We start from the raw sequence: 85,318 nt of genomic DNA on the forward strand, positions 1-85,318 counted from the left end.
CCGGCTGGGCGGCCTTCGCCTTGCTGCCGCTGGCACTGCTGCTGTGGGGCTGGTCGATGCTGGGCCGCAACTGGCGGTCCTGGCGGTACGCCGAGCGCGCGGACGACCTGCTGATCAGCCGGGGTGTGCTGTGGCGTGAGGAGACGGTCGTGCCGTACGGGCGCATGCAGCTGGTCGAGGTGACCTCGGGTCCCGTCGAGCGGCACTTCGGGCTGGCGAGCGTGCAGCTGCACACGGCCGCCGCGGCGACGGACGCCCGCATTCCGGGCCTCGACCCGGCGGAGGCGGAACGGCTGCGGGACCGGCTCACGGAGCTGGGCGAGGCCAGATCGGCGGGGCTGTGACGACTTCCGACGTCGAGCGCGGCGTACGCCAGAACAAGCCCGTGACGGAGCGGCGGCTGCATCCCGTGACGCCGCTGCGCCGCGCCTGGGCGCCGATCGCCGTGATCGCCGGCTGGGCGGTGCACGACCCCGACCAGACGCAGCGGCAGCTGACCCGGCTGACGACCTCCACCCTGCTGATCGCGATCGCCGTGGTCATTCCGGCCGCTGCCCTGTACGGCTTTCTGACCTGGTGGTTCACCCACTTCGCGGTGACCGACACCGAACTGCGCATCCGTACGGGCCTGTTGTTCCGGCGCACCGCGCACATCCGGCTGGACCGGCTCCAGGCCGTCGATGTCACCCAGCCGCTGCTGGCCCGCGTCGCGGGCGTCTCCAAACTCAAACTCGACGTCATAGGGGCCGACAAAAAGGACGAACTTGCCTTCCTGGGCGAGGACGAGGCCCGTGTGCTGCGGGCCGAGCTGCTCGCCCGCGCCGCCGGTTTCGCGCCCGAGACGGCGCACGAGGTGGGCGAGGCGCCGGTCCGGCAGTTGCTGCACGTACCGGCCAGGGTCCTCGCCGTGTCCCTGGTGCTGACGGGCGCCACCTGGGGATCGCTGGCCGGCGCGCTGGTCGTACCGCCGCTGGTGTGGTGGGCCTCGCACAGCGTGTGGACGGTGCTCGCGGTCGCGCTGCCGCTGCTCGGCGCGGCGGGCGCGAGCAGTGTGGGGCGCTTCGTCGGCGAGTACGACTGGACGGTGGGCGATTCCCCGGACGGGCTCCGGATCGACCACGGACTGCTCGACCGTACGCACGAGACGGTGCCGCCCGGCCGCGTACAGACCGTCCGCATCGTCGAACCGCTGCTGTGGCGGCGGCGCGGCTGGGTCCGGGTCGAGCTGGACGTGGCGGGCTCGTCCAACTCCGTGCTTGTACCGGTCGCTCCGCGCGAGGTCGCCGAGTCGGTGATCGCGCGGGTGCTGCCGGGCGTGACGGTGCCGGGTGCGCTGTCACGACCGCCGCGCCGGGCGGGCTGGTGCATGCCGTTGTGGTGGCGGGGTTACGGGCTTGCCGTCACCGACGCCGTCTTCGCGTCCCGGCACGGGCTGCTGCGCCGCAGCCTCGCGCTCGTGCCGCACGGCAAGGTCCAGAGCGTACGCATGGAGCAAGGGCCGTGGATGCGCGTCAAGGGGCTGGCCGATGTGCACATCGACACGGGCGCCAACAAGACGGTGACGGCTCGGCTGCGGAACGCCTCGGAGGCGGCGGAGTTGCTGTACGCGCAGGCGGACCGGTCGCGGACGGGGCGGCGGGAGGCCCGGCCGGATCGGTGGATGGCCGGAGCCTGAGCGGTGAACGGCTGAGGGCAGTGGCGCGTCGCGCTGCCACTGCCCTCATGACCTGTTGCCGATGAACCTCAGGAAACCGCGCTCCTGAGGTTCAGGAAACCGCACTCCGCAGTTCCGCCACGTCGATCTGCTCCGTCTCGTCGTGCGCGGTCAGGTCGATGACCTGCTGGCCGACGCCGCGGGACTCCTCGTCCGCGGGCTTGAACTGCGCCTCGGACTCGGCCTTGTGGAGAGCGAGCGCCTCCTGGCCCACCACGTCGGCCAGGTCCTCGTTCTGCACGGCCTCCAGGGCAGCCTGGGACGCCTCCGGCTGCGTACCGAAGAAGTCGAACCCGCCCTCTACGGAAGGCCGCCGTGCGGGAGAAGTCGGAACCACCGCCACGGCCTTGGGCACAGTGAAGTGCCCCGAGGGAAGCCCGGCCCTGTGGGCGGGCTTCAGGGCGGCTGCGGTGGTGGGGGACTCGGCAGGCGTCGGTGCGTTCGCGGCGGCCGTGCGCTCATGCCCTCCGACCGCCTCGGGCTTCCCCTGCGCCGCCTCGCCCTCCGTCCCGGCCTCGCCCGTCGCGGGGGCCTTCTTGCGAGAGCCGCCCTTCGGCGAACCGCCCGGCGTGGGCCCGCCCTTGCCGGGACCGCCCGCCGGAGGCGCACCCTTCGGCGCACCGGCCTTCGCGAGGGCGCCCTTGGCCGAACCGCCCTTCGCGGGGCCGCCCTTCGGCGACGGGCCCGGCTCGGGCTCGTCGAACGCGTCCGGCGCCGGACCGCTCTCCGTGGAGCCGTCATTCGGGGAGTCCCTCTTCGGGGACTCGCTGCCGTCGGGCGCGTCCCCCGCCGGACCGCTCTCCGTGGAGCCGTCCACCGCGGACGAACCGCTCGTGCCGCTCGTGTCCTCCGAAGCGACCTCTTCCGAAGCGTCCTCCGCCGAACCGTCCTTCGTCTCTTTGTCCGCCCAAGGCGCGCCCTCGGCCACGTCCACGTGAGCGGCAGCCGCCTCCGCCAGCCGGTCCAGCGCCGCGTTGGCCTTCGCGTAGAGCACCGAAGCCGCGGCACGGGCGGCCGGAGCGGGCTTCTCCGTCGCCTCGGCCACCGGGTCCGCCGAAGCCGCCGCGGGCAGGGCGGCACGAGCCGGAGTCGTCGCCTCTATGGCGAGACGTCGGCGGCTCTCCAGGACACTGGCCCGCTCAGTCTCCGCCGTGGCGTACCGCCGCAGCAGGGCGGCGTGTTCGTTGCGCAGGCCCTGGAGCTCCGCCCGCTTCTCGCGGAGCCGGTGCTCCAGCTTGGTGCGCAGCTCGCGCGACTCGTCGAGGTCGGTCTCGAGCTCGGCGATCCGCTCCTCGTGGCGCCACTCGTCGCTCGCACGCGCGCGCGTGAGGTCCGCGACGCGTTTGCCCGCGGACACGTCCCAGTGGCGCATGACGACCGCGCCCACGACAGCCGTCGCCGCGGCGCCCGCGGCCAGCCCGCGGAGCACCCACGCGTCAGAGAACAACCAGGGCCCGGCGGCACAGACGAGCGAGACGCCTGCGATCGCCGAGGGTGGCAGCAGCCGGTGCAGAGGTGGTGAATGACGGTGACGTCCACGTGGCATGGCCAGAAACTTACCGCGCGTAGGCGAATCTTGGAGCCCCGCCCCGTAAAAACCCAGCCACTCCCGAGGATTGACACCACCTCACCACTCAGCGGTCACTCCAAACTGTCACACCAGTGACAGCGGCACATCGCAGAGGACCGACAGAGGCCCGCGTATGCAAACACACTTTTGCCACGCTTTTCCGGAACCGAGTGAACCCGGCTCCTCCTGACACCGTCCTAGAGGGCGCAATATCGCCGGATGCCGTAAATGGCACCGGTTTCGAGTTCTCTCGCAGAAGTACGGGTTGCGATGTCTGTCACGGTTGAAGGGGAAATGCCGGCCAGGGCTCAGGACCGGACGGGTCGACTGCGGCGCGTACTGCGTGGTCCACGCCCGGAGTCCGTACCCGCCCTGGTCGCCAGGGCCTGCACCCTCGTGGGGTTCCTGGACATCGCCGCGGGCGTCTTCCCGCGCTTCCGGCACAGCCGCGTGCACACGCTCGCCGAGGTACTGCCGGGCGCGCTGGGCCCGTTCGCCGCCGCCCTGTCGCTCAGCGTAGGCGTTCTGCTGCTGCTCCTGGCCCACGGTCTGCGCCGCCGTAAGCACCGGGCCTGGCGGGCCGCCGTGCTCCTGCTGCCGGCCGGCGCCCTCGCGCAGCTGGCCTACCGGCACTCCCTCATCGGCGTCCTCGTCTCACTCGCGCTGCTGGCTCCCCTGCTGCGGCATCGCGGCGAGTTCACGGCGCTGCCCGACCCCCGCAGCCGCTGGCGCGCGCTCACCAACTTCGTTCTCATGGGCGCCGGCTCACTCCTCCTCGGCCTGGTCATCGTCAGCGCCCACTCGAACCGGCTCGTCGGCGATCCGAGCCTGGCAGACCGCATCACCCACGTGATGTACGGCCTGTTCGGCTTCGCAGGGCCGGTCGGCTACCAGGGCGATACGTCCTGGACGGTGGCCTTCTCACTCGGCGCGCTCGGCCTGCTGACCGCCATCACCACCGTCTACCTGGCGCTGCGCCCCGAACACCCCGCCGCACGGCTCACGAAGGACGACGAGGCGCGGCTGCGAGCACTCCTGGAGAAGCACGGTGGCCGTGACTCGCTCGGCCACTTCGCGCTGCGCCGGGACAAGGCGGTCGTCTTCTCGCCCAGCGGCAAGGCGGCGGTGACGTACCGCGTCGTCTCCGGGGTGATGCTCGCCAGCGGCGACCCGATCGGCGACGTCGAGGCCTGGCCCGGTGCGATCGAGCGCTTCATGGACGTGGCGAAAACCCACTCCTGGACACCCGCCGTCATTGGCTGCTCCGAGACGGGCGGCGAGGTCTGGACGCGGGAAACCGGCCTGGACGCCCTCGAACTGGGCGACGAGGCGGTGGTGGACGTCGCGGATTTCTCCCTGGCCGGACGCCCGATGCGAAACGTGCGCCAGATGGTGAACCGCATCGAGCGGGCCGGTTACGAGACCCGGGTACGCCGCGTTCGTGACCTGGGCGAGGGCGAACTGGACCGGATACGCCATGCCGCCCAGGACTGGCGCGGCACGGACACCGAACGCGGCTTCTCCATGGCACTGGGCCGCATCGGCGACCCGGCCGACGGGGACTGTCTGCTCGCCACGGCACACAAGGTCGACGCCGAACCCGGGCCGTACGGCGATCTGAAGGCCGTACTCCACTTCGTCCCCTGGGGCACCGACGGCGTCTCCCTGGACCTGATGCGCCGCGACCGCGCGGCCGATCCCGGCATGAACGAGCTCCTCATCGTGGCCGCGCTCCAGGCGGCGCCGCGCCTGGGCGTGAAGCGGGTCTCGCTCAACTTCGCGATGTTCCGCGCGACCTTGGCCCGCGGCGAGAAGATCGGCGCGGGCCCGGTCCTGCGCGCCTGGCGCGGTGTGCTGGTGTTCCTCTCTCGCTGGTTCCAGATCGAGTCGCTGTACAGGTTCAACGCGAAGTTCCGCCCGCGCTGGGAGCCCCGCTTCGTCGTCTACGGCTCCTCCCGCGACCTGCCGCGCCTCGGCCTGGCGGCCCTGAGGGCGGAGGGTTTCGTGGACGTCCCCCTACCGCGGGCCCTGCGCCGCAGGACGACCCCACCGGCGCCGTGCCCGCACCAGCTGCCGGAAACCCGCCTGCCGGAACACGGCGTAGGGGCGGCATAGAGCAGGCCTGAGCGAGGTCCCACTCCCTCCAAGCCCCGGGACCTCGCTCAGGCCACCACACGACGGGGGTCGCCTCCGAAAGCCCCTCGGCCCCCGCAGGAGAACCGGCCCGACGCCGGAGGCCTACGCTGGGCGTATGACCAAGAACAGCGGGCGAGGCCAAGTGTCAGGGCTCCCGGCATGGGACCGGTGCGCCGTCATGGGAGTTGTGAACGTCACCCCCGACTCCTTCTCGGACGGCGGCCGTTGGTTCGACACGACGGCAGCCGTCAAGCACGGCCTCGACCTGGTCGCGGAAGGCGCGGACCTGGTCGACGTGGGCGGCGAGTCCACCCGCCCCGGCGCCACCCGCGTCGACGAGGCCGAGGAACTCAAGCGCGTCATCCCGGTCGTACGGGGCCTCGCCTCCGAGGGCGTCACCATCTCCGTCGACACCATGCGCGCCTCCGTCGCCGAGCGCGCCCTCGCCGCCGGGGCCGCCCTCGTCAACGACGTCAGCGGCGGCCTCGCCGACCCCGCGATGATCCGGGTCGTCGCGGACGCCGACGCCCCCTTCGTGGTCATGCACTGGCGCGGCTTCCTGGAGGGCGGAAACATCCAGGGGAGGTACGAGGACGTCGTCTCCGAAGTCGTCGACGAGCTCCACGCGCGCGTGGCGGCCGTACTCGAGGGAGGTATCGCCGCGGACCGCATCGTCGTCGACCCGGGCCTCGGCTTCTCCAAGGAGGCCGAGCACGACCTGATCCTCCTCGCCCACCTCGACCGCCTCCTGGACCTCGGCCACCCCGTACTGGTCGCCGCGTCCCGCAAGCGGTTCCTCGGCCGCGTACTGGCCGGGTCGCAGGGCGCCCCGCCGCCCGCCAGGGAACGCGATGCCGCCACCGCCGCCGTCTCCGCGCTCGCCGCCCACCAGGGCGCATGGGCTGTCCGCGTCCACGAGGTGAGGGCCACCGCCGACGCGGTCCGGGTGGCCAGGGCCGTGGAAGGCGCCCGGGCGGCAGAGGGAGCCCAGTGAGCGCACCCCGCACCGACGTCGAAGAGGTAGCCCGCGCCAACACCGCCTTCTACGAGGCGATGGAACGAGGCGACTTCGAAGAGCTGTCGACGCTCTGGCTCGCACCCATGGACATCGACGGAGCCGAGCACACCGCAGATCCCGCGGACCCCGAAGACCTCGAGGAAGGCACCGACCGGGGCACCGAGGTCTCCTGCGTCCACCCCGGCTGGCCCGTACTGACCGGCCGCGGCGAGGTACTCCGCTCGTACGCGCTGATCATGGCGAACACCGAGTACATCCAGTTCTTCCTGACGGACGTGCACGTGTCCGTCATCTCCGACACCGCCCTGGTGACCTGCACGGAGAACATCCTCAGCGGCGGCCCGGCCCCGGAGGACAGCGACGAACTGGGACCGCTCGTGGGCCAGCTGGTGGTCGCCACGAATGTGTTCCGCCGCACATCCGAGGGCTGGAAACTGTGGTCACACCACGCCTCCCCGGTGTTGGCCGAATCCGGCGAGGAAGAGACCGACGACTCGCCCTCCTGAGTGGGTAGGAGGCAAGTAGTGGTTGGGTTCGCGGGGCCTTGGGTAGGGGCGGCTACCAGCCCGTGAGCCGCCGGGTCCCTCCAGACGAACAGCCGATGAACCCTCCTGGCATGCGCCCGGGCCGAGCCATCGTGACCGGGTGTTGTCAGTGTCCGCAGGTAGATTCGACTGTGGCTGGTGGGCCGACCGCATGTGGCGGTGACCGCCGTTACCGACGACTGCAGGAGTGATTCGCGTGGATCGTGTCGCGCTGCGCGGCCTGAAGGCCCGCGGGCACCACGGTGTCTTCCCCAAGGAACGCGCAGAGGGCCAGACCTTCATCGTGGACCTCTCGCTGGGCCTGGACACCCGGCCGGCCGCGGCCGACGACGACCTGGCGAAGACCGTGCACTACGGCATAGTGGCCCAGGAGGTCGTGGCCGTCGTCGAGGGCGAGCCCGTGGATCTCATCGAAACGCTCGCCGAGCGCATCGCCCAGACGTGTCTGAAACACGACGGGGTCCAGGAGGTCGAGGTCTGCGTCCACAAACCGGACGCGCCGATCACCGTTCCCTTCGACGACGTGACCGTCACCATCACCCGGAGCCGAGTATGACTGCCTCGTTGACCGAGGGTCAGAGCGACCCGACCGTACAGCCGGTGCCCGCCTCCGTCGTGGAACGAGTGGACGCCGCCGACACGACCCTGCACAACCCGAAACGGGCCGTGCTCTCCCTCGGCTCGAACCTCGGCAACCGCCTGGAGACCCTCCAGGGTGCCGTCGACGCCCTGGAGGACACACCCGGCGTACGGGTCAAGGCGGTCTCTCCGGTGTACGAGACGCAGCCCTGGGGCGTGGAGCCGGACAGCCAGCCGACGTACTTCAACGCGGTCGTCGTCCTGCGCACGACGCTCCCCCCGAGCTCCCTGCTGGAGCGGGCGCACGCGGTCGAGGAGGCCTTCCACCGCGTACGGGACGAGCGCTGGGGGCCCCGCACGATCGACGTGGACATCGTCGCGTACGCCGACATGGTCTCCGACGACCCGGACCTCACCCTCCCCCACCCCCGCGCGCACGAGCGTGCCTTCGTCCTCGCCCCCTGGCACGACGTGGAGCCGGACGCCCAGCTCCCGGGTGTCGGGCCGGTGGCAGGGCTTCTGGCCTCCGTCCCCCGCGAAGGTGTCGCGCCCCGCGCCGACCTGGAACTACAGCTGCCCGACTAGTCGTTAAGGTCTACCGGATCATCTACCGGACCGTCTCCGGCTGCGACGAAGGGGCATCGTGAAAGAGCTGCGCATCAGGACGCTGGTCGGCGTGTTCGTGGTCGCCGGCGTGCTGTCCTGGGCGGGCGCCCGCTTGTGGAACGCGGTGGGCACGCTGCCCCGGGTCCCCCTCGCCGCCCCCATCGTCCTGGCCCTGATCGCCGTGGTCCTCCTGGCCACGGCGCTCTCCCTGAGGGCCCGCCTCAAGGCCCAGCGTGAGCGCCGCCCCGGCGCCACGGGTGTCGACCCGCTGGTGGCGGCCCGAGCGGTGGTATTCGGCCAGGCCAGCGCCCTGGTAGCCGCCCTGGTAGCCGGCATGTACGGCGGAGCCGGCGCCTTCCTCCTGGAGTCCCTGGACATCCCGGCCCGCCGCGACCAGGCGATCTACGCCGGCTTCTCAGTCCTGGCAGGCATCGCCGTCATAGCGGCGGCCTTCTTCCTGGAACGGGTCTGCAAACTACCGGAGGACGACGAAACGAACGGCAACGCGGCCCCGGCGGCGTAGGGCCGCGCGGGCCGCGCCCCCGTAAGGGGCGCGGGGCTGTATCAATTTGCGGCTCCGCCGCGGGGCGCGACCAGCGCCCCGTAAGGGGCGCGGGGAACTGCGCGACCAGCCACAACGAACCCGCAGCCCCATACGAACAACAACCAGGCAGACGAAACGGAACCCGCCCCAAGCGGAGCGCCACGCGGAGGCTCACCGAGCCAGGATGAGACTCATCGCCTCAGCCCGCGTCGTGGCATCCCGCAACTGCCCGCGCACAGCGGATGTCGTCGTCTTGGCCCCCGGCTTGCGTATACCGCGCACCGACATGCACATGTGCTCAGCCTCGATGACGACAATCGCCCCCCGCGCCTCGAGAATCCGCATCAGCGAGTCGGCGATCTGCGTGGTGAGTCGTTCCTGCACCTGCGGCCGCCGCGCGAACACCTCGACGAGCCGCGCCAGCTTCGACAGTCCTGTGATCTTCCCGGTATCGGCCGGGATGTACCCCACGTGCGCCACACCGTGAAACGGCAGCAGATGATGCTCACACAGCGACACGATCTCGATGTCCTTCACCAGGACCATCTCGTCGTGCCCCAGGTCGAACGTCGTCGTCAGCACATCCTCGGGCTCCTGCCACAACCCGGCCAGCAGCTCCCGATACGCCCGGGCCACCCGCCCCGGCGTCTCCCGCAGCCCTTCCCGGTCCGGATCCTCGCCGACCGCGATCAGCAGCTCTCGTACGGCGTTCTCAGCGCGCTTCTCGTCGAACTCGCCGATCTCGCCCTCGACGTCCAGCCTCACGGGGTCGATCATGTGGTGCCTCGTTCCTGTGCCTTCCACGCGTGCGGATCACGCGCTTCATGTACGGGCATACGAAAATGCCGCGCCCCCCAGGCTAGACCTAAAGGGGCGCGGCATCCGTTCCGGGCCGTTTGAGGCGGCCGGGGCGGAGCGGGTCAGCTCTCGGGACGGTCCTCCGGAGCCGGCTCGGCCACCGGAAGCGCCGCCTCGGCGGCGGGGTTCGCCTTCGCGGTGATCGCCGGCGCCGCGCCGTTCGTCCCGTTCGTCAGCGACAGCTCCTTGGGGGAGAGCACCGGCGGGCGGGTGGACGGAGTGCGCCTGGAGGAGCCGGTCCACGCGGGGCGGGCCGGGCGCTTGACGATGGGGGCGAAGATCTCGGCGATCTCCTCCTTGCCCAGCGTCTCCTTCTCCAGGAGCTTGAGCACCAGGTTGTCGAGGACGTCGCGGTTCTCGACCAGGATCTCCCAGGCCTCGTTGTGCGCGGTCTCGATGAGCTTCTTGACCTCTTCGTCGACGAGCGCGGCGACCTCTTCCGAGTAGTCGCGCTGGTGAGCCATCTCACGTCCGAGGAAGGGCTCGCTGTTGTCGCCGCCGAACTTGATCGCGCCGAGACGCTCGGTCATGCCGTACTGCGTGACCATCGCTCGCGCGGTGGCCGTGGCCTTCTCGATGTCGTTCGCCGCGCCCGTGGTCGGGTCGTGGAAGACGAGCTCCTCGGCCGCGCGACCGCCCAGCATGTACGCGAGCTGGTCGAGCATCTCGTTGCGCGTGGTCGAGTACTTGTCCTCGTCCGGGAGCACCATCGTGTAGCCGAGCGCACGGCCTCTGGAGAGGATCGTGATCTTGTGGACCGGATCGGAGTTCGGTGAGGCCGCCGCGACCAGGGCGTGACCGCCCTCGTGGTACGCGGTGATCTTCTTCTCCTTGTCCGACATGATCCGGGTCCGCTTCTGCGGGCCCGCGACCACACGGTCGATCGCCTCGTCCAGCATGTGGTTGTCGATCAGCTTCTGGTTGCTGCGCGCGGTGAGCAGTGCAGCCTCGTTCAGCACGTTCGACAGGTCGGCGCCGGTGAAGCCCGGCGTACGACGCGCCACTGCGGACAGGTCGACGTCCGGCGCGACCGGCTTGCCCTTCTGGTGAACCTTGAGGATCTCCAGACGGCCCTGCATGTCCGGGCGGTCGACCGCGATCTGGCGGTCGAAGCGGCCGGGGCGCAGGAGAGCCGGGTCGAGGATGTCGGGCCGGTTCGTGGCGGCGATGAGAATCACACCGCCCTTCACATCGAAGCCGTCCATCTCGACGAGCAGCTGGTTCAGCGTCTGCTCGCGCTCGTCGTGACCGCCGCCGAGACCGGCACCGCGGTGACGGCCCACCGCGTCGATCTCGTCGACGAAGACGATCGCCGGGGCGTTCGCCTTGGCCTGCTCGAACAGGTCACGGACCCGGGAGGCTCCGACACCGACGAACATCTCGACGAAGTCGGAACCGGAGATCGAGTAGAAGGGGACGCCGGCCTCGCCCGCGACGGCGCGCGCGAGCAGCGTCTTACCCGTACCGGGAGGCCCGTACAGCAGTACGCCCTTGGGGATCTTCGCCCCGACGGCCTGGAACTTGGCCGGCTCCTGGAGGAACTCCTTGATCTCGTGGAGCTCCTCGACGGCCTCGTCCGAGCCCGCGACGTCGGAGAAGGTCGTCTTCGGGGTGTCCTTGGTGATGAGCTTGGCCTTGGACTTCCCGAAGTTCATGACTCGGGAGCCGCCGCCCTGCATCTGGTTCATCAGGAACAGGAAGACGACCACGATGAGGACGAACGGCAGCAGGGAGAGCAGGATGCCGACGAACGGGTTCTGCTTGGACGGCGAAACCGTGTAGCCGTCCGTGATCTGCTTGTCCTCGTACTTGGTCTGCAGTGTGTTGGCGAGGTTGACGCCCTGGTCGCCGATGTAGCTCGCCTGGATCTTCGAGCTGCCCTCGACCTTTTGGCCGTCCTTGAGCTCGACCTTGATGATCTGCTCGTCGCCGGTGGTGAGCTTGGCCTGCTGGACCTTGTTGTCACTGATCGCCTGGACGACCTGGCCGGTGTCCACCGTCTTGTAGCCGCCGGACGAGCCGACGACCTGCATCAACACGACCACGGCAAGGACGGCCAGCACGATCCACATGACCGGCCCACGGAAGTATCGCTTCACGTCCATCCATACGGAGCGGTGCCGCCCCGTCCCTCCTGCCATAGTGAGTTTGATAAGACTGTTCTTCGGACGGTACCCCAGCATTGTCACCCGAAGCCGCACGGTCCGGCTGACAAACCCGTCTACGCATGCTCCAACGGCGCGGAACCCGCAAGGGTTCCCGGACCGTCTTCTTCGTGGTACGTGGGGTTCGCCACTGTCTACGAGAGTGCCTCAGCCACCGTAGACATGGGGCGCGAGCGTACCGACGAACGGCAGATTCCGGTATTTCTCGGCGTAGTCGAGGCCGTAGCCCACGACAAACTCGTTCGGGATGTCGAAGCCGGCCCACTCCACGTCGATCGCGACCTTGGCGGCCTCCGGCTTGCGCAGCAGCGTGCACACCTTGAGCGAGGCGGGCTCGCGCGAGCCGAGGTTGGAGATCAGCCAGGACAGCGTCAGACCGGAGTCGATGATGTCCTCGACGATGAGGACGTGCTTGCCCTTGATGTCGGTGTCGAGGTCCTTCAGGATCCGCACGACGCCGGAGGACTGCGTACCCGCGCCGTACGACGACACGGCCATCCAGTCCATGGTGACGGGGGTGGACAGAGCGCGCGCCAGGTCAGCCATGACCATCACGGCGCCCTTGAGGACTCCGACGAGCAGCAGGTCCTTGCCCGCGTACTCCGCGTCGATCTTCGCGGCCAGCTCGACCAGCTTCGCGTCGATCTCTTCCTTGGTGATGAGCACCGACTTGAGGTCGGTGCCCATGTCTTTCGCGTCCACCCGCATCACTTTCGGTCGTCCCGCATGTATGGCGGCCACTCGGGCCGCCCACGACCCGCGCAAGGGGCCGGCGGAAGGCCCGGATTCAGCCTTGCCGAATCACCAGTCTGCCACCCTGCCGCTGGGCGACGACTTTGCCCGGCAGGTTGATGGCTCCCTGGCCGCGCCAGCCGGTGATCAGCCGGTCGATCTCTTCGATGTGCCGGGCGAACAGTGAACCGGCGGGCGCCCCGGCCTCGATGGCGGCGCGGCGCAGGATACGGCGGCGCACGGCGGGCGGCAGGGCGTACAGCTTGGCGCACTCCAGGAGGCCGGCGGCGTCCCGCACGGAGGCCTCGGCCTGGCGGGCCCACGCGTCGAGGGCGTCGGCGTCGTCGCGGGACAGCTGTGCCGTACGCGCGAGGGCTTCGACGACGCCCTTGCCAAGGGCCTTCTCCAGGGCGGGCAGGCCCTCGTGGCGCAGGCGTGACCTCGTATAGGCCGGGTCGGAGTTGTGCGGGTCGTCCCAGACGGGGAGCGACTGGACCATGCAGGCCTTGCGGGCGGTATGCCGGTCGAGGTGCAGGAAGGGGCGGCGGTAGCGGCGGGCGGCTCCCGGGCCTCCGGAGACCGCGGCCATGCCGGACAGGGAGCGGATGCCGGAGCCGCGGGCGAGGCCGAGCAGTACGGTTTCGGCCTGGTCGTCACGGGTGTGTCCGAGCAGGACCGCGGCGGCGCGATGACGCTCGGCGGCGGCGTCCAGGGCGGCGTACCGCGCGTCACGGGCGGCGGCCTCGGGTCCGCCGTTACGGCCTACGGAGACGCCGATGGACTCGGCCGGGTCCAGGCCGAGTTCGGTGAGTCGTACGACGACTTCTGCCGCGCGCAGGTCGGAGCCGGGCTGCAGACCGTGGTCAACGGTGATGCCACCGGCGCGGATGCCGAGCTTTGGGGCTTCGAAGGCGAGGGCGGAGGCGAGCGCCATGGAGTCGGCGCCGCCGGAGCATGCCACGAGCACGAGCGGCGGGGGCGACTGCTCGTGCGCGATGTCGGAGTGCTCAGTGCCGGGGTGGGGAGGCGTGTGGTCGGTGAGGACGTCGTGGAGGATCTCGTGGAGGACGCGGCGGACCGCCAGGCGTATCGCCGCGACCGCTGGATGGGGACCCATGTCCGGTTCCCTTCATGAAATTGTCGGGGGTGAGCCCGATGTTCGGTCACGCAGAGTGCCTAGATGGTGACAGAAACGGGCCGTTTCCCGAGCATTGCACGCCTGCCCATGCCCCACGGTCCCTCGGACGGGTGATAGCGGGGGCGCTCACCTGTCCCCGGCCGGATTCAGTTCACGACTCTGCCTTACGGTGCACCCGCGCAACCCAGTCCGCCGGTTTGGAGATCTCCGACTTGGTGGGGAGCGTGTTCGGCGAGGTCCACACGCGGTTGAACCCTTCCATGCCGACCTGGTCCACGACCGCCCGTACGAAACGCTCCCCGTCCCGGTACTGGCGCAGCTTGGCGTCCAGGCCGAGCAGCTTGCGCAGCGCCAGGTCGAGGCGGGAGGCCCCGCGCTGGCGGCGCTGCTGGAATTTCTCGCGGATCTCGGCGACGGACGGGACCACGGCGGGGCCCACGCCGTCCATCACGAAGTCCGCATGGCCCTCCAGGAGCGACATCACAGCGGTCAGCCGGCCGAGGATCTCGCGCTGGGCGGGTGTCTGGACGATCTCGACGATGGACCGTCCCCCGTCGTCGCCCTCCTCGCCCTCGGGACGGCTGCCGGCGAGCGTCTGCGCGGCCTCCCGGATGCGCTCGAGGACCGTCATGGGGTCGACCTCGGTCTCCTCCAAGAACGACTGGATTTCGCCCTCGAGGTGGTCGCGCAGCCAGGGCACGGCCGTGAACTGCGTCCGGTGCGTCTCCTCGTGCAGGCAGACCCAGAGCCTGAAGTCGTGAGGCTGTACGTCGAGTTCGCGCTCGACGTGCACGATGTTCGGGGCGACGAGAAGCAGCCTGCCGCCGCCGTTCTCGCCCGCCGGGAGTTCGCGGGTCGCCGGGGCGAAGGTCTCGTACTGGCCCAGCACCCTGGAGGCCAGGAACGACAGGAGCATGCCCAGCTCGACGCCGGTGACCTTGCCGCCGACGGCGCCGAGGACGGCTCCGCCGGGGGTGTTCCCGCGACGTTCCTGCATCTTGTCGAGCAGCGGTTTGAGGATTTCCCGGAACCCGGCGACGTTCGCCCGAATCCAGCCCGGTCGGTCGACGACGAGGATGGGGGTGTCACGCAGGTCCTCGCTGCCCATCTGCGTGTACTCGCGTACGTGCTGCTCCGACGCCTTCGCATGTCGGCGCAGCTCCGCGACGACGGCCCTGGCCTCGTCGCGACTCACCTCTGGGCCCGGCCTTACGAGCCGGGTCGCGGTCGCCACCGCGAGATTCCAGTCGACCATCTCGGCACCACCGATGCTCGTCATGCCCTCAACCGTACGTGAGCGCTGCCGCTGGGTGCAGGGTGTGCCCGTTCGTGGGGATTCCTGTTTGTGGCTCGGCTGCGGGTGCGTTGTGGTTGCTCGCGCAGTTCCCCGCGCCCCTGGAGGGGTGTGGCCCTGACGGGCCTTGCGCCCCTTCAGGGACGCAAGGCCCGTCAGGCACCGCAGCCGCAGTTCGCCAGCGCCGACGCCGCGCTGTCCAGTGCCTTCTGCGTCGCCGCTGGATCCGTCGGGCGGGTCGAAGACGTCAGGAAAGCGAAGGCCAGTAGGCGGCCCTCCGTGTCCACCACCGTGCCTGCCAGGGTGTGTACGCCCGTCAGCGTGCCTGTCTTCGCTCGTACGACTCCTGTGCCGGGCTGGCCCGAGTAGCGGTTGCGGAGGGTGCCGGTGAAGCCTGCTACCGGGAGGCCGGTCAGGGCGGGGCGGAGTTCGGGGTGGTCTGGGGCGCCTGCCTTGGCCAGGAGGGCGGTGAGCAGGTCCGCGGTCAGGCGGTCGGCTCGGTCCAAGCCGCTGCCGTCCGCGAACTTGACGCCTTCCAGGGGTAGTTCGAGCTTCTTCAGCTGCGTACGGATCGCCGTGGAGCCGCCTTCGAAGCTGGCCTGTTCACCGGAGGCGAGTGCGGTCTGGCGCGCCAGGGCCTCGGCGATGTCGTTGTCGCTGTTGGTCAGCATCCGCTCGACCAGGGCGGACAGGGGCGGGGACTCGACCTTTGCCAGAGGCTCCGCTCGGCCCGTCGCCTTGGAGGGGCCGGGGGACTTGGTCTTGATGCCGCGGTCGTTCAGGAGGGCCGCGAACTGCCGGGCCGCGTCCGCCGCCGGGTCCGTACTGCGGTCCGCGGTGCCGGAGGACGAGTCGTCGAGGCGGCCCTCGTCGGTCATCAGGGCGGTGACCGGCGCGATGTTGGGGTTGTTGGGACCGATGGGGTGCAGCGCAGGGCCGTCGTACAGCGTGGTGTCGTACGAGAGCGTCACCGCGTCCAGCTTGCGGGACTTGAGGGCGCGGGCGGTCTCGTCGGCGAGCGTACGCAGGCTGGCGTTGCCGTTCGCTTTCTCGTGGGCGGTCAGTGTGGGGTCGCCGCCGCCGACGAGGACGAGCTCCTTGGTGCCGGGTTCGAGGACCGTGCGGGTCGCGATGCGGTGGTCGGCGCCCGCCGCGGAGAGTGCCGCGACGGCGGTGGCGATCTTCGTGGTGGAGGCGGGCGTCAGCGCCTCGTCCGAGGCCCTGCCGTACAGCCGCTTGCCGGTGGCCACGTCGACGACCGCGGCCGTACGTTCGGAACCCAGCGAGGGGTCGTCGAGCAGTGGGCCGAGGACATCGGCGAGGGCCTTCTCGCCGGGCGAGGAAACCGAGCCGGTCGTGCGCCCGAGTCCTGCGAGTACGGAGGGGGCACTGGGCGCGGGACGCGGCGCCTTCGGAGGCGTAACGGATCCGGTGCCGTGATCTGCGCCACCTGCGCCCTCCCGCGATGCCGCCAAGTCACGCTCGGCCGTACGCTGACCGCTGGAGTCCCAAGGGCCGGCCGCGGTCACCACGGTGGTCGCCAGTGCGAGGCCGAGGAGGGCGGCGCCCGCCGTGAACTGCACGGTGGTCAGCCGCGCGATCCGCAGCCGCATGGCCCCCAAGGACCGTACGAGCCACTGCCTGACGGCTTCCACGGCCCGTACGAGCCCCGGCCGCACGGCCCGCGCGAACCGCTCCACATGCGGTCGCGCGGCCCGCCAAGCCTTCAGCTCCGGCACGACCACCAGCCCCTTTCGCGATCACACACATGCGTGAGGGACACTTAACCACCAGACGTATGTGTTGATCATGGAGGAGCCACCGGTGGAGTTCGACGTCACGATCGAGATTCCGAAGGGTTCGCGGAACAAGTACGAGGTGGACCACGAGACCGGTCGGATCCGCCTGGACCGTCGACTCTTCACCTCGACCAGCTACCCGGCCGACTACGGCTTCGTCGAGAACACGCTCGGCGAGGACGGCGACCCGCTGGACGCCCTCGTCATCCTGGACGAGCCGACCTTCCCCGGCTGCCTCATCCAGTGCCGCACGATCGGCATGTTCCGTATGACGGACGAGGCCGGCGGCGACGACAAGCTGCTGTGTGTCCCGGCGCACGACCCGCGCGTGGAGCACCTTCGGGACATCCACCATGTGTCGGAGTTCGACCGTCTGGAGATCCAGCACTTCTTCGAGGTCTACAAGGACCTGGAGCCCGGCAAGTCCGTCGAGGGCGCCAACTGGGTGGGCCGCACGGACGCCGAGGCCGAGATCGAGCGCTCCTACAAGCGCTTCAAGGAGCAGGGCGGCCACTGAGGCCATGTGATCGACCGGCGGGCCGCGTGACCCGATGGGTGACGCGGCCCCTTCGTGTGTTCTTTCGTGTGTTCTTGCGCTGAGGCGTACATCAGAGATACGGCGTATGGGGGACCCGTACGAGAACGGACGTATCAGAAACGGACGTATTGAGAAGTGGGGCGGGAGCTGGTGGCCGAGCCGGACTGGGAGGACCGTAAGCCGCAGTCGGACGAGGCGAGGAGTGCGTTCGCGCCGCCGAGCGGGGTGGCTGCGGCGTTCGAGGACGAGTCTCATACGACGTCGGAGTTCGCGATTCCTGAAGGGCTCGTGCCGCCCGAGCCGCCGTCCGCCGAGCCGGAGGGCTCGGCGTTCAACGCCCCGCGTACGTACCGGGCCCCTGCCTTCACCCCGCCGACCGGCATCCCCGTGGTCAGGCTGACCAAGGAGGTGCCCTGGCAGGACCGGATGCGCACGATGCTGCGCATGCCGGTGGCCGACCGGCCCGTCGCCGAGCCCGTCCAGCGCTCGGAGGACGACAGCGGACCAGCCGTCCCGCGGGTGCTCGACCTGACGCTGCGTATCGGTGAACTGCTGCTCGCGGGCGGCGAGGGCGCCGAGGACGTGGAGGCGGCGATGCTCGCCGTCTGCCGTTCGTACGGCCTGGACCGCTGCGAGCCGAACGTCACCTTCACGTTGCTGTCCATGTCGTACCAGCCGTCCCTGGTGGACGACCCGATCACGGCCTCGCGGACGGTACGCCGCCGGGCGACCGACTACACGCGGCTCGCGGCCGTGTACCGGCTCGTCGACGACATCAGTGACGACGAGACCGAGGTCTCCCTCGAGGAGGCCTACCGGCGGCTCGCGGAGATACGACGCAACCGGCACCCGTATCCCGGCTGGGTACTGACCGGCGCCGCCGGGCTCCTCGCGGGCGCTGCCTCCGTGCTCGTCGGCGGTGACGCCATCGTGTTCGTCGCCGCCGCGCTCGGTGCGATGCTCGGCGACCGGCTGGCGTGGCTGTGTGCAGGGCGCGGGCTGCCCGAGTTCTACCAGTTCACGGTGGCCGCGATGCCTCCGGCCGCGATCGGCATCGCGCTCACGCTGGCGAATGTCGACGTGGCGTCGTCCGCGGTGGTCACCGGTGGGCTCTTCGCGCTGCTGCCCGGGCGGGCGCTGGTCGCCGGCGTCCAGGACGGACTGACCGGCTTCTACATCACCGCCGCCGCACGCCTGCTGGAGGTCATGTACTTCTACGTGGGCATCGTCACCGGGGTTCTGCTGGCGCTGTACTTCGGGGTGAAGCTGGGCGCGGAGCTGGATCCGGATATCGCCGTGAGCAGCTCCCAGCGGCCCGTGTGGGGAATCGTGGCGTCGATGCTGCTGGCGCTGGCCTTCGCCGTACTGCTCCAGCAGGAACGATCCACCGTGCTGATGGTGACCCTCAACGGCGGGGTGGCCTGGTCGGTGTACGGCGCGATGCACTACCCGGGCGGGCTCTCGCCGGTCGCCTCGACGGCTGTCGCGGCGGGCGTGGTGGGCCTGTTCGGACAGCTGCTGTCCCGCTTCCGGTTCGCTTCCGCCCTGCCGTTCACGACGGCGGCGATCGGGCCGTTGCTGCCCGGTTCGGCGACGTACTTCGGGCTGCTGTCCATCGCCCAGAACGACGTCGACGCCGGCCTCGTCAACCTGTCCAAGGCAGCCGCCCTCGCGATGGCCATCGCGATCGGCGTGAACCTCGGCTCGGAGATCTCCCGGCTGTTCATGCGGCTGCCGGGGGTTTCGACGGAGGGGCGGCGCGCGGCGAAGCGGACACGCGGTTTCTGAGTACGTGCCTTGTGGCGCGGCTCAGTTCTGCGGGTAGTCCTGGCCCTGGCCGTACGGGTAGCCCTGGCCCTGGGGGTACTGCTGGCCCTGGGGGTACTGCTGCCCCTGCGGGTACTGGGCGGCGTAAGGCGGCCGGCCCTGCTGCTGACCGTAGCCCCCCTGGTCCGAGCCGTACGGGGGCTGCTGTTGCGGCTGCTGTTGCGGGTGGCCCTGGCCACCCTGGTGACCGTATCCCTGGTGTCCCTGGTCCTGGCCACCCTGGTGACCGTATCCCTGGTGTCCCTGGTCCTGGCCACCCTGGTGACCGTATCCCTGGTGTCCCTGGTCCTGGCCACCCTGGTGACCGTATCCCTGGTCCTGGCGGCCCTGCTGACCGTACGTCTGGTCCTGGTGAGCCGGCGGCACGCGGCGCAGCTGGGTCGTCGCGTCGTCCATGGTGGGCGGCGCCTCCGGAGCCTGCTGCGGGCTCTTCTTCGACTTGCCCCGTGCCTTCAGGATCTCGATGACGATCGGCAGCACGGAGATGAGGACGATCAGGATGAGGATCGCCTCGATGTTCTTCTTCACGAAGTCGATCTGTCCCAGCCAGGAGCCGAGCAGCGTGACGCCCGCGCCCCAGAGGATGCCGCCGAGGACGTTGAACGTGAGGAACGAGCGGTACCGCATGCCGCTGACGCCCGCGATGATCGGCGTGAACGTCCGCACGATGGGCACGAAGCGGGCCAGCACCAGGGACTTGGGCCCGTACTTCTCGAAGAAGTCGTGGGCCTTGACCACGTTCTCCTGTTTGAAGAGGCGTGAGTCCGGGCGCTTGAACAGCGCGGGCCCCACCTTCTTGCCGAACATATAGCCCGCCTGGTCGCCGAGGATCGCGGCGATACAGATCAGGACGACGGCCGCCCACAGCGGGAAGTCCAACTGGTCCGACGTGATCAGCAGCCCCGCCGTGAACAGCAGCGAGTCACCCGGCAGGAAGAAGCCGATCAGCAGACCCGACTCGGCGAAGACGATGACCAGCAGTCCCCAGATGCCGAACGTGTCGAGCAGATAGTCCGGATCCAACCAGCTTGGTCCAAGGGCAAGCGTCACGGTTCCGGGCTCCTGAGGGTGAAGTGAGGCGCAGACGATGTCTTTTCTGCTTCGGACGACCAAAGCTACCAACGCCGAATGACGCCTCCGGGTTCCATGGCCCCCTTGCGTACCCCCTGCGCACTGATGAGGGCCGCCCTGTGAGTAACTCATCACCTTCAGCTGCTATGCCACCTTTACCCGGTTATGACACCTCCGTGGCCCATCATGGAAGCCCGACCTGACCGACCGGAGGCACGATGCCGCTCCACACCGGCCCCGAGAAGCCCGACGAACGCCCCCGGGCCGTCAATCCCTTCTACGGCGAGGCCAATCCGGTCGGCGGCATGACCGAGGCCCCGCCCCAGCACCGACTGCCGGACGGGCCACTGCCACCGGCCACGGCCTATCAGCTCGTCCACGACGAGTTGATGCTGGACGGGAACTCTCGCCTCAACCTCGCCACATTCGTCACCACCTGGATGGAACCGCAGGCCGACGTCCTGATGGCGGAGTGCCGGGACAAGAACATGATCGACAAGGACGAGTATCCGCGAACGGCCGAGCTGGAGCGGCGGTGCGTGGCGATGCTCGCCGACCTGTGGAACGCGCCGGATCCGTCCGCCGTCGTGGGCTGCTCGACGACAGGGTCGAGCGAGGCATGCATGCTGGCGGGCATGGCGCTCAAGCGCCGGTGGGCCAAGCAGAATGCCGACCGGTATCCCGGAGCCCGCGCGAACCTTGTCATGGGCATCAACGTCCAGGTCTGCTGGGAGAAGTTCTGCACCTTCTGGGAGATCGAGGCGCGCCAAGTGCCCATGGACGACGACCGGTTCCACCTCGACCCGCAGGCGGCTGCCGAGCTGTGCGACGAGAACACCATCGGCGTCGTCGGCATCCTGGGGTCCACCTTCGACGGGTCGTACGAGCCGATCGCCGAACTCTGCACCACCTTGGACGAGTTGCAGGAGCGAACAGGGCTCGACATCCCTGTCCACGTCGACGGCGCATCCGGAGCGATGGTCGCTCCCTTCCTCGACGAGGACCTGCTCTGGGACTTTCGGCTGCCGCGCGTGGCCTCCATCAACACCTCGGGCCACAAGTACGGACTCGTGTACCCCGGTGTCGGCTGGGTCCTGTGGCGGTCCGCCGCCGAACTGCCCGAGGAACTGGTCTTCAGGGTGAACTACCTGGGCGGCGACATGCCCACCTTCGCGCTCAACTTCTCGCGGCCGGGCGCCCAGGTCGTCGCGCAGTACTACACGTTCCTGCGGCTGGGTCGCGAGGGTTACCGGGCGGTCCAGAGGGCGACGCGGGACGTGGCCATGGGGCTCGCCGAGCGCGTCGAGAGGCTCGGGGACTTCCGACTCCTCACTCGTGGTGATCAGTTGCCGGTCTTCGCCTTCACGACAGCAACCGACGTGACGGCGTACGACGTCTTCGACGTGTCCCGGAGGATGCGCGAGCGCGGCTGGCTCGTCCCCGCGTACACCTTCCCGGCGAACCGCGAGGACCTCTCCGTGCTGCGCGTCGTGTGCCGCAACGGCTTCTCGTCCGACCTGGCGGAGCTGTTCGCGGAGGACTTGAGTCGACTCCTGCCCGAACTGCGCCGACAACCGCATCCGTTGACCCACGACAAGGACGGGGCGACCGGTTTCCACCACTGAGCCGGTGCTCTCCCTGGTCCCGGCCGTCAGCCGCCGTCGCCCAGGTCGAACGTGTCCGAGTGGATGCCGTCGGCGGATATGCGATACCTCCCGGCGCCGAAGCCGTCGCTCCATAGACAGCCCAGCGGTATCAGGCCCACCGCTCCTCCCGGGTATCGCGCGCCGCTGGTCCGCTCGAACGTCCGGGCGCCGTCGGTACTGCACCAGGTACCGTCCTCGCCGTGGACGACAATGCTGTCGTCGGCTCAGCGCCCCGAACCTCCATACCGCCAGCGGGAAGAACACCGCGAGCAGCGCGAGGCGCCACGCCGCCGCCAGCAGCTGGGCGTGCTCGGCCGCCCAGGACGTGCTCACCGCGCCGCCCTCGTTGCCGAACAGCTCACGCACCGCCCGGCCGTGGCCGACATGGGGTTCCACGCGGGCGATCGCATGGAAGCGGGCCAGGACTGTTACCGGTCGTCCTCCGGATGCCGCTCCCCCGTGGCGTAGGGATTGCTCTCCCCTTCCGCGAGTACCGCGTGCACCCCGCGGAAAAGCTCGCCCTCACCCGCGAAGGTGTAGGCCCCGCCCTCGATGCGCTCGATGAGCCCGCGGGTCCACTCCTCTCCGACGTCGGCCGAATGGACCCACAGATTCATGATCTCGCCGATGTGCCCGAGCCGGCCGGGGCCGCCCTCGGGCATGTAGTACTCGGTGACCGACTTGCGCCACTCCTGGATGGAGAGCACCCGCTCGCGCAGCAGCTTCAGCGCCTCCACGCGCTCCAGATCGACGATGAAGCCGAGTGCCGAGGCGAGTACGTCCGGCTTCTGGTCGTACGAAGTCAACGCCTCACGCACCAGCCTGAGGTACTCCTCGGTACCCTTCTCAGTGATCTCGTACTCCGTACGCGGCGGCCCGCCGGCCGTGGACGGCGCGATCTCGTGGGCAAGCAGCAGCCCCTGCTTCGCCATCTGCTTCAGGGCGTGATAGATCGAGCCCGGCTTGGCGTTGGACCACTCGTGCGCGCCCCAGTACTCCAGGTCGTTACGCACCTGGTAACCGTGGGCCCGCCCATGCTGACGGACCGCACCGAGCACGAGAAGACGGATCGCTGACATGTTGTCCAGCGTAGAACCGAGCGGCTCACCCCCAGCTCGTGCCCTGCTCCAGGGCGACCAGCTCGAAGGCCGTCTTCCCGTCCAGGGACTCGCGGATGATGTCGGCGTGACCGGCGTGCCGGGCCGTCTCGCGAATCAGGTGCAGTGCCAGCCAGCGCATCGAGACCCGCCCCTCCGGCGGGAACCAGGGCGCCTTGGGCAGCGGGAAGGTGTCGTCGAGGCTGGGCACCGAGCGGATGAACGCCTCCGTCTCGGCCGCGACCTTCTCCCAGTACGCGAGCTGAGACTCGAGCGTCTCGTCGCCCGCGAGCCGGAAGCACTCGTGCCAGTTCGACTCGTCCCGGTGCACCGCCGGGGCCTCCTGCCTGGCCCGGGCGATCCACCCCTGCTCAACCTCGGCGACATGCTTGACCAGCCCCGCGAGCGACAACTCGCTGGCACTGGGCCTCGAAGCCGCCTGCTCCTCGGTCAACCCGAGCACCGCCCGGCGGATACCCCCACGCTGCTCCTCCAGAAAGGAGAGCAGCGCCCCACGCTCATCGCCCTGCGCTTCTACGGCTACGTGAGCAACCATGACCGGCCGCCTTTCGTCGGTACGTCCTCTTGCCTGACACCGACGAAGCTATGGGCCATGTAGGTCAGTTCCTGTCCGCAAGGGCCCGCCGAAGGCCTCAGAACGGAAAGAAACTCCGCCCATGCTGCACAGAGATCCACTTCTGCGTCGTGAACGCCTCTACCGTCGCCTCGCCGTTCAGGCGGCCGATGCCCGAGGACTTTTCGCCGCCGAAGGCGACCAGGGGCTCGTCGTGGACCGTGCCGTCGTTCACGTGGAACATGCCTGAGTCGATCTGCTTGGCGAAGGAGACACCGCGCTCGATGTTGGCCGTGTGGACGGCGCCGCTCAGGCCGTACGGGGTGTCGTTGACGAGGCGTACGGCCTCCTCCTCGCCGTCGAACGGGATGAGGAGCGCGACCGGGCCGAAGATCTCCTGCTGGAGGATCGCCGCGCCGGCGGGCAGGTCCGTCAGGACGCTGGGCTCGACGAGGTTGTCGGAGGTGGCGCCGTGCACGAGCGCGGTGGCGCCCTCGGCGATCGCCTGCTCCACGGCGCCCGAAAGGGCGTCCGCCTGCGAGGAGTTGATGACCGGCCCGATGACGGTCTGCGGGTCGCGCGGGTCGCCCGCCTTGAGGGTCTTCACCTTGGCGACGAACTTCTCCGTGAACTCGGCCTCGAGGGAGCGGTCCACGAGCACCCGGTTCGCGGCCATGCAGACCTGGCCCTGGTGGACGTACCGGCTGAAGACGGCCGCGTCGACCGCGTAGTCGACGTCGGCGTCGTCGAGGACCACCAGCGCGCTGTTGCCGCCGAGTTCGAGGACGGCGCGCTTGAACTGCGAGGCGCAGACCGTGGCGACGTGGCGGCCCACCTTGTCGGAGCCGGTGAAGGAGATGACCTTGGGGACCGGATGCTCGATGAAGGCGTCGCCGATCTCCGCTATGTCGGTGATCACGACGTTCAGCAGGCCGGCCGGCAGCCCCGCGTCCTCGAAGATCTTCGCGACCAGGGAGCCACCGCAGATCGGGGTGTTCTGGTGCGGCTTGAGGACCACGGCGTTGCCCAGCGCCAGCGCCGGCGCGACGGACTTCAGCGACAGCAGGAAGGGGAAGTTGAAGGGGCTGATCACACCGACGACGCCGACCGGGACGCGGTAGACGCGGTTCTCCTTGCCGTCGACCGGCGAGGGGATGATCCGGCCTTCGGGACGCAGCGCCACATGGATCGCCTCGCGCAGGAACTCCTTGGCGAGGTGGAGTTCGAAGCCCGCCTTCAGATGCGTACCGCCGAGCTCGGCGATGATCGTCTCGGCGATCTCCTGCTCGCGGTCCTCGATGATCCGCAGGGCCTTCTCGAACACCGCACGGCGCGCGTACGCGTTGGTCGCGGCCCACTCCTTCTGGGCGCGAGCGGCGGCCTTGTAGGCCTGATCCACCTCGTCGACCGTGGCTATCGTGATCGACGCCAGCTTCTCGCCGTCGTACGGGTTGAAGTCGATGATGTCCCAGGACCCCGTCCCCGGACGCCACTCTCCGTCGATGTACTGCTGAGCCAGGTCCGTGAAGTAGGACGACATGTGACCCTCAATCCCTTACTGCCGGGGCGGATCCCGCCCATGGCAGACACCCGCAGACACCCGATCCGTGTCAAGGTCTGATCACACGTCATCGTACTTGTGTTTAAAGGGACTTGAGCGTGACTTGAAGGGTCTTGGAGAACTCTCAGGGAGAACCCGTGAAGACTTTCAGGACAGTTGCAGCAGGCCCCGCAGCACGTCCCGGCTCTCGTTCGGCCCCGGACTGTCGTCCTGGAGCTGCTGCATCGCCTTCTCGTACTGCGTGACGTCTTCCTGCTTGTCCAGATACAGGGCGCTGGTGAGCTGCTCCAGATAGACCACGTCGGACAGATCGGACTCGGGGAAGGTGAGCACCGTGAAGGCCCCGCTCTCGCCGGCATGCCCGCCGAAGCTGAACGGCATGACCTGAAGTCGTACGTTCGGCCGCTCGGAGATCTCGATCAGATGCTGAAGCTGACCTCGCATCACTTCCCGGTCGCCGTACGGGCGTCGCAGTGCCGCTTCGTCGAGTACCACATGGAAGTCCGGGGCGTTCTCGGACACCAGGTACTTCTGGCGCTCCATGCGCAGCGCCACGCGCTTGTCGATGTCGGACACGCTGGCGTTCTTCATGCCGCGCTCGACGACCGCGTGCGCGTACGCCTCGGTCTGCAACAGGCCGTGCACGAACTGCACTTCGTACGACCGGATCAGGGACGCGGCGCCCTCCAGGCCGACGTAGGTCGGGAACCAGGTGGGCAGCACATCCGAGTAACTGTGCCACCAGCCCGCGACGTTGGCCTCCTTGGCGAGGGAGAGCAGTGAGTTGCGCTCCGTCTCGTCGGTGATGCCGTACAGCGTCAACAGATCCTCGACGTCACGCGTTTTGAAGCTCACCCTCCCCAACTCCATACGGCTGATCTTCGACTCGGAGGCACGGATGGAGTACCCCGCCGCTTCCCGGGTGATCCCGCGCGACTCCCGCAGCCGCCTGAGTTGCGAGCCGAGCAGCATGCGTCGTACCACCGATCCCGACTCTTGCGCACTCACGTTCGTCAGCCTCCCCAACCGTCTTCAGGGGCCGCAGTCTGCCACTAAATCACTCCACGGTGTACTCGTTCGGTTACACAAACGGCAAGACCTCCAGGGCGGTTGGACAGGAACTGACAAGGAGAAGACCGGCCAGAGGGAGATCAAAAAGAGGCCAGAGGGAGTTCAGAGGCAGAAAGACAGCGGGAAGTTGGCGGAAAAAATGAGCAAGAAGTGGTACGTCAAGGTCCAATTCAGGCGCGTGCACGTGCATCTGCCCTTGCATCTGCCGTACGCATTCGGAACCATGGTCCCGCACCACCGCTGCATCGCAACCGCCGCGAATTCCCGGGAGTGCCTCGCATGGGGACGAATGGATCGACCATGCTCGAGCCGTTACGGCAGGGGCTTCCGCCACTGGATCCCGCGGCCGTGTCCAACGCCGCTTCTTGTGCTCTGCCCGCCCGCTACGAAGCGGTGCGCGACGCACGGAAGTTTACGCGCGGAACTCTGGACGAGTGGGACATAGGCGACCGCTTCGACGATGTGTGCCTGGTGGTCTCGGAACTCGTCACCAACGCGCTGCGGCACGCGCTGCCCTCGGACACCCCACGTGGGCCCGAGTTCGGTCCGCCCGTGCGGCTGCACTTGATGCACTGGACCGGGAGACTCGTGTGCGCCGTGCGCGACCCCAGTCACGACAGTCCGGTGGCGCGCGACTCGGACGACTTCTCGGCGGAGTCGGGGCGCGGACTGTTCCTGGTGGACTCGTTCGCCGACAGCTGGGGGTGGCACCCGCTCGCGGGCACGCTCAACGGCAAGGTCGTATGGGCACTGTTCCGGCTCCATTCGGCCGGCTGATGAACCGCGGCGCTTTTTCGCGCCGCGGTTCTACGCGCGTTACGGTGCGCAATGTGGCGACAGCCCTCAGTTGCCTGCCACCAGGTGGTCGAACTCGCCGTCCTTGATGCCCAGGAGCATGGCCTCGATCTCGGCGCGCGTGTAGACGAGCGCGGGCCCGTCCGGGAAGCGCGAGTTGCGCACCGCCACCTCGCCTCCGGGCAGCCGGGCGAACTCCACGCAGGAGCCCTGCGAGTTGCTGTGTCTGCTCTTCTGCCAGGCCACCCCGTACAGCTCCGTGGCAGCCATGCCGTTGTACACGTCGTGGTCCACAGGTCGCTCCCGGTGGCGCAGTGGCGTCTTGGTGCCAGTGATGCGATGGTCAACTGACCCGGATCATAGCCCTCTTCACGTGCGGATGCATGGGCAGATGCACGTGCACGCGCGGTGGTCCTGCGGTTACAGCGCCCACGCACGCCTCACACGTTGACAGCCGCTCCAGCGCCTGCCCCGGAGTTCGCATCGCATGCGGCCTCCGGCCCCGTACTGGTCGAATCCCTCGTGCTGTAAGAACAGACGTATCCCGCACGGTTTGTGTTCCATTGAACGGCCGCCGAACTGACTGCCCGTCAACGACAGCGGCCCCCCACCGAGGGCATGAACACCGCTGGTGGAGGGCCACTGGGGTGGCGCGTGGCTACCGTGACGCGTACGGCAACAACGCCATCTCCCGTGCGTTCTTGATCGCGCGCGCCAACTGGCGCTGCTGCTGGGAAGAAACCCGGGTGACCCGGCGGCTGCGGATCTTGCCCCGGTCCGAGATGAACTTCCGCAGCAGGTCGGTGTCCTTGTAGTCGATGTACGTGATTTTGGCCGCGTCCAGCGGGTTGGGGCGGGACTTCTGGGGCTTGCGGTCGGGCTTGCGGGGCATGGGTCAGACCTCCAGGAGGGTGTCGAAGGCGGGCGGGAGCTGTTTCCAGGCGGTGCGCCCCGCTGCGTACTCCGCCTCGGTCAACAGGCAGGATTCGAGGAGCCGTTCAAGGCCGTCGCGGTCCAGGCCAGGCGACGTGAAGACCAGGTGCTGGCAGCAGTCGCCGTGCTCCGGGTGCCAGTCGAGGGCCGCTGCGGCGCGGCGCACCGGCGGCACCATCTCCCAGGCCGCGTCCGGCAGTGAGGCCAGCCAGGGGCCCGCGTTCTCGACGCACAGGGCACCTCCGGCCGCGTCCCAGTGCAACAGGGTGTCGGGCCGGTCGGCGAGCCAGAACCGGCCGCGACTGCGGGCCGCCGCGCAGGTCAGGTCCTCCAGCGCCGCATACAGCCGCTCCGGATGGAAGGGACGCCGACGCGTCCATACGAGGGTGGAGACGCCGCACTCGTCGGCCTCGGCCGGCAGCAGTGCACAGGCCGGGTGCTGGGCGGCAGCGGCGGCTTCCACGTCGAAGCCGGCCAGCGCGGCACCCGCCAAGTCACCGTGGCCGAGCGGGACCTGGCGGGCGGTCGGATGGAGCTGGGCGAGCAGCGCCCGGTCCTCGTCATCGGCCTCGTCGGATTCGGCGACGGCGAGCACGGGCGCGTACTCCAGCTGACGTGCGAACGTGTCGGCGATGGTGCGCTGGTCGGTGGCGGCAGCGGCGAGGCCCGCCTCCGAGAGGTCGTCACCGTTGCCGAGATAGGGCAGGACCAGCGCGGGGTCGACCGCCGTGATCACGCCGGTCAGCCGGAGCCCGGCGCCCGCGACCACCTCGGCCATCGCCTTGGGCTCGACGGACTCCCACAACTCGACGACCGCGAGCCGGGTCGTCCCGTCCTCCGCGAGCCGCTCCAGCTCGGGCACCAGGTCCTCGCGCAGCGCGCAGCAGGCGCAGTCGTTGACGAGCGGCGCCTCACCGATCGACACAGGGCCGCCGCTGTTGCGGATCGTCCGAACGACCGTGCCCTGCACGGCCGTTGCGAGATCGTGGTGCAGCGCGACGGCCCCCGGGACATCGGCGAGCAGCCGGTCGACGGCCGCCTTGCGCGCATCGGCGTGCAGTCCGCCGACGATGGCGACGGACAGCATCAGCCGGCCTCGCGCTTCCCGTACCGCTTCTCGAAGCGCTCCACGCGTCCCGCCGTGTCCAGCACGCGGGCCGTGCCCGTGTAGAAGGGGTGGCTGACGTTCGAGATCTCGACGTCGACAACCGGGTAGGTGTTGCCGTCCTCCCACTCGATCGTCTTCTCGCTCGTCATGGTCGAGCGGGTCAGGAAGGCGTGGTTGGCGGCACGGTCGCGGAAGACGACAGGGCCGTACGCCGGGTGAATCCCCTCACGCATCGGGATCAGCGCTCCTCTCGGAAGTCGACGTGGCGGCCCACGATCGGGTCGTACTTGCGCAGGGTCATCCGGTCGGGGTCGTTACGCCGGTTCTTGCGCGTGACGTACGTGTAGCCGGTCCCGGCCGTGGACCGGAGCTTGATGACCGGACGGAGTTCGTTGCGTGCCATGTGGCTAGTATATGAAAACGGATCCCGTTTCCAATAACGCTAGTCAGAGAGAAACCAGAGAGGTACGTCACCATGTCCGCCCACTGCATGCTGACCGGAGCCCAACCCGGCTTCGGCAACACCATTTCCCACTCCCATCGGCGTACGTCCCGCCGCTTCGACCCCAACATCCAGAGCAAGCGCTACTGGCTGCCGAGCGAGGGCAGGCACGTACGGCTGAAGCTCAGCACGAAGGGGATCAAGACCGTGGACACGATCGGCATCGAGGCGGCCGTGGCCAGGATTCGTGCCCGTGGGGTGAAGGTCTGATGGCGAAGAAGAGCAAGATCGCGAAGAACGAGAAGCGCCAGGAGATCGTCGCGCGGTACGCGGCCCGCCGTGCCGAGCTCAAGGAGATCATCCGCAGGCCGTCCTCCTCGGCGGCCGAGAAGCTCGCCGCCCAGGAGGAACTGCGCAGGCAGCCGCGCGACGCCAGCCCCACGCGCGTACGCAACCGGGACAGTGTGGACGGACGGCCGCGCGGGTACCTGCGCACCTTCGGGCTCTCGCGGGTGAATCTGCGTAAGCAGGCGCACGCGGGCTTTCTCCCCGGGGTCCGCAAATCGTCCTGGTAGACGGCCCTGGTATACGCACTGGTAGCTTGCGGTCGTTACAGCGACCACTTCTTTGGCCAGACCCTTGGGGGCTTCAGTGACTTCGGCGACCTTCTCGCGCAGGCAGGCGCGGTTCGCGTCCGTGGCGGCGGGGCTGGCTGCCGCGCTCGTCCTGACCGGGTGCAGCGGTGATTCCGACGGGAACACAGCTGGGGACGAGGCCTCCTCGCCTCAGCCGAGCGCGGCGGCGAGCTCCGCCGACGCCGGCGGGGGCTCCGGCGGCAGCTCCGGTGGGGGTGCGGCCGAGGCCGACGGGGCGGAAGGCAGCTGGGTCACCTCGAAGGAGGGCAAGCTCGTCGCGTTGATGATCGACGGTGCGAAGGTCGCGATGTTCTCGACGGGCGGGTCCGTGTGCAGTGGGACCACCCGGGAGACGTCGGGCGAGCAGAAGATCACCCTGCAGTGCACCGACGGCAACAAGGACCGGGGCCAGGGTGTGATCGACTCCGTCAACTCCTCGACCATGAAAGTGACATGGGAGGGGTTCGGCGAGGAGACGTACACGCGGTCGGAGGACGGGAAGTGGCCTGAGGGGTTGCCCACGGCGAGCTTGGGGTCCTGAGTTCTTCTTCCGATGCCGGCCGGCGGTCCGTGGAATCCATCTGGTTCTGCGGGCCGTTCGGCATTTCCGGGCTGCGGTTTCCGGGGGCCTGATGTGGTTTTCCGGGTGCGGTCAGGGCGGCTGCTGATGTCGTTCGACCTGGGCGCGGTCCGCGGCCTCCGCGCCCAGGGTCCAGCCTGCCGCGTCGTTGACGCCGCGCAGGCGGGTCGTGGTCGTCTCCGGGAACAGCCGGTCCGTTCGGTCGGTGACCGCGGCCTCGCGGGTGGCGAGGACCGGCAGGAGGTCCTCGGTCACCTGGGTTTCGGCAGCGGACGTCAGACGGGTGGCGATGCGGTGGGCGTACGCCGCCAGGAACGACTGCCGGAAGGTCTTCGTACGGCGGCGGCCGGAGGCGCGGGCGGCTGCCTCCGCCTTCGTCATCGCGGCGGTGGCCTGCACGAGCAGTGAGGTGTGGAGGAGTTCGACCGCCTCCAGATCCGGCTCGAAGCCGACCACCGTGGAGAAGCCGAGGGCTTCGTTCCACACGGCGCGGCAGCGGTTCGCGGCGGCGACCGCGTCGAGGAGGGTGGCCTGGGCCGTCTCGTACGGCGGGTCGATCCCGATCCGGCACGCGCCGGGCGCGTCGGCGGCGGGCGTACGCGCCGCGAGCAGGGCCTCGTCGATGCTGTGCCGCGCCATCAGCTCCTGCGCCTTGCCGGTGAGCGCCTCCGCCTCCTCCGGGAAACCGGTGGCCTCCGCCTTGGCGAGCAGGGCACGGATACGGGGGAGTATGCGGGACTCGGGCGCCTGCCGCTCCCCCGGTGTCTTGTGGGGTGGCCTGGCAGTCGGGCCGTCGAGCGGTTCGAGGGATGGCAGGCGGAGGAGTAGCCGGTACAGCTCCAGTACGGCGGTCGCGTGAGAGAAGCGGTCCGTTCGTACGGTGCTGGGGTCCAGGTCTTCGAGTTGGGCCGCCCATCGGCGTCCGCGCGGCTGCTTCTGGCGGGCCTCCGACCCGAGGATCAGGCCCGACACCAGGCGTACGTGCGTCTCGTCCAGCTCGCGTCGCACGATCCGTACGACGTCGGCGGGCTGCCAGCCGCGCCGCCAGGCCGTGGCGATGAACTCCTCGCCGCGTAGGGCGAGTTCGGCGTCTGCCGAGGGGTCGGCGGCGAGCAGGGATGCGGCCGTGTCGAGGGTCGTGTCGGTGTCGGCGTATAGGGCGGTTTTGAAGGCGCGGTCCACGGTGCCCGGCGTACTCGTACTCACGTGTTCGATCGTGTCACGGCTCTTCGGGATGCAGGGCGCCCCGCAGGAGCAGCGCGTGTACGAGGCGGTCGGGGGTCGTCGGCCGATAACGCCAGGTCAGGGGCCAGGTGAGGCCGTTGAGGGCGGGGACCGGGATGTACGAGACACGGTTCGGGCCTGCGGTGAGACGGGTGACGCCGTCGGGCCAGGAGCGGTAGGAAGTGCTGCCGACCGGCACGAGGAAGTAGACCGCGCGCCTTCCGTTGGCTTCCTCGACCACCGGGCCGGGGTTGCCGCCCGTCATCCGCGCGAGGCGGTCGGCGAGGGCTCGGCCTTCGTCGCCGTCTACGCGTACGGCCTCGAACTGGACGCCTGCTTTGCGGAGTTGGATGCCCCGGGCGGGGATCCAGTCGGGGATTTCGGGGTCGAGTGGGGGTTCGTCGAGGTTTACCTCGTCACTTTGCGTATTCATGCGGACAGTTTGCGTAGGCGGAGCTAGCGTTTCCATGACTTTGCGTTGCCGGTCGGCCACGGTAGGCCACGGTCAGGAGCAGGTGGTGGCGAGTTGGGACCGGTTGGTTTCGGTTGAGTGCGGGGGTGACCGCGATGGCGCGGGCGGAGAACAAGACGGAAGCGGGCGGTACGGCGCGCATGGTGGCCGCCCTGGCGAAGGCGTTGCGCGAGCAACAGGGGCTTTCACAGGAGCAGTTGGGGAAGCTGATCGGGTACACGGCGGCGGCGGTGAGCGCAATGGAGACGTGCGCGCAGCCGGCGAGTGATCAGATGCTCCTCAAGCTGGAGGAGGTGCTTGGGGGCGGGTTGGGGGTGTTCGAGAAGGCGCGGGCGTTGATGCGGCTGGAGAAGTACCCGGCGCAGTTCAAGAACTACGTGCTGCTGGAGCAGCGTGCGCTGACGCTCTCGACGTACGTGACGTTCGTGGTTCACGGCCTCTTCCAGACCGAGGAGTACGCCCGCGTGCTGATCGACGGCAGCTATCCGCCCCGCAAGGAGGAACGCATCGAAGAGCTGGTCGAGGCCCGGTTGGTGCGGCGGGCACTCTTCGACCGTGATCCAACAGCGCTGATCGAACTGGTCGTTGAGGAATCCGCGTTGCGGCGCACCATCGGCAGCAGCAAGATCATGCGTGGGCAGCTCCTGCACCTCGCCGAGTGCTCCAGGCATCGCAACGTGACGCTCCAAGTACTGCCGATGGACTGCGGCATCGGCGGCGAACACTTCGGCAACCACGGCGACATGACGCTTGTGGAAACCCCCGAGCACGAGCACCTCGTCTACCTGGAGCCCCAGGACGAAAGCCTCCTCGTCAGCGACCCCGCAAAGGTGACGACATACTCCCAGCGTTATGCGAAGATCCGCTCACAGGCCCTGGGCCCTCGTGAATCGCTGGGCCTCATCGAGCGGTTGGCAGGAGAACGGGAATGAGCGGCACACTTCGGTGGTTCAAGTCCAGCTACAGCAGCGGCAGTGGCGGAGAGTGCCTCGAAGTCGCCTACGACTGGCGCAAGTCGACGTACAGCAGCGCCAGTGGCGGCGAATGCGTCGAGATGGCCAGCTGCCCCCACGCCACCACCATCCACATCCGCGACTCCAAGAACGCCGGCGGCCCCACACTCACCGTCTCCGGCGAAGCCTGGACCGCCCTCCTCACCACCCTCCCCGCGGAAATGTGACACCCGCACCCCGACCTGTCACATTTCCGCGCACACACCCCTTCCCCTCCGAGTGAGCCGCAGCCAGTCCGGGGACGGTCCCGCCATCGTCACGGCAGGCTGACCCCATGAGCATCCACGCGCCGCCGGGAATGGGCACCGTCTACCGAGCCGTGCTCGCCACGCTGGCCGAGCACGGCCCGCACCGTCCGCCCCTCGCGGAGGTCGCACGGCGGGCCGCCACCAACCGCCAGTATCTGTACCGGAACTGGCCGGACTTCCAGGTCCTGATCCGGGAAGCATGTGAGGCTGAACTGGACCGGCTGCTGTACGTGGCGAGCGACACGGGCGCCAGGCTGCCGCCGTCCTGCCGAGTACCGGCGCAGATCGTGCGCGCGGCCCGGCTGCTGCGCGAGCACCCCGTGACGCACGCGACCGCGCGTACCAGCCCCGACCTCCTCCTCACCGCCCTGGCGAGACCGGCCACCGCACTGCACACACGAGCCCTGTACTGGGTGCAGGCCCGCCTCTACGAGTGGCGCCCCGGCACGGACCACTCGACCACGGCCCGCGCCCTGTTCACCGTGGCGGCACCCTTCGCCCTCGTACCGCCTCCGTCGGACGACCCCTCCGACCGGGAACGCCTCAACGCCCGCCTGAGTACGACCCTGCACGCCTGCCTGGGCCTCACCCCGGCCTGCTCCGACTGTTCCGACGAGGCCGAGCGGTCCTCACACAACCCCCGCAGCATCTCGTAGACCGGCTTCCCGTGGTGCCGAACCCGCCGCCCCGACCGCCGGAGGCAACCCGTCTCAGTCCCGAAATTCGGTCGCGTCCCGTAGCGGCGGCGCAAAGCATGCACGCATGGTCGACACTTCCCTCTACGCAGCGTTTCTGGTTGCCGCACTCGCGTTGGTCGTGAGTCCAGGGCCCGACATGATGTTCATCGTGGCGATGGGCGGCCGTGGTGGCCCGGTCGCGGGGGTGATGGCGGCTGCCGGGGTGGCCTTCGCGATGCTGGTGCATGCCGTGGCCGCGATGCTGGGGCTCTCAGCGCTGTTCAGCACCCTCCCGACCCTCTACCACGTACTTCGCTGGGTGGGAGCGGCGTATCTCCTCTACCTCGCGGTCAAGGCGTTCCGAGACCGCTCCGTACTCGTCGAGGAGGGCGGCACCCTCGGTCCTGGCCGGCGGCGGGCTTTCTGGCAAGGCGCGGTCACCAACCTTCTCAACCGGAAGGTGATTCTCTTCAACGTGGCGTTTCATTCGCCTTCGACGCCTCGGTCGGCCTGCTCTCCGGGCGCCTCTCCAACGTGCTGCGCCGCAGCCGCCGGGTGGCCCGGGGCCTGAACATCTTCAGCGGAACGGTCTTCACGGGACTCGCGGTCCGACTGCTTGTGGCTTCACCGAAGTAGCGGGCTTCGGGAAGCGGTCACGCGTTCACCGTCAACCCAAGGTTGACACCCTCGTGCTGTCAACCTACGGTTGACGCATGACCGAGAACTCAGCTGCCACGGCATCCGTACGTCTCGACGACCTCATCGAAGCCATCAAGAAGGTCCACACCGACGCGCTCGACCAGCTCCAGGACGCGGTGATCGCCGCGGATCACCTCGGCGACGTGGCCGATCACCTGATCGGTCACTTCGTGGACCAGGCCCGGCGTTCGGGCGCGTCCTGGACGGACATCGGCAGGAGCATGGGGGTCACCCGGCAGGCCGCCCAGAAGCGGTTCGTGCCGAAGGGCGAGTCGGACCTCGACCCCAGCCAGGGCTTCAGCCGCTACACGCCACGGGCCAGGAACGTGGTGATCGTCTCCCAGAACGAGGCCAAGACCGCGGGCAACGACCAGATCCGCACCGAGCACCTGATTCTCGGCCTGCTCGCCGAGCCGGAGGGCCTCGGGGCGAAGGCCATCACCGCGCAGGGCGTCACCCTGGACGCCGTGCGCGAGGCCGCGACCGCCGCCCTGCCGCCGCGCGCCGAGGACGTGCCCGCACTCATCCCCTTCGACAGCAACGCCAAGAAGGTCCTCGAACTCACCTTCCGCGAAGCCCTCCGGCTCGGCCACAACTACATCGGCACGGAACACATCCTGCTCGCGCTGCTGGAGCACGAGGGCGGCACGGGCCTGCTCAGCGGACTGGGCCTGGACAAGACGGCGGCCGAGGCCGGCATCGTGAAGATGCTGGAGAAGGTGGCGGAGGCCCTCAAGGATGAAGCGTGAGGGACTGAACCAGGGCTGAAAGCGCAGGTCACGGGCTTGCCCGACCCTGTTGTCAGAGCCGCCTGCGAGACTCGCCGTCATGAGCGACCGGTGGGCTCTCGCGCCGGCCGAGGAGGGCGGAGCCGAGCTCGCCCCCCTCGGCTCCGACGGGCTGCCCACGGGGCCGGTCGTGAAGGAGCCGGACCTCGTCGCGGCCGTGCGCACCCGGCCGCAGGTCGCCCGCTGGGTGTGGCGGGCAACGGGTGAGGTGTACCCCCGGCTCCTCGACGCAGGTGTCCGCGTAGAGCGGTGCTACGACATCGAGGTGGCCGAGAACCTCCTGCTCGGCCACGAGGGGCGACTCGGTGAGCCCCGGTCGGCGGCAGCCGCGCTGGCGAGGCTGCGCGGCGGCCCCGTTCCGCCGGATCCACCGCAGCGTTCCGCCGAACCGGGCTCCCAGTCCTCCCTGTTCGAGCCGCGCCCCGTACACGTACCGCTGGAACAGCTCATAGAGGTGTACGCCGATCAGCAGCGACGGCACGACGCGACCGCGCACCCCGACAGGACGCGGCTGCTGACCGCCGCCGAGTCGGCGGGCACGCTGGTGGCCGGCGAGATGAACGCGTCGGGACTGCCGTGGAGCGCGAGCGTGCACCGCGAGGTGCTGCACGAACTGCTCGGCGAGCGGTATGCGGGCGGGGGCGAGCCCAAGCGCCTTGCCGAGCTGACGGACGAGGTGTCGGCCGCGTTCGGGCGCCGGGTGCGGCCCGATCTGCCCGCCGACGTGGTGAAGGCCTTCGCGCAGGCCGGGATCAAGGTGAAGTCCACGCGTCGGTGGGAGATCGAAGCCGTCGACCATCCGGCGGTGAAGCCGCTGCTGGAGTACAAGACGCTGTACCGCATCTGGGTCGCCCATGGCTGGTCATGGCTGCAGGACTGGGTGCGGGACGGACGGTTCCGGCCGGAGTACCTGCCGGGCGGGACGGTCACCGGGCGCTGGGTGACCAATGGCGGCGGCGCGCTGCAGATCCCCAAGGTGATCCGTCGCGCCGTGATCGCCGACCCGGGCTGGCGGCTCGTCGTGGCGGACGCCGACCAGATGGAGCCGCGCGTACTGGCCGCGATCTCGCGGGACCCGGGCCTGATGGAGGTCGCGGGGCGGGAGACCGACCTCTACCAGTCCGTCTCCGACCGCGCCTTCTCCGGCAACCGCGACCAGGCGAAGCTCGCGGTGCTCGGCGCGGTGTACGGGCAGACCTCCGGAGACGGCCTCAAGAACCTCGCCGCACTGCGCCGCCGCTTCCCCAGGGCCGTGGCGTACGTGGACGAGGCGGCGCGGGCGGGCGAGGAGGGACGGCTCGTGCGTACGTGGCTGGGGCGGACCTGTCCTCCGGCGGTGGGCGCCGCCGACTCGGCCGAGGAGGCGGGGATTCCGCAGGACGAGTCCGTGGAAGCAGCCTCCGACGCCGACGAGTGGGTGCCGGGTTACGCGTCCACCAACTCCCGCGCGCGTGGCCGCTTCGCCCGTAACTTCGTCGTCCAGGGCAGCGCCGCCGACTGGGCTCTGCTGGTGCTTGCCGCGCTCCGGCGCAGCTGTGCGGACCTGGCCGCCGAGCTGGTCTTCTTCCAGCACGACGAGGTGATCGTGCACTGTCCGGCCGAGGAGGCGGACACGGTGGTCACGGCGATACGGGAGGCGGCGGACCTGGCGGGCCGGCTGACGTTCGGCGAGACACCGGTTCGGTTTCCGTTCACGACGGCGGTGGTGGAGTGCTATGCCGATGCCAAGTAAGCGCCCGCTTGAAGGGTCGCAGGCAGCGACAGGGGCGCGGGGAACTGCGCGACCAGCCCCCACTGGCCTGCGCTTTCATCACCCTCCTCCCAGCGGAGCGATACCGCACCGGACTTCGCAAAGGCCGCCCAAGTCGGCGGGCCTCAGATGACCGGCGGTCGTCCCAGCCTTGCGAGATGCCACACGGTGCGCCAGCGCATCGGCCGGCGTTCGCCGCCCGGCTCCCGCAGGCCCTCCACGAAGCCGCCGAACCAGGCGCGCAGACCGCCGACGGAGCGCGTACGCAGGAGGGTCAGCGCGATCCACACGCCCAGATGGACGGGGATGAGCGGGAGGGGCAGCCGGCGCCGGGTCAGCCAGACGCGGTTGCGTGCGGTGACGCGGTGGTAGATGGCGTGCCGGGCGGGAGAGGTTTTGGGGTGCTGGAGCAGCAGTTCAGGGACGTAACGGATGGTCCAGCCGGCGTCCGCGGCCCGCCATGCCAGGTCGGTCTCCTCGTGTGCGAAGAAGAACTCCGCGGGCCAGTCGCCGATCTGCGCGAGCATCTCCATCGAGAAAGCGTGCGCGCCCCCGAGGAAGCCGGTCACGAGCCCGCCGCGCAGCGGGTCCTTGGCGCCCAGCCGGGGCACATGGCGCCGCTGCGTCTCACCGTGCTCGTCGGCGATGCGGAAGGCGACGATGCCGAGGCGCGGATCGGCGGCGTACAAGTCCCGTACCTTGCTGAGGACATCGGTGTCGACGAGCAGACCGTCGTCGTCCAGCTCGACCACGACGTCCACGTCGCCGAACTCCCGCAGCCGCCGCAGTGCGACGTTCCGGCCGCCAGGGCAGCCGAGGTTCTCGTCGAGCTCGATGGCGGTGACCTCGCAGGGAAGGCCGGTGAACTCGGGCAGAGGGCAGCCGTTCCCCACGATCACGACTCTTGCCGGCGGGAGGTCCTGCTTGGCCACCGAGACCAGCAGCGCTTCGACCTCTGCGGGCCGATTCCCCATGGTCACCACGGCAACAGCGATCCGCGGTTCGACCGACACGACGCCCACCCCACTCACTCGACAACGGGGACGATGCTAGCCGTTAACGGTAAGGACGTCTTAAGTACATCTTGGATTCGAGGTTGTTTCGGCGGTCAGGAGCGGGCAGGAATCCGGGCTCCGCTTCGAGGTACGTACGGCGATGAAGATGCGCTCACGGCATACGGCCTTCGCGCAGCCTTCGTACGGTCTTCGGCGCATTCGCTCTACATGCGAGTCCGACTTGTCCGTTCAGTCCGGAGCGCGCACGCTGAGGACTGAACAGGACTATCACTGACATGACTGGCGCGAATTGAGCGAACGATGGACACCGCCGCCACAGCCACCATCAGCCCGCGGGGCATCGTCACGGGCTGGAGCGAAGGAGCTCGTCGGCTGCTGGGCTACAGCGCGCCGGAGATCGTGGGACGCAGGGCGGCCGATCTGCTCGCCACAGTGGGACTCTCCGACGCCACCGGTTACGCCCTGGCCAGTAGACAGGAATGGAGCGGTACGGCAGCGCTCCGCCATCAGGACGGTCACCGCATCGATCTGCTCCTGCACTCCTTCCCCTCGCTGGACCGGAACGGCGAGACGGAGGCGTACCTCGTGACCGCCACCACGAACGCGTCCCAGCCGACGTACGACCACAAGGCGGATGACGGCGAGGTGGTGGAGTGGGCGTTCGCGCAGTCCTCGATCGCCCTGTCCGCTTTCACGAAGGGTTCGGGGCCGCACGGGTGGCACGTCACCGCGTCAGCGCAGCACACCGGCCATTACACGAACGAGGGAGGCGGCACAGACGAGGACGACGAAGCAGACGAGGCATTCCTGCGACACATCGACCAGGTGGCCGAGCAGGCGACGCCGATGCGTTACGAGCGCCACATCGAGGCCCCGTCCGCCCCCTCCTCCTTCCGCGAGCATGCCCGCGTCACCGAGATGTGGCCCGTCCTGGATCCCGCCACCGGCCGGGTGTGCGGGGTCGGCACCGCCACGTTCGACAGCAGCGAGCAGCACTGGGCGCGGCAGCGGCTGGCCCTGCTGAACGAGGCGGGCGCATGTATCGGCACCACCTTGGATGTGACCCGTACCGCCCAGGAACTCGCCGATCTGGTCGTGCCCCGGCTCGCCGACTTCATCAGTGTGGACCTGCTCGACTCCGTGACCCGCGGGGACGAACCGGTCGCGGGACCGGTCGACGCGGAGGTGGTGCTGCGGCGGATCGCGCACGCGTCCAGCTCCCAGGACACGCCCGAGGCGGTGGTCGACCTCGGTGAGGCCGACACCTATCCCCCGTACTCGCCGCCGGCGCGCTGTCTGGCCACCGGGCTGGCGGTGCTCAGCGGGGCGGACGATCCCGACTTCGTGCGGTGGATCGGGCAGAGCGAGGCCAGGAGCGCGAGCGTACGCGGGCACGGTTTCCACTCGATCATGGCGGTTCCGCTGCGGGCCCGCGGGATCACCCTCGGGGTTGCCGTCTTCGCCCGGGGCCGGTCCTCTGATGCCTTCGCCGAGGACGATCTGGTGCTCGCCGAGGAACTGGCGGGGCGGGCGGCCGTCGGCGTGGACAACGCGCGCCGTTACACCCGTGAGCGCACCAACGCGCTCACGCTGCAACGCAGCCTCCTGCCGCGCGAGTTCCCCGAGCAGGCGGCCGTCGAGGTCGCGTTCCGCTATCTGCCGGCCGGTTCGGGGGTCGGGGTGGGCGGCGACTGGTTCGACGTGGTGCCGCTGTCCGGGACGCGGGTCGCCCTGGTCGTCGGGGACGTGGTCGGCCATGGGCTGCATGCCTCGGCGACCATGGGACGGCTGCGTACGGCGGTCCGTACGCTCGCCGACGTCGATCTGCCGCCGGACGAGCTCCTCACTCACCTCGACGACCTGGTCACCCATCTCTCCACGGACGACGACTCCCTCACCGCGGACCTGCCGGACCTCGGTGACTTCGGCGAGATCGGCGCCACATGTCTGTACGCCGTCTACGACCCGGTCTCGCGGGTGTGCACCCTGGCCAGCGCCGGTCATCCGCCGCCCGCCGTGCTGCGGCCCGACGGCACGGTCACCCTGGTCGAGCTCTCGCCCGGGCCGCTGCTGGGGGTCGGCGGACTGCCCTTCGAGTCCACCGAGATCGAACTGCCCGAGGGCTCCCTGCTCGCCTTCTACACGGACGGACTGATCGAGGCCCGCGACCATGACGTCGGTGCCGGACTCGACCGGCTCTGCAAGGCCCTCGCCTCCCCCGTGCCCTCGCTCGACGTCACCTGCGACGCCATCCTCAAGGCGCTGCTGCCGGACAGCCGTGACGACGACGTAGCCCTGCTTCTGGCCCGCACCCGCGCGCTGCACGCCGACCAGGTCGCCGCGTGGGCCCTGCCGTCCGACCCGGCGATCGTCGCCGCCGCCCGCGCCCAGACCTCCCGCCAGCTGGCGACCTGGGGTCTGGAGGAGGCGGCGTTCATCACCGAGCTGGTGGTGAGCGAGCTGGTCACCAACGCCATCCGGTACGGAGCGGTCCCCATCGGCCTGCGCCTCATCCGCGACCGCGCCCTCATCTGCGAGGTGTCCGACGCCAGCAACACGGCTCCCCACCTGCGCCGCGCCCGCATCTTCGACGAGGGCGGACGCGGACTGCACATGGTCGCCCAGCTCACCCAGGGCTGGGGCACCCGCCAGACCGCCACGGGCAAAACCATCTGGGCCGAACAACCACTCCCGGTCAGCTGAAGATGAGCGGACGGACGGGCGAGCCGGGGACGGGGGCGGGGACGGGGGGTGGCGGCCCGGGGCGTGAGGATGTCGCGTCGGTCCCCGGCGGTGGCCGTACCCACACCCTCGGGCTGCTCTATCCGCCCGCCGGTCGCGGCCGGCACTACACCGCCATGCAGCTCGACTTCATCGGCGGGGTCGCCGAGACTGCCACGGAGTACGGCTACGACCTGTTGCTCTCGCCGAGTGAATCCGAGAACGAGCCCTCGTTTCAGCGGATTCTTGCCGAGCGGCCGGTGGACGGGCTGATCGTGATGGAGATCCGGCGGGACGACGACCGGGTCGAGCATCTCGCCAAGGCGGGGTTTCCGTTCGTCACCATCGGGAGGAACCGGCGGGCGGAGGAGACCGGATGGGTCGATGTGGACTTCGCCGGTCTTGCGGGCAGTTGCGTACAGCACCTCGTTGATCTGGGGCACAGCCGGATCGCCTTCGTCAATCGCTCGGCGCAGCTCTTCGAGAGCGGGTACGGCTTCGCGCACCTCGCACTGGAGGGCTACACCGAGGCCATGGGGCGGCTGGAGCTCACCCCGCACGCGTATCTCTGCGACGACGACATCGCCGGGGGCGAGGCGGTGCTGGAGCGGATCCTGCGGGACGACCCGGCGACCACCTCCATCGTCACCATGAACGAGGCGGCCCTCGGCGGTCTGTACCGCGGGCTGACGCGTCACGGCCGTGCCGTACCCCGGGACTTCTCGGTCGTCGGCGTGGCGGCCGGGCGCTGGGCGGAGCAGGTGACACCGGAGCTCACCGCGGCCGAGATCCCCGCCGCGGAGATGAGCCGGGTCGGTGTCGAGCTGATGGTGGAACGGCTCACCTCGCCCGGCGCGCCTCCCCGGCATGTCCTGCTGAAGCCGCTGATCTCCCTGCGCGCGAGTACCGGCAGGTGCAGGGCCGTGCCCGGTACGGAGCCGGAGCCGGCACTCCCCGATTTTCCCGACATACCGGATTTCCCGGGTTCCGATTTCTGAGCCGAATACATGCGTTCATGAATCTCTGAGCCGAGTCCATGAAGGGGAGTTCTGATCCCCGTGCTGATGGGAGCCTCGAATGCCGTCCACCATTGACCGCCGTGCCTTTCTGCGTGCCGCGGGTGCGGGAGCCGCCGCCCTCGGCACGATCGGCGCCCTCGCGTCCTGCGCGAAGCCCGCGAACTCCGAGCAGCGCAGCAGGGGCACCACCACCCTCACCTGGTGGGACTACTTCACCCTGGAGAACTTCCAGCCCGGCATGAGAGCCCTCATCGAGGACATCGAGGCCAACGTCCCGGACGTACGCATCGACCGCCGCACCTTCCCCTTCGCGGACCTGGAGCGGCAGATCACCCTCGGCGCGGTCTCCGGCGACCTCCCGGACCTCGCCATCGTCGACAACGTCGCGATGAACTCCCTCGGCGGCAGCGACCTGCTGGCCGACCTCACCGACCGGGTCGAGGAGTGGGGCCAGGCCGACCAGTACTACAAGGGCCCCTGGGCCGGCTGCCAGGTCGACGGCAAGACCCTCGGCATCCCCAACAACAGCAACTGCCTCGCCCTCTACTACAACACCGAGATCCTCCGTTCCGCGAACGTGAAGCCCCCCACCACCTGGGACGAACTGGCCTCCGCGGCACAGCGGTTGACGAGCGGGAACCGGTTCGGCCTGGCGATGAGCGCGATCAGGACCGAGGAGGGCGTCTTCCAGTTCCTGCCGTTCCTGTGGCAGACCGGCGGCGACCTGGACACCTTCGCCACCGACGGGGCGACCGCGCTGACCTTCCTCGACGACCTGGTCGCCAAGGGCTCACTGTCCGAGCAGTGCGTGGGCTGGACCCAGCAGGACGTCAACACCCGGTTCATCGACGGGCGCGCCGCGATGCAGATCAACGGGCCCTGGCAGATCCCCACCCTGAAGAAGGAGACGGATCTTGAGTGGAGCGTCGTCGCCCTCCCCCGCGACAAGGCCGCCGCCACCTGCCTGGGCGGCGAGAACTGGGTGGTGATGGCCAGCAGCGAGAAGCAGGACAAGGCATGGGAGGTACTGGAGTACACCCAGCGCCCGTCGGTCCTGGTGCCGTACCTGGAGTCGTTCGGCAATCTCCCCTCGCGCAAGGACCTTGCCGATGAGGGCACTTGGGCCTCCGACCCGGCCCTGCGGCTCTTCCTCGGCCAGCTGTCCCTCGCCCGCCCGCGCACATACGGGCCGGGCTACCCGGACATCTCCCGGGCTGTCGCCAACGCCGAGCAGGCCGTACTCACCGACTCCGCCGCACCCTCGGCCGCGGCGAGGACCGCCGCCCGGAAGATCGACGAGGCGCTGGAGCGGCGGTGAGACCACGCCTTACCAGCGCTTCACGCTCACCCTCGGCCCGCCTGAGACGGACCGGGTACCTCTTCACCCTCCCCGGACTGGCCTTCCTCGCCCTCTTCCTTGCGTACCCCCTGCTCTACAACGCCTGGACCTCCGTGCACGACGTGGGCCTGAGCGGACTGCTCGGCGGCGCCACGCGGTTCAACGGCCTCGCGAACTACCGGGCCACCGTCGCCGACCCGGACTTCTGGCACGCGGCCCGGCTCTCGGTGGTGTTCACCGTGGGCTCGCTGCTGTTCCAGTTCACGATCGGCTTCGCCCTGGCCCTGTTCTTCGCCCGGCCCTTCCCGCTGAACGGCCTGCTCCGGTCACTGCTGCTGGTGGCCTGGCTGCTGCCGCCGGTGGTCAGCGGCACCCTCTTCCGCTGGATGCTCGACGGCGAGTCAGGCGCGTACAACGCCCTGCTGCGGGCCGTCGGTCCGGACACCCTGGCGCGTGACTGGCTCATCGACCCTGGCACCGCCCTGGCCGGGGTCGTCTTCGCGAACGTATGGGTCGGCGTGCCCTTCAACATGCTGCTGCTCCTGGTCGGACTGCACACCATCGACCCGGAGCTGCACGAGGCCGCCGCCATCGACGGGGCGAGCGCCTGGCAGCGGCTGCGCTGGATCACCCTGCCGCTGATGCGGCCCGTCTCGGTGACGGTGCTGCTGCTCGGCCTCGTCTACACCTTCAAGGTCTTCGACATCATCTTCGTGATGACGGGCGGCGGCCCGGTCGACGCCACCAGCGTCCTTTCGCTCTATGTGTACGAGGTCTTCTTCAGGTTCTTCCGGTTCGGCGAGGGTGCCGCCGCCGGAGTGCTGCTGCTCGTCGTACCGCTGCTCGCGGGCATCGGCTACGTACGGCGACTGCGCCGGGAAGAGCGGGAGGAAGGGGCCGTATGAAACCGGCGCGCCGCCCCTGGCTGCTCACCGCGACCGCCACGCTGATCACCGCTGCCTTTCTGCTGCCGGTCTACTGGATGCTCAACACCAGCCTCACGGAGCCGGACCGGATTCTCGGCGAGTCCCCGCGGTGGATCCCCGCACCGCTCACCACCGAGAACTACTCGGCGGCACTGGACGACGACGCCCTCGTCCAGGCCCTGTTCAACAGCCTGGTGATCTCCTGCGGAGTGGTCGCGCTCACCCTGCTCTTCGGCGTCCCCCTCAGCTACGCGCTCGCCCGGGTCCGGATGCGCGGCTCCGGCACCATGGTGCTCGCGCTGCTCGTCGCCCAACTGCCGCCCAGCATCGTGCTGGCGGCCCCGTTGTTCATCCTCGAACGCCGGGCCGGCATCGACGACACGTACCTCGGTCTGATCGCCGCCGACACCACCCTCACCCTCCCTTTCGCGGTGATCGTGCTGCGTCCCGTGCTGCGGGGCGTGCCGAGGGAACTGGAGGAGGCCGCGCTGGTCGACGGCTGTGGCCTCGTGGGCGTACTGCTCCGTATCGTCCTGCCGCTCATGGTGCCCGGCCTGGTGGCGGTGGCCGGGCTCTCCTTCCTGATCGGCTGGGGCGAGTTCGTCTTCGGCCTCACCCTCGCCAAGGAGCCCGGCGTCCAGCCCGTCACCGTCCTCCTCAACTCCTTCGTCGGCCAGCACGGGACCGCGTGGGGAGCGCTGATGGCCACGGCCGCTGTCGTATGCGTTCCGGTGGTGTGCGTCTTCGCGATCTTCCAGCGCTTCATCGTGGGCGGGCTCACGGCGGGGAGCATCAAGAGCTGAGGCTTTGGGGAGAGTCGCCGGGAGAGGGTGGGTGACCGTCATGCGACTGTGGAACGACAACGCAGAGTCCCTGTCAGCGCACTGACAGGGACTCATGAACGATCGAGGTCAATCGCCGAATTCATCCGATACCCGCCCAGGGGTCAGGGCCCCGATGTAATGAGCGGGAAGGTGGTCCTCCAGCGAGTACACGACAGGAAGAGCCCGCAAGATCTGGGATTTCCGTGCGGCCAGCGTCGTCGCGCCCAGTGCGAACCCGAGGAAGCTCGACATCTGTGACGTGTACGTGTCCGTTTCGCGCCACGCCCCCGTCTGCGGCCGGTACGAGGATCCCAGGTATCTCAACCAGCCGGCCACGCTCTGCTGAAGGTGCGAAATCCGGTACCGGTACTCGCGCCCGAAGTGCTCGTACGGCCCTGCCGTCACCGGAGGGAAATGCGGAATGACATCGTCGCCGTGAACGTACCGGATGATCTTGCGGCTGAATTCGCGGTCATTCTCGCAGGCTCTGGCGAAACTCGGATCGCCGATCATCGGCTGACCGAACGTGTACACCCCCTTGAGGAGCTCGGCGACAGCCGCGTATTTCTTCTCGTGCCGCAGCATCACGGCCGTCATCGAGGCCATGGCCCCTCCGAGACTGTGCCCGGTGATGTACAGCGCCTCGAGCTTCCCCGGCATCTCGTCGGATTCACCCTCCACCGGCCTACGCACCGATCGCCCCGCCACGGCACGCCGCAACGCCTCCATGACCTCGTGGCGCGTTGCCCGGACATTGCGGTAGAAGCCGGCGTGCACGCTGGCACAGGGATCTTCGAACTGGTAGTTGATCCTCTCCGGTTCGACGTCGACGTCGGTCAGCCCATTGGCCAGATTCGTCGGTTCCGTGCCTCTGTAGCAGAGGATGACCACCTTCCCGTCGCTGCTCTGGATCAGAAACGCCCTGGAGCAGATGAACATGGCGTCGACGGTCGCCGAGACCAGACGGCAGTGGTTCTTCTCGAGCCCCATCCTCGCCATGATCATCGAGACGGTTTCCGCCCCCGAATAGGCGTAGCCGGAACAGACGGCCATGACATGGGCGGCTACCGGATCGGGATGCTCCTTGATGCCCGCCAGATGCGTCGACAGGCCTTTGTGGACCGGGAAGCCGTCGGTCTCCCAGTACGCGGCACCCGCTTCGTCGGCTTCCGGGAGCTGGGCGTACCGCGCCCCGTCCGGCTGATTGAACGGCCGGAGCTGCCGGTACGACGGAGCCTCCGTGTCGACGGTCCACAGCCCGCCTGTTTCCAGCACGGATCGCATCGTCCGCGCGTCATGCCCATTGGGGGACTGCACGTCGGTCGCTGACTGTGCGTCGGTCGCTGTCTGAGGATTCTGCATCAGGGTGCCCACCTCCGGGGCGGGGAAATTCGGGAGGGTCAGGGGGTCGACGGCCGGGGGAATTCAGGAAAAGACCGATGTGTCGGCGCTTCTCGCGGGGACCTCCGGCGAGGAGCAGAATCAGTACCGGCCATACGTCGACCTATGCTTTCCGTGCGTGCACGGCCCCGAATCAGGATTCGCGGACGATCACTCTTTTGGCCTCATCGGCCGTCCGAAGGGCGCCGTCCATAAGACGCAGTTCATGAGCGCACTCCATAAGACGCAGTCCATAAGGCACGTCAAACGTCCTCGTGTTGCACCCTGCCGTCCCCGCGGTGAAGCTCGTTGCCGTGCGCCGAAAAAGCGCCGAGCAGCACCTGCTCCAAGACGTGGCGGAACTCGTCCCGCAAATCGAGGACATGGCGGAGCCCATGGTGAAGGGAGGCTGGGACGAATGCGCCAGCGTTATGACGCACTCGTGGTCGGCACCGGTTTCGGCGGCGCGGTCTCCGCCTGCAGACTGGCTCAGGCGGGCCTGCGGGTCGGTGTTCTGGAGCGCGGACGGCGCTATCCGCTGGGCGGCTTCCCACGAGACTGGGACAACCCGCTGAACGGCTGGCTGTGGGGAAAGGACCAGGGGCTTTTCGACGTACGGCCCTTCACTGAGATGACCGTGGTCCAGGGCGCGGCCTACGGCGGCGGCTCGCACCTGTACGCCAATGTCCATCTCCGAGTGCCCGAGGACGGGTTCGAGCAGGGCTGGCCCAGCGGTTATGGCCGCGCCGAGCTCGATCCGTACTACGACCTCGTGGCCTGGATGCTGGACATCACGCCGGTCAGCGAGCGGCAACCGCTCGGGATGCCGCCGAAGACGACGGCTATGCGCGAGGCGGCGCGGGCGATGGGCCGCGAGGGACAGTTCGCGCTGCTCCCGCTCGCGCTGAACTTCGGGGAGCCGGAGGTGATGCGGCCCAACAAGTTCGGCGTACCCCAGTCGGGCTGCCGTCATTGCGGTGAGTGCGACATCGGCTGCAACTTCCAGGCGAAGAACACCCTGGATCTCAACTACCTGGCTGTCGCGGAGCAGCACGGCGCCGAGGTGGGTACGCGCTGCGAGGTGACCCGGATCGAGCCGCTGCCGGGGGCCGATCCGCTGCCCGGGGCCGATCCGCTGTCCGGCGCCACCGGCTACCGGCTCACTTACACCGATCACGCGACCGGGGCCGATCAGACGGTCAGCGCGCCGGTCGTGGTTCTGGCGGCGGGCGCGGTGAACAGTACGGAGCTGCTGCTGCGCTGCCGCGACGAGTACCGGACACTGCCGGAGCTGTCCGAGCGGCTCGGCCACCGCTACTCCGGCAACGGCGACTACCTCGGGTTCGCCTTCGGCACCGCCAAGGCCCTGGAGCCGTCCCGGGGGCCGGTGATCACCTCGGGCATCGTGCACGACCGTGGCACCGGCAGCGGCCGCCGCTGGTTCATCTTCCAGGAGGGCGCCTTCCCTCGCGAGATCGCCGGGCTGATCCAGCTCCTCGACGAGGGCGATCCGCGCTTCGCCGGTCTGCTGCGCGCACAGGACGAGGCGTTGGAGGCGATCCGCAGCGCCGCGCGGGAACGGATCGGCGCCCGGCCGGAGCGTACGGACGGTATGGGCGGTATGGGTGGCATGGGCCGTACGGATGAACACACCGCGGTGTTCCTGGCGATGGGCCGGGACACGGCCGACGGCCGGCTCTCGTTGCTCCCGGGCAGCCGCGATCTGCGGGTCTCGTGGAACCTCGGCGACAATCTCGGGCTCTACGAGACCGAGGAACGGTTCTGTTCCGACGTTGCCGCTGCGCTGGGCGGCCGGTCCGGAACCAATCCGATGTGGCGGTCGCTTCGCATTCCGGTCACCGTCCACAACCTGGGCGGCTGTGTGATGGCCGACGACCCGGCGGACGGAGTCACCGACACCGGGGGCGAGGTGTTCGGTTACCCGAACCTGTTCGTGCTGGACGGCGGCTGCCTGCCTGAGGCGACGGGCGTCAATCCGTCCTTCACCATCGCGGCGGTGGCCGAGCGGAACATCGAGGCGGCCATCCGCCGGATCACCGGCCGGGCCGGGTGGCGCGCGCCCGAGCGGGAGTTCGCCGTGCCGGTGCCCGATCCGCTGGACGAGGTACGGATCCCGGTGGGCGGCACCCCGGCACCGAGCTCCCCGGGAACCGGGCTGACGTTCACCGAGACCATGCACGGCACCGTGCGAGGCGGTGCACCGCGCGAGGAGGCGGCGCCCGCCCGGTTCCGGGTGACGGTGGCCGCCCCGGTACTGGCCGACACCCTCGACGACCCGGCCCACCCGATGGCCGCGACGGGCACGGTGTACGTCCGAGGAGTCACCGGGACGCAAGGAGCGAAGGTGTCGGGCGGGGTGGTGAACCTGTTGACCGCCTCAGACGCTCCGGCGGCCCGGCGGATGCTGTACACGCTGCCGTTCTTCGGGGCGGACGGGCAGCCGTACCTGCTGGACGGCGTCAAGGACGTGCGGGACCACGGGCGGATCGATCTCTGGGGTGACATCTGGGATGCGACCACGACGCTGCACACGACGGTCCGCCGCGGGCACACACCCGACGGCGAGGCACTGTCGTCCGGCGTGCTGCGGCTCGGCGCTGTGGACTTCCTGCGGCAGCTGACGACCGTACGGATCACGGGGACCCGGAATCCGGTGCGCCTGGCCGAGGCCCTGGCCCGGTTCGGGGGCTTCTTCGCCGGGTCGGTGTGGGACGTCTTCGTACGACCCCGCATTCCGAGCATTCCAAGCATTCCGTCGACCGGCCCTCTTTCCAGCCTTTCCAGCCTTTCTCGTCTTTCTCGTCTTTCTCGTCTCTTCCGCCCCGAAGGAGCGTCCGATGACTGATACGGCGTCTGGTGCCACACCCCCACATACCACCAAGCGGTCCCTGATCCTCGCCGGCGGCGGGATCAAAGTGGCGTTCCAGGCGGGCGTGCTGCAGGTGTGGCTCGACGAGGCGGGACTGGTCTTCGACCATGTGGACGGCGCGAGCGGCGGCACGTTCAACCTCGCGATGATGTGCCAGGGCATGTCCGGGAGCGAGATCGCCGACGCCTGGCGCCGGACCGAGCCGAAGGCCGGAGTGTCGGTCAACCTCCGCCAACTGGCGCGGTTGGCGTATGCCGAGTCGCTGTTCACTCTCGACGCGTACCGCAGAAACGTCTTCCCGGAGTGGGGACTGGACTGGCGGAAGATCCGGTCATCGTCCCTCGACGCGACCTTCAACGTCTACAACGTGACCCGTCAGGAGCTTGAGGTACTGCCCCCCGCCCGTATGTCCGAGGACTTCCTGGCCGCGTGCGTGTCGCTGCCGATGTGGTTCCCGCCGGTGCGGATCGATGGGGACACCTACGTCGACCCTGTGTACGTGACCGACGCGAACCTGGAGGAGGCGATCGACCGCGGCGCCGACGAGATCTGGGTGATCTGGACGGTGAGCGAACGGGGCGAGTGGCGTCCCGGCTTCGTGGCCGAGTACTTCCAGATCATCGAGGCGGCGGCGAACGGTACCTTCCGCCGTGTGGTGGACCGCGTCGAGCGGAACAACGCGGCCGTCGCGGCAGGCCTGCCGGGCGAGTTCGGCCGGCACATCGAACTGCACGTCCTGCGCGCGGAAGTACCGCTCCACTACCTGATCAACTTCAGCGGTGACCGGCAGCGCGAGGCGGTCAACCGCGGGGTTGAGACCGCTCGTTCGTGGTGCGCGGAGCGGAAGATCCCGCTGGCCGATCCTCTCCCCCAGCCGCTCCTCGAGACGCCGGTGTCGCTGCGGTTCAGCGAGGACATGCGCGGCGGGGTCACCCTCGGGGCGGACGGGCAGTCCGTACGCCTCTCGGTGAACCTCACGATCGCCACCGACAACCTCGAACGCTTCGCCGGCGACCCGCGGCACACCGCGTCGGTCACCGGACAGGTACGCTGCCCGGCCTTCGGCGGCGTACGGGAACTGACCGGGGGGACCTTCCAGTTGTTCGTCGACGACGGCGATCCCACACGCAAGGAGATGCGCTACCGGCTGCACTTCACCGACGACCAGGACAAGCCGCTCACCCTCATCGGAGTGAAGACCGTCGACAGCGGCAACCCGCTACGGATGTGGGGCGAGACCACCACCCTTCGCACCCGGGTACTGCGCGGACATGTACCGGAGGGCGAGGAGGCCATCGGCGAGGTGGCGGCCGAGGGAGTGCTCCGGCTGACCGTGCCGGATTTCCTGAGGGAACTCACCACCTTCCGGGTGGAGGGCTCATCCCCTGCCGCCCGCGCCGCGGGGCTGGCCAGGTTCGGCATGCTGTTCCTCGGCAAACTGTGGGACGTGTACGCCCGCCCGGTCCTCCACCCCGGCCCGATCTGACGCTCCGTCACGAGCGCTTCAGAGAGAAAGCCCAGGCCAGATCCCTCTGACCTGGGCTTCCTGCTGAGCCGCGGCCACTTAGAACCCGCCCACTCCCCCCACTTTCCGCTGCCCTGAGGCCAGTCGGCCCCGAGCAGACCTTCACGAGAACCGACCCCGTCATGCCGCGCGTCTTGATCTACCGTGCCAGCAGTCACCACGACGGGGAGGGCCCGTGGAGCAGACAAGGACAGCGCTCGCCGAGCGAATTGCCGAGCGGAGGAGGGGGATCGGTGACCCTCGCGCGCTGGTCGGTGAGATGCGGCGCTCGGTCCTTCTGGTGCCGACGGCCGGCGGAGGCCTCTGGTCGGCGCGGTCGGGCGGGGTGCGGTGGATCTGCGGGTTCACCGACGAGGCCGCGTTGGCCCGGTTCGCGCTGCATCATTCATCCGGTGATCAGCCCATGGACTACGCGGCGCTGCTGGGCGCCCGCATCGTCGACGAGGTCGTGCCGTCTGTGGACGAGCCCGCCGGCCTTGCCGTCGACATCGCCACGGAGGACGGGTCGATGTTCTTCCCGCCGGTCGTCGGCATCGTCCCGGACGGCGTCGCCGTCGACTCCGGCGCGGCACAGGAGGGGCGCGACCTTGGGCGGTGACGGGGCTGACCTGCAGTTCGACAAGGCGTCTGTCGCGAAGTTCACGCAGGGCGTGGGCGCGACCATCGACCAGCTCGGTGAACTCGGCGGCGCCACCGGTTCGGTGATGGGCAAGGGCTTCTCGGAGCTGTCGATGACCGGGATGGAGGCCGGGCACCACGGACTCTCGGTCGACTTCGAGGATTTCTGCGAGCGCTGGGAGTGGGGTGTGCGAGCCCTGGTGAGTGATGCCAGTGCGCTCGCGAACCGCCTCGGCCTGGCGGCGGGCACCCAGTGGGAGCACGACCAGTACGTCGAGGGCTCACTGAAGGTGGGCGTCAACTCCGTGATGGGCGGCAACCCGCACGCCACCGAGGAGGAGATCACCCAGCAGGACTGGGGCGAGGTGGCCACGCCGGACGCCCTGAACCCGGACTGGAGCGCCGAGTCGTGGGAGCAGGCCGGTCAGGAGATGGAGCAGACGTGGAAGGACACCGGCCGCACCGTCCTCACCGAGGGCCAGGGCGGCCAGCGGTCGGAGATGCTCAACGACGCGCTCGGCATCTCCGACGACCAGTGGAACCAGGCACTGGACGACACCTTCGGCCCGTCGCCGGAGGAACGCGCCCAGCAGGCGCAGCAGCAGGGTGAGTCCGGGGGGAACTGACTGTGGGTATCGGCGACTTCATCAGTGACATCACGCCCGACTCGGTCGAGAACGCGGTCGAGGACGGCGTCGAGTGGGCCGGCAACCGGGTCGAGGACGCCGGGAACTGGACCGCCGACCGGCTGGACGACGTCGGCTGGGAGTCCGGTGCGGACTGGGTGCGCGAGCAGTCCCGTTCGGTCGCCAACCGGATGGGCGCCGAGGTCGACGAGATGGACCTCGGGCAGACCGAGGACAAGACCAAGCTGATCTACGGCAGCCCTGCCGAGCTCGACGCCACCGCCAAGAAACTCCGGGCCTTCCAGACGGCCTTCGACGACACCGGCGACGGTCTCAGGGGCCTCGACTCCTCCCGGCTCAGGGGCGAGACGGCCGAAGCGCTGCGCACCGCGGTGAGCACCCAGCCGCCCAAGTGGTACGCCGCCGCCGACGCCTGCGCGAAGGCGCTCGGCGCGCTCGACGCGTTCGCCGACACCGTCACCTGGGCGCAGGGACAGGCGCAGGCAGCGATCGACAAGTGGAAGGAGGGTGTCAAAGCGTCCGAGGACGCCGCCGACGCCCACCGCACGAAGGTCGACGGCTACAACGCCGCCGTCGACCGCTACAACGCCCAGCCCGCCGACGAGCGCAATCCGTCCTCGCTCCCTCCCAGGCCCGCGGAGACGTTCCACGACCCCGGCAAGCAGCTGATGCAGGATGCCCAGGACATCCTCGCCGAGGCCCGCAAGCAGCGGAACTCGGCGGCGGAGACCGCGCGCACGGCGGTCCGCGCCGCCCGCGACATGGCCCCGGAGAAGCCGTCGTACGCCGACCAGTTGAGCGACGGTGTCCAGGAACTGCAGATCATGGGCGACCACGTCGGCGGCGGCATCATCAAGGGCACGGCGGGGATCCTCAACTTCGTCCGGGGCATCAACCCCATGGACCCGTACAACCTCACGCACCCGGCCGAGTACGCCACGTCCCTCAACAGCCTGGCCGCGGGTCTGGTGGTCGCCGCCAACGACCCGGTCGGCACCGGTACCCAGATGGTCAAGGACTTCATGAAGGACCCGGCCGAGGGCTTCGGCCGCCTGTTGCCGGATGTCGCGCTGACCGTGGCCACGGGCGGCGGCGGTGCCGCGGTGAAGGGCGTGCGCATCGCGGAGGAGGCCGCCGACGCCGCGCGGGCGCGCAAGCTGATCGACGACGACCCGGACGGCACCCACAACACCCCGGACGGCGACCGCAACCAGGGCGGCGACCCGGTGGACCTCGCCACGGGCCGGATGTACCTGCCCCAGACCGACGTCGAACTGCCCGGCATCCTGCCGCTGGTCTTCACCCGCCGCACCGAGTCCGGTTGCACGGTCGGCCGCTTCCTGGGGCCCGCCTGGACGTCCACCGTCGACGAGCGTCTGCAGATCGACGCCATCGGCGTCGTCCACGTCACCGCCGACGGACTCCTGATCCCGTACCCTCACCCGGTCCCCGGCGCACCCACCACGCCGGAAACGGGCAGGGCCCGCACCCTGCTGGCCCGCGACGCCGACGGCGACTACACGGTCACCGACCCCGACAGCGGGCTCACCTTCCACTTCACCGCCCCGTCCGGCAGCGAGCCGGGAGGCGACGGTACGGCCTGGCTGTCGGGCATCACCGAACGCAACGGCCACACGATCACCGTCGACCGCGGCGAGGACGGCCTGCCGCTGGCCCTGGTCCACTCGGCGGGCCACCAGGTGAAGCTGTCCGTCACCGACGGCCTGGTCACCGCCCTGTCCCTGGCCGGGGCGGGCGAGGGTGGCGCGGACCTGCCCCTGATGAGTTACGGCTACGAGGACGGCAACCTCACCGCCGTCACCAAGCCCTCCGGCGCCACCACCGCCTTCGTCTACGACGACCGCCGCCGCGTCATCGCCTGGATCGACTCCAACTCAAGCCGCTACGACTACGTCTACGACGACCACGACCGCGTCGTGGCGGAGGGCGGCGAGGCCGGCCACGTCCAGATCACCCTGGCGTACACCGGACCCGACCCCGAGACGGGCCACCGCACCACCACGCTCACCACCGCCGAGGGGCACGCGACCCGCCACGTGTTCGGCCCCGGCTGCCGTCTCCTGGCCGTCACCGACCCGCTCGGCCACACCACCCGGTTCACCTACGACCCACGCGGCAACCTCCTGACCCGCACCGACCCGCTGGGCCTCACCACCGCCTTCTCCTACGACGAGGACGGCCGGGCCGTCTCCGCCATCCGCCCCGACGGAAGCGAACTGCGTACCGTGCGCGGCCCGTTCGGCCTGCCGGTGGAGGTCGTCGGGCCCGACGGTGCCCGTATGGTCCATGAGTTCGACGAGCGGGGAAACCGCACGGCGGTCACCGACCAGGCCGGCTCCAGCACCCGCTACACCTACGACCACGCAGGCCGGCTCACCTCGGTCACCGACGCCCTCGGGGCCACGACACACGTGGTGTGCGACGCGGCAGGGCTGCCCGTGGAGGTGACCGATCCGGGCGGCGCCGTCACCCGCACGGAGCGGGACGGCCTCGGCAGGCCGGTCCGCATCACCGATCCGGTGGGCGGCGTCACCGGCCTGGAGTGGCACGCCGACGGGCAGCTCGCCCGGCGAACCGGCCCCGACGGCGCCACTCGGTCATGGACCTACGACGGCGAGGGCAACTGCCTCACCCACACCGACGCGTCCGGTGGCGTCTCCCGTTTCGAGTACACCCACTTCGACCTGCCGGTCGCCCGCACGCGGCCCGACGGCGCCCGCTACGAGTTCGAGCACGACGCCGAGCTGCGCCTCACCCGCGTCACCGACCCGCAAGGGCTGACCTGGACCTACGAGTACGACGCCGCCGGCGACATCGTCTCCGAGACCGACTTCGACGGCCGCACCCTCACCTACCGGGTGGACGCCGCGGGCCGGCTCGCCGCCCGCACCGACGCGCTCGGCGGGACCATCTCGTTCGAGCGCGACCAGCTCGGCCAGGTGGTCCGCAAGGACGTCGACGGCCAGGTGACGACATACGCCTACGACAGGGCAGGACGCCTGCTGGAGGCGGCCGGGCCGGACAGCGAACTCCGCTACCAGTACGACCGACGCGGACTCACCAAGACGGAACTGGTTGACGGCCGCCCCATCTCGTACGCGTACGACGTCCTGGGCCGCCGTACGCGCCGCACCACGCCCACCGGTCACGTCACCTCCTACTCCTACAGCGCCGACGGACAACCCCACCGCCTGACCAGCGGCGATCACCGGATCGACTTCACGCACGACGCCGCCGGCCGGGAACTCGCCCGCGTCTTCGGCGACGCGATCACCATGACCTCCGCCTGGGACGAAGCCGGACGGCTCTCCGCACAGCACATCACCGCCGGCGGGCACGACGTCAACAGCCGCGCCTACTCCTACCGCGCCGACGGTCATCCGACCTCCGTCGCCGACCGGCTGTCGGGCTCCCGCACCTTCGACCTCGACCGGGTGGGCCGGGTCACCGCCGTCCACGCCCAGGGCTGGACGGAGCGGTACGCCTACGACGACGCCGGCAACCAGACCTCGGCGTCCTGGCCCTCCGGCCACCCCGGCCGCGAGGCCACCGGACCGCGCGCCTACACCGGCACCACCCTCACCCGCGCCGGAGACGTCCGCTTCGAGTACGACACCCTCGGCCGGGTCACCCTGCGGCAGAAGACCCGCCTCTCCCGCAAGCCGGACACCTGGCGCTACTCATGGGACACGGAGAACCGCCTCACCTCCGTGACCACCCCCGACGGGACCCGGTGGAGGTACCGCTACGACCCGCTCGGCCGCCGCACCGCGAAACAGCGCCTGGCGGCCGACGGCGAGAGCGTGGTCGAGGAGGTCCGGTTCACCTGGGACGGGCTCACCCTGTGCGAACAGACCAGTCACCAGCCGGACGTACCGAACACGGTCGCCCTCACCTGGGACCACCGGGATGTCGTCCCCCTGGCCCAGACCGAGCGCATCCTCACGGCCGACGACCGCCAGGAGGAGATCGACCGGCGGTTCTTCGCCATCGCCACCGACCTCGTCGGCACGCCGACCGAACTCATCGACGAGACGGGCGACATCGCCTGGCGCACCCGGAGCACGCTCTGGGGCACCACGGCCTGGTCCCGGGACAGCAGCGCGTACACCCCGCTGCGTTTCCCCGGCCAGTACTACGACCCCGAGACCGGCCTGCACTACAACTGCTTCCGCCACTACGACCCCGAGACCGGCCGCTACACCTCACCGGACCCGCTGGGCCTGGCTCCCGCGCCGAATCCCGTCGGCTATGTGGACAACCCGTACAGCGGGTGCGACCCGCTGGGCCTCATGCCCAAGTACACGAAGGAGGAGAAGGCCCAGCAGGCCAGGGAAAAGGCCATCAAGACCGCGGACGAGGTCGTCGAGAGGGCCCAGAGCGACCGGATGAGAAAGGCCGGCAACTACCACGCGGATTCCATGCACAACTTCACCGACGAACGGGTCCTGGAGATCCTCAAGAGCCCGGACGCGGTGTACCACTCGACGGCGGGCAGCGGAAGGCTGACCTTCCGACAGGGGGAGGACATCGTGGTGGCGGAGGGTGGCGGCGCCGGGGCAGGCAATGTCATCACGGCATACGGCCCGTCCGGCACCAGAGGCGACTCCGGCGTGAGCGCGCTTGGTGGCCTGCCCAGCGATCCCGGTGGGCCGATCACCCACGCAGACGTGGTGGAGGGCAGGATTCCAGCCAAGAACGGCTACATGGCTCCCGCAGTGCAGATTCGATGAGGCGACATTCACCATGAGACTCACCCTCGACAACGACTGGACCGCGACGGTGACGGGCGATCCACTGCGCATCACCCCGCGCTTCGACTTCCCGGGCCAATGTGTGCGCATTGCGGAGTACGCGGACGTGAAGGAATGGCAGCGGTTCCTCGTGGACACTTTCGGCAGCCGGGAGTGGCTGTGGGACGCCCCCGACGAGCTCCGGTTCGACCAGGCCGGCCGGGAACTGGTCGGCGCCGGGCTCCGATTGCCCTATGAGGCCGCCGATGCCGAGGACGCCGCCCGCGTTCCCGCCACGCCCACCGTCCGCCCGGGGGGCCTTCGCGCGGACGAGGCCCGGGACTTCCGCCTGGAGGTGACCACGGAGCTCTGCCGCGCCCCCGGAGACACCGTGCTCACCTGCCTACGCGACCTCGACGTCCTCGACGAGCCGCTGGACGCTCGCATCGGCATCGCCCCCGACGTGGCGCTCCTCGTCCAGCACGGCACCGTCGTCGGCTGGAGCCTGACCGACCCGGTCCGGTACTTGACCACGGGGTTCGCCGCCTCCGACCCCAACCCGCCCTTCCCCGCCACCCGTCGCCTGCTCACCGAATGCCTGGACCTGATCACCACGCCGCTGCTCGACGAGGTGAGGGACCGCAACCCGGCCGCCCTTGCCCGCCTCCGTGCACTCGACGAGGCCTTGCGCAACCAGCACGAGGACCGGCACCGCGCCGACGCCCTGCTCTCACTCATCGCCAACCTGGTCGAGGACTACGGGGACTGGTGACGGTCGGCTGCGGACGCCAAGGGGGCTTCCAGACTCCAGCGGTGCAGATCAGACGAGGCAGCAATGACCATGAAGGTGAGGTTCGACGGCGACTGGGCCGCGACGGTGATGGACGATCCGCTGCGCATCACCCCCCGCTTCGGCCACTCCGTGGACATCGCGCCCTTCGCGAACGTGATGGAGCGTGAGCGGTTCCTCGCGGACACCTTCGGCAGCCAGGACTGGCTGTGGGGCGGCGCAGGCCGGTCCAGTGACCCAAGGCACAGGCTCTGGCCGCATACGTTTTGCCGACGCTAAGGTGCGCCGTACTCGGCGGGTCGATCCCCTGAGGGAGGTGGGAATGAGGCTCATGGATGCGGACCACGCGGGGCTGGTTGTCGCGGCGCAGGCCGGTGACGATCGGGCGCGCGAGGAGCTGATCGCCGCGTACCTGCCGTTGCTCTACAACATCGTCGGGCGAGCGCTGAGCGGACATGCCGACGTCGACGACGTCGTCCAGGAAACCCTGCTGCGCGTGGTGCGCGACCTGCCTGCCCTGCGTGCCCCGGGGAGCTTCCGGTCCTGGCTGGTGTCGATCACGCTCCGCCAGATCAGTACCCACCGGCACCGGCAACGCGCCTTCGCCGGCCGGACCACGGTCATCGACGAGGCGTGCCAGATACCGGACGCCGGCGCCGAACCCGAGGACATGACGATCCTGCGTCTGCATGTGTCGGACGAGCGCCGTCAGGTTGTCGAAGCCGGCCGGTGGCTCGACCCGGACCATCGGGTGCTGCTGTCGCTGTGGTGGCAAGAATGCGCCGGCTCGCTGAGCCGCGACGACATCGCCGCCGCGACGGGGCTCACGGTCGCCCACGTCGGAGTGAGCCTGCAACGCATGCGCGAGCAGCTGGAACTGAGCCGGACGATCGTCGCCGCGCTGGAGGCCGACCCACGCTGTCCGCAGTTGGACGAGACCGTCGTCGGCTGGGACGGTCTCCGTACATCGGTGTGGCGCAAGCGGATCGCGCGGCACACCCGCGGCTGCCCGGTCTGCATGGCGACGACGACAGAACGGGTTCCGGCCGAACGACTGCTCCTCAGCCTCGCGCCGCTGGCCGTCCCGGCCGGGCTCATCGCCGCGCTGGCCGCCAAGGGTCTGCTGTCGGGTACGGTCGCGAGCGCCGCCGGGCTGGCCACGGCACACGTCGCCGTCGGCACGGCGGCGTCGGGGGGAGTCGGTCTGCACAGCTCGCTGATCGGCAAACTCTACGCGGTGACCGCTCATCCGCTGGTGGGCCTCACCACCGGCGCGGTGCTCATCACCGGGACTGCCACCTACGTGACCTGGCCCGAACCGGCGCATCGGGTGCCCGGCGTCACCGCCGCTCCCACGGTCGGCCATCCCACGCCGATCCCGCTGCGCACCACGTCGGCCGGACCGTCCCCGGTGAGTCCGTCCGCCGTCGCGGCCACTGTTCCGCTGGGCGCACAGTCGCTGGAGTCCGTGGACGAGCCCGCCCTGTACCTCACGTATGCCGGCGACTTCGCGACGCTCGGCCGGGTCTCCGCGTCCAGCAGCGCGCAGTCACGGCAGCGGGTCACCTTCACGGTCATCCGGGGGCTGGCCGACACACGGTGCGTCACGTTCCGCGCCGCCGGCCGCTATCTGCGCCATCGTGACCTGCGACTACGGATGAGCACCAACGACGGCAGCGAACTGTTCCGTGAAGACGCCACCTTCTGTCCGCGCCCCGGGTCGGTCGCCGGGTCGGTGACCCTGCACGCGCACAACTATCCCGGATCGGTCATCCGCCACCGCGACGGTGGCATCTGGCTGGATGGCTCCGACGGCACGAGAGCCTTCGCCGGCCAGGCTTCCTTCATCGTACGCAGAGCCCGGGCTTGAGAACCGCTCCTTGAGCATGGTGGATCGAGTCGCGCAGTGACAGCTGGTGTTCCTGCACCACGCCGTTCTCAACCCGGCAGTGAGCCGAGTGCTGCGCCGAATCCCGCTTCGATCCGCATTCATCGACGGCCGCCTGGCCGAGCCCGGCCTGAAGGCTGATCACCGCAACCGCCACCGATATCACTCCAAGAACCTTCACTGGTGATCAGGGGCGGCGCGCCCTTTCCACAGGGGCGACCAGACCGCAGGGCTTGGCATAACGCTTTTCACCTGCGAGATGCATCACTGAGCAATCGTCCGGACGGCGCGACTTTTCTGTTACGAGGACGCGGGTTCGGAGGCCTCCACTTCGGGGGGCGCCCTTCCCGCCGCTCACCATGACGTGCCGACGTGGCAGGTTCCCCGACTTCCCCCGTTGACGTATCCACCTGAAGAAAGCCGCTCCGATGACGCAACACACCCACGAACCCCGGGCGACCGGTACGCAGGAACGACCCCACGTCCTGCACCGCACCCACCCCGCGCCGGATCAGGCCGTACCGGCCGATGCGCGCACGATCACGGCACCCAGGGTGACCCGCGACCCTCGAAGAGAAGAATCATGAAGGGCCTGCACCGACTCGGCCGGCGTCGCCGAACAGCGGTGATAGGACTGTCGGCCGCGGCGATGGTGGCCGGTGTCGTGACGCTCCTCCCCAGCTCCGCCGGAGCCGCCACCCTGGGTACGCAGGCGGCCCCCTCGGGCAGGTACTTCGGCACCGCTGTGGCCGCCGGAAGGCTCGGTGACTCGACGTACTCCACGATCTTGGACCGGGAATTCAACATGGTCACCCCGGAGAACGAGATGAAGTGGGACGCCACGGAACCCTCCCGGGGATCGTTCAACTTCGGTCCGGCCGATCAGATCGTCGGCCACGCGACCTCCCACGGGCAGCAGCTGCGCGGGCACACTCTGGTGTGGCACTCCCAGTTGCCCAACTGGGTCAGCGGCATCACCGACGCTGCCACGCTGCGCAGCGTGATGAACAACCACATCACCACCGAGATGACCCATTTCAAGGGCAAGATCCATTCCTGGGACGTGGTCAACGAGGCGTTCGCCGACGGATCCACCCAGCTCCGCAGCTCGGTGTTCCAGAAGGTGCTGGGCAACGGGTTCATCGAGGAAGCGTTCCGCACCGCCCGGGCGGCCGACCCGGCGGCCAAGCTGTGCTACAACGACTACAACATCGAGAACTGGACCGACGCCAAGACCCAGGGCGTGTACGCGATGGTGCGCGACTTCAAGTCCCGTGGCGTACCCATCGACTGTGTCGGGCTCCAGAGCCACTTCGGCTCCGGCGGGCCGCCCGCCAGCTTCGGCACCACGCTGTCGAACTTCGCGGCGCTGGGCGTGGACGTGCAGATCACCGAGCTGGACATCGCCACCGCCCCGCCGACCGCGTACGCCAACACCGTCAAGGCGTGCCTGAACGTGTCGCGGTGCACCGGCATCACCGTGTGGGGCATCCGCGACAGCGACTCGTGGCGGAGCTCGGACACCCCGCTGCTGTTCGACAGCGGCGGCAACCCGAAGCCGGCCTACGACGCCGTGATCAGCACCTTGGGCGCCGGCACCAGCTCGTCCGCCGGCCCGTCCGCCAGCAGGTCCCCCAGCTCGTCGTCGACTGATCAACCGCGCACAAAGACCCGACGAGTCCGCCCGACGGCCAGCGGGACCACCACGTCCCCCTCCCCGTCCGCCACCGGCTCCCTGCCGTCGACGTTCCAATGGAGTTCCAGCGGGGTGTTGATCGCGCCGAAGTCTGATGCGAGCCACAACATCGCCGGGATCAAGGACCCGTCGGTGGTGCACTACAACGGCAAGTACCACGTGTTCGCCAGCGTGGCCGACGCGTCCGGCTACAGCATGGTGTACCTGAGCTTCACCGACTGGTCGCAGGCGGGTTCAGCCACCCATCACTACCTGGACCAATCGCCGATCGGCAAGGGATATCGGGCCGCGCCGCAGGTGTTCTACTTCGCGCCGCAGAACCTGTGGTATCTGGTGTACCAGACCGGCGATAACGCGTCGTACTCGACGAATACGGACATCAGCAACCCGAACGGATGGAGCGCCCCGAAGGGCTTCTACTCCTCAATGCCGACGATCATTTCGCAGAACATCGGCAACGGGTACTGGGTGGACATGTGGGTGATCTGCGATTCGGCGAACTGCTACCTGTTCTCCTCCGACGACAACGGACAGCTGTACCGGTCGCAGACCACGCTGTCGCAGTTCCCCAACGGGATGACCAACACCGTCATCGCCGCGCAGGACGCCAACCGCAACAACCTCTTCGAGGCCGCCAACGTCTACAAGGTCCAGGGCAAGAACCAGTACCTGCTGACCGTGGAGGCGATCGGTTCGGACGGCCGACGCTACTTCCGATCCTGGACGTCGGGCAGCCTCGACGGCTCGTGGACCGCGCTGGCGGCCAGTGAGAGCAACCCGTTCGCAGGGGCCGCCAACGTCACCTTCCCTGCGGGCGCCTGGACCAAGGACATCAGCCACGGGGAGATGATCCGGGCCGGGTACGACCAGACCCTGACCATCAGCCCCTGCAAGATGCAGTACCTGTACCAAGGCAGAGACCCCAACTCCAGCACCGACTACAACAGCCTGCCCTGGCGACTCGGTCTATTGACTCAATCCAACTCCACCTGCTGATACTCCGGCCCGACTTCGCGGTCTTGCGTCGGCCCGGGCAGGAACGGAACGGCCACCGCGTGATCGACGGGGGTTGTGTGGACTCCCGAAGATCGCGCGGTGGCCGCGGGCCGTAGCGCGGACTCTGCCCGCCGGTGGTCGATGTTCATGACGGCGGCGTCCATGACGACGGCGTCCGCCCTGGCCGTTCCGGCCGGCAGCGTGGTCATGGTCGCGGTGCAGCGCAGGCTCGGCCACTCCTCGATTCGGGTCACCTCCGACATCCGCACCAGCGTGCTGGAAGAGGCTGAGCGGGAAGCCGCCGCAGCGACCGTCGCCGTCGTCCCCCGGGAGCGGAAGAGGGTTCTGCCCCAGACCGAGCCCCGCGAGGAGAACGCGGACGATGTGGGGCCGGAGGAGAACGCGCAGCCGGAGTCGGAGGATGGCACCGGCAAAGCCTCAGGTGTTCCCGTCGAGGAGGCCCGCCTGACCGCATGTTCCCAGTGCGTTCCCATACGCCCACGCAAAGGCCCTCCGTGATCTTCACGGAGGGCCTTTTGTTCGAAACGTTGCCCTGGCGAGAGGGTGGAGCCGCCATCGGGATTCGAACTCGAGACCAACGCATTACGAGGGCTGGCGAGGTCGTGACGCGTGCTGCTCCCTGATCACGCTCGGCCCGGCCTTACCTGGTCAGAGACTTCTCGGCCTCGACCGACATGACATCCGGTCCAACGGCTGCTGCGCCGTCCGCTCACGCATCGCTCACGCAGCCATGTCTGCAAACATCCGGGATACACCGATGCGCCTGCTCCCATCCCGGGTCATCGAACAGGCGATCTACCAGTTGACAACTGTCGTTACTTTCATGACGCACGTCACCAGTTGCCCAGCACTGCTCCTTGCAGGCATTGCCCTAGCCCTACGGTCGGGCGTTGCCCGGCCTCCTATTGGCCGTCGCGCGAAGCAGGCACGAAGGAGCCGAATGAACGAACTGGAGCGACCGCGATGACGGCAGTTGTTGTGGAAGGTCTGCAGAAGACCTATGGGAGCCGCGAGGTGCTGCGCGGGATTGACTTCACCGTGGCGGAGGGCGAGATCTTCGCCCTACTGGGGCCCAACGGCGCAGGCAAGACGACGACACTGGAGATCCTCGAGGGCTTCCGCAGCCGGGACCAGGGCCGGGTCGAGGTGCTCGGTCTGGACCCCGGGATGCCTGCCGACAGCCGTGATCTACGCGAACTGGTGGGTCTTGTCCTGCAGGACGTAGCCGTCGAGCCGTACCTGTCCGTACGCGAAACGATCGCGCGCAATGCGGGATACTACCGAGCGCCCCGTGACGTCGACGAAGTCATCGAACTCGTCGGTCTGCGCGAGAAACAGGCCGCCAAAGTCAAGGACCTGTCGGGTGGACAGAAACGCCGTCTGGACCTCGCACTGGGGGTTGTCGGGAATCCTCGTCTGTTGTTTCTTGACGAACCCACCACGGGGTTCGACCCCAGTGCCAGGCGCAACGCCTGGGAGCTGGTACGGGACCTGCGGGATTCCGGCACCACCATCGTGTTGACGACGCACTACATGGACGAAGTGCAGGCGCTCGCCGACTCCATGGCCGTCATCGCAAACGGTCGGATCGTTGAGTCGGGCACGCCGGCCACGCTCGGCGGAAGAGACAGCGCGTTCGCTCGGATCCGCTTCGAGCTACCGCCGGGCACGGAGGTGTCAGATCTGCCCATGCCGGCGAGCGCGACCACTGAGGATGGCCTGGTCTCCATCGAAGTGGAGGAGCCGACAGCCGTGTTGCACTCCCTCACCGACTGGGCCCTGCACCGTGGTGCGACGCTCGGGCGACTGACCGTCGAGCGGCCCTCCCTCGAGGACGTCTACCTCGACATCACTCGCTCCTTCGAAGGCGAACCGTCCCAGCAGTCCGTCGGCGCACACGGGCATCGACCGAATCGGAGCCGTACATGACCCTCTCGTCCCCGGCGCCCCACATGTCACCGGATCGCTCGCCAGCTCTCCGCCGTGGCGACGCTGTCAGTCGTGGTCGTGTGAGCCTCGTGATCCATCAGATCCGCTACGAGCAGCTCTCCTTCTGGCGCAATCCGCAAGCCGTGATCTTCACCTTTCTTCTGCCCGTGCTCGTCGTCACCATCTTCGGAGCGGTGTTCGGGGGAGACGAGAGGCAGGACTTCTACTTCGGGCTGTCCGGCATGGAGTACTACACTCCGACGATCGCCGCGGTCTCCGTGCTTGGGGCTTGCTACGGCCAGTTGGCCATCGTGCTGTCGACACGGCGTCAGACTGGGATGCTCAAGCGGCTGCGCGCGACCCCCTTGCCGGCCTGGGTCTACTTCGTCGGCCTGCTGGCGCACTGCGTGCTGGTCAGCCTCATCGATGTCGTCCTGGTCATCGGCGTGGGCGCGCTCTACGGGGTGTCACCGCCCACCCAATGGACGACGATAGTGCTGACGCTGGTACTCGGTGCTGCGAGCTTCTGTGCCCTCGGCGCTGGTGTCGCGTCGTTGGTCAGGAGTGCCGAGTCCGCCCCCGCGCTGGTGCAGTTCATCCAGTTTCCGCTGGTGTTCATTTCGGGCAGCTACTTCCCCATTCACGCCGGCGTGCTGAACACCGTCGCGGGTCTGCTTCCGGTAAAGCCCTTCAACGAGGCGATGCTGGCTTCGTTCACACACGCAACCGGCTACCCGTGGAAGGAACTGGGCGTGCTGGCCGCATGGGGTGCCCTCGGCGCGCTGGTGGCTGTCCGGCGTTTCCGCTGGGACCCCCGGCCCGAATGACCGCCCACTACACGACAGGCGCGGGGCTGGATCACTCGAATGTGATCCAGCCCCGCGCCTGTCGTGTACCGAGGACAGCGGTCAGCGCCCGGCCAGAGCGTGCATCGAATGGACAGCGTCACCGTAGAGCCAGTCGAGGTGTGCCAAATCCCGCTGCTCTGCCAGCCTGGCATCGCGTTCGGCCTGCTGCGGACCGTCTGCGAGGTGGAAAGTGTGGGAGCGCTGTCGTGATTGCCGGTGGACATCGGCCGTACGAGACATCCGGATCGCTTCGTATCTGCGCAGCGCATCCGGCACGTCGGCCATGTGCTCGGTGAGACTGTCCGCCAGTACGACGGCGTCCTCGAGTGCCTGACTCGCCCCCTGCGACAGAAAGGGCAGCATGGGGTGAGCGGCGTCTCCGACCAGGACCACGCGCCCAGCGTGGTACCGGGCCGACAGGTTCCGGTCGAACAGCTCCCAGCGGGTCACCGAATCGGCGGTGCACAGAACCTGCCTGACGTGTTCGTGCCAGTCCTCGAACTCCGCCATCAGCCCGTCGGCGTCGGCGGGCGAACTGCGCGGGGCGGTGCCAACGGACGGATCGGCGCACACCGCACTGAAGTGAACCGTCCGCCCGGACGACACGGGGTAGTAGGTGACGTGACGGCCGGGTCCGAACCAGAACATCACCCGCGGATCATTCTCGAAGGAGGGCACGGCGGAGGCCGGAACCAACCCCCGGTACACCGAATAGCCCGAGAACACCGGCCTGTCGTCCACCACTGCACCACGCAGGGCAGAGTGCACGCCGTCGGCGCCGATCACGACGTCGGCTGTCGCCGAGCCACCGTCGGCGAAGTGCAGCTCCACGCGGTCGTCGTGTTCCACGACACCGCTCGCCGCCCGCCCGAGATGTATCTGCCCTGGTGGCAGCAGGTCGACGAGACAGGCTTGCAGATCGGCGCGGTGAACGAGGTAATAGGGCGCTTGGAACCGATCCTCGCAGATGTTTCCGTGCACGACACGGGACAGGAGCGTTCCGTCGTTCCAGCGTCTCGTCTCGATCGCGCCCGCTGTGATGCCTCTTCGTCTGATGGACAGCTCGGCACCGAGTTCATGGAGAATGCGTGCGCCGTTGGGGGGCAGCTGGATTCCCGCACCCACCGCGCTGAGGGCATCCGACTTCTCGTACACGTCGCAGCGCACGCCGCGTCGGCGCAGCAGGATGGCGACCGCGAGTCCCGACACTCCCGCCCCGACCACGGCCACGCGCAAGTCAGTGGCTGTCATGACACCTCTCCCTTTCCTGCCTGGTCCATGCGACGTGCGACCCCGGCTTCGTGCCCGTAGAGCCATGCGCGTTCGCGCAGCCCGGTCAGGCCCGCGGCTCGACGCATCGCCAGGTCCCGTTCGCGTTGCTGCGGGCCGTCGGCCAGGTGCATCGTGTCCGCATGGCCCCGTGAGCCCTGCTGGATGGCTGCGGTACGCGGAGCGCGGGCTTTCTCATACATCGTGAGCAACTCAGGAATCTCGTCGCGGTGGGCATCGGCCAGCAGCGAGGCCAGTTCCACCGCGTCCTCGACGGCCTGGTTCGCGCCCTGAGCCATGAACGGAAGCATTGGGTGTGCGGCATCGCCAAGCACTGTGAGCCTGTCCGCGCACCAGGTACGCAGCTCCGGCCGGTCATACAGAGCCCAGCGACGGACGGAGTCGGCGGCACGGGTGATGTCTGACACCAGGCCGCTCCACCCGTCGAAGGCCGCCACCAGCTCGGCGGGGTCGCCGGCTGCCGACCAGGACTCCGCTCCCGCTGCGGCGAGCGGAGCGATCGCGGCGAAGCTCATCAGCCGGCCATCGGCCACCGGATAACACACCAAGTGTCGGCCCGGCCCCAGCCACATTCTGATCAGCGGTTGACGCGCCGGGGCAGGCAACCGGTCGACCGGAATCAGGCCCCGGAAGACGCCGAGTCCGGAGAACACCGGTGCGTCGCGGACGAGTGACTCCCGGACCACGGAGTGAATGCCGTCGGCTCCCACTACGACGTCCGCGCGATGACTCGGCCCGTCCTCGAAAGTGAGGAGCATGTCCTCGCCATCCTGGGAGACGGTTTTCAGTCGGTGTCCCAGTCGCAGTGGTTGCGGTCCGACCAGCCGCAGCAGCGCCCCCTGCAGGTCGGCGCGGTGTATGGCGTAGTAGGGCGCCGCGTACAGCTTCTCGCACGCCGCTCCGAATGGAGTGGAAGTGATCAGTTCGCCCGTCCATCTGTACACACGCATCTCTTCGATGGCCACGGCCCGTTCCTCAAGTTCGGACCGAAGCCCGAGCCGCCCAAGGTGGCGTGCGGCGTTCGGAGCGAGTTGTACCCCTGCTCCGATCTCCGCCATCGAGCGGGTCTGCTCGAACACCTCGCATCGCGTGCCCGAAGCGGCGAGTGCTGCCGCCAAGGTCAAACCCCCGATACCGGACCCGACCACGGCGATACGCGGTCGGCCTGTCATGGCCGACCCCCGTGAGCCGGATCCGCGACCGGAAAAGCGTGCGCCAGCCAGGCATAGGTGCGCAGTTCGTCGAAGAGATTGCGGCCGAGGCGGTTGTGGAGCATGTGCACGTGGGAGACGACTATCTGCCCCGGGATGGTCGTCGTGGTGGTGCGTATCGCCTCGACAAGGTTGGACAGGGCTGTGTGCCAGGCGTCGAACGGGCCGTGCTGGGCCGGGTCGATCGGCTTGGCGGCTCCTTCGGGGATGCGGCACATGCGGTCCAGCTCTTCCTCCGTGCAGCCAAAGTCGGCCGCCCAGGCACGCCAGGCCGCCATGCTGTGGGCGTAGAAGATGGCCTGCTCCGCCTCGTCACCGAGAGCGGCGGCCGCGGAGACCGTGGCGCGCAGGGCCAGGGCGGAGCGCGTCTGCGGCGTCGACACGTGCGACAGCAGTGCGAGCACCAGTTCACTGGACAGCTGGAACAACCGCTCCGTCCGCGGCATCAGGTCCGGGCCGCCGTATCGTGCGGTCTCCGGCTCGTAGACGGCCCGGTGCACGCCCGGCGCCTGGAGCGCCTGAACGTTGTGGTCGCTGCCGTATTCGTTCCGTGCGAGAAGACCTGCCTCAGCCTGGTACGCCTCATGGCTGATCCGGCCTTCGTCGGCGGCCGGCCGGCCGGCACTCTCCAGTCGCTCCCGCAGCAGCCGCTCCACCCGGTCGAACTCCTCGGGGTTCAAGTCGCCCACGCGCAACCTGAGGTGGGGACCGCCCTGCCAGTAGCGAATGAAGAACCATGGTGCGTCATCTAGCGTCCGAACCGTCGGAGCGATGACGTCGCTCACCACTCGGTCCAGCAATGACTGTGCGTTGGAGGCCAGATGCAGATGCCAGGCACTCCACTGCGTTCGGGACGTCGTGCCGACACCGGACTCGGGGTGGCCGGGTGCTGTCTGCTGTGCCAAGACGTTCTCCTCCATCAGACTCTGATGTCCAGCAGCGCATGGGTCGCGTGCCTCGGCTTACCGGCCACCGCGGCGAGAGCGATCATCTCGTCCGGATCCAAGTGGAGGATGCGCTGCGTCGGTATCTCGTTGAAGGCGCGGACCGGGCGGGCGAACATCCCGTGCGCCGTGGTGGACAGGCACAGGCCGTGCAGGGCCCAGCCGCAGTAGTACTGCGCTGCACTCCACCCGTTGGGCCCGAAGCGCGCGAAGAGCTCGCGCGGCTTCACCGACATGAACCAGATCGCCGAGGCGTTCCGGATGTCGCAGCCGGCGTCCGGGCTCAGGCCGTACCCGTACTCCGCCTCCAGCCGGGCTGCCGCGGTCCGGTCCGCGGACAGCAGAACCGCCCCACCGGAACGCACGCGGTAGATGCCGTCCTCATGGCCCTCCACGTCCTGGATCACAGCGGTGAGCGTCACCAGTTCGGACACGGCCCGCAGGCTCGGTCCGGGTGGTGGGGCGTCGAGCCAGCGGATCGCGTCTGCGACGGAGTCGGCGGGCATACGAGTACGCCGGCCGCTCATACCAAGCAGACCGCGGGGCATACGGCCGGAATTGCGCCGCCACATCAGCTCCGCCATGGACAGCGCACCAGGTGCCGAGGAGAGCTGTGCCGGAACGGCCGGCGGCATGCGGGCAGGAGGGTCGTCGAACGCCTGCGTGCGGTTGACGCGCACCAAGTCCCTGAGCGCTGCGTCGTCCGGTTGTTCCTCGGGCGCCCCGCCGGTCTCCGGAGCGTCCGGAAACTGGGCGACACGCTCTGGCCCGATCTCGATGACGACCGGCAGTGACCATTCCCAGCTGGGCGTCAGTCCGAGTTCGTCCAGCAGAGCGGCCGAACCCTCGTGCGGGAGTACCACTCGGCCCGAAAGTCCGAACAGTTCGAGCCCCAGCGCCAGAGAGCGCAGGGTTATACCGAGTTCCAGATTCACCAGGGAACCGCGAAACCACTTGTAGCCACGAGGGATGCGCGTGTACCTCCCGGACAGCGCGATGCGCCGCTGCCGCCCGTGGTGGCTGCCGGAGGTGAGCGCGGTGAGTGCGTGCCGCTCGGGTTCGAGCAGGTGCCAGCGCTCGCCATCGTCGACGAAGACCTGCACGGGATAGAGGCAACGCGGTGAGGCGTAGCCGCGGTGCGGGTTGTAGACGTTGTCCGGGTCGGACCACTGCACGCCGAAGCTCGCGACGAGGGCTCGGACGAGGGCTCCCTCCGGGTCCGAAGTGGACACCCGCCCGTGTGGGAAGGGCACGCCGTCGAGCACCTCTGCGGTTCCCCGGGGGAGTTCAGAGCGTCGTCCGCCGTGGATGCACGCAGGCGGGGACGGAGGTACGTGCGACGTCATGGGCGGCTCCGCCACCCAGGTCCAGGGCGGTACGGCTGGTTCGTCGCACCCGGCGCCGAACTCGTACCAGAGGGGCTCGCGCTCGATGTTGTTGTCGCCGAACGGCGGGGGCAGGTCCACGGGGGCGCGCCGGACCATGGCGGTCGTCCGCTCAATCACGTGCGGGTCCTCGTGCCCCGGACGCACGTCGGGCTGCTCATGGGAACGGGTGCGGGTCATAGGGGATTTCCCGATTCTCCTGCGGCGTGCCGGCGAGCGCGGCCGCCAGGCGGGGAAGGTTCTTCAGACGCTGCTGTGCGTGGCCGAAGCACATCGGCAGGATGCCGGGGACGACGGCTTTGGCGACCGAGACGCCGACGTCGGCGTGCTCGCGGGTGGTCTGGTTCACCAGGATGATCCGGTCGAGCCCGGCGTCCGCGTACAGCCCACGCACGTGGTCAAGGGCTCCGCGTACCGTCCCGTCGGAAGCCCGACGCAGAGTGTCCGGCCAGCCGGGGAACGCCTCCTGCAGCGTGGTCTCCGGTCCGCCGAGGACCTCGGTGACTCGTGCCAGCTTCTCGGGAAGCGTGTACAGCTGCGGGTGCTGTTCGAGCTCCACCAGCAGCCAGGGGTCGTCAAGCATCCGCTCGGCCTCTTCGCGGTTCCACTGCCCCTTGTTGGTGACGAGCTGAGCGACCTCGCGCAGCGCACCGCGGATCGCGGTGCTCGGGTTGGCCCCCGATCCCCCGGACGAATACGTGGCGGGGAACGGGTTCCTGCGGTTCACGACGAGCACCCAGACGATCGGCAGATCGATGTCCTGCTTCGCCACGAGCACGTGCACATCGAAGCCACGCGTCTGGATCAGGTCGATCAGGCTCCGGTTCTCCGGATCGGTGATCGAGGCGTTCGAGATGCGGGGCAGGGGCGTCTGGCGATGCCAGGAGAGCAGGAAGGCGTCGCGTTCGGCGAGTTCGAGCAGGGAGTGCAGCGCGGCCTCTTCGAGGCTCGCTCCAGCCGCGCAACCGCTCGACGAATCGTGGAAGTACTTGCGCAGGGTGCCTGGTTCGGGAGTGCGGCCCGCTGCACGTGCCTGCCGCGCGACGACACGTGCCGCCCTGGCCGCACGACGGGAGAGCTTGAACCGCTGCTCGTACTGGTAGAAACCGGCCTCGGCGGGGACCAGTTGAGGCTCGCCGGAGGCCAGGTCGTGACCCCACACCCAGTCCATCGATGCGTCCGACGTGTAGGGAAGCACCTGGCAGCTCGGGTGGGACAGCTGCTTCTCGGTGTGCTCCCCCAGTGTGGTCGGATCCAGGGCGTGGTCCGACACCTCTCGGTAGCTGCGCTCCAGCAGTAGCGGAGTGTCGAAGGGGAAGCTGCCAAGCCTTTCGTAGGTCTCGATGATTCCGACGGGGTCGGCCTCGGCGAAAGTCCCCGCACGGCCGTGCCCCGGGGCGGCGGCATCGGGAGCCAAGCACATGCTCATGGCGAAGGGAACGTTCGACTCGCGCATGATGACCTGGATCGGTCCGTATCGGGCGTCCACCAGGCGATCGCGCAGGGCGCCGGGCTTCACCAGGTGCGAACCGCCAACGCCGCGGGTCGGGTCCTGTGGAGAAAGGGGTTCGGCGCGCAGCGCCAGCGGTGCCGGCCGCCAATCGTCGGCCGCCACTGTTCCGTGGTCGGCGCACGCTGGGCAGAAGAAGCTTCGGGGGATGCGGTGTCGACGCACGTACTGGGTCCCGACCGCGTACAGCTCGCCCGGCTGCAAGGGGTGGTCCGCGAGGTTCTCCAGAGCGGCGTCGAGCAGGTAGGGCAGCAGGGGCTGGTGCGAACGCGGAATCACACGCGGTTCGTCCAGGGTGTCCGCCAGGGGATGCTCTGCGGTGTTGCGCTCCCGCACTTCGGCGCAGCTCGCGCAGCCGGAGTCCGTGCCGGGAACCCACCGAGGTCCGACGATCACCTCGTCGTCGTACAGCCGCACTGAGATGAGTTCCTCGCCTTTCTCGGCGCTCTGCTCCCACTGCGCTCGCTCCCAGGCCAGGTCCCAGCCGCGGTTCAGCACGACCTTCGCGTGCAGGGCGCCCCCGATCCGCTGGAAGACCTCTTCCCAGGAGACGTCGCAAGCCCCTGCCAGGCCGGGGCCGTACTGCTGTTCATCCTGCATGCTGGGGCTCCTGCGTGAGCTGACGGGCCTTGACGGGACCGGACCAGAAGGGGATCTCGCCGAGCGCGGGGTCCGTCCGGAGGGGTCGGCCCTCGTAGGAGACGCCTCGCGCTGCGGTGAGCCGGCCGACCTGCTCCCGGAGCGCGCGGATCTGCTCCGCGTCCGCGAAGTTGACGGAGTCCGTGCGCAGGAGGGGCACATCGCCGCCACCATCACGGCTGGCGTTCACCTGGGATCGTGCGAGAGCTGTACTCAATGCCTCGCGGACCGCGGTGTCTGCGTCGGGAGCCCAAGCTGCCCCCAGGACCTGGCCATTGTCGGCAAGCACGACGCGTGCCAACCGCCAGTCGAGTCCAGGAACCTGTGACAGGTGGGTGGTGAGGGAACCGGGCTGCCAGTCCTGTAGGATTCGCCGGATGCGAGCCGTCTCCTCGCTCTCCGAGGCTGCCGTGTGCACGGCCTCCGCCTCGTCGGCGAGCAGACGCAGCACGCCGTCCAAGAGCCAGCATTCCTCCGTCAGGCCGGCGGCGCCCGTCCCGCCCTCGACCGTCGGGCCGGAGCACCGCAACACCTCGAGAGCGGCCCCCACCGTCGCGGACCGCTGATCCGGTGCCCATACGGTGATCCGGCCCGCGGTACCCGCTCTGAGTTCCATCTCTCTTATGGCCAAGGGCATTTGAGGGAGAGTCTGCTCCGCGCGCGCCGGGGTGAACAGGCCCTTCCAGCGGACGGTGAGCGCGTTGACCCGCTCGATCGCGTCGTCGGCGTCCGGAACCGATTCGGCCGACACTCCCTCGAGCGTACTGAGCCTTTCATCCGCCATGTCGGCGGTGCCGAGGAGAACCCGTTCCGCGATGAGTTCGGCGCCGTGCACCACATGCACCGCGCCGCCCTCATCGATCCCCGCCAGGACATCGAGCACCAACTGACCGGCGATCGCACCGATCATCGCGTCAGCGACCGGCCGGGCGGCGGGCTCAAGTCCCTGTCCCTGAGCCCACCCGAGCGCCCTGCGACGGAATGCTGACAGGATTGGATACCGGTCGGCGTCCCGGACGACTGGGCCTGCCTGCAGCACGCGATCGTCGAGCAGCACCGGCACGACCGGTACGCCCTCGGGTATCCGACCGGCACCGTGGAGCCGCAACCCTGTGGCCTGGGTCTCCTCATCGGTGCCGCACCACAGCACGACATCAGCCTCGCCGCACGCGCCGAGGTCGGCGATGTCCGGCACGAGCACCTGGCCGACACCGGCACGGTCGAGCCCGCGGGCCGCCGGACGCACCGCCTCCGCCGGCCCGAACAAAACGACTCTGGCGGCGCGGATCCTGGCGAAGGCGGCATACGGATGTGCGCACACCGATTCCAGATAGGCGAGCGAGCCCGCGTACCGCTCCCGGTCCTCGTTGCTCGGCCCGTCCCCGCGCAGGACGTCCTCGTTCAGCAGCATGCCGTGGACGTGCAGCCCGTTCGTCAGATGGCGCACAACGGGCCTGGCTCGTTCCGTGCCCAGCGCCGCTACGAGCTCGTCCTCGGTTGTGCCCTGTTCGAGGAGTGGGACGCACACGTCCGCGACCTTGAACAGATGGTCCCAGCCCTTGAGGACGAACTGGGTCCGCGCGCCACTGAAGTACACACCGCCCGGCACCGGTGCACAGTGCAGGTATGGCCTTGCTCTCATCCTCATCGGTTCTCTCCCTCGTACTGGAACAGGCCACCCGGGGCACGTCCGACCTCCACCACCCACTCCTGCGCGTGCGTGCCGTCGATCACTGAGGGGAGGGCCTCCTCCAGGTAGTTGACGGACTCCTCCTCCGTCGCCCGGCGGTCCAGCATCTTCGGCAGGACTCGTGTGCTCAGCGCACTGGAGAAGTCCACGTACTGCGGCTTGTGCTGGAGACGGCGGGGCAGCACGTCGGAGGGATCGAGCGTCCTGGGCGAGTCCTGCCCGAACGCCGTCTTCACGACGACCTCCTCGGGAACGTCGTGCCCCGCGCGCCAAGCGGTCAGCGCCAGCAGCCGATCGGGTTCGGCCGGCCCGGCGCCCAGGGCCGAGGCCAGCTCTGCACCGCCGTACCAACGGCGCCTGGCCAGTACGACGTCGCCGATCGAGATCCTGGGGCACGTCAATGTGCGCCGCTGGTCCCGGGGCTGCGCCTGATACCAGCCGTTGAGCAGGTCGTTGTTGAGTCGTCCTCCGGTCGACAGGGACGTCGCCAGGGACAGCGGAGGTGGGAAGAGCCCCGGATGGCCCGTGCCGAGCGGAAGTACGCGGATCCGTTGGCCGTCGGCGTCCTCGACGGCGAGCGTGTCGGACTCCGTGTCGTGCACCAGGCGCAGCGAGAACCAGTCGTCGGGCCGCAGCCCCTCCGGCAGGATGCGCGGATGGGCATTCACGTTGAGGCGGTGCAGCCCAAGGTCTTCCACTACGCGGGCGCCGTCCCACGTGTACCGGTCGAGGAGCCGCTGCGCCAGGTAGGGAATGGACTCGCCGCCCAGCTTCCGGTCGGCGTCGAGGAATCGGGCGTACAGCATTCCGTGCCCGGGCAGGCCGTCGTTGAACACGAGTCGGTCGCCCGCGGCCTGCACCAGCACCCCGTAGCTCAACGGGTCCTGGCGGATGCGTCCGGGCATGCCGGAGGCGAGCTCGATCGCTTCCTGCGTGGACAGTGCGACATCTGCCGCTCCGGAGTTCACCGCCTTCGTGATACGGGACTGGGTCTCCTCAATCACCCGGCGGCGCAGGGCGAAGAGCTGCTCCAGGCCGCCGTCCGCGGTGCCGAGGCCGTTGAGTGCGTTCGCGTCGCCCCGGGCGTAGGACTCGCCCATCACGGCCGCGCGCCGGGAGACCTCCTGGACCAGAGACTCGGAATGCTCGGTGAGCGAAACGTTCGCGCCGGCACCGAAACGCTGCACGAAGGTGGCCGTCGTGATGACACGTACGTCGTGCAGCCAGTCGAATACCGACAGAAGTTCCACCGTCGCGCCGAGGTCCGTCAGCTGGCGCCGCCAGCGGGCGGAGTCGACGGTCGACGGAGAAAGGGTGTAGTCCTCTTCGACCGTGACGCGCGCCGGCCGCTGAGCCAGTCGGCTGAGCTGGTCGAAATCCTCATCGATCGTGCGAAGTTCGCTGCGGCGGTCAGTGGCCGGTCCGGTCGCGAGGCGGGGCAGCCGCGACTTCGCGTCGTCCAGCAGCGCGGAGCCCGGAGTCCCAGGCCGGGTCAACAGTACCGACAGGTCGGCGGCCCCGTCCTCCGGCTCGTTGTACGTGCACAGGATGCCCTGGTGAACCGCCTGCAGTACGGCTTTCGCGGCGTCCTGCGGCGCACACTTCGTCTGTGCGGCGATGTGCGACACCACCGAGCGCACCGGCCGGGGGCCCATGACGGTTGCATCGACGAGGGCCCTGACGACCCCCTTTACGGGGGCGGACAAGCGCTGGAAGCCGGAATCGGTGGGGCGAAGGAAGTACAGCGTTTCCCGGCTCTCGTCGAGGGCGGAGGTGGGGGAGAGCGCCACCCAGGCGTTCAGCAGTGCGGTGCCCGTCGCCGGCTGCAGGCCCCCGAGGACGTAGGCGAGCATGACGCGGTCCAGGCTCGGGAAGCCGGTGGCCCCCTCGAAGTCCACCTTGCCCGGATCGACTCCACCGGGCCCGGGCACGGCGATCCCGACGGCGGTGAAGCGGGCGAGCGGGCTGGTGCGCACCATGGCCCTGGTGACGTACTGGACCAGCCCCCGCTCCGACTTCCGGCTGCGCGCGGAGAGCCGGCCCGGACCCGCTACCGCGGCCCGGTAGCGCTCCGACTCCTCGTACACCTCGGGAGAGACGAGGGCGAGCGACCGGCGCAGGTGCTCGTCTCCCAGCAACTCGGCGAGCTTCTGGCGTTCCCGGTCCGCCGCCTGCTCGTAGTGGTGCGTGACCTCTTCCCGAAGTCGTCGGCGCTGCTCCGTGGCCTGGAGCCACTCGGACACCGAAGGCTTCGTCGGCGGAAGGCCCTTGGAGGGGCGGTCGTTGTGGATGGCTCGGCGTACGGCGATGAGCTGCCCACGTGTGCTGTCGTCAGTCGTTGCGCCGATGAGGACGTAGAGCTCCTCGGAGCACCGTTCGGCGGCCGATCGCACAGCGCGTTCGGCTTCTGCCAGCAGGGCCAGGAGGTCCCGGAGAGTGGGATCGCCGAGGCGGCTGCGGAGGAGGGGATTGATACGCAGGAGCCAGAGGGGTTCCTTCTGCGGGGCCGAGTTCGATGGACGCGGTGCGGTGACGGTCAGCGGCTGCAGTGTGGTCATCGGGAAGCCTCCTGAGCCTCCGCCCACCGGGCCCGCCCCTTGTCCAGCCGCTCCTGCCAGGTTTCGCCGAGGACCTCGTCAATCGTCTCGGCAAGCGCATAGCACATGTAGTACCGCTGAATCGGAGAGACGGTGAGCAAGGGCAACTGCTGGTAGAAGAGGTTGATCAACATGCGGTACGCGGCGAACCACGGGGGCGGGTTGTCGATCACCCCGGATTCCGCCGTGGCACGGTGGAACGCGGTGTCTGGGTGCTTGCCCTGCGCCACCGCCTCCGGCGCGGTGGGGGGTCCCATGGTGGTGGTGTCCACGGAGGCGGTGATCGTGTCCAGCATCGCGGGAGTCAGCCGGCCCTCCATGACGGCGCTGTCCAATGCGCCCGTGGAGTAGGCGAAGGCCGTACGCCACTCGGCCGCCGCCGGGCTGACGTTCCCGGCGAGGCGCTGCTCCACCAAGCTGCGCAATTGGGGCGCCTCTTTGGCCAGCCGCGTGGCGAACACCGGGCGCATGTCCTTGCTGGGGGCCGCCCAGGCGAGGAAGGTTTCGGCATGCGAGCGGAACGAGAAGGCGCCGTGGGGCAACCCCAGGAAATAGGAGTCACCCAGCGCCAGGAACGCCTCCGCGAGGCGAGTGGTGGCCAGAGACGGATCCCGGGTCAGTGCTTCGATCGTGTTCATCAGCGGTGGGCACAGCACACCGTGCACGACTTCTGTCTCCCGCAGGCCGTGCAGTAGAGGGTCACTTATGACCGCATCATCAGGACCGACGAACTCGACCTCCCCGTGCTCGCGCATGGGGAGATACGGCGGCGGTACCGCCTCCAGCCGACCGAACTCCCGAGCCTGCGCGAGATACGTTTCCTCGTCCAGTGCCCTGTCCTCGGGCAGTGGTCCGGCGTCCAGCTGTCGCGCGATGGCCTTCCAGGGAAGTTCCTGCCCCAGCGCACCCCGCCCGATGATGTCCACGTGCGGGCCATGGAGCCATCCTCGACGCAGCCGAACGACGGCGCCTCCGCGCTCCCGCACGGAACGGGCGAGGGGCACCACCGAGGCAGAGAGCCACGCCAGCGTCACCGGCGCCCTGGTGAAAAGCCGGACCCCTGTGGGGGTGCCTGCTATCGGGTCATCGATACGGTCTTCTGGCGCATTGGCTCTCATGGTTACTCATCTTTCAAGAATCGAATGCAATCAGAAAAGAACTACCGACCAATTACTGACATCCGTCACGTACTTCGTGACACCTGTGCCGCATTTCATGTGAAACGCCGCGGTAGGGTGAGCAAGTGATTGACGAATCTGGCAGGCGAAAACTGCGCGAAGACCGCCCCCTACAAGGCGCGGTCGTAATGTCCGTTTTCGCATCGATGTGGGAAATCTTGGGGGTCTCCGGACTGATACCCAGGGTGTCGGCGTCGGCCCTGTTCTGCGCAGCCGCCCTGGCGATCGCCGCGGCGGTCATCTCGGTGACCCTCACCATCCGATTCGGCGCGCTGCCGGGGCCGAGACGTACGCGCCGGGTGACACCGAACAGCTTCAGGGTTTTCGGCCAGGTCAACATCGGACAGACCGTGGCGATCGTCGCGGCCGTCATGATCCTGGGCCGTCTCGACCTGTGGGTCTACATTCCCGCCGCGGTGTGCCTGGTCGTTGGGCTGCACTTCCTTCCGCTCGCGCGGTCCTTCGCGCAGCCGCAGTACTGGTGGACAGGAGGGCTGCTCATAACCCTCGCGCTGGCAGGTGCCGTGACTCTCGCCGACGGCGGCGACGCCGCGAACGTCCGCTTGTTCATCGGGTTCGGGGCCGCCCTCGTCCTGTGGGCCACCGCTCTGCACGTAGCCCGCCGAGGCTGAGCCGCCCGCCGCGTCCCGGACGGACAGCGGTGCCCACTCCCCGCGGGGGCGAACACCGCCGTCCGTCTCAGCGGATCAGACGATCAGCCTTCGTCAGCAGGTCGACGAAGAGCAGGTCGACGAGGAGGACGACGTGCCGACAGTGCCACCGGAGGCGCCCATCTCAGGCAGGGCCACGCCCTGGGAGACCTCGAGGACCTCCAGTTCGGTCACGTCGAACGAGCCGAAGACCTGCTCGATGTCAGCGGAGTTAACCGAGACGGTGTTCATTGAGAACTCCTCAAGAGTTTCCTTGTGCGACCGGGCGGCCACACAAAGGAAACTATTTCGAATTTCTCACCCAAAGGCCACAGTGCGGCACCTTCGATTGACACTTGTCACATGTGCGATTACCGATATCATGAGCGGGATGTGGAATTACAAATTCCACCGCAGGCAAAATGAATACCCCCACCGAATTCGTGAGGGCATCATCCGAATTTTCCGCCTGTGAGGTCAGTGCCGGCGCAACACCGAGCCGGCCCACGCCGCCCACTCCGGGTCGTTGACCCATTCCCAGCCCTGCTCCTGGTCCCAGATGCCGGGGTCGCCCGGCGGACGGCTGCCCAGGATGAAGTCACCTACGGACGACTCCTGCAGGTAATCGAGGCCAAGGACGCGCGCCGACATGTCGGAGTCCCCGATGCCCAGGCCGCACGGGGCCATGCCCATCGCCGTGGCCACAAGATACATGGTCTGGTAGAGCACGCCGGTGTGCCGGAGGGTCGTTGCGTATGCCATGCCTCTGTACTTCCAGGACAGCCGCTGGAAGCGGGAGGTCATCGTGACCAGGACGTCGGGATCGGCCTCCCTGGACGTCGACACGGATGCCACCTCCAGCATCGCCCTGCGGTCCTGGGGGTCGTCGTTCACCAAAACGAGTCGGTGCCCAACGGGATCGTAGTAGTAGATGCCCGGGTCGACGCCGGCGCATCGCTGGATGGTCAGGTACAGCTCCAGCTCGAAGGCCGAGCCTCCGGTGGGGTAGGGACGCGAGACGATCTCACCGCCCGGTTCGCCGCCTGCCGCCGGGACGAAGTGGGTCCTGACCCTGGCAACCCGGTAGAGGAACTCGCCGATCTGCTCCGCGGTGAGCGGCTGTTCACCGTAGCTTCGGAACGACCTGCGGCCTTCCAGTGCCGCGGTCAAGCCGGGGTCCCGCTGCGTGACGTCTTCCAGGGAGGGGCGGTAGAGCTCGACCGAGGGCCCGTCGGGCACCGGCTTGACCGCCGGACGCGGGGCGATCTTCCCCTTGTGCGGGAACACGCCCCCCAGTGGTTCGTCGAACCGTCCGCTGCGGACGCGCGAGTGGAACAGCAGGTCGTGGAAGTCCCACTGCCGCAGGACTGGGTCCTCCTCCCCGTCGAAGTCCTCACCTGCCGGGCGGACTTCGACGAATCCGGCGCCGACCAGTACACCCAGCAGCGCGCAGACCTCCGCCACCGCCAGATCACCGCCCGCAGACTCGGCAATATCGTCGACGCGCTGGACGTCGGCAAGCGATGCCACAAGCTCCCGGGCGGCCCTATGGACCAGCAGCACCCTGACCTTGGCCAGCGGCGACTCCAGCACCAGCATCCCGGACCTGCTGCGGCACAGGGCGAACCTGGACAGCTTCACCAAGTCGTCCGGTTGCACGGTCTCGGCCTTCGAGCCGACGTCTTGCGCGGTGTGCTCGAAACGGATCAGTTCTCGCCCGCCGATCAGCACGCCGTACACGAGCAGGCGCCCGATGCGGCCCAGGAGGCGTTGGAACTGGACGCGTTCGGCAGGGCCGAGCTCGTTCAGTGCCTTGTCCGTGGGGACGAGATCATCGGCGAGCGCAGCGAGGGCATCACGGACACGTCCCTCGGGGAGCCGGACGGCGAAGGTGCTCACAGATGTGGTGAGGTTGACCGACGTGGCGTCGAACTCGACCCGGACGTCGTCCCGGAAGCCTACGAGGTACTCGACTTCGGGCCACGGGTTACCAGGTCGCATGCTGACCTCCGAAATCACGGATACGTATCCACCATGGTCGTGCGACAACCATCATTTCTGGCAAGAAGCCGATGACGCCGGTCAGTTACTCGATGACATTGGTCATGTAGCTGTCGAAGTGTTCCGAGCAGTCGTCCAATTACCTTTGTTTCACGAATGATGATGATTGTCATCCGCCGCGGTTTGGCGCTTGCGTGCCCCCTCCCGCCCTCCCAGGCTTGTCACTGATCACTCGATGCACCGTGGTGGTCGAATGAATGATTACGACCATGCAGAAGTGGGGCGGGAATGTCTGTAGGGCAGGCGATGAGCAGCCGCACGACACAGACCCGGAACTACGTTCTGCGCATTCTGAAGCACCTTGAGAGAGACCCGGCAAGAATCGTTGTCCGTTCCTGGGACGGCGATCTCACCGCCGGCGAGTTCCACAGATTCATAGCGAACGCTGCGATATCCCTGGCACGGGCCGGAGTCGGGGCCGCGGACACCGTGGCCGTACTGACTGAACCGAACTGCGCCACCATGCTCGCCGCAAGGTACGCCGTCCATCTGCACGGCGCCGCCGTGACCCACATCCGATCCATGAACGCCCGGTCCGACGCAGACGAGTTACCGGCGGCCGAGCAGGCGCGACTGCTGCGCGCCACCGGCGCGCGCGTGCTGATGGTGGACGGCCCCAACGCCCCGCGCGGGCGCGCCCTGTGTAACAACCAGGATGGACTCGCACTCGTCGCTCTCGCCCGTGATACCGCCATGCCCGGAACCATGGACATGCCCCCGGCAGCCCCCTACACGCCCGAGAACCTGGCGGTCGTGGACCTGACCAGCGGCACCACCGGCAGCCCCAAGCTCGTGCGCCGCTCGTTCGGCGTGCGAGGCCGGCTCATCGACCTGTCGTTCGGTGTCTCCGAACCGGAACACCGGCCCACGCTCCTGTCGGTGACCCCGATCAGCCATGCCACGGCGACGATGGTGGACGCGGCGCTCGCCGCAGGCGGCACGGTGGTGCTGCACAACGGCTTTCGCGTGGACGACGTGCTGCGCGCTCTGACCGAGCAGCAGGTGACCGACATGTACCTCGCGGTGCCCCACCTCTACCAGCTCATCGATCAACCCGGCATCGACGAAGCCGTCTTCCCGTCGCTGCGGCAGGTCCTCTACAGCGGCACAGCCGCTGCGCCTTCCCGAATCGCCCGGGCCGCGCAGGTCTTCGGACACACCTTGGCCCAACTGTACGGCAGCACCGAGGCCGGCGGCATGTGCACCCTGACCCCGCTGGACCACTGTGAACCGGAACTCCTACCCAGCGGCGGTCGCCCGTTTCCCTGGGTGGAGATGGAAATCCGACGGCTCGAATCCGGTGAGACAGTCGAGCGGGGAGAAGCGGGAGAAATATACGTCCGGTCGCCCACCCTCATGGATGGCTACATCGGCGACGAGGAACACGTCGGCCCCACGGTGAGGGGCGGCTGGCTCGGCACAGGAGATCTCGGCCACTGGGACAAGTACGGATACCTCCGTCTGCTGGGCCGAATCGGCAGCGTCGTCAAGGCCAACGGGATAAAGATCCATCCCTCATCGGTCCAGGACATTCTGCTGCAGCACCCGGAAGTGGCGGATTCCGTGGTGTACGGAATCCGTGACACTGAGTATGCCGAGCACCTGGAAGCCGCTGTCCAATTGCGTACCGGTGCGCGCTGTACAGCCGACGATCTGCGTACCCACATAGCCGCATCTCTGTCAGCGGCGCACGTTCCGGAGGACTTCTCCTGGTGGGAAGAGATACCACTCAATCCATCAGGAAAGCCTGACTACGCACTTCTCAGAGGTCGAAAGGATGCGCAATGATCCCTCACGGGCATTTCGCGCGGTCGTTGCGCTTGCGGCGGCTGCACCACCACACCACATCCGGGTTGATGATCACGCCCTTGGACCACTCCATCAGTGACGGTCCCGTGGTGCCGAGGAACAGCTCGATCGATCTGCTCGCGGGGCAGCTCGCCGCAGGCGGCGTCGACGCGATCGTGGTACACAAGGGCAGCGTGCGGCACATCCGTCCAGAGCGGTTCGCCGACATGTCGCTGATCATCCATCTCAACGCGAGCACCGGGCAGGCGTCGGATCCTGACGCCAAGTACGTCGTCACCGAAGTGGAAGAAGCGCTGCGCCTGGGCGCAGACGCGGTGAGCGTGCACGTCAACCTGGGCTCCGACGACGAGCGTCAGCAGATCGCCGACCTCGGCAGGATCTCCGACGCCTGCGACCGCTGGAACCTGCCGCTCATGGCCATGGTGTATCCCCGCGGACCTCGCATCGACGACCCCCACGACCCCACGCTCGTGGCCCACGCGGTGACCATCGCGGCAGATCTGGGAGTCGACCTGATCAAGACGTCCTTCCCGAGTTCCCTGCCCGCCTTGATGGCACTGACCGACGCTTGCCCCGTCCCGATCCTCGTCGCCGGTGGTCCGCCACGGGCCTCGGAGGACGGCGTCCTCGAATTCGTCGGCGAGGTCCTCGCGGGCGGTGCGCTGGGCGTCGCCATGGGGCGCAACATCTTCCACTCCTCAGACCCGCAGCGGATGGCCAGGCGGGTGGCGCAGCTCGTGCACCGGTTGCCAGGCGAAGAACCCGCAGCAGAATTCGACCACATGACGAGGGGACACCAGCATGATGGACAGCAAACTGTGCTGGCTTGACATACGCAAGGCCGGCGATCTTGCACCGGCGATTCTCGAAGAGGCGATGCATCAACGCATCGACGCCATCGTCGCCGCCGACATGAAGGTGCTGGCGGATCTTCCCCCCACGATCCGTCGGGTCCTCGTGCACGACGCCGGCGAGCCGACGGACGGCTTCGCGGGCGCCGACCTGGTCCTGGTGGCCGGTAGCGCCGATGACCGCGCCAAGCTGGCCGATGCGCACCCGGCCATCGAGTTCGGCCGCTACGTCGAGATCGTCGACGCGGAGACCTTGGAACTGGCCTGTCTGTCGGCACGGACCGAACGGTGGAGTCTGCTCGACTTCCGCGATCCCACGAAGATCCCGCTGGAGATCGTCATCGCAGCCGCGGCCGGATGCGACGGAACCGTCGTGACCATGGCCGCCGACGTGGAGGAAGCCCGGATCATCTTCGGTGTGCTCGAACTGGGTTCGGACGGCGTGCTCATGCCCGCGCGAGCCGTCGGCGACGCCACCGCGCTGAGGCGAGCCGCCGGGACGACCACCGGGGAGATCCCCCTCGTCGAACTGGAGGTCACGGCGACCTCGCACATTGGCATGGGCGAGCGCGCCTGCGTCGACACCTGCAGTTACCTCGGAAAGGACGAGGGCATTCTGGTGGGCTCGCACTCGAAGGGAATGGTTCTCTGCGTCAGCGAGACCCACCCCCTTCCCTATATGCCGACGAGGCCCTTCAGGGTCAACGCGGGTGCGATCCACTCCTACACCGTTTCGCACCACGGCCGTACCCACTACCTCAGCGAACTCGGCGCAGGAAGCAAAGTGTTGGCCGTCGATACGAAGGGGCGCACCCGCGTGGTCAGCGTGGGACGTGTCAAGATCGAAACGCGGCCTCTGATCTCCGTGGACGCCGTGGCCCCCAACGGGCAGACAGTGAACCTGATCCTCCAGGACGACTGGCACGTCAGGGTCCTCGGTCCTGGGGGTGCCGTGCTCAACAGCACGGAGCTCCGTCCAGGGGACAAGATCCTCGGGCATCTGCCGACGGCCGATCGCCATGTCGGCTATCCGATAGACGAGTTCTGCCGCGAGCAGTGACACTCGCGCCGGTTCCCGGAGGCGGCATCGCCTCCGGGAACCGTTTCACTTATCTGCCTGGTCAACTGGTCAGATCCAACATCGTTCGCTCGCTATTCGCACGGCGTCGTAACGGTTGCGGGCGTCGAGCTTCTTGATCGCCGCCGAGGCCAGGTTGCGAATCGTTCCTGCAGTTAGATAGAGCTCCCCCGCCATCTCCTTCACCGAAGCCCCCGACGCCGTGAGCCGCAGCACGTCAGCCTCTCGGTCGGTCAACGGACCGTCCTGTCTGCCCACGACAGACAGGAGCTGTGGGTCCATGACGACTTGTCCTGACGCGACACCACGCACAGAGTCGATCAATCTCCGTAGCCCAGCGGTCTTGGGGACAATGCCCAACACTCCGGCTCTAAGAGCCTGGTCCACGAAGGTCCGCGTCGGAGCGTCCACGACCAGTGCCACTCCGCAAGCAGGGCGCGCCTTGCGTATTTCACAGGCTACAGCCACACAGTCCCCGTGGACCCTGTCCGGGTCGATCAGGGTGACGTCCGCTTCTTTACGCTCGACGACTTCGACTAACTTGTGATAGTTACTAACAACGGTCACCACTTCAAGGCCCTCTTCCCGGCTGAGCGACGCGGCCATCAGCTCCGCCGTGAGAAGGGCACTGCCGGCTATGGCAATGCGACTCGCCATACTGCTCCCCGTTTTGTCGGATGCGGCCTGTGTGGTCTCCGTCAAACGGCGCACAGGCAACTTGTGCATCACCCTAGAGAAGCTTGTGCGATACGCGTGGCCACTTGAGGAAGATCTGAGCCAGGCGACTTCACATTTTCCTCGCCTTTTCCTCGCCTTTTACTCGCCAAATGCGCCATACCTTCAGGGACGGATGTGTACTCGGCTCGGACGACCGCGGCGACCTCGAACAGGAGACGCGGTTTCTGCTGACGCCCTCTCAGCTCTTGCGCACAGTGATGGCCGATGCCGCCGAGCCCCGGCCCGGCACCGATACCGACCGCTCGGCACCATCGGGCGCCGCCTCCGGGAAGTATCGACGGACGTAGACGCCACGCGGTGCACGAAGCCTTGGCTAGTACTACAGCCGGTGGTTCACGTGACGTGATGGCGGTCGGTTCGTTGGGCCGTTCGTGGGACTGATGCTGCCGCCGGGGGCGGTTGGAACGGGCGAG

Annotated in this window: 73 protein-coding genes and 2 pseudogenes (1 of these 75 running past the window's edge); 42 read left to right on the forward strand and 33 right to left on the reverse strand. The window is 68.7% G+C overall.

What is annotated here, in order from left to right:
• Together ABD357_RS05810 and ABD357_RS05815 are read left to right on the forward strand one after the other, a co-directional pair.
• A protein-coding gene (locus tag ABD357_RS05810) for a PH domain-containing protein (protein WP_344387943.1) crosses the window boundary here: on the forward strand, positions 1-344 show its 3' portion. The gene continues 175 nt to the left of window position 1, outside the view; 344 of the gene's 519 nt are visible here — the last part of the coding sequence; the start codon falls outside the window, past its left edge; it ends in the stop codon at positions 342-344.
• Positions 341-1,675, forward strand: coding sequence for a PH domain-containing protein (locus tag ABD357_RS05815; protein ID WP_344387945.1), 1,335 nt, complete (start codon positions 341-343; stop codon positions 1,673-1,675). The genes ABD357_RS05810 and ABD357_RS05815 overlap by 4 nt, the downstream gene beginning before the upstream one ends.
• Positions 1,676-1,766: 91 nt before the next feature.
• On the opposite strand, the gene ABD357_RS05820 is transcribed toward ABD357_RS05815, so the two are convergent.
• Positions 1,767-3,260, reverse strand: coding sequence for a hypothetical protein (locus ABD357_RS05820; RefSeq protein WP_344387946.1), 1,494 nt, complete (start codon positions 3,258-3,260; stop codon positions 1,767-1,769).
• Positions 3,261-3,578: 318 nt separating this feature from the next.
• Between ABD357_RS05820 and ABD357_RS05825 the strand changes: the two genes are divergently transcribed.
• The 6 genes from ABD357_RS05825 (at position 3,579) to ABD357_RS05850 (ending at position 8,691) form a co-directional block, all read left to right on the forward strand.
• Entirely contained in the window at positions 3,579-5,399 is a 1,821-nt protein-coding gene (locus tag ABD357_RS05825) for a phosphatidylglycerol lysyltransferase domain-containing protein (RefSeq protein WP_344387947.1), read from the forward strand.
• Positions 5,400-5,535: 136 nt separating this feature from the next.
• Entirely contained in the window at positions 5,536-6,414 is an 879-nt protein-coding gene (folP, locus tag ABD357_RS05830) for a dihydropteroate synthase (protein ID WP_344387948.1), read from the forward strand.
• Entirely contained in the window at positions 6,411-6,944 is a 534-nt protein-coding gene (locus ABD357_RS05835) for a nuclear transport factor 2 family protein (protein WP_344387949.1), read from the forward strand. The genes folP and ABD357_RS05835 overlap by 4 nt, the downstream gene beginning before the upstream one ends.
• Positions 6,945-7,179: 235 nt before the next feature.
• Positions 7,180-7,539: a dihydroneopterin aldolase gene (folB, locus tag ABD357_RS05840; RefSeq protein WP_344387950.1), complete on the forward strand. Its 360-nt coding sequence runs from the start codon at positions 7,180-7,182 to the stop codon at positions 7,537-7,539.
• Positions 7,536-8,147 carry a 2-amino-4-hydroxy-6-hydroxymethyldihydropteridine diphosphokinase gene (folK, locus tag ABD357_RS05845; RefSeq protein WP_344387951.1) on the forward strand — a complete coding sequence of 204 codons (612 nt, stop codon included), beginning with the start codon at positions 7,536-7,538 and terminating at the stop codon, positions 8,145-8,147. Before folB ends, folK begins: the two co-directional genes overlap by 4 nt.
• Before the next feature lie 58 nt (positions 8,148-8,205).
• Positions 8,206-8,691, forward strand: a complete 486-nt coding sequence (locus ABD357_RS05850; RefSeq protein ID WP_344387952.1) for a DUF3180 domain-containing protein — start codon at positions 8,206-8,208, stop codon at positions 8,689-8,691.
• 192 nt (positions 8,692-8,883) lie between these two features.
• Here the strand turns inward: ABD357_RS05850 and folE are convergent, their stop codons facing one another.
• The 6 genes from folE to dacB form a co-directional block, all read right to left on the reverse strand.
• Positions 8,884-9,489, reverse strand: a complete 606-nt coding sequence (gene folE, locus ABD357_RS05855; protein ID WP_344387953.1) for a GTP cyclohydrolase I FolE — start codon at positions 9,487-9,489, stop codon at positions 8,884-8,886.
• A gap of 143 nt (positions 9,490-9,632) precedes the next feature.
• On the reverse strand, positions 9,633-11,675 hold the full coding sequence (gene ftsH, locus ABD357_RS05860; protein ID WP_344388028.1) for an ATP-dependent zinc metalloprotease FtsH: 2,043 nt from the start codon (positions 11,673-11,675) through the stop codon (positions 9,633-9,635).
• A 207-nt stretch (positions 11,676-11,882) separates the two neighbouring features.
• Positions 11,883-12,443: a hypoxanthine phosphoribosyltransferase gene (gene hpt, locus ABD357_RS05865; RefSeq protein ID WP_344387954.1), complete on the reverse strand. Its 561-nt coding sequence runs from the start codon at positions 12,441-12,443 to the stop codon at positions 11,883-11,885.
• Between the two features lie 79 nt (positions 12,444-12,522).
• Positions 12,523-13,584: a tRNA lysidine(34) synthetase TilS gene (tilS, locus tag ABD357_RS05870; protein ID WP_344387955.1), complete on the reverse strand. Its 1,062-nt coding sequence runs from the start codon at positions 13,582-13,584 to the stop codon at positions 12,523-12,525.
• A gap of 172 nt (positions 13,585-13,756) precedes the next feature.
• Positions 13,757-14,884 carry a zinc-dependent metalloprotease gene (locus ABD357_RS05875; protein ID WP_344387957.1) on the reverse strand — a complete coding sequence of 376 codons (1,128 nt, stop codon included), beginning with the start codon at positions 14,882-14,884 and terminating at the stop codon, positions 13,757-13,759.
• Positions 14,885-15,054: 170 nt separating this feature from the next.
• A complete protein-coding gene (gene dacB, locus ABD357_RS05880; RefSeq protein ID WP_344387958.1) occupies positions 15,055-16,644 on the reverse strand; it encodes a D-alanyl-D-alanine carboxypeptidase/D-alanyl-D-alanine endopeptidase in 1,590 nt (529 codons plus the stop codon).
• A gap of 79 nt (positions 16,645-16,723) precedes the next feature.
• On the opposite strand from dacB, the gene ABD357_RS05885 reads away from it, so the two are divergent.
• Positions 16,724-17,215, forward strand: coding sequence for an inorganic diphosphatase (locus tag ABD357_RS05885; RefSeq protein ID WP_095751114.1), 492 nt, complete (start codon positions 16,724-16,726; stop codon positions 17,213-17,215).
• A 156-nt stretch (positions 17,216-17,371) separates the two neighbouring features.
• A complete protein-coding gene (locus ABD357_RS05890) occupies positions 17,372-19,024 on the forward strand; it encodes a threonine/serine exporter family protein (RefSeq protein ID WP_344387959.1) in 1,653 nt (550 codons plus the stop codon).
• 21 nt (positions 19,025-19,045) lie between these two features.
• Here ABD357_RS05890 and ABD357_RS05895 read toward each other — a convergent pair whose 3' ends face one another.
• A complete protein-coding gene (locus tag ABD357_RS05895; RefSeq protein ID WP_344387960.1) occupies positions 19,046-20,113 on the reverse strand; it encodes a DedA family protein in 1,068 nt (355 codons plus the stop codon).
• Positions 20,114-20,352: 239 nt separating this feature from the next.
• Between ABD357_RS05895 and gad the strand changes: the two genes are divergently transcribed.
• Positions 20,353-21,759 (forward strand): glutamate decarboxylase, encoded by a 1,407-nt coding sequence (gad, locus tag ABD357_RS05900; RefSeq protein ID WP_344387961.1) that lies wholly within the window; start codon positions 20,353-20,355, stop codon positions 21,757-21,759.
• Between the two features lie 240 nt (positions 21,760-21,999).
• On the opposite strand, the pseudogene ABD357_RS05905 reads toward gad, so the two are convergent.
• From ABD357_RS05905 to ABD357_RS05925, 5 genes and pseudogenes are all read right to left on the reverse strand, one after another.
• A pseudogene (locus tag ABD357_RS05905) lies at positions 22,000-22,175 on the reverse strand (ABC transporter permease); the annotation flags it as partial.
• A 33-nt stretch (positions 22,176-22,208) separates the two neighbouring features.
• Positions 22,209-22,859: a PadR family transcriptional regulator gene (locus tag ABD357_RS05910; RefSeq protein WP_344387962.1), complete on the reverse strand. Its 651-nt coding sequence runs from the start codon at positions 22,857-22,859 to the stop codon at positions 22,209-22,211.
• Between the two features lie 25 nt (positions 22,860-22,884).
• Positions 22,885-23,433 carry a DinB family protein gene (locus ABD357_RS05915; RefSeq protein WP_344387963.1) on the reverse strand — a complete coding sequence of 183 codons (549 nt, stop codon included), beginning with the start codon at positions 23,431-23,433 and terminating at the stop codon, positions 22,885-22,887.
• Positions 23,434-23,530: 97 nt separating this feature from the next.
• Positions 23,531-24,991, reverse strand: coding sequence for an aldehyde dehydrogenase family protein (locus ABD357_RS05920; RefSeq protein ID WP_344387966.1), 1,461 nt, complete (start codon positions 24,989-24,991; stop codon positions 23,531-23,533).
• Positions 24,992-25,159: 168 nt separating this feature from the next.
• On the reverse strand, positions 25,160-25,984 hold the full coding sequence (locus ABD357_RS05925; RefSeq protein ID WP_344388029.1) for a helix-turn-helix domain-containing protein: 825 nt from the start codon (positions 25,982-25,984) through the stop codon (positions 25,160-25,162).
• 399 nt (positions 25,985-26,383) lie between these two features.
• On the opposite strand from ABD357_RS05925, the gene ABD357_RS05930 reads away from it, so the two are divergent.
• Positions 26,384-26,860 carry an ATP-binding protein gene (locus tag ABD357_RS05930; RefSeq protein WP_344387967.1) on the forward strand — a complete coding sequence of 159 codons (477 nt, stop codon included), beginning with the start codon at positions 26,384-26,386 and terminating at the stop codon, positions 26,858-26,860.
• Positions 26,861-26,926: 66 nt separating this feature from the next.
• On the opposite strand, the gene ABD357_RS05935 is transcribed toward ABD357_RS05930, so the two are convergent.
• From ABD357_RS05935 to rpmG, 5 genes are all read right to left on the reverse strand, one after another.
• Positions 26,927-27,148, reverse strand: a complete 222-nt coding sequence (locus tag ABD357_RS05935; RefSeq protein WP_165266060.1) for a DUF397 domain-containing protein — start codon at positions 27,146-27,148, stop codon at positions 26,927-26,929.
• Between the two features lie 388 nt (positions 27,149-27,536).
• Positions 27,537-27,770, reverse strand: coding sequence for a 30S ribosomal protein S18 (gene rpsR / locus ABD357_RS05940; protein ID WP_344387968.1), 234 nt, complete (start codon positions 27,768-27,770; stop codon positions 27,537-27,539).
• A gap of 3 nt (positions 27,771-27,773) precedes the next feature.
• Entirely contained in the window at positions 27,774-28,898 is a 1,125-nt protein-coding gene (locus tag ABD357_RS05945) for a CobW family GTP-binding protein (protein WP_344387969.1), read from the reverse strand.
• Positions 28,898-29,152 carry a type B 50S ribosomal protein L31 gene (locus tag ABD357_RS05950; RefSeq protein WP_344387970.1) on the reverse strand — a complete coding sequence of 85 codons (255 nt, stop codon included), beginning with the start codon at positions 29,150-29,152 and terminating at the stop codon, positions 28,898-28,900. The genes ABD357_RS05945 and ABD357_RS05950 overlap by 1 nt, the downstream gene beginning before the upstream one ends.
• Positions 29,153-29,157: 5 nt before the next feature.
• Complete coding sequence (gene rpmG, locus ABD357_RS05955) at positions 29,158-29,322, reverse strand: 50S ribosomal protein L33 (RefSeq protein WP_344387972.1); 165 nt, start codon at positions 29,320-29,322, stop codon at positions 29,158-29,160.
• Positions 29,323-29,394: 72 nt separating this feature from the next.
• On the opposite strand from rpmG, the gene rpmB reads away from it, so the two are divergent.
• From rpmB to ABD357_RS05970, 3 genes are all read left to right on the forward strand, one after another.
• Positions 29,395-29,631, forward strand: a complete 237-nt coding sequence (gene rpmB / locus ABD357_RS05960; RefSeq protein WP_165338562.1) for a 50S ribosomal protein L28 — start codon at positions 29,395-29,397, stop codon at positions 29,629-29,631.
• Entirely contained in the window at positions 29,631-29,936 is a 306-nt protein-coding gene (rpsN, locus tag ABD357_RS05965) for a 30S ribosomal protein S14 (RefSeq protein ID WP_344387974.1), read from the forward strand. The genes rpmB and rpsN overlap by 1 nt, the downstream gene beginning before the upstream one ends.
• A 76-nt stretch (positions 29,937-30,012) precedes the next feature.
• Positions 30,013-30,537: a hypothetical protein gene (locus ABD357_RS05970; protein ID WP_344387975.1), complete on the forward strand. Its 525-nt coding sequence runs from the start codon at positions 30,013-30,015 to the stop codon at positions 30,535-30,537.
• 111 nt (positions 30,538-30,648) lie between these two features.
• Here the strand turns inward: ABD357_RS05970 and ABD357_RS05975 are convergent, their stop codons facing one another.
• Positions 30,649-31,782, reverse strand: a complete 1,134-nt coding sequence (locus ABD357_RS05975; protein WP_344387976.1) for a DUF2786 domain-containing protein — start codon at positions 31,780-31,782, stop codon at positions 30,649-30,651.
• A gap of 13 nt (positions 31,783-31,795) precedes the next feature.
• The gene (locus tag ABD357_RS05980; RefSeq protein WP_344387977.1) at positions 31,796-32,233 is read right to left on the reverse strand and encodes a hypothetical protein; all 438 of its coding nucleotides are present in this window, start codon (positions 32,231-32,233) and stop codon (positions 31,796-31,798) included.
• A gap of 134 nt (positions 32,234-32,367) precedes the next feature.
• Between ABD357_RS05980 and ABD357_RS05985 the strand changes: the two genes are divergently transcribed.
• The 6 genes and pseudogenes from ABD357_RS05985 (at position 32,368) to ABD357_RS06010 (ending at position 37,429) form a co-directional block, all read left to right on the forward strand.
• A complete protein-coding gene (locus ABD357_RS05985; protein ID WP_344388031.1) occupies positions 32,368-33,204 on the forward strand; it encodes a helix-turn-helix domain-containing protein in 837 nt (278 codons plus the stop codon).
• Entirely contained in the window at positions 33,201-33,452 is a 252-nt protein-coding gene (locus ABD357_RS05990; protein ID WP_344387978.1) for a DUF397 domain-containing protein, read from the forward strand. The genes ABD357_RS05985 and ABD357_RS05990 overlap by 4 nt, the downstream gene beginning before the upstream one ends.
• A gap of 107 nt (positions 33,453-33,559) precedes the next feature.
• The gene (locus ABD357_RS05995; protein WP_344387979.1) at positions 33,560-34,189 is read left to right on the forward strand and encodes a TetR/AcrR family transcriptional regulator; all 630 of its coding nucleotides are present in this window, start codon (positions 33,560-33,562) and stop codon (positions 34,187-34,189) included.
• 106 nt (positions 34,190-34,295) lie between these two features.
• Positions 34,296-34,846: pseudogene (locus ABD357_RS06000) on the forward strand (LysE family translocator).
• 77 nt (positions 34,847-34,923) lie between these two features.
• A complete protein-coding gene (locus tag ABD357_RS06005) occupies positions 34,924-35,658 on the forward strand; it encodes a Clp protease N-terminal domain-containing protein (protein ID WP_344387980.1) in 735 nt (244 codons plus the stop codon).
• A 79-nt stretch (positions 35,659-35,737) separates the two neighbouring features.
• Positions 35,738-37,429 (forward strand): bifunctional 3'-5' exonuclease/DNA polymerase, encoded by a 1,692-nt coding sequence (locus ABD357_RS06010; RefSeq protein ID WP_344387981.1) that lies wholly within the window; start codon positions 35,738-35,740, stop codon positions 37,427-37,429.
• 143 nt (positions 37,430-37,572) lie between these two features.
• On the opposite strand, the gene ABD357_RS06015 is transcribed toward ABD357_RS06010, so the two are convergent.
• Positions 37,573-38,421 (reverse strand): glycosyltransferase family 2 protein, encoded by an 849-nt coding sequence (locus ABD357_RS06015; protein ID WP_425584750.1) that lies wholly within the window; start codon positions 38,419-38,421, stop codon positions 37,573-37,575.
• A gap of 342 nt (positions 38,422-38,763) precedes the next feature.
• Between ABD357_RS06015 and ABD357_RS06020 the strand changes: the two genes are divergently transcribed.
• From ABD357_RS06020 to ABD357_RS06040, 5 genes are all read left to right on the forward strand, one after another.
• On the forward strand, positions 38,764-41,166 hold the full coding sequence (locus tag ABD357_RS06020; RefSeq protein ID WP_344387983.1) for an ATP-binding SpoIIE family protein phosphatase: 2,403 nt from the start codon (positions 38,764-38,766) through the stop codon (positions 41,164-41,166).
• A 2-nt stretch (positions 41,167-41,168) separates the two neighbouring features.
• A complete protein-coding gene (locus ABD357_RS06025) occupies positions 41,169-42,182 on the forward strand; it encodes a LacI family DNA-binding transcriptional regulator (protein WP_344387984.1) in 1,014 nt (337 codons plus the stop codon).
• Between the two features lie 79 nt (positions 42,183-42,261).
• The gene (locus ABD357_RS06030) at positions 42,262-43,521 is read left to right on the forward strand and encodes an ABC transporter substrate-binding protein (RefSeq protein ID WP_344387985.1); all 1,260 of its coding nucleotides are present in this window, start codon (positions 42,262-42,264) and stop codon (positions 43,519-43,521) included.
• On the forward strand, positions 43,518-44,447 hold the full coding sequence (locus ABD357_RS06035; RefSeq protein ID WP_344387986.1) for a carbohydrate ABC transporter permease: 930 nt from the start codon (positions 43,518-43,520) through the stop codon (positions 44,445-44,447). The genes ABD357_RS06030 and ABD357_RS06035 overlap by 4 nt, the downstream gene beginning before the upstream one ends.
• Positions 44,444-45,271 (forward strand): carbohydrate ABC transporter permease, encoded by an 828-nt coding sequence (locus ABD357_RS06040; RefSeq protein WP_344387987.1) that lies wholly within the window; start codon positions 44,444-44,446, stop codon positions 45,269-45,271. Before ABD357_RS06035 ends, ABD357_RS06040 begins: the two co-directional genes overlap by 4 nt.
• Positions 45,272-45,379: 108 nt before the next feature.
• Here ABD357_RS06040 and ABD357_RS06045 read toward each other — a convergent pair whose 3' ends face one another.
• On the reverse strand, positions 45,380-46,567 hold the full coding sequence (locus ABD357_RS06045) for a lipase family protein (RefSeq protein ID WP_344387988.1): 1,188 nt from the start codon (positions 46,565-46,567) through the stop codon (positions 45,380-45,382).
• Between the two features lie 523 nt (positions 46,568-47,090).
• On the opposite strand from ABD357_RS06045, the gene ABD357_RS06050 reads away from it, so the two are divergent.
• From ABD357_RS06050 to ABD357_RS06105, 12 genes are all read left to right on the forward strand, one after another.
• On the forward strand, positions 47,091-49,538 hold the full coding sequence (locus ABD357_RS06050) for a GMC oxidoreductase (RefSeq protein WP_344387989.1): 2,448 nt from the start codon (positions 47,091-47,093) through the stop codon (positions 49,536-49,538).
• Positions 49,531-51,048, forward strand: a complete 1,518-nt coding sequence (locus tag ABD357_RS06055; RefSeq protein ID WP_344387990.1) for a patatin-like phospholipase family protein — start codon at positions 49,531-49,533, stop codon at positions 51,046-51,048. The genes ABD357_RS06050 and ABD357_RS06055 overlap by 8 nt, the downstream gene beginning before the upstream one ends.
• A gap of 214 nt (positions 51,049-51,262) precedes the next feature.
• Entirely contained in the window at positions 51,263-51,685 is a 423-nt protein-coding gene (locus tag ABD357_RS06060; protein WP_344387991.1) for a hypothetical protein, read from the forward strand.
• Positions 51,675-52,331, forward strand: coding sequence for a hypothetical protein (locus ABD357_RS06065; protein WP_033321721.1), 657 nt, complete (start codon positions 51,675-51,677; stop codon positions 52,329-52,331). The genes ABD357_RS06060 and ABD357_RS06065 overlap by 11 nt, the downstream gene beginning before the upstream one ends.
• Positions 52,332-52,333: 2 nt before the next feature.
• Positions 52,334-57,106 carry a putative T7SS-secreted protein gene (locus ABD357_RS06070; RefSeq protein ID WP_344387993.1) on the forward strand — a complete coding sequence of 1,591 codons (4,773 nt, stop codon included), beginning with the start codon at positions 52,334-52,336 and terminating at the stop codon, positions 57,104-57,106.
• A gap of 13 nt (positions 57,107-57,119) precedes the next feature.
• Entirely contained in the window at positions 57,120-57,878 is a 759-nt protein-coding gene (locus ABD357_RS06075; protein ID WP_344387994.1) for a hypothetical protein, read from the forward strand.
• A gap of 63 nt (positions 57,879-57,941) precedes the next feature.
• Positions 57,942-58,175, forward strand: a complete 234-nt coding sequence (locus tag ABD357_RS06080; RefSeq protein WP_344387995.1) for a hypothetical protein — start codon at positions 57,942-57,944, stop codon at positions 58,173-58,175.
• Positions 58,176-58,218: 43 nt separating this feature from the next.
• The gene (locus tag ABD357_RS06085) at positions 58,219-59,766 is read left to right on the forward strand and encodes a sigma-70 family RNA polymerase sigma factor (protein WP_344387996.1); all 1,548 of its coding nucleotides are present in this window, start codon (positions 58,219-58,221) and stop codon (positions 59,764-59,766) included.
• Positions 59,767-60,367: 601 nt separating this feature from the next.
• Positions 60,368-62,476 (forward strand): glycoside hydrolase, encoded by a 2,109-nt coding sequence (locus ABD357_RS06090; RefSeq protein ID WP_344387998.1) that lies wholly within the window; start codon positions 60,368-60,370, stop codon positions 62,474-62,476.
• A gap of 162 nt (positions 62,477-62,638) precedes the next feature.
• The gene (locus ABD357_RS06095; protein ID WP_344387999.1) at positions 62,639-62,995 is read left to right on the forward strand and encodes a hypothetical protein; all 357 of its coding nucleotides are present in this window, start codon (positions 62,639-62,641) and stop codon (positions 62,993-62,995) included.
• Between the two features lie 465 nt (positions 62,996-63,460).
• Positions 63,461-64,426 (forward strand): ABC transporter ATP-binding protein, encoded by a 966-nt coding sequence (locus ABD357_RS06100; RefSeq protein ID WP_344388001.1) that lies wholly within the window; start codon positions 63,461-63,463, stop codon positions 64,424-64,426.
• Positions 64,427-64,515: 89 nt separating this feature from the next.
• Positions 64,516-65,253, forward strand: a complete 738-nt coding sequence (locus tag ABD357_RS06105) for an ABC transporter permease (RefSeq protein WP_344388032.1) — start codon at positions 64,516-64,518, stop codon at positions 65,251-65,253.
• Between the two features lie 81 nt (positions 65,254-65,334).
• On the opposite strand, the gene ABD357_RS06110 is transcribed toward ABD357_RS06105, so the two are convergent.
• Genes ABD357_RS06110 through ABD357_RS06145 form a run of 8 tightly spaced genes read right to left on the reverse strand, consistent with a single transcriptional unit; the run spans position 65,335 to position 77,466 of the window.
• Positions 65,335-66,525 (reverse strand): FAD-dependent monooxygenase, encoded by a 1,191-nt coding sequence (locus ABD357_RS06110; RefSeq protein ID WP_344388002.1) that lies wholly within the window; start codon positions 66,523-66,525, stop codon positions 65,335-65,337.
• Positions 66,522-67,736, reverse strand: a complete 1,215-nt coding sequence (locus tag ABD357_RS06115) for an FAD-dependent monooxygenase (RefSeq protein WP_344388003.1) — start codon at positions 67,734-67,736, stop codon at positions 66,522-66,524. Before ABD357_RS06115 ends, ABD357_RS06110 begins: the two co-directional genes overlap by 4 nt.
• A complete protein-coding gene (locus ABD357_RS06120) occupies positions 67,733-68,680 on the reverse strand; it encodes a thiopeptide-type bacteriocin biosynthesis protein (RefSeq protein WP_344388005.1) in 948 nt (315 codons plus the stop codon). The genes ABD357_RS06115 and ABD357_RS06120 overlap by 4 nt, the downstream gene beginning before the upstream one ends.
• Before the next feature lie 14 nt (positions 68,681-68,694).
• Positions 68,695-70,284, reverse strand: coding sequence for a hypothetical protein (locus ABD357_RS06125; protein ID WP_344388006.1), 1,590 nt, complete (start codon positions 70,282-70,284; stop codon positions 68,695-68,697).
• Positions 70,262-72,214, reverse strand: a complete 1,953-nt coding sequence (locus ABD357_RS06130) for a TOMM precursor leader peptide-binding protein (RefSeq protein ID WP_344388007.1) — start codon at positions 72,212-72,214, stop codon at positions 70,262-70,264. The genes ABD357_RS06125 and ABD357_RS06130 overlap by 23 nt, the downstream gene beginning before the upstream one ends.
• Positions 72,204-73,901 (reverse strand): hypothetical protein, encoded by a 1,698-nt coding sequence (locus ABD357_RS06135; RefSeq protein ID WP_344388008.1) that lies wholly within the window; start codon positions 73,899-73,901, stop codon positions 72,204-72,206. The genes ABD357_RS06130 and ABD357_RS06135 overlap by 11 nt, the downstream gene beginning before the upstream one ends.
• Positions 73,898-76,501 carry a lantibiotic dehydratase family protein gene (locus ABD357_RS06140; protein ID WP_344388009.1) on the reverse strand — a complete coding sequence of 868 codons (2,604 nt, stop codon included), beginning with the start codon at positions 76,499-76,501 and terminating at the stop codon, positions 73,898-73,900. The genes ABD357_RS06135 and ABD357_RS06140 overlap by 4 nt, the downstream gene beginning before the upstream one ends.
• Positions 76,498-77,466, reverse strand: coding sequence for a hypothetical protein (locus ABD357_RS06145; RefSeq protein ID WP_344388010.1), 969 nt, complete (start codon positions 77,464-77,466; stop codon positions 76,498-76,500). The genes ABD357_RS06140 and ABD357_RS06145 overlap by 4 nt, the downstream gene beginning before the upstream one ends.
• 380 nt (positions 77,467-77,846) lie before the next feature.
• Between ABD357_RS06145 and ABD357_RS06150 the strand changes: the two genes are divergently transcribed.
• Positions 77,847-78,350 carry a hypothetical protein gene (locus ABD357_RS06150; protein WP_344388011.1) on the forward strand — a complete coding sequence of 168 codons (504 nt, stop codon included), beginning with the start codon at positions 77,847-77,849 and terminating at the stop codon, positions 78,348-78,350.
• Between the two features lie 93 nt (positions 78,351-78,443).
• Here the strand turns inward: ABD357_RS06150 and ABD357_RS06155 are convergent, their stop codons facing one another.
• Both ABD357_RS06155 and ABD357_RS06160 read right to left on the reverse strand, forming a co-directional pair.
• Positions 78,444-78,620 (reverse strand): thiazolylpeptide-type bacteriocin, encoded by a 177-nt coding sequence (locus ABD357_RS06155; RefSeq protein ID WP_344388013.1) that lies wholly within the window; start codon positions 78,618-78,620, stop codon positions 78,444-78,446.
• 225 nt (positions 78,621-78,845) lie between these two features.
• Positions 78,846-80,369, reverse strand: coding sequence for a SagB/ThcOx family dehydrogenase (locus ABD357_RS06160; protein ID WP_344388014.1), 1,524 nt, complete (start codon positions 80,367-80,369; stop codon positions 78,846-78,848).
• 306 nt (positions 80,370-80,675) lie between these two features.
• Between ABD357_RS06160 and ABD357_RS06165 the strand changes: the two genes are divergently transcribed.
• The 3 genes from ABD357_RS06165 to ABD357_RS06175 are packed head-to-tail and all read left to right on the forward strand — an operon-like array spanning position 80,676 to position 84,149.
• On the forward strand, positions 80,676-82,217 hold the full coding sequence (locus ABD357_RS06165) for a class I adenylate-forming enzyme family protein (protein WP_344388015.1): 1,542 nt from the start codon (positions 80,676-80,678) through the stop codon (positions 82,215-82,217).
• Positions 82,214-83,068, forward strand: a complete 855-nt coding sequence (locus tag ABD357_RS06170) for a 2-amino-3,7-dideoxy-D-threo-hept-6-ulosonate synthase (protein WP_344388017.1) — start codon at positions 82,214-82,216, stop codon at positions 83,066-83,068. The genes ABD357_RS06165 and ABD357_RS06170 overlap by 4 nt, the downstream gene beginning before the upstream one ends.
• Positions 83,040-84,149, forward strand: coding sequence for a 3-dehydroquinate synthase II family protein (locus ABD357_RS06175; protein ID WP_344388019.1), 1,110 nt, complete (start codon positions 83,040-83,042; stop codon positions 84,147-84,149). Before ABD357_RS06170 ends, ABD357_RS06175 begins: the two co-directional genes overlap by 29 nt.
• Positions 84,150-84,218: 69 nt before the next feature.
• Here ABD357_RS06175 and ABD357_RS06180 read toward each other — a convergent pair whose 3' ends face one another.
• On the reverse strand, positions 84,219-84,824 hold the full coding sequence (locus ABD357_RS06180; protein WP_344388021.1) for a LuxR C-terminal-related transcriptional regulator: 606 nt from the start codon (positions 84,822-84,824) through the stop codon (positions 84,219-84,221).
• Positions 84,825-85,318 lie beyond the last annotated feature (494 nt).

Source organism: Streptomyces vastus, from assembly GCF_039532825.1.
Lineage (GTDB): Bacteria > Actinomycetota > Actinomycetes > Streptomycetales > Streptomycetaceae > Streptomyces > Streptomyces vastus.

Coding starts and splice junctions, on each gene's coding strand:
- ABD357_RS05820 (WP_344387946.1), bottom strand. CDS start 3,260: ATGCCACGTGGACGTCACCGTCATTCACCACCTCTGCACCGGCTGCTG.
- ABD357_RS05825 (WP_344387947.1), top strand. CDS start 3,579: ATGCCGGCCAGGGCTCAGGACCGGACGGGTCGACTGCGGCGCGTACTG.
- folP (WP_344387948.1), top strand. CDS start 5,536: ATGACCAAGAACAGCGGGCGAGGCCAAGTGTCAGGGCTCCCGGCATGG.
- folK (WP_344387951.1), top strand. CDS start 7,536: ATGACTGCCTCGTTGACCGAGGGTCAGAGCGACCCGACCGTACAGCCG.
- folE (WP_344387953.1), bottom strand. CDS start 9,489: ATGATCGACCCCGTGAGGCTGGACGTCGAGGGCGAGATCGGCGAGTTC.
- ftsH (WP_344388028.1), bottom strand. CDS start 11,675: ATGGACGTGAAGCGATACTTCCGTGGGCCGGTCATGTGGATCGTGCTG.
- hpt (WP_344387954.1), bottom strand. CDS start 12,443: ATGCGGGTGGACGCGAAAGACATGGGCACCGACCTCAAGTCGGTGCTC.
- tilS (WP_344387955.1), bottom strand. CDS start 13,584: ATGGGTCCCCATCCAGCGGTCGCGGCGATACGCCTGGCGGTCCGCCGC.
- ABD357_RS05875 (WP_344387957.1), bottom strand. CDS start 14,884: ATGACGAGCATCGGTGGTGCCGAGATGGTCGACTGGAATCTCGCGGTG.
- gad (WP_344387961.1), top strand. CDS start 20,353: ATGCCGCTCCACACCGGCCCCGAGAAGCCCGACGAACGCCCCCGGGCC.
- ABD357_RS05910 (WP_344387962.1), bottom strand. CDS start 22,859: ATGTCAGCGATCCGTCTTCTCGTGCTCGGTGCGGTCCGTCAGCATGGG.
- ABD357_RS05915 (WP_344387963.1), bottom strand. CDS start 23,433: ATGGTTGCTCACGTAGCCGTAGAAGCGCAGGGCGATGAGCGTGGGGCG.
- ABD357_RS05920 (WP_344387966.1), bottom strand. CDS start 24,991: ATGTCGTCCTACTTCACGGACCTGGCTCAGCAGTACATCGACGGAGAG.
- ABD357_RS05925 (WP_344388029.1), bottom strand. CDS start 25,984: ATGCTGCTCGGCTCGCAACTCAGGCGGCTGCGGGAGTCGCGCGGGATC.
- ABD357_RS05930 (WP_344387967.1), top strand. CDS start 26,384: ATGCTCGAGCCGTTACGGCAGGGGCTTCCGCCACTGGATCCCGCGGCC.
- ABD357_RS05935 (WP_165266060.1), bottom strand. CDS start 27,148: ATGGCTGCCACGGAGCTGTACGGGGTGGCCTGGCAGAAGAGCAGACAC.
- rpsR (WP_344387968.1), bottom strand. CDS start 27,770: ATGCCCCGCAAGCCCGACCGCAAGCCCCAGAAGTCCCGCCCCAACCCG.
- ABD357_RS05945 (WP_344387969.1), bottom strand. CDS start 28,898: ATGCTGTCCGTCGCCATCGTCGGCGGACTGCACGCCGATGCGCGCAAG.
- ABD357_RS05950 (WP_344387970.1), bottom strand. CDS start 29,152: ATGCGTGAGGGGATTCACCCGGCGTACGGCCCTGTCGTCTTCCGCGAC.
- rpmG (WP_344387972.1), bottom strand. CDS start 29,322: ATGGCACGCAACGAACTCCGTCCGGTCATCAAGCTCCGGTCCACGGCC.
- rpmB (WP_165338562.1), top strand. CDS start 29,395: ATGTCCGCCCACTGCATGCTGACCGGAGCCCAACCCGGCTTCGGCAAC.
- rpsN (WP_344387974.1), top strand. CDS start 29,631: ATGGCGAAGAAGAGCAAGATCGCGAAGAACGAGAAGCGCCAGGAGATC.
- ABD357_RS05980 (WP_344387977.1), bottom strand. CDS start 32,233: ATGAATACGCAAAGTGACGAGGTAAACCTCGACGAACCCCCACTCGAC.
- ABD357_RS05985 (WP_344388031.1), top strand. CDS start 32,368: ATGGCGCGGGCGGAGAACAAGACGGAAGCGGGCGGTACGGCGCGCATG.
- ABD357_RS05990 (WP_344387978.1), top strand. CDS start 33,201: ATGAGCGGCACACTTCGGTGGTTCAAGTCCAGCTACAGCAGCGGCAGT.
- ABD357_RS05995 (WP_344387979.1), top strand. CDS start 33,560: ATGAGCATCCACGCGCCGCCGGGAATGGGCACCGTCTACCGAGCCGTG.
- ABD357_RS06005 (WP_344387980.1), top strand. CDS start 34,924: ATGACCGAGAACTCAGCTGCCACGGCATCCGTACGTCTCGACGACCTC.
- ABD357_RS06010 (WP_344387981.1), top strand. CDS start 35,738: ATGAGCGACCGGTGGGCTCTCGCGCCGGCCGAGGAGGGCGGAGCCGAG.
- ABD357_RS06015 (WP_425584750.1), bottom strand. CDS start 38,421: ATGGGGAATCGGCCCGCAGAGGTCGAAGCGCTGCTGGTCTCGGTGGCC.
- ABD357_RS06020 (WP_344387983.1), top strand. CDS start 38,764: ATGGACACCGCCGCCACAGCCACCATCAGCCCGCGGGGCATCGTCACG.
- ABD357_RS06025 (WP_344387984.1), top strand. CDS start 41,169: ATGAGCGGACGGACGGGCGAGCCGGGGACGGGGGCGGGGACGGGGGGT.
- ABD357_RS06030 (WP_344387985.1), top strand. CDS start 42,262: ATGCCGTCCACCATTGACCGCCGTGCCTTTCTGCGTGCCGCGGGTGCG.
- ABD357_RS06040 (WP_344387987.1), top strand. CDS start 44,444: ATGAAACCGGCGCGCCGCCCCTGGCTGCTCACCGCGACCGCCACGCTG.
- ABD357_RS06050 (WP_344387989.1), top strand. CDS start 47,091: ATGCGCCAGCGTTATGACGCACTCGTGGTCGGCACCGGTTTCGGCGGC.
- ABD357_RS06055 (WP_344387990.1), top strand. CDS start 49,531: ATGACTGATACGGCGTCTGGTGCCACACCCCCACATACCACCAAGCGG.
- ABD357_RS06075 (WP_344387994.1), top strand. CDS start 57,120: ATGAGACTCACCCTCGACAACGACTGGACCGCGACGGTGACGGGCGAT.
- ABD357_RS06080 (WP_344387995.1), top strand. CDS start 57,942: ATGACCATGAAGGTGAGGTTCGACGGCGACTGGGCCGCGACGGTGATG.
- ABD357_RS06085 (WP_344387996.1), top strand. CDS start 58,219: ATGAGGCTCATGGATGCGGACCACGCGGGGCTGGTTGTCGCGGCGCAG.
- ABD357_RS06090 (WP_344387998.1), top strand. CDS start 60,368: ATGAAGGGCCTGCACCGACTCGGCCGGCGTCGCCGAACAGCGGTGATA.
- ABD357_RS06095 (WP_344387999.1), top strand. CDS start 62,639: ATGACGACGGCGTCCGCCCTGGCCGTTCCGGCCGGCAGCGTGGTCATG.
- ABD357_RS06100 (WP_344388001.1), top strand. CDS start 63,461: ATGACGGCAGTTGTTGTGGAAGGTCTGCAGAAGACCTATGGGAGCCGC.
- ABD357_RS06110 (WP_344388002.1), bottom strand. CDS start 66,525: ATGACAGCCACTGACTTGCGCGTGGCCGTGGTCGGGGCGGGAGTGTCG.
- ABD357_RS06115 (WP_344388003.1), bottom strand. CDS start 67,736: ATGACAGGCCGACCGCGTATCGCCGTGGTCGGGTCCGGTATCGGGGGT.
- ABD357_RS06125 (WP_344388006.1), bottom strand. CDS start 70,284: ATGACCCGCACCCGTTCCCATGAGCAGCCCGACGTGCGTCCGGGGCAC.
- ABD357_RS06130 (WP_344388007.1), bottom strand. CDS start 72,214: ATGCAGGATGAACAGCAGTACGGCCCCGGCCTGGCAGGGGCTTGCGAC.
- ABD357_RS06135 (WP_344388008.1), bottom strand. CDS start 73,901: ATGAGGATGAGAGCAAGGCCATACCTGCACTGTGCACCGGTGCCGGGC.
- ABD357_RS06140 (WP_344388009.1), bottom strand. CDS start 76,501: ATGACCACACTGCAGCCGCTGACCGTCACCGCACCGCGTCCATCGAAC.
- ABD357_RS06150 (WP_344388011.1), top strand. CDS start 77,847: ATGTCCGTTTTCGCATCGATGTGGGAAATCTTGGGGGTCTCCGGACTG.
- ABD357_RS06155 (WP_344388013.1), bottom strand. CDS start 78,620: ATGAACACCGTCTCGGTTAACTCCGCTGACATCGAGCAGGTCTTCGGC.
- ABD357_RS06160 (WP_344388014.1), bottom strand. CDS start 80,369: ATGCGACCTGGTAACCCGTGGCCCGAAGTCGAGTACCTCGTAGGCTTC.
- ABD357_RS06165 (WP_344388015.1), top strand. CDS start 80,676: ATGAGCAGCCGCACGACACAGACCCGGAACTACGTTCTGCGCATTCTG.
- ABD357_RS06170 (WP_344388017.1), top strand. CDS start 82,214: ATGATCCCTCACGGGCATTTCGCGCGGTCGTTGCGCTTGCGGCGGCTG.
- ABD357_RS06175 (WP_344388019.1), top strand. CDS start 83,040: ATGATGGACAGCAAACTGTGCTGGCTTGACATACGCAAGGCCGGCGAT.
- ABD357_RS06180 (WP_344388021.1), bottom strand. CDS start 84,824: ATGGCGAGTCGCATTGCCATAGCCGGCAGTGCCCTTCTCACGGCGGAG.